Annotated in this window: 93 protein-coding genes and 1 tRNA gene (1 of these 94 cut by a window edge); 29 read left to right on the forward strand and 65 right to left on the reverse strand. The window is 69.9% G+C overall.

Going from position 1 to position 88,011, the window contains the following annotated elements:
- Nucleotides 1–387 carry the 3' portion of a M48 family metalloprotease gene (locus DFI_RS11720; protein ID WP_081425891.1) on the forward strand. Its footprint begins 774 nt before the window's first position, so the window shows 387 of its 1,161 coding nt (coding positions 775–1,161); the start codon falls outside the window, past its left edge; the stop codon is at nt 385–387.
- A 66-nt stretch (nt 388–453) separates the two neighbouring features.
- Here DFI_RS11720 and DFI_RS11725 read toward each other — a convergent pair whose 3' ends face one another.
- The 15 genes from DFI_RS11725 to DFI_RS11795 form a co-directional block, all read right to left on the reverse strand.
- Nucleotides 454–1,044: an adenylate kinase gene (locus tag DFI_RS11725; protein WP_022801126.1), complete on the reverse strand. Its 591-nt coding sequence runs from the start codon at nt 1,042–1,044 to the stop codon at nt 454–456.
- 157 nt (nt 1,045–1,201) lie between these two features.
- Nucleotides 1,202–2,518 (reverse strand): preprotein translocase subunit SecY, encoded by a 1,317-nt coding sequence (gene secY / locus DFI_RS11730; RefSeq protein ID WP_022801125.1) that lies wholly within the window; start codon nt 2,516–2,518, stop codon nt 1,202–1,204.
- Between the two features lie 6 nt (nt 2,519–2,524).
- Nucleotides 2,525–2,992, reverse strand: coding sequence for a 50S ribosomal protein L15 (gene rplO / locus DFI_RS11735; protein WP_022801124.1), 468 nt, complete (start codon nt 2,990–2,992; stop codon nt 2,525–2,527).
- Entirely contained in the window at nt 2,989–3,156 is a 168-nt protein-coding gene (rpmD, locus tag DFI_RS11740) for a 50S ribosomal protein L30 (RefSeq protein ID WP_022801123.1), read from the reverse strand. The genes rplO and rpmD overlap by 4 nt, the downstream gene beginning before the upstream one ends.
- A complete protein-coding gene (gene rpsE, locus DFI_RS11745; RefSeq protein WP_027463433.1) occupies nt 3,156–3,689 on the reverse strand; it encodes a 30S ribosomal protein S5 in 534 nt (177 codons plus the stop codon). Before rpsE ends, rpmD begins: the two co-directional genes overlap by 1 nt.
- Nucleotides 3,679–4,017, reverse strand: a complete 339-nt coding sequence (gene rplR / locus DFI_RS11750; protein ID WP_022801121.1) for a 50S ribosomal protein L18 — start codon at nt 4,015–4,017, stop codon at nt 3,679–3,681. The genes rpsE and rplR overlap by 11 nt, the downstream gene beginning before the upstream one ends.
- Complete coding sequence (rplF, locus tag DFI_RS11755; protein WP_022801120.1) at nt 4,017–4,574, reverse strand: 50S ribosomal protein L6; 558 nt, start codon at nt 4,572–4,574, stop codon at nt 4,017–4,019. Before rplF ends, rplR begins: the two co-directional genes overlap by 1 nt.
- 122 nt (nt 4,575–4,696) lie before the next feature.
- Nucleotides 4,697–5,098: a 30S ribosomal protein S8 gene (rpsH, locus tag DFI_RS11760; RefSeq protein WP_022801119.1), complete on the reverse strand. Its 402-nt coding sequence runs from the start codon at nt 5,096–5,098 to the stop codon at nt 4,697–4,699.
- Nucleotides 5,099–5,482: 384 nt separating this feature from the next.
- Entirely contained in the window at nt 5,483–6,496 is a 1,014-nt protein-coding gene (locus DFI_RS11765; protein WP_027463434.1) for a c-type cytochrome, read from the reverse strand.
- The gene (locus DFI_RS11770) at nt 6,493–7,011 is read right to left on the reverse strand and encodes a cytochrome c-type biogenesis protein (protein WP_022801117.1); all 519 of its coding nucleotides are present in this window, start codon (nt 7,009–7,011) and stop codon (nt 6,493–6,495) included. The genes DFI_RS11765 and DFI_RS11770 overlap by 4 nt, the downstream gene beginning before the upstream one ends.
- Complete coding sequence (locus DFI_RS11775) at nt 7,008–7,529, reverse strand: TlpA family protein disulfide reductase (protein ID WP_043778602.1); 522 nt, start codon at nt 7,527–7,529, stop codon at nt 7,008–7,010. Before DFI_RS11775 ends, DFI_RS11770 begins: the two co-directional genes overlap by 4 nt.
- Complete coding sequence (locus tag DFI_RS11780; RefSeq protein ID WP_051307963.1) at nt 7,526–9,538, reverse strand: heme lyase CcmF/NrfE family subunit; 2,013 nt, start codon at nt 9,536–9,538, stop codon at nt 7,526–7,528. Before DFI_RS11780 ends, DFI_RS11775 begins: the two co-directional genes overlap by 4 nt.
- 125 nt (nt 9,539–9,663) lie before the next feature.
- Entirely contained in the window at nt 9,664–10,197 is a 534-nt protein-coding gene (locus DFI_RS11785; RefSeq protein ID WP_027463435.1) for a DUF1697 domain-containing protein, read from the reverse strand.
- A gap of 7 nt (nt 10,198–10,204) precedes the next feature.
- Nucleotides 10,205–10,693, reverse strand: coding sequence for a hypothetical protein (locus DFI_RS11790; protein WP_022801113.1), 489 nt, complete (start codon nt 10,691–10,693; stop codon nt 10,205–10,207).
- A gap of 42 nt (nt 10,694–10,735) precedes the next feature.
- Entirely contained in the window at nt 10,736–11,671 is a 936-nt protein-coding gene (locus DFI_RS11795) for a hypothetical protein (RefSeq protein WP_022801112.1), read from the reverse strand.
- Between the two features lie 120 nt (nt 11,672–11,791).
- On the opposite strand from DFI_RS11795, the gene DFI_RS11800 reads away from it, so the two are divergent.
- Complete coding sequence (locus DFI_RS11800) at nt 11,792–12,184, forward strand: DUF1622 domain-containing protein (protein ID WP_051307966.1); 393 nt, start codon at nt 11,792–11,794, stop codon at nt 12,182–12,184.
- Between the two features lie 15 nt (nt 12,185–12,199).
- Here the strand turns inward: DFI_RS11800 and DFI_RS11805 are convergent, their stop codons facing one another.
- From DFI_RS11805 to DFI_RS11815, 3 genes are read right to left on the reverse strand one after another with little or no spacing between them, the layout of a single operon-like run.
- A complete protein-coding gene (locus DFI_RS11805) occupies nt 12,200–13,075 on the reverse strand; it encodes a cytochrome c oxidase assembly protein (RefSeq protein WP_051307968.1) in 876 nt (291 codons plus the stop codon).
- Nucleotides 13,072–13,752: an SCO family protein gene (locus tag DFI_RS11810; RefSeq protein ID WP_244940271.1), complete on the reverse strand. Its 681-nt coding sequence runs from the start codon at nt 13,750–13,752 to the stop codon at nt 13,072–13,074. Before DFI_RS11810 ends, DFI_RS11805 begins: the two co-directional genes overlap by 4 nt.
- Nucleotides 13,753–13,762: 10 nt before the next feature.
- Nucleotides 13,763–14,272: a copper chaperone PCu(A)C gene (locus tag DFI_RS11815; protein ID WP_043778604.1), complete on the reverse strand. Its 510-nt coding sequence runs from the start codon at nt 14,270–14,272 to the stop codon at nt 13,763–13,765.
- Between the two features lie 339 nt (nt 14,273–14,611).
- On the opposite strand from DFI_RS11815, the gene DFI_RS11820 reads away from it, so the two are divergent.
- A complete protein-coding gene (locus tag DFI_RS11820; RefSeq protein WP_027463439.1) occupies nt 14,612–15,619 on the forward strand; it encodes a LacI family DNA-binding transcriptional regulator in 1,008 nt (335 codons plus the stop codon).
- Nucleotides 15,620–15,633: 14 nt separating this feature from the next.
- On the opposite strand, the gene DFI_RS11825 is transcribed toward DFI_RS11820, so the two are convergent.
- Nucleotides 15,634–16,005, reverse strand: coding sequence for an FUN14 domain-containing protein (locus DFI_RS11825; protein WP_022801106.1), 372 nt, complete (start codon nt 16,003–16,005; stop codon nt 15,634–15,636).
- 164 nt (nt 16,006–16,169) lie between these two features.
- Here DFI_RS11825 and DFI_RS11830 point away from each other — a divergent pair, with 164 nt between their 5' ends.
- Both DFI_RS11830 and DFI_RS11835 read left to right on the forward strand, forming a co-directional pair.
- Nucleotides 16,170–16,760 (forward strand): RNA polymerase sigma factor, encoded by a 591-nt coding sequence (locus DFI_RS11830; RefSeq protein ID WP_027463440.1) that lies wholly within the window; start codon nt 16,170–16,172, stop codon nt 16,758–16,760.
- Nucleotides 16,761–16,852: 92 nt separating this feature from the next.
- On the forward strand, nt 16,853–17,851 hold the full coding sequence (locus DFI_RS11835) for a CAP domain-containing protein (protein WP_043778607.1): 999 nt from the start codon (nt 16,853–16,855) through the stop codon (nt 17,849–17,851).
- Nucleotides 17,852–17,857: 6 nt separating this feature from the next.
- Here the strand turns inward: DFI_RS11835 and DFI_RS11840 are convergent, their stop codons facing one another.
- Entirely contained in the window at nt 17,858–19,081 is a 1,224-nt protein-coding gene (locus DFI_RS11840; RefSeq protein ID WP_043778688.1) for a sensor histidine kinase, read from the reverse strand.
- Between the two features lie 189 nt (nt 19,082–19,270).
- Here DFI_RS11840 and DFI_RS11845 point away from each other — a divergent pair, with 189 nt between their 5' ends.
- The 4 genes from DFI_RS11845 (at nt 19,271) to DFI_RS11860 (ending at nt 23,813) form a co-directional block, all read left to right on the forward strand.
- A complete protein-coding gene (locus tag DFI_RS11845; protein ID WP_027463442.1) occupies nt 19,271–20,197 on the forward strand; it encodes a DUF4384 domain-containing protein in 927 nt (308 codons plus the stop codon).
- 367 nt (nt 20,198–20,564) lie between these two features.
- Nucleotides 20,565–21,701 (forward strand): pyruvate dehydrogenase (acetyl-transferring) E1 component subunit alpha, encoded by a 1,137-nt coding sequence (pdhA, locus tag DFI_RS11850; protein ID WP_022801101.1) that lies wholly within the window; start codon nt 20,565–20,567, stop codon nt 21,699–21,701.
- Nucleotides 21,698–22,696, forward strand: a complete 999-nt coding sequence (locus tag DFI_RS11855) for an alpha-ketoacid dehydrogenase subunit beta (protein WP_027463443.1) — start codon at nt 21,698–21,700, stop codon at nt 22,694–22,696. The genes pdhA and DFI_RS11855 overlap by 4 nt, the downstream gene beginning before the upstream one ends.
- Nucleotides 22,697–22,760: 64 nt before the next feature.
- Nucleotides 22,761–23,813 (forward strand): C39 family peptidase, encoded by a 1,053-nt coding sequence (locus DFI_RS11860; RefSeq protein WP_027463444.1) that lies wholly within the window; start codon nt 22,761–22,763, stop codon nt 23,811–23,813.
- A gap of 62 nt (nt 23,814–23,875) precedes the next feature.
- Here DFI_RS11860 and DFI_RS11865 read toward each other — a convergent pair whose 3' ends face one another.
- The 9 genes from DFI_RS11865 to rpsL all read right to left on the reverse strand — a co-directional run bounded on the left by DFI_RS11865 (nt 23,876) and on the right by rpsL (nt 31,076).
- Complete coding sequence (locus DFI_RS11865; RefSeq protein WP_027463445.1) at nt 23,876–25,471, reverse strand: YidC/Oxa1 family membrane protein insertase; 1,596 nt, start codon at nt 25,469–25,471, stop codon at nt 23,876–23,878.
- Nucleotides 25,468–25,722, reverse strand: coding sequence for a membrane protein insertion efficiency factor YidD (yidD, locus tag DFI_RS11870; protein WP_027463446.1), 255 nt, complete (start codon nt 25,720–25,722; stop codon nt 25,468–25,470). The genes DFI_RS11865 and yidD overlap by 4 nt, the downstream gene beginning before the upstream one ends.
- A complete protein-coding gene (gene rnpA, locus DFI_RS11875) occupies nt 25,719–26,195 on the reverse strand; it encodes a ribonuclease P protein component (protein ID WP_027463447.1) in 477 nt (158 codons plus the stop codon). Before rnpA ends, yidD begins: the two co-directional genes overlap by 4 nt.
- 101 nt (nt 26,196–26,296) lie before the next feature.
- Nucleotides 26,297–26,440 carry a 50S ribosomal protein L34 gene (gene rpmH, locus DFI_RS11880; protein ID WP_022801095.1) on the reverse strand — a complete coding sequence of 48 codons (144 nt, stop codon included), beginning with the start codon at nt 26,438–26,440 and terminating at the stop codon, nt 26,297–26,299.
- A gap of 156 nt (nt 26,441–26,596) precedes the next feature.
- Entirely contained in the window at nt 26,597–27,037 is a 441-nt protein-coding gene (locus DFI_RS11885; RefSeq protein ID WP_027463448.1) for a hypothetical protein, read from the reverse strand.
- Between the two features lie 39 nt (nt 27,038–27,076).
- Nucleotides 27,077–27,478, reverse strand: a complete 402-nt coding sequence (locus DFI_RS20235) for a DUF4279 domain-containing protein (protein WP_162145422.1) — start codon at nt 27,476–27,478, stop codon at nt 27,077–27,079.
- A 381-nt stretch (nt 27,479–27,859) separates the two neighbouring features.
- Complete coding sequence (gene fusA / locus DFI_RS11895; RefSeq protein WP_022801092.1) at nt 27,860–29,950, reverse strand: elongation factor G; 2,091 nt, start codon at nt 29,948–29,950, stop codon at nt 27,860–27,862.
- A 154-nt stretch (nt 29,951–30,104) separates the two neighbouring features.
- Nucleotides 30,105–30,575, reverse strand: coding sequence for a 30S ribosomal protein S7 (rpsG, locus tag DFI_RS11900; protein WP_022801091.1), 471 nt, complete (start codon nt 30,573–30,575; stop codon nt 30,105–30,107).
- Nucleotides 30,576–30,677: 102 nt separating this feature from the next.
- Nucleotides 30,678–31,076 carry a 30S ribosomal protein S12 gene (rpsL, locus tag DFI_RS11905; RefSeq protein ID WP_027463450.1) on the reverse strand — a complete coding sequence of 133 codons (399 nt, stop codon included), beginning with the start codon at nt 31,074–31,076 and terminating at the stop codon, nt 30,678–30,680.
- 401 nt (nt 31,077–31,477) lie between these two features.
- Between rpsL and DFI_RS11910 the strand changes: the two genes are divergently transcribed.
- A tRNA-Ser gene (locus DFI_RS11910) sits at nt 31,478–31,567 on the forward strand.
- A gap of 149 nt (nt 31,568–31,716) precedes the next feature.
- Nucleotides 31,717–32,838 carry a GGDEF domain-containing protein gene (locus DFI_RS11915; protein WP_051307970.1) on the forward strand — a complete coding sequence of 374 codons (1,122 nt, stop codon included), beginning with the start codon at nt 31,717–31,719 and terminating at the stop codon, nt 32,836–32,838.
- A gap of 13 nt (nt 32,839–32,851) precedes the next feature.
- On the opposite strand, the gene DFI_RS11920 is transcribed toward DFI_RS11915, so the two are convergent.
- Both DFI_RS11920 and DFI_RS11925 read right to left on the reverse strand, forming a co-directional pair.
- A complete protein-coding gene (locus DFI_RS11920) occupies nt 32,852–33,598 on the reverse strand; it encodes an NUDIX hydrolase N-terminal domain-containing protein (RefSeq protein ID WP_051307972.1) in 747 nt (248 codons plus the stop codon).
- A complete protein-coding gene (locus DFI_RS11925; protein ID WP_027463451.1) occupies nt 33,595–34,068 on the reverse strand; it encodes a hypothetical protein in 474 nt (157 codons plus the stop codon). The genes DFI_RS11920 and DFI_RS11925 overlap by 4 nt, the downstream gene beginning before the upstream one ends.
- Nucleotides 34,069–34,124: 56 nt before the next feature.
- Between DFI_RS11925 and DFI_RS11930 the strand changes: the two genes are divergently transcribed.
- Nucleotides 34,125–35,048 carry an aminoglycoside phosphotransferase family protein gene (locus tag DFI_RS11930; protein ID WP_043778615.1) on the forward strand — a complete coding sequence of 308 codons (924 nt, stop codon included), beginning with the start codon at nt 34,125–34,127 and terminating at the stop codon, nt 35,046–35,048.
- Nucleotides 35,049–35,100: 52 nt separating this feature from the next.
- On the opposite strand, the gene DFI_RS11935 is transcribed toward DFI_RS11930, so the two are convergent.
- A complete protein-coding gene (locus DFI_RS11935) occupies nt 35,101–35,610 on the reverse strand; it encodes a VUT family protein (RefSeq protein WP_211235358.1) in 510 nt (169 codons plus the stop codon).
- Nucleotides 35,607–36,062, reverse strand: a complete 456-nt coding sequence (queF, locus tag DFI_RS11940) for a preQ(1) synthase (protein ID WP_027463454.1) — start codon at nt 36,060–36,062, stop codon at nt 35,607–35,609. The genes DFI_RS11935 and queF overlap by 4 nt, the downstream gene beginning before the upstream one ends.
- Before the next feature lie 538 nt (nt 36,063–36,600).
- Between queF and hflX the strand changes: the two genes are divergently transcribed.
- Nucleotides 36,601–38,310: a GTPase HflX gene (gene hflX / locus DFI_RS11945; RefSeq protein WP_027463455.1), complete on the forward strand. Its 1,710-nt coding sequence runs from the start codon at nt 36,601–36,603 to the stop codon at nt 38,308–38,310.
- Between the two features lie 96 nt (nt 38,311–38,406).
- On the opposite strand, the gene DFI_RS11950 is transcribed toward hflX, so the two are convergent.
- Complete coding sequence (locus DFI_RS11950; protein WP_081425895.1) at nt 38,407–38,850, reverse strand: DUF3592 domain-containing protein; 444 nt, start codon at nt 38,848–38,850, stop codon at nt 38,407–38,409.
- Between the two features lie 323 nt (nt 38,851–39,173).
- Here DFI_RS11950 and DFI_RS11955 point away from each other — a divergent pair, with 323 nt between their 5' ends.
- Together DFI_RS11955 and DFI_RS11960 are read left to right on the forward strand one after the other, a co-directional pair.
- The gene (locus tag DFI_RS11955) at nt 39,174–40,103 is read left to right on the forward strand and encodes an endonuclease/exonuclease/phosphatase family protein (RefSeq protein ID WP_027463456.1); all 930 of its coding nucleotides are present in this window, start codon (nt 39,174–39,176) and stop codon (nt 40,101–40,103) included.
- A gap of 79 nt (nt 40,104–40,182) precedes the next feature.
- On the forward strand, nt 40,183–40,392 hold the full coding sequence (locus DFI_RS11960; protein ID WP_027463457.1) for a hypothetical protein: 210 nt from the start codon (nt 40,183–40,185) through the stop codon (nt 40,390–40,392).
- A gap of 60 nt (nt 40,393–40,452) precedes the next feature.
- On the opposite strand, the gene DFI_RS11965 is transcribed toward DFI_RS11960, so the two are convergent.
- Nucleotides 40,453–42,345 (reverse strand): ABC-F family ATP-binding cassette domain-containing protein, encoded by a 1,893-nt coding sequence (locus DFI_RS11965; RefSeq protein WP_027463458.1) that lies wholly within the window; start codon nt 42,343–42,345, stop codon nt 40,453–40,455.
- A gap of 216 nt (nt 42,346–42,561) precedes the next feature.
- Between DFI_RS11965 and DFI_RS11970 the strand changes: the two genes are divergently transcribed.
- On the forward strand, nt 42,562–43,992 hold the full coding sequence (locus DFI_RS11970; protein WP_027463459.1) for a CHASE2 domain-containing protein: 1,431 nt from the start codon (nt 42,562–42,564) through the stop codon (nt 43,990–43,992).
- A gap of 54 nt (nt 43,993–44,046) precedes the next feature.
- Here DFI_RS11970 and DFI_RS11975 read toward each other — a convergent pair whose 3' ends face one another.
- The 14 genes from DFI_RS11975 to DFI_RS12040 form a co-directional block, all read right to left on the reverse strand.
- A complete protein-coding gene (locus DFI_RS11975) occupies nt 44,047–45,504 on the reverse strand; it encodes an NADH-quinone oxidoreductase subunit N (protein ID WP_022801078.1) in 1,458 nt (485 codons plus the stop codon).
- The gene (locus DFI_RS11980) at nt 45,504–46,931 is read right to left on the reverse strand and encodes an NADH-quinone oxidoreductase subunit M (RefSeq protein WP_027463460.1); all 1,428 of its coding nucleotides are present in this window, start codon (nt 46,929–46,931) and stop codon (nt 45,504–45,506) included. The genes DFI_RS11975 and DFI_RS11980 overlap by 1 nt, the downstream gene beginning before the upstream one ends.
- Nucleotides 46,931–48,856 carry an NADH-quinone oxidoreductase subunit L gene (nuoL, locus tag DFI_RS11985; RefSeq protein ID WP_027463461.1) on the reverse strand — a complete coding sequence of 642 codons (1,926 nt, stop codon included), beginning with the start codon at nt 48,854–48,856 and terminating at the stop codon, nt 46,931–46,933. The genes DFI_RS11980 and nuoL overlap by 1 nt, the downstream gene beginning before the upstream one ends.
- A gap of 7 nt (nt 48,857–48,863) precedes the next feature.
- On the reverse strand, nt 48,864–49,166 hold the full coding sequence (gene nuoK, locus DFI_RS11990) for an NADH-quinone oxidoreductase subunit NuoK (RefSeq protein WP_022801075.1): 303 nt from the start codon (nt 49,164–49,166) through the stop codon (nt 48,864–48,866).
- Nucleotides 49,166–49,777, reverse strand: a complete 612-nt coding sequence (locus DFI_RS11995; protein WP_027463462.1) for an NADH-quinone oxidoreductase subunit J family protein — start codon at nt 49,775–49,777, stop codon at nt 49,166–49,168. Before DFI_RS11995 ends, nuoK begins: the two co-directional genes overlap by 1 nt.
- A gap of 5 nt (nt 49,778–49,782) precedes the next feature.
- A complete protein-coding gene (gene nuoI / locus DFI_RS12000) occupies nt 49,783–50,322 on the reverse strand; it encodes an NADH-quinone oxidoreductase subunit NuoI (RefSeq protein ID WP_027463463.1) in 540 nt (179 codons plus the stop codon).
- A gap of 32 nt (nt 50,323–50,354) precedes the next feature.
- Nucleotides 50,355–51,551, reverse strand: coding sequence for an NADH-quinone oxidoreductase subunit NuoH (gene nuoH, locus DFI_RS12005; RefSeq protein WP_027463464.1), 1,197 nt, complete (start codon nt 51,549–51,551; stop codon nt 50,355–50,357).
- Nucleotides 51,551–53,734 (reverse strand): NADH-quinone oxidoreductase subunit NuoG, encoded by a 2,184-nt coding sequence (gene nuoG, locus DFI_RS12010; protein WP_027463465.1) that lies wholly within the window; start codon nt 53,732–53,734, stop codon nt 51,551–51,553. The genes nuoH and nuoG overlap by 1 nt, the downstream gene beginning before the upstream one ends.
- Nucleotides 53,731–55,062, reverse strand: coding sequence for an NADH-quinone oxidoreductase subunit NuoF (gene nuoF / locus DFI_RS12015; protein WP_022801070.1), 1,332 nt, complete (start codon nt 55,060–55,062; stop codon nt 53,731–53,733). Before nuoF ends, nuoG begins: the two co-directional genes overlap by 4 nt.
- Nucleotides 55,059–55,673, reverse strand: a complete 615-nt coding sequence (gene nuoE / locus DFI_RS12020; protein ID WP_022801069.1) for an NADH-quinone oxidoreductase subunit NuoE — start codon at nt 55,671–55,673, stop codon at nt 55,059–55,061. Before nuoE ends, nuoF begins: the two co-directional genes overlap by 4 nt.
- Before the next feature lie 15 nt (nt 55,674–55,688).
- Nucleotides 55,689–56,858, reverse strand: coding sequence for an NADH dehydrogenase (quinone) subunit D (gene nuoD, locus DFI_RS12025; RefSeq protein ID WP_043778701.1), 1,170 nt, complete (start codon nt 56,856–56,858; stop codon nt 55,689–55,691).
- A 53-nt stretch (nt 56,859–56,911) separates the two neighbouring features.
- The gene (locus tag DFI_RS12030; RefSeq protein WP_276345207.1) at nt 56,912–57,619 is read right to left on the reverse strand and encodes an NADH-quinone oxidoreductase subunit C; all 708 of its coding nucleotides are present in this window, start codon (nt 57,617–57,619) and stop codon (nt 56,912–56,914) included.
- The gene (locus DFI_RS12035; RefSeq protein ID WP_022801066.1) at nt 57,616–58,152 is read right to left on the reverse strand and encodes a NuoB/complex I 20 kDa subunit family protein; all 537 of its coding nucleotides are present in this window, start codon (nt 58,150–58,152) and stop codon (nt 57,616–57,618) included. Before DFI_RS12035 ends, DFI_RS12030 begins: the two co-directional genes overlap by 4 nt.
- Nucleotides 58,153–58,213: 61 nt before the next feature.
- On the reverse strand, nt 58,214–58,549 hold the full coding sequence (locus DFI_RS12040; RefSeq protein WP_022801065.1) for an NADH-quinone oxidoreductase subunit A: 336 nt from the start codon (nt 58,547–58,549) through the stop codon (nt 58,214–58,216).
- 300 nt (nt 58,550–58,849) lie between these two features.
- On the opposite strand from DFI_RS12040, the gene DFI_RS12045 reads away from it, so the two are divergent.
- From DFI_RS12045 to DFI_RS12055, 3 genes are read left to right on the forward strand one after another with little or no spacing between them, the layout of a single operon-like run.
- Complete coding sequence (locus DFI_RS12045) at nt 58,850–59,452, forward strand: GNAT family N-acetyltransferase (RefSeq protein ID WP_174234913.1); 603 nt, start codon at nt 58,850–58,852, stop codon at nt 59,450–59,452.
- Nucleotides 59,449–60,327, forward strand: a complete 879-nt coding sequence (locus DFI_RS12050) for an AraC family transcriptional regulator (protein WP_051307975.1) — start codon at nt 59,449–59,451, stop codon at nt 60,325–60,327. Before DFI_RS12045 ends, DFI_RS12050 begins: the two co-directional genes overlap by 4 nt.
- Before the next feature lie 40 nt (nt 60,328–60,367).
- Nucleotides 60,368–61,021, forward strand: coding sequence for an ankyrin repeat domain-containing protein (locus tag DFI_RS12055; protein WP_051307976.1), 654 nt, complete (start codon nt 60,368–60,370; stop codon nt 61,019–61,021).
- A 3-nt stretch (nt 61,022–61,024) separates the two neighbouring features.
- Here DFI_RS12055 and argB read toward each other — a convergent pair whose 3' ends face one another.
- Nucleotides 61,025–61,774 carry an acetylglutamate kinase gene (gene argB / locus DFI_RS12060; protein ID WP_027463469.1) on the reverse strand — a complete coding sequence of 250 codons (750 nt, stop codon included), beginning with the start codon at nt 61,772–61,774 and terminating at the stop codon, nt 61,025–61,027.
- 45 nt (nt 61,775–61,819) lie between these two features.
- On the reverse strand, nt 61,820–62,338 hold the full coding sequence (locus DFI_RS12065) for a GNAT family N-acetyltransferase (protein WP_022801061.1): 519 nt from the start codon (nt 62,336–62,338) through the stop codon (nt 61,820–61,822).
- Nucleotides 62,339–62,604: 266 nt separating this feature from the next.
- Between DFI_RS12065 and DFI_RS12070 the strand changes: the two genes are divergently transcribed.
- A complete protein-coding gene (locus DFI_RS12070) occupies nt 62,605–63,099 on the forward strand; it encodes a DUF2726 domain-containing protein (protein WP_081425896.1) in 495 nt (164 codons plus the stop codon).
- A 48-nt stretch (nt 63,100–63,147) separates the two neighbouring features.
- Here the strand turns inward: DFI_RS12070 and DFI_RS12075 are convergent, their stop codons facing one another.
- Genes DFI_RS12075 through pheS form a run of 3 tightly spaced genes read right to left on the reverse strand, consistent with a single transcriptional unit; the run spans nt 63,148 to nt 67,054 of the window.
- Nucleotides 63,148–65,613, reverse strand: a complete 2,466-nt coding sequence (locus DFI_RS12075) for a phenylalanine--tRNA ligase subunit beta (RefSeq protein ID WP_027463470.1) — start codon at nt 65,611–65,613, stop codon at nt 63,148–63,150.
- Nucleotides 65,610–66,038: an NUDIX hydrolase gene (locus tag DFI_RS12080; RefSeq protein ID WP_027463471.1), complete on the reverse strand. Its 429-nt coding sequence runs from the start codon at nt 66,036–66,038 to the stop codon at nt 65,610–65,612. Before DFI_RS12080 ends, DFI_RS12075 begins: the two co-directional genes overlap by 4 nt.
- Nucleotides 66,035–67,054 (reverse strand): phenylalanine--tRNA ligase subunit alpha, encoded by a 1,020-nt coding sequence (pheS, locus tag DFI_RS12085; protein WP_027463472.1) that lies wholly within the window; start codon nt 67,052–67,054, stop codon nt 66,035–66,037. The genes DFI_RS12080 and pheS overlap by 4 nt, the downstream gene beginning before the upstream one ends.
- Before the next feature lie 214 nt (nt 67,055–67,268).
- On the opposite strand from pheS, the gene DFI_RS12090 reads away from it, so the two are divergent.
- Nucleotides 67,269–68,606 (forward strand): motility-associated ABC transporter substrate-binding family protein, encoded by a 1,338-nt coding sequence (locus tag DFI_RS12090; RefSeq protein ID WP_244940272.1) that lies wholly within the window; start codon nt 67,269–67,271, stop codon nt 68,604–68,606.
- A 60-nt stretch (nt 68,607–68,666) separates the two neighbouring features.
- Here DFI_RS12090 and DFI_RS12095 read toward each other — a convergent pair whose 3' ends face one another.
- Nucleotides 68,667–69,818: a cation:proton antiporter gene (locus tag DFI_RS12095; protein ID WP_027463474.1), complete on the reverse strand. Its 1,152-nt coding sequence runs from the start codon at nt 69,816–69,818 to the stop codon at nt 68,667–68,669.
- 19 nt (nt 69,819–69,837) lie between these two features.
- On the reverse strand, nt 69,838–70,362 hold the full coding sequence (locus DFI_RS12100) for a cation:proton antiporter regulatory subunit (RefSeq protein ID WP_022801054.1): 525 nt from the start codon (nt 70,360–70,362) through the stop codon (nt 69,838–69,840).
- A 61-nt stretch (nt 70,363–70,423) separates the two neighbouring features.
- Between DFI_RS12100 and DFI_RS12105 the strand changes: the two genes are divergently transcribed.
- On the forward strand, nt 70,424–71,893 hold the full coding sequence (locus DFI_RS12105; protein WP_027463475.1) for a potassium/proton antiporter: 1,470 nt from the start codon (nt 70,424–70,426) through the stop codon (nt 71,891–71,893).
- Between the two features lie 80 nt (nt 71,894–71,973).
- The gene (gene glyA, locus DFI_RS12110) at nt 71,974–73,200 is read left to right on the forward strand and encodes a serine hydroxymethyltransferase (protein WP_027463476.1); all 1,227 of its coding nucleotides are present in this window, start codon (nt 71,974–71,976) and stop codon (nt 73,198–73,200) included.
- Between the two features lie 70 nt (nt 73,201–73,270).
- Here the strand turns inward: glyA and DFI_RS12115 are convergent, their stop codons facing one another.
- Both DFI_RS12115 and DFI_RS12120 read right to left on the reverse strand, forming a co-directional pair.
- Complete coding sequence (locus DFI_RS12115) at nt 73,271–73,933, reverse strand: hypothetical protein (protein WP_051307980.1); 663 nt, start codon at nt 73,931–73,933, stop codon at nt 73,271–73,273.
- Nucleotides 73,930–74,247, reverse strand: coding sequence for a PadR family transcriptional regulator (locus DFI_RS12120; protein WP_027463477.1), 318 nt, complete (start codon nt 74,245–74,247; stop codon nt 73,930–73,932). The genes DFI_RS12115 and DFI_RS12120 overlap by 4 nt, the downstream gene beginning before the upstream one ends.
- Before the next feature lie 95 nt (nt 74,248–74,342).
- Here DFI_RS12120 and DFI_RS12125 point away from each other — a divergent pair, with 95 nt between their 5' ends.
- Nucleotides 74,343–76,172 carry a S9 family peptidase gene (locus DFI_RS12125; RefSeq protein WP_027463478.1) on the forward strand — a complete coding sequence of 610 codons (1,830 nt, stop codon included), beginning with the start codon at nt 74,343–74,345 and terminating at the stop codon, nt 76,170–76,172.
- Nucleotides 76,173–76,221: 49 nt separating this feature from the next.
- On the opposite strand, the gene DFI_RS12130 is transcribed toward DFI_RS12125, so the two are convergent.
- Both DFI_RS12130 and cutA read right to left on the reverse strand, forming a co-directional pair.
- Nucleotides 76,222–76,479, reverse strand: a complete 258-nt coding sequence (locus tag DFI_RS12130; RefSeq protein WP_051307982.1) for a hypothetical protein — start codon at nt 76,477–76,479, stop codon at nt 76,222–76,224.
- A 28-nt stretch (nt 76,480–76,507) separates the two neighbouring features.
- The gene (cutA, locus tag DFI_RS12135; RefSeq protein WP_022801049.1) at nt 76,508–76,828 is read right to left on the reverse strand and encodes a divalent-cation tolerance protein CutA; all 321 of its coding nucleotides are present in this window, start codon (nt 76,826–76,828) and stop codon (nt 76,508–76,510) included.
- A 135-nt stretch (nt 76,829–76,963) separates the two neighbouring features.
- Between cutA and DFI_RS12140 the strand changes: the two genes are divergently transcribed.
- The 4 genes from DFI_RS12140 (at nt 76,964) to DFI_RS12155 (ending at nt 79,850) form a co-directional block, all read left to right on the forward strand.
- Nucleotides 76,964–77,404, forward strand: coding sequence for a hypothetical protein (locus DFI_RS12140; RefSeq protein ID WP_022801048.1), 441 nt, complete (start codon nt 76,964–76,966; stop codon nt 77,402–77,404).
- Between the two features lie 136 nt (nt 77,405–77,540).
- Nucleotides 77,541–78,401, forward strand: a complete 861-nt coding sequence (accD, locus tag DFI_RS12145; RefSeq protein WP_027463479.1) for an acetyl-CoA carboxylase, carboxyltransferase subunit beta — start codon at nt 77,541–77,543, stop codon at nt 78,399–78,401.
- Nucleotides 78,398–79,360 (forward strand): acetyl-CoA carboxylase carboxyltransferase subunit alpha, encoded by a 963-nt coding sequence (locus DFI_RS12150; protein ID WP_027463480.1) that lies wholly within the window; start codon nt 78,398–78,400, stop codon nt 79,358–79,360. The genes accD and DFI_RS12150 overlap by 4 nt, the downstream gene beginning before the upstream one ends.
- Nucleotides 79,353–79,850 (forward strand): low molecular weight protein-tyrosine-phosphatase, encoded by a 498-nt coding sequence (locus tag DFI_RS12155; protein ID WP_043778631.1) that lies wholly within the window; start codon nt 79,353–79,355, stop codon nt 79,848–79,850. Before DFI_RS12150 ends, DFI_RS12155 begins: the two co-directional genes overlap by 8 nt.
- Before the next feature lie 60 nt (nt 79,851–79,910).
- Here DFI_RS12155 and DFI_RS12160 read toward each other — a convergent pair whose 3' ends face one another.
- Nucleotides 79,911–80,300 (reverse strand): helix-turn-helix domain-containing protein, encoded by a 390-nt coding sequence (locus tag DFI_RS12160; RefSeq protein ID WP_022801044.1) that lies wholly within the window; start codon nt 80,298–80,300, stop codon nt 79,911–79,913.
- Between the two features lie 282 nt (nt 80,301–80,582).
- Between DFI_RS12160 and DFI_RS12165 the strand changes: the two genes are divergently transcribed.
- A complete protein-coding gene (locus DFI_RS12165) occupies nt 80,583–80,834 on the forward strand; it encodes a hypothetical protein (RefSeq protein WP_022801043.1) in 252 nt (83 codons plus the stop codon).
- Nucleotides 80,835–81,050: 216 nt separating this feature from the next.
- Here the strand turns inward: DFI_RS12165 and DFI_RS12170 are convergent, their stop codons facing one another.
- From DFI_RS12170 to DFI_RS12185, 4 genes are all read right to left on the reverse strand, one after another.
- A complete protein-coding gene (locus DFI_RS12170; protein ID WP_027463481.1) occupies nt 81,051–82,532 on the reverse strand; it encodes a carboxypeptidase M32 in 1,482 nt (493 codons plus the stop codon).
- Nucleotides 82,533–82,585: 53 nt separating this feature from the next.
- On the reverse strand, nt 82,586–83,860 hold the full coding sequence (locus tag DFI_RS12175; protein ID WP_027463482.1) for a bifunctional folylpolyglutamate synthase/dihydrofolate synthase: 1,275 nt from the start codon (nt 83,858–83,860) through the stop codon (nt 82,586–82,588).
- Between the two features lie 62 nt (nt 83,861–83,922).
- On the reverse strand, nt 83,923–84,861 hold the full coding sequence (locus tag DFI_RS12180; protein ID WP_027463483.1) for a manganese-dependent inorganic pyrophosphatase: 939 nt from the start codon (nt 84,859–84,861) through the stop codon (nt 83,923–83,925).
- A gap of 121 nt (nt 84,862–84,982) precedes the next feature.
- The gene (locus DFI_RS12185; protein ID WP_027463484.1) at nt 84,983–87,691 is read right to left on the reverse strand and encodes an S-layer homology domain-containing protein; all 2,709 of its coding nucleotides are present in this window, start codon (nt 87,689–87,691) and stop codon (nt 84,983–84,985) included.
- Between the last annotated feature and the right edge of the window lie 320 nt (nt 87,692–88,011).

Genomic DNA, 88,011 nt, shown 5'->3' on the forward strand with positions numbered 1-88,011 from the left:
GCCGCGCAGGTGGCCGGCTCCGACGCGGCCGCGGGCGCCCTGGACAAGCTGCACCTGAGTCAGGCGCTGGAAAGCGCGTTGCACAAGCAGCGGCACATGCCCGAGCGGCCCCACGCCTTCCTGGAACTGCGGCACATCTGGGACACCGTGCCGGACGCGCAGCGGCAGCAGAAACGCGAGGAGTACGCGGCCCGCCGCGCCCGCCTGGACGACTCGCACCCCGCGACCGTGGACCGCCTTCAGGTCGTGCGGGCCTTCCCGCAGCCCCCGGCCCTAGTCCTGGATGAGGCGTGGAGCGCCCGGATCGACGCGGAGCTCACGCCGTTCGTGAAGCCGCTGGAACAGCAGGCCTTCGAGGCGTACCAGGAACGGTACGCCTCCTGGTAGGCCGTATCACATGAAGGAGGCCACCCGCGGCAGTCGCCCGAGTGGCCTCCTTCATGTGTGATCGCGTTACTTCATGCCCTGGGTGATGCGGCTGTAGACCTCGTCCATGCTGCCCACGCCGTTCACGGTGTACAGGTGCCCGCGCGCGGCGTAGTAGTCGATCAGGGGCTGGGTCTGCTCGCGGTACACCTGCTGGCGCCGGCGGGCGGTCTCCTCGTTGTCGTCGCTGCGGACCTTCTCGCCGCGCTCGGCAGCCTGCCGGCCACGGTCCACGATCCGGTCAATCAGGACCTGGTCCGGCACTTCCAGCAGCGGCACGGCGCTCGCGGGCGCGCCGAGTTCTTCCAGCAGCACGTCCAGCGCTTCGGCCTGGGCGGTGGTGCGGGGGAAGCCGTCGAAGATCACGCGCACCGGTTCCATGCCGGCCAGCCGGTCGCGGATCAGGGCGATCAGGATGTCGTCCGGCACGAGGTGCCCGGCATCCAGGATGGGTTTGACCTGCCGGCCGAGTTCGGTGTCCCGGGCGACGTGGTCGCGCAGGATGTCGCCGGTGCTGAGCTGCACGAGGTTCTGTTCGGCAGCGAGCCTCGCCGCCTGGGTTCCCTTCCCGGCCCCGGGGGGGCCGAGGAAGATCACGACCTTGTTGTTCTGAGTCACGTTGTCCTCCGTATACCTGCGCAGAATAGTGCGTTTGGGCGCGTGGGCGGCGCCGTTGAGCAGATACCGTCCAGGTGACGGGACCTCCCCAGGCCTGGAAACAGCGGCGCCGGCCGCCCCGGGTGGGGGCGGCCGGCGTGGTCCGGTGGCGCTGGGCTCAGCTGTTCAGGCGGCCGCGGATGCGGCCCTTGCTGATGAACCCGTCGTACCGGCGGACCGTCAGCTGGGCTTCGAGCTGCTTGAGCGTTTCGAGGGCGACGCCCACGATGATCAGGAGCCCGGTGCCGCTGAACTGGAAGGTGCTGATGCCGGTGGCGCGCTGCACGATCTGCGGCAGGATCGTCAGGACGACCAGGAAGATCGCGCCCCACAGGCTCAGGCGGCTGCTGATGTGCCCCAGGAACTCCGCGGTGGGCAGGCCGGGACGGACGCCGGGAATAAACCCGCCGGCCTCGCGCAGCTGCTCCGCGATGCGTTTGGGGTCAAACTGCACGCTGTTGTACAGGTACGTGAACCCGAAGATCAGCACGGATTCCAGCGCGAGGTACAGCGGCGTGCCGAAGGCGAGGTTGGTGCCCAGCCAGGCGCTGACGTCGGGCGCGCGGGTCAGGGTGGCCTGCTGGATCAGGTTGGGAATGATCAGCATGGCCGAGGCGAAGATCACGGGGATCACGCCGGCCTGGTTCACCTTGATGGGCAGCCAGGTGGCCTGACCGGCCCCCTTGGCGCCGGCGGTGCCGCTGCGCGCGCGGGCGTACGTGACGGGCACGCGGCGCTCGCCCTGGTACACGTACACGATGCCGGCGATGGTCGCGATGATCACGGCCACGAAGGCGATGATGGCGGTGAGCTGCACCGCGTCCGTGCGCAGGAGTTCGGCGGTGGCGGCGATCTCGCGGGGGTACGCGGCGATGATGCCGGCGGTGATGATGAGGCTGATGCCGTTGCCGATGCCGACTTCGGTCATGCGCTCGCCGAGCCACATGGTGAACGCGATCCCGGCGACCTGCGTGAGGACCATGACCAGGATGGTGAACAGGCCCGGTTCCCAGCCGACCGCGATGTAGCTGGCGTTGCTGTTGATGAAGCTCGCGAAGAAGGTCGCCTGCAGCGCACCCAGGCCGATGGCGGCGTAGCGGGTGTACTGGTTGATCTTCTTGCGGCCCTCTTCCCCTTCCTTGCTGAGTTTTTCCAGCGCGGGAATGGTGGTGGTCAGCAGCTGGATGACGATGCTGGCCGTGATGTACGGCAGCACGCCGAGCGCGAAGATCGAGAATTGCGAAAGGTTCCCGCCCGAGATCATGCTGATCAAACCGAACAGGCCGCCCGAGTTCGCGTTACTCAGGGCGGCGCTGTTCACGCCTGGGGTGGGGATCGAGTTCCCCAAGCGGTACACGGCGAGCAGCAGCAGGGTGAAGAGAATCTTCCGCTGGAGATCCGGAATCCGGAAGGCGTCGCGGAAGGCGCGGAGCATTGGTCCTTACTCCGCCTTCGCGTCGTCGGTGCTGGTCTGGGCTTCGGGCAGGATGACCTTCCCGCCGGCGGCTTCCACGGCCTGGATCGCGGCCTGGCTGGCGGCGTCCACGTGGATGGTCAGGGCGCGGGTCACTTCACCGCTGGCGAGGAGTTTCACGGGGCGGCCGCGGCGGCGCACCAGGCCCAGCACCTCGAAGGCGGTGCGGTCCAGGGTGTCGGCCTCAATGCCGTCGAGCTGGCTGAGCTTGACGATCTCGTAGGTGGTGCCGACGTTGTTGAAGCCGCGCTTGGGCAGGCGGGCGATCAGGCGGCTGCGGCCACCTTCGAAGAACTGGCCCTTGCCGGCGCCGCTGCGGCTCTTCTGGCCCTTGTGGCCGCGGCCGGCGGTCTTGTCGGTGCCGCCGGGGCCGCGACCGACGCGTTTGCGGTCCTTGCGGCTTCCGGGGGTGGGTTTCAGGTCGTGGAGCTTCACGCTTCCACCTCCAGCAGGTGCTTGACGGTTTCGACCATCCCGCGGATCGCGGGGGTGTCGTTGACTTCACGGCTCTCGCCGATCTTCTTCAGGCCCAGCGCCTTGACGGTGTCCACCTGGTACTGGGGACGGCCGATGACGCTGCGAACGAGCTTGATTTTCATTACTGGGCGCCTCCGGTGGTCGGCGCCGCTTCGGCGGTGCCGCGCAGCGCGCGGACCTGCTTGGCGGTGCGGAGGTTCTTGAAGCCGTCGAACACCGCGTACGCGACGTTCACCTTGTTGCGGCTGCCGAGTTCCTTGGAGAGCATGTTGGTGATACCGGCCAGTTCGGCGATGCTGCGGGGCACGGTGCCGGCGATCACGCCGGTACCGGCGCTGGCGGGCTTGAGCAGCACGCGGCTGGTGCTGTTCTCCCCGACGATCTCGTGGGGGATGGTGCCGTTCTCGACGGGCACGGTGATCATGTTCTTGCGGGCGATGCTCTTGGCTTTCTCGATGGCCACGGGCACTTCCTTGGCCTTGCCGATGCCCATGCCCACGCGGCCGTTGCGGTCGCCGAGGATGACCAGCGCGGCGAAGCGGAAGCGGCGCCCGCCCTGGTAGGTCTTGCTGGTGCGGTTGACGAACAGCATCTTCTCTTCGAATTCGCTCGTTTCGCGCTCCATGTTGCGGTCGTTCCGACGATTAAAAGTCAAGGCCACCCTCCCGCGCCGCGTCCGCGAGCGCCTTCACACGGCCGTGGTACTTGTACTGACCACGGTCGAACACGACCTGCTTGACACCCTTCGCAGCGGCGGCTTCGGCCAGGGCCTTGCCCACGGCGGCGGCGGTGTCGGTCTTGGTTCCGGATTTCACGCTGGCGCTGGAAGCAGCGGCGAGCGTGGTGCCGTTCGTATCATCGATGATCTGCGCGTAGATGTGCTTGCTGGAGCGGAACACGCTGAGGCGGGGGCGTTCGCCGGCGGCGGTGCGGACCTTGCGGCGGGCGCGCAGTTTGCGGCGGATGGTGGTTGCGGTAGCCATTATTTCTTCCCTTTCCCGCCCGTGGCGCCGGCTTTACCAGCCTTGAGGGCGATCTGCTGACCGACGAAGCGCACGCCCTTGCCGTGGTAGGCGTCGGGTTTGCGGACCTTGCGGACGTTGGCGGCCACCTGGCCGACCAGCTGCTTGTCGATGCCGCTGACGTCGATCTTGGTGGGTTCGGGCACGGTGAAGGTCACGCCGGCGGGCGGTTCGATCACGACGGGGTGGCTGTAACCGATCGCCATTTCCAGGTTCTTCCCGGCCAGCTTGGCGCGGTAACCGACGCCCTTCAGTTCCAGGTTGATGGTGTAGCCGTCGCTGACGCCCTTGACGGCGTTGGCGACCAGGGTGCGGGTCAGGCCGTGCAGGGCGCGGTGACGCTGCTGGTCACTGGGGCGCTCGACGAGCAGCTGGTCGCCGTCCTGGCGGATGGTCAGTTCGTTGTTGTAGGGAACGGTCAGTTCGCCTTTGGGGCCCTTGACCTTGAACACGCCGTCCTGGGCGTTCACGGTCACGCCGCTGGGCACGGCGATGGGCTGTTTTCCGATACGGGACATGCAGTCCTCCTTCTTCCTTAAATCACCGCGCGGGCGGTGAGGTCAGGTGGGTGGGCGCGGGCTGGGGGCGGGCCCCGGCCGCGGCGCGGCGTCTGGTCAGCGTCGGCCTTTGAGGGCGGGCGTTACCAGAGGATGCAGACGACTTCGCCGCCCACGCCCAGCTTGCGCGCTTCCCGGTCGGGGAGCAGGCCCTTGCTGGTGGAGACGACGGCCAGACCCAGGCCGCGCTGGACGCGGGGCAGGTTGTCGGCGCTGACGTAGGCGCGGCGGCCGGGGCGGCTGATGCGCTCGATGTGCTTGATGACCTGTTCGCGCTTCTCGCCGTACTTCAGCGTGACGCGCAGGGTGTCGGCGGGGGCGCCTTCGAGACGCAGGCGCTCGTAGCTGGCGACGTAGCCTTCCCGGACCAGCACTTTGGCCAGTTCTTCCTTGAACTTGGAGGCCGGGATGTCCACGGTCTCCTTGTGGGTGCGCGTCGCGTTGCGGATGCGCGTGAGCATGTCGGCGATGGGATCACTCAGCATGAAGCCTCCAAGGGCTTGTTCGGGTGGCGGGGTCGTGTTGGGGCCGACGTCCCGTTCCCGGCGTGCGGCCCGTCCCCAGGCAAGGCTGGCAGGCGGGCACAGTTCCCCCAATTCGAAAGTGGTCCGCGCAGAGTCAAAACCAGAGTCCTGCGGCGCTTCTTCTCTTGGGTCTTCACCACCCCGGACGATCACTGATCAAGCGGCCAGTTCGTATCCAGGGGGGACTCACAACCGCGCGGGCCCGCAGGCCCGGTACGGCAATTTCAGAGTGTACCAGACCCCCACCGGGCTGCGCAATCGCGGGGAGGGCCGCGGAAGAGGCGCGGGCCGTGAACGTCCAAGAACGCGTCCACGGCCCGCCTTGCCCGGTTCAGGCGGGGCGCCTCACCAGGTCTGGAGTTCCTTCACCAGGGCGTCGAGCTGTGCGCCTTCCAGCTGCGGGAAGGCAGGCATCTTCATGCCGCCGCCCAGGATCAGGCGGCGCAGCGCGGCCTCGTTGTTCAGGGCGGTGCTGCCGCGGATGGCGGCGGCTGTCTTGCCCTCGCCCTGCGGGCCGTGGCAGGCGGCGCAGTTCTGCGTGTACACCAGCTTGCCGTCCACGGCGGTGCCGAGTTCCGCCTGGAATTCCACGATCAGGTCATCCGCCTCGCGGCCTTCGGGGTCCAGTTTCTGGTACTCGCGCAGTTCCCGGATGCCGGCCTCGTACTGGCCGTACAGGCCGAGCGCGTACCCGTACAGCAGCCGGCCTTCGGGGGCCTTGGCGTCCAGTTTCACGGCCTGCTGCACGAAGTTCAGGCCCTCGTCGGCCATCTCCTGGGTGGTGAGCAGGAAAAACCCGGTGCGGCGCAGCGCGCGGGCGTTCGTCTTGTCCTTGAGCAGCAGCTGCGTGTACGCGCGGGCGGCCACCTGGTAGTTCTGGGCGTCCCAGGCGGCGTCCCCCCACGCGAGGTAGTCGGCGTTCGCCCTGGTCTGAGCGGCGCGTTTTTCCAGCACCGGCAGCCGGGAGGCGTTGCGCAGCTGCGCGGCCTGCACGGGGCTCATGCCGGCGTCCCGCCACTGGGGCAGGAAGGTGTACGCCCCGGCGACCGTCAGCGCAGCCACGCCCATCAGGGCGGCCAGCGCGGTGGGCAGCGCGGCCCGGGCGGTGCGGGGGGTGGGTGCGGCAGGCAGGGTGTCGAGTTCCCCCAGCACCTGGGTCAGGCGGACCTTCTCGCGGGTCTGCAGGTCGGCGTCGGCCGCCTCGCTCTGCAGTTCTTTCAGGCCGCGCAGCAGCTGGTCGCGTTCCTCTTCGAGTTCGGTGCGGCGGGTGTCCTCGGCGGTGGTGCGGGGCTCTTGCAGGGTGGGCCAGAGCAGCAGCACGAACAGCATCGTGCCGAGCATCAGGAGGATGTAGATCATGGGGACTTCCTGGGGGGGCCGGGGGGCGGCGGGCTGCGGTCGGCGGCGTTCAGCAGCGCCTGAATGCGGGCTTCCTGGTCGGCGGTGAGTTCCTGTTCGGGCGCGCGGGTGGCGCGGTGCGTGTACGTCCACCAGCCGAAGGCCGCCGCGGCCGCCAGCAGGATGGGCAGGGTCCACAGCAGGCTGGTGATGCCGGTCTTGGGCGGGTCGAGGAGGATGCGGTCGCCGTAACTGCTGGCGAAGGTGCGCAGGATCTCGGCCTCCGACCGGCCCTGGCGGACCATGTCGCGGACCTCGTTCATCATGTTGCGGCTGATGTCCGTCTGCGACTGCGCGATGCTCTCGCCGGAACAGATGGGGCAGTGGATCTTCATGCCGATGCGTTCCACCTGCCGCTCCTGCTCGACACTTAAGGGCTGGTCCGCCGGGACGGACACGATGTCCTGCGCCGCCCCCAGGCCGAGCAGCACCGCGCACAGCAGCGCGAGCAGACGCCGCAGCAGGCCGGGGCTCACAGCTGCGCCCCGGCGGTCTTCAGGGCGGCCCGGAATTCGGCCTCGTCGGTCACCGGGCCGAGCTTGCTGTACACCACGTTCCCTCCCGTGTCGATCACGTACGTCACCGGAACCTGCCCGATGCCGTACTTCATGGCGGCCTTCGACCCGGGGTCCAGCAGCGTGGGGTACGTCAGGCCGTACTCGGCGTTGAATTTCTGCGCGCCGGCCGGCTGGTCGTTGTACAGAATTCCCAGGTACGCCACGTTCCCCGGCGCGTCCGAGAGCTGCTTGAACAGCGGCGCTTCCTGCCGGCACGGCCCGCACCACGACGCCCAGAAGTTCACCACGACCGGCCGGCCCCGCAGCGCGGCGAGGTCGTGCCCGCGGGTGCCGAGGTCCTTCAGGGCGAAGGTGGGCGCGGCCCGGCCGATCAGGACGTTCGGCGGGTCCTTGCGCGGCGTGGTCAGGCCCACGGCCAGCAGGCCGAGCAGGCCCAGCAGCGCGGCGGGCACCAGCAGGCGGCCGGCGCCCGTCACGCGGTCGCCTCCCGGCGGCCCTTGCCGGGCTTGCCGGACCGCCCGGACCCGGCGGGCGCGGTGACGCGGGCCGTCTCGCGGACCGGCGCGGTCAGGCTGACGCCGGTGCCGAGCAGCAGCATGGCGGTGCCCCACCAGATCCACGACACCAGCGGCGAGTCGATCACGGCCACTGTCGCCCACTTCTCCTCCGGCACAGCCTTGAGCAGCGTGACGTAGGTGTCGCCCATCAGGTGGTACTTCACGGCCGGCATGGCGACCGCCTGCTGCGGCTGGTTCACGTAGGTGTTCATCTTCGGCGTGAGGGTCTCGTCCCCGACCTCCACGGTCGCGACGCTGGACATGCGCTCCGGGCGGCGCTCGGTGTCCAGTTTCGTCAGGGTGACTGCTCGCCCGAAGATGGTCTGCGGTTCGTTCAGGCGCAGCGTGACCTCCTGCTTGGCCTTGTACGTGCCGGAAAACCCGATGCCGACCGCCATCAGGATCACGCCCAGGTGCGCCAGGTACGCGCCGTACCGGCGGGGGTGCTCGCGGACCAGGGCCGGCAGGTGCTTCAGGCCGCCGCGGGCCAGGGCGCTCTGCATGGTGAGCTGCCCCAGACCCACCAGGTTGTACGCGCACAGGCCCAGCGCCAGCGCCAGCCCGGGGTTGCGCACGCCCAGCACGACCGCCAGCACGGTGGCCAGGAGGCCGGCGCCGACCGGCAGGCGCAGCGACTGGAAGAAGGTCTGGTTCGCGCGGCGCCACGGCAGCATGGGGCCCACGCCCATCAGGAACAGCAGCGCCAGGCCCAGCGGAATGGCGAACACGTCATAGAAGCTCGGCCCGACCACCGTGCGGAAACCGCGCACCGCCTCCACCAGGATCGGGAAGAGGGTCGCCAGGATCACCAGCGCGGCGAACAGCACGAACACCACGTTCCCGCCCAGCACCGCGCCCTCGCGGGACACCGTGGCGTCCAGGCTGTGTGGGTCGCGGATGGCCGGCAGGCGCCAGGTGGCCAGGCCCACGCCCAGCACCACCAGCACCGTGAAGAACATCAGGAAGATCGGCCCGATCGGCCCGTTGGAAAAGGCATGCACGCTCTCCACCACGCCGCTGCGGGTCAGGAAGGTGCCCAGCACCGTCGCGGCGTACCCGAAGATGATCAGGTACAGGTTCCAGCCCTTGAGCATGCGCCGGCGCTCCTGGATCTGCACGCTGTGAATGAACGCCGTGGCGAGCAGCCAGGGAATGAAGCTGGCGTTTTCCACCGGGTCCCAGGCCCAGTACCCGCCCCAGCCGAGAATCTCGTAACTCCACCAGCCGCCCGCGGCGATCGCGGCGGTCAGGAACGCCCAGGCGACCATCGTCCAGCGCCGCGTCTGGATCAGCCAGGACTCGCCCAGGCGGCCGGTGACCATGGCCGCGATCGCGTACGCGAACGGCACGCTCAGGCCCACGAACCCGATGTACATCAGCACAGGGTGCACCGCCATCATCCAGTGGTTCTGAAGCAGCGGGTTGGGCCCGCGGCCGTCCTGCGGGACGTCCACGACCGGCGTGAAGGGACTGGCGACCGTGAGGTTCAGGCCGATGAAGAACACCAGCGACAGCGCCATGACCGCCAGCACCCAGGGGCGCAGCACGTCGCGCCGCGCGGTCAGGGACACCAGGAAGGCGTACAGCGACAACACCCACGCCCACAGCAGGATGCTGCCCTCCAGCGCCGCCCAGAGGGTCACGACCTTCACCCAGGTGGGCGAGACGCTCATGCTGTGTTCGGCCACGTAGCGGACCGTGAAGTCGTTGCTGAGAATCGCGTACTCCAGCGTGCCCAGAGCCACGCTCACGAACAGGAAGTTCGCCCAGAGGCTCATGCGCGTGCTCTGCTCCAGCCGGGCGTCCCCGCTGCGGCCTGCCAGAACGCCGCTCACCAGGGCGTACAGGCAGAACGCCAGCGCGAACATGAGGGCCAGCGTGCCGGCCGCGCCCACCGGACTGAACGCCAGTCCCAGAAAATCCGTCATACCCCCAGCGTAGCCTGCCCGCCCGAAAGGCAGAAGGTCAGGCGTCACGGAAGGTGCGGCGGGCCGCCCCTCACCTGACGGGCCGCTCCGGACAGGTCAGCGAACCCGACCGGCCCGGTCCCATTTCAACCGGCCGCCGGGCGCAGCATCTCCCCCACCGCCAGCACGGTGCGCCAGTTACGCACAGTCGCTGGGCACCCCAGCTGCCGCTCGATCAGCGCGTGCGACAGCCGCACGTTCTTCACGCCATCCGGCACCGTCTGGTACAGCGTGCGGCCCACCACCGTCCACCGCTCCGCCCCGAAGTCCCGCGCGCGCAGCGCCGCCAGCCCCTCCGGTCGCGGCTCCGCGCCCAGGAACGCCGCGGCGACATTCACCTCCCCCGGGTCGAAGGGGCAGGCGCGAACGGCCTCCTCCCACGCGGCCGCGCTGCGCACCACGACCGCCACCTCGAACCCGGTCATGGCCTCGATGGCCGCGCGCAGCTTCACCGCCAGCGCCGCCTCGTCCTCTCCGGGCGCCGCGAACACCACGTTGCCGCTCTGAATGTACGTCCGGGCTCCGGGGTACCCCAGGTCCGCGAACAGGGCACGCAGGGCCGCCATGCTCACCTTGCGCTGCTTCCCCAGGTTGACCGACCGCAGCAGGGCGACGTGCATGGGCGGCCTAGCGGCCCTGCATGGCGGCCTGCATGCGGTCCACCACGCGCTGCGCCTCGGCACGCGACCGGTACGGGCCGCTGATCACCACCGGGTCCCCCGCCCGCAGCCGCAGCTGCGGGGCGTACGCGGGCCGGCCGTGGCCCTGCGGAAGCTGCGTGACCTCCACCGCCTCGATGGTCCCGAACGGAATGGCCCGCCGGCCGGACTTGAAGCGCGTGCCGTTCACCTTGTGAATCACGGCGTTGGCGGCGTCCACCTCCAGGTGCGAGGACGGCTGCCACAGCATCAGGTACAGGCCCGCCAGGGCGCTGAGCAGGCTGGCGGCGGCCACGATCCAGTGCCCGGCGGTGTCCATGCCCAGCCGGGAGGCCAGCCACGCGAACACGGCGGCGGCCAGCAGGGTCAGCAGCGGGTAGATCAGCGGGGACTGGCCCGCCTCCGAGGACTTGAACACGGTCTTCCGGGCGGCGGGGGTCGCCAGGGCAGGCGGCATACCTGCCCAGTGTACGGCACGCTCCGGCCGCTCAGCGCGGGGTCACAGTTCGTTGACTTCCGGCTGGAAGCGCACCTGCCGGATGAACTCCAGGTACTCGGCCTGCGTCAGGGCCTGCGTCTGGCCGCTCAGCGCGACGAACAGGGCCTCCAGGACGTTCGTGGCGAAGTTGCGGCTGCCGATGCGGGGCGTGGTCGTGATCAGGCGCCGCACGCCGCGCTCCTTCATCCAGGCGCGGTCGGCGGGCGTGATCGTCTGCGTGAGGACCGTCTTGCCGCTCAGGTCGCGGGGCGCGTAGCGCTTGACGTAGTGGGTGTCGCCGGCGATCACGTCCGCCCAGCTGTAGTAGGGGGTGCCGCTGGCCTCCCGGCTGCTTTCCTGCTTCTTGCCGGTGGGGTAGAACCAGTCCTGCGGGAGTTTGGTGATCACGGGCAGGACCGTGCGCGCCACGCGGCGCAGCGTGCGGATGTTCCGGATCGGGTAGTTGATGTTCAGCCCGAACACGATGTCGCCGTACACGACGTCCGCGCCGTACTCGGAGAGCGCCTCGGCCATCCCGAAACGGTCCACGGCGCTGACCATCAGGACCTTCTGGGTCCGCCAGTTCAGGAGCGGTTCGAGCTGCCCGATCGCGTCGCGTTCCAGGGTGTTCTTCAGGCCGCTGCCGTCCAGCACGGGCGTGATTTTCGCGTTGGCGACCAGGGTGCGCACGTTGTTGAAGGTGTAGCGCCGCCCATCCGCCCAGACGTACAGGTCCGCGCCGCCCAGCCCGAAGGCCGTGACCCGGCCGTCCAGCTCCCGGAACAGCTGCGCGGCCCTGGCCTTGTCGCCGTCGGTGCCGATGCGTTCCAGGATGAACGGCTGGCCCAGCAGTTCGATCTCCTCGCGGGCGTTGCCGCGGCTGCTGCCCAGGCTGACGCTCACCACGTGCTTGAACCCGGCCGGAGCCGCCTGCCAGCCCTGAAGAAGGTCACTCATGACAGGGGGCATTGTAGGGGCGCCGCCGCCAGGGAACGCCACGCTGCCCCGAACCTGAGGGAACCGGTTCGTGATCAAACCGTGAGGCCCGGCCGCCGGGCCGCCTTCTAGGATGCGGGGATGGACCTGCTGGTGCAGCTGGAAGGGCTGGTGCGGCTGATCGCGCAGTTCGTGGCGAGGCTCGCCGAGCTGTCCGCGGCGCTGATCGTGGCGTTCGCGGTGCTCGAGGCGCTGTACTTCGTGCTGCGGGTGTTCTGGAAGCGGGACGCCGTGCCGGACCACCGCAAGGAGGACCTGCGGCTGGCGCTGGGCCGCTGGCTGGCGATCGCCCTGGAGTTCCTGCTCGCGGCCGACATCGTGCTCACGGCGATCGCGCCCACCTGGCAGGACATCGGGCAGCTGGGCGCGGTGGCGCTGATCCGCACGGCGCTGAACTTCTTCCTTCAGCGGGAGTTCCGGGCGCAGGCCGAGCGGCGCCGGGCCCACGCGAACGGCGAGGCCGAGGCCTCCTGACCGGCCGGCCCGCGGTCAGCCCTGCGGCTGGGCGTCCGGTTTGGGGGGCATGCCCTGGCCTTCAGAGAGTTTGATCAGCCACATCATCAGCTGAATGAACGCCAGGGCCAGGGCCGGCATGCCGGCCAGCATCATGATCCAGCCGCTGATCTGCTGGTTTTGCAGCGGGGTGAGGTTCCACAGGCACAGGGCGTTCACGTACGGCGTGTACAGCACGTCGCGGGCGTAGAGCCACACGGCGGCCACGGCCATCATGGGCAGGCTGGCGATCAGCCCGAACCAGCCGCGGGAGCCGATCCCGGCCGGCTGCACGCTGGGCAGCGGCCGCAGGACCACGCCCCACACCAGCAGGCTGCTGAGCAGGTACAGCGCCGGCAGCAGGGACGCAGCGGTGTTCGTGACGATGCTGGCGTTGAAGCCGGCCGGGACGTTCCAGAAGACGATCACGGCCGTCCAGAGGGCCAGGGCCACCCAGGGGTCCAGCAGGACGTTCAGGACCCTGCCCAGGCCGCGACGCGGGTCGAGCCTCACGCCGCGCGGCACGCCCAGCACCAGCAGCGGCGGCACGAGTTCCGCCAGGACCATCAGGCGGGCCATGTACAGCGCCATGCTGGACTGCGTCATGGTGCCGGCCAGGCTCTGCGTGGTCAGGAACAGCAGGACCATGCCCACAGCGAAGGACAGAACGCGCCACAGCGGCCAGCGGGCCCGGCCCTCCGGCGTGCGGCGGGCCTGCGCGCAGCGCCAGGCGTACAGAGCCGCGGCGAGCAGCATGGGCAGCAGGAACACCGGGTCCACGTGCAGGCGCAGCAGGTCGGCCAGGGTGGGGTTCAGGTCGATGCCGCCCCCGCTGGGCGGGGGGACAGGCGGAAGGGGGGTGGGGGTGCTCATCGGGCGGGGTTCCTGATCACGTACTCCATGTCCTGCGCCACGCGGGCGGTCTGGGGGAGCTGGCTGTAGTCCCACAGCACCCGCAGCTTCCCGGCGGCGTCCACGAGGTACGTGGCGGTGGTGTGGTTCACCTGGTACTCGGCGGCGCTCTTGATGTCGGCTTTCTGGTAGCCCACGCCGTACTGTTTCGCCACGGCGGACAGCGTGGGTTCGGGGATGTTCACGCCGGTGCCCTCGCCGAAGTACGTGACGTACTCCTTGAGGCGCTGCGGCGTGTCGCGGTCCGGGTCCACGCTGACCATCAGGATTTTCAGGCGGGCCCGGTCGGCGGGCGGCAGGGTGTCGCGCGCGCGGCTGAGGTTCGCCAGGGACAGCGGGCAGATGTTCGGGCAGTGCGTGAACCCGAAGAAGATCGCGGTGGCCGCGCCCCCCGTCTCGCCGGGCGTGAAGGTCCAGGGCCGGCCGGTGTGGTCGGTGCCGGTCAGGGCGGCCGCCTGCGTGTTCGGGTAGGCGGTGCCGTAGAAGGGGTAGGGGCTGCGCAGCCGCGCCACGCCCCACGCGCCGGCGATCAGCAGCACCACGGCGCTCAGGGCCAGCAGCGCGGACACGTACCAGGGCCGGGGCGCCAGCGCCTCCGGGGTCAGCTCCGGCAGGGGGTCGGGGTGGGGGGTGGTCACACGGCTCACCTCAGGGTTTCCGGACGGTCGCGGTGACGTTCAGCGTCCGGCCGTCCTTCGCTTTCAGGGTCAGGGTGATCTTCTCACCGGGTTTCAGGGGGCGCTTGAGGCCCATCAGCATGAGGTGGTCGCCGGCGGGGCCCATGGTCAGGGTGCCGCGGGCGGGCACGGTCAGGGTGGGGACGGTCTTCATGCCGGTCATGGCGCCGGTGCGGGTGGTTTTCATCAGCATGACGTGCCCGAACGTGGCGCTGCTCGCGCCGGTCAGCACGACGGCGGTGCTGCCGGGGTTTTTCAGGGTGAGGTGGGCGCTCGTCTCGGTGATGCCGGGCGGCACGGTCACGATGGTTGCCGAGAGGACCGTCAGCGGCAGCTTCGCGGCCATGGTGCGGGCCGGCGTGACCGCGGGCGCGGCGTGCCCGGTGTGCTGGGCCAGCGCCAGGCCTCCGGCCGTCAGGAGGGCGGCAGCCAGGGCCGCGGCGCGCAGGGGTGAGGTGGAAAAAACTGTCAGGTGGGGCATCCGGGAAACCTCGCGGAGGGAAGGCAGGGACAGGAGGGGCGCCCGGGTGGGCGCATCCGGCCAGTGTAGGCGGGCGCGGCGGGCCGGATTGTCCCCGCGTGCCCGGTGCGGTCCCCCGTCCCGGGTTCATGGAACAGGTTCCACGCTCAGGGGGTATGGTGGGCACGTCGCCCCCGCCGGTCCCTCAGCGCGCCCGGCGGGAGGCCCCCTGACCGCCGCGTTCCCGCCTCCCTGCCGCCCCCCTGCGCGGCCCCCCGATCCCGGAGTTCTGTCCTATGAGTGCCCCTTCCCGTCCGCTGCTCCCCTCGCCCGCCGGTATCCCTTCTGTGCGGGGCGCACATGCGTAAACCCACCATTCAGGACGTCGCCGTGAAGGCCGGCGTGGGCGTGGGCACGGTGTCCCGCGTCCTGAACAACCACCCGGCGGTGCGCGGCGTGACCCGGGACGCCGTGCTCAAGGCGATCTCGGATCTGGAGTACACGCCCAACCCGCACGCCCGGCGCATCGCGGGCGGCAAGAGCTACACCATCAGCGTGCTGCTGCCGGTCCTGACCACCGAGTTCTACACCCGGCTGCTGGACGGCCTGGAGGCCGCCTTCCAGGAGGCGCGGTACGACGTGGCGATCTTCCCTCTGCTGGACCGCTCGCGTCTGGAACGCTACCTGGGGTCGCACACCCTGGCGTACCAGGCCGACGGGCTGGTCATGGCGACGTACAACCTGCAGGCGCTGTTCCACGAGCACCGGCTGCGCACGCAGCAGCCGACCGTGCTGGTGGACGCCTACGCCGAACATGTGGACTGCGCGTACATGGACAACGTGACCGGCGGCCGCCTGGCCGGGGAGCACGCCGTGAAGGCCCCGGGCCCGATCCACGCGATCTGGGTGGAGACGGAACTGGATCAGCTGTTCCAGACGCGGGTGTTCGAGGACCGCCGCAGCGGCTTCATGGGCGCGCTCGCCGCGGCCGGGCGGGGGCTGGGCCGCGAGTGCGTGTCCAGTTTCGACACGCTGGCGGCCCGCAACACCGCCGCTCAGCTGCTCGATGCCGTGCAGACCGAACCGGGGGGCGTGCCGTGCACGGTGTTCGCGTCCGCGGACCTGCTGGCCGGCGCGCTGCTGGACGAGATGGCCGTCCGGGGCCTGCAGCCGGGCGTGGACGTGCGGGTGATCGGCTTCGACAACCAGCCGTGGGCGGCGGCGCGCGGAATCACCACGCTGCACCAGCCGGTGGAGAGCATGGGGTACGAGGCGGCCACGCTGCTGCTCACGCGCCTGAACGGGTACCGCGGCCCGGCCCGCGCGCGGCGGTTCGAGCCGAGCCTGATCGTGCGCGGCAGCGCCTAACCAGATCCAGAGGGCTACACGCGGGCGCGCAGGCCGATCAGCAGCCCGGCCGTGAACGCCCCCGCGAAAGGCAGGTTGGCGGTCAGGACGCGGCCCAGCCACTGTGCGCCCTGCTCGCCGCCCTGGCGCAGCCACGGCTCGGTGAGGGCCTGGAGTTTCAGCCAGTTCACGCTGACCAGCTCGAAGTACGCCATGACCTGAATGGCGATGAACAGCACGCCCACCACGACCAGCACCACCCGCCCGATCCATTTCAGGGCTAGGCCCGTCGCGAAGCCCAGCAGCGCGCCCACGCTCAGGTCCGGCAGCACCGGCCCCAGGGCGTCCATCAGGCCGGCCGCGGCGGGCGCGGCTTCGGGCGTGGGGGTGGGGGGCGGGGCCGTCAAAGCAGGCGCATGGTAGTGCATCCCCGCGCGGGGTGGGGCCGGGGGGGCCTCAGCCAATATGCTGACGATTTCATGAGCGTACTTGGTATCGTGGGGGGGTCGTGACCCCGCTTTCCGATCCTCCCCCGGTGAATCCGCACGGGCCTGAACTGGCGCAGGACCCCCTGACGTCCGTGCCGGACGCCGCGCCACCGGACGTCATCACGCCCGACCTGTACGCGCGGCTGCTGGGCGGCGAGGAACAGGCGTGGTTCGAGTTCGTGCAGGCCTACGAAGGCCGCATGTACGGTTACCTGTACCGCCTGGAAGGCAACAGCGAGGACGCCCTGGACCTCACCCAGGAGGTCTTCTACCGCGCGTGGCGCAGCTTCCGCACCTTCCGGGCCGGGGAGCGGGTGCTGCCGTGGCTGTACCAGGTGGCGCGCAACACGCAGATCGAATCCCACCGCCGCAAGCAGCTGCAGCGCTTCAGTCTGGAAGAGGCGCGGGAGGACGTGGGCTTCGAGGTGACGAGCACCGCCGCGTCCCCGGTGGCGCGGGCCGAGAGCGCCGACGCGCAGGACCGGGTGCAGCGGGCGCTGCTGCAACTCCCGGAGGAGTACCGCGAGGCGGTGGTGCTGCGCTTCGTGGAGGACCTGACCTACGACGAGATCGCGCAGGTGCAGGGCGTGGCGGTCGGCACCGCGAAAAGCCGGGTGTTCCGCGCCAAGGAGCAGCTCGCGGCGCTGCTCTCCGGCGTGGCCGACCTGCACTGAGCCCCCTGCACGGTGGCGAGCGGTGACGGGTTTCTGATGTTGCCGCCCACCTCACGGTGCGCGGCGCCGCCGGCCCGCTAGGCTGGGGCGTGATGTCAAGGCGCCGCGCCGCTCCCCTCCTGACCCTGGCCCTGGCCGCCCTGCCGTGGGACGTGCTCGCGCAGACCGGCACGACCACCACGTCCTTCCGCGTCGGTTACCAGGCCGACGGGGCGCTGCAGGCGCCGCTCTCCGTGACGTTTTACGCTGCGGCCCCGGCCGAGTACCGCATCCAGTGGGATTTCGGGGACGGCACGGGCGCCCAGGGCCCGGCGCAGGCGCACGTGTACTACCGCCCCGGCACGTACGAGGTGGGCGTGACGCTGCTGGACGCCCGGGGCCGCGTGGCCGGGCAGTCCAGCCTGAAGGTGAACGTGGTGACCAACGGCCCGGAACGCGCCGAACTGACCCTGCTGCCCGGCCGGGGCCAGCTGCGCGTGAGCGGCCAGGGCAGCGTGGTGTACGCCCCGGCCGCCCCGCAACTCACGGTGAACGGGCAGGCGGTCGCGGCCGGGGCAGCCACGCGCGTCGGCAACGGGCGGGTCACGGTGCAGTCCAGCGTGCGGTCCTCGGCGGGCACGCTGCTGTCCAAGTCCGTGCAGTTCACCATGGCGGACCTGGGCGGCAGCGCGCCCTTCGAGCTGGAGGTCCTGCGCCTGACCAACCAGGCCCGCGCCGGCGGCTGGAACTGCCAGACGCTGAAGCCCGGCGGGCGGGCGCTGGCGCCGCTGAGGCAGGACGCCGCGCTGGACGAGGCGGCGCTGGCCCAGTCGGCCGGCATGGCCCTGGCCGGGTACTTCGCGCACGAGAGCGCCCTGGACGGCAGCACGCCCCTGCGGCGTGCCCAGGCGACCGGCGCGCGGTTCCAGGTGGTCGCGGAGAACATCGCGGCCGGACAGGAGACGCCGCAGGAGGTCGTGACCGGGTGGCTGCGCAGCCCCGGGCACTGCAAGAACATCATGGGCGATTTCACGCGGATCGGGCTGTCGTTCGTGAACCGGCCGGGCACGAAGTACGTGCGGTACTGGACGCAGGTGTTCGCGCAGCCCTGAGCGGCTTCAGTCGGTGCGGGCCCGTTCGGTCAGCAGCGGGGACGGCTGGCCCAGGATCAGCGTGGCGATCAGCCCGCCGCCCTGCGCGTTTCGCAGGGTGACGTCCCCGCCGTGCGCGCGGGCGTAGCGCCGGACCAGCGACAGGCCCAGGCCCTGCCCCTCGGCGAGCCCGCGGGGCCCGCGTTCGTACGGCAGGAACAGCTGCTCGTGCAGGCTCTCGCGGATGCCCTCGCCGTAATCGCGCACGCTCACCTCGGGGTGGCCGTCCAGTTCGTACAGGGTCACGTCCACGCGACCGGTGGTGTACTTCAGGGCGTTTTCCAGCAGGTTCTCGATCAGCTGCTGCACCCGGTGCGCGTCCACCGGCCAGAACAGCGGCGTGGGGGGCGTGGTGATGCTCACCCGCGGCTGGGACAAGGAGCGCACCAGCACGCCCAGGTCCACGTGCTGCACGCGCAGGGTCACGTCCAGGTACAGGTCGTGCAGACGAGTCAGGTCGGCCCGCTGGCTGAGCTGCATCACGCTGTCGTCGATCAGGTCCAGCAGTTCGCCCTGCCGCTCGCCCGGCGCGGTGCGCAGCAGGTCGGTGGCGAGCAGCAGGCGCTGCAGCGGGCGGCGCAGCTCATGGTTGGCGAGGCTGAGCGCCTGCCGCTGCCGGGTTTCGCGCCGGGTGCGGCGTTCGCGTTCGGCGCGCCACATCACCAGGGCGCGCACGGTGAGCAGCATACTGAACAGCGCGGTCAGGAAGGCCGTGATCAGCAGCGCACGCTGGAGGGCGAGCAGGGCGGCGCGGGTGTCCGTCTCGACCACCCGGGCGTACTGCAGGGCCTGCGAGTTCAGGCGCAGCGCGGCGTTCAGGGCCTGCCGGGCGCCGTCAGGGCTGTGGGCCGCCAGGGCCGCCTGCACGTCCAGCAGCCGCATGTCGCCCTCGGCCTCGACGGCGGGCAGCTGCGTGAAGTTCTGTGCCCTAAGAGAGCTGTCCACGGCCCTCTGGTAGGCCTCCTCCTGGCTCTCGGCGGTGCGGGCGGGGTCCTGCAGTGCGAGGTAGTAGGCCTGGACGTCCTGCACGAGGCTCTGGTAGCTGTTGGCCTGCCAGTTGCTCTCCCGTTCGATCAGGGTGCGGTAGGCAGGCTGCGTGGCGTTGAGCAGCAGGGTCACGCTCAGGGCGGCCGGGGCGAGCAGCAGCAGCAGTTCCCGCTGGTAGATGCGGCGCGGCACGGCGCGCAGCATGCTCCGCAGGTTGGTGAGGGACCGGAGGGGACGGATGACCATAACGGGGCGGGGACAGCGCCCCCTCACTCTAGTGCAGGGGGCCTGAGCGCGGGGGCCCGGCGTGCCTGAACGGCAGATGAGGGAAGCGCGCGGGTTTCTGACGGGGCGGGTCAGGCGCCCATCATGTGACGCACGCACACTTCAGGCATGAAACAGCTCAAGCATGGCTTCCTTCCCCTGACCGTCACGCTGGCCGCCGTGAGCGCCTCGCTGCTCGGCGCGGCGCACGCGGCCGGCCCGGTCCTGAGCGCGCAGAGCATCATCGTGAACCCCACGCCCAGCCCCGTGAACGTGCGCGTCTGGACCGACCGGGACCGCACCGGCACGGCCACGCCCAATTACCTGCCCGGCGAGAAGATCCGCCTGTACACCAGCGTGTCGCAGGACAGCTACGTGTACCTGTTCAACGTGGACCCGAACGGCAAGGTGGACCTGATCCTGCCCAACCGCTTCCAGGGCGGCGGCAACTTCATCAAGGCGAACACCACCAAGGTGTTCCCGGACGGGAACGATCCCTTCACCTTCGACATCGCCGCGCCGTACGGCGTGAACAAGGTCCTGGCGCTGGCCAGCCGCACGCCGCTGAACATCGACCAGATCGCCAGCTTCAAGAGCCAGCAGAGCAGCTTCGCCAGCGTGAGCGTGCAGGGCCAGGGCCAGCTCGCCCAGGCGCTGAGCATCGTGGTCCGCCCGGTGGACCAGACCACCTGGGACAGCGCGGTCGCGTACTACAACGTCGCCCAGATGCGCGCCTCGGCCCAGCCGGTGCAGCCCGCCAGCCCCATCGTGACCACGCCGCCCCGCACCGCGCAGGCCCTGAGTGTGACGGTCACGCCCGCCAACCCCTGGGGCACCGCGAAGAAGTGGGAGACGGTCACCGACACCCGCATCCCCATGGCCACCCTGCACGCCGATTACGTGAAGCGCCTGCAGGCCGAGGGGTACGTGCTGACGGGCACCAAGCGCAGCGGGAACAAGATCGAGTCGAAGTTCACGAAGGCCGGCGGTGGGAAGGCCGAGCTGAGCCTGAAGCAGAAGGGCAACCGCATCGAGGTCGAACTCGAACGCAAGTAACGCCGCAAAAATCAGCCAATCAGGGGCCGCCACGTGGCGGCCCTTTGACGTGCGTGTCCGGCCAGCCGGGCACCCCGGCGTGCGGGGCGGGGCGGGTCTGGTACGCTGGGGGCCGTTCCTATGCCGAGGATCAGTCCTTGCCTGCCCCGCGCCCTGCCTGCCTGCCCCGGCCTCTGCCGGGCGGCGCGGGCGGGTGCGGCGTCCCGGCTGATGAATCAGCGCCGCGCGCCCTGAGTGACCGTGTGCCCTCCCGGACCGGTCGGGCGTGCCCGCATGGGGTCCGGGGTGGGCCGCGTCCACCGGGGCGCTGACCTTGCCGACCATCCCCCATTCCAGACAGTGTTCCCGTGAGTCCTGTGGAGGCCCCATGACCCGCAAGAAGACGAGTAAGACCCCCGCGCCCGACGCGCCCGCACCTGCCCCTGACGCCTTCCAGGCTTCGGCGGCGGCGTACGACGCGGCCGGGGACATGTTCCAGATTCTCGCGCCGGACGGCACGGTCGTCCGCCCGGAGGCGCTGCCCAGCCCGGAGCAGCGCGTGCACCTGTACCGGCAGATGCGCCGCGCCCGGCAGTTCGACGAGCGCGGCTGGGTGCTGTACCGCCAGGGCCGCCTGGGCGTGTTCCCGCCCTTCGGGGGCATGGAGGCCAGCCAGTGCGGCACGGCCGCCGCGCTCACCAGCGACGACTGGCTGTTTCCCACGTACCGCGACACCGGCGCCGCCCTGACGCTGGGCCTGCCGATCGCGCGGACGCTGGCGTACTGGCGCACCAGCCCGCACGGGTGGGCCATGCCGGAGAACCTGAAGGTGCTGCCCTTCTACATTCCCATCGCCACGCAGTACCCGCACGCGGTGGGGGCGGCGCTGGCCGAGGCCCGGAAGGGCACGAAGAACGTCGCCATGGCGTTCATCGGGGACGGCGGCAGCAGCGAGGGGGACTTCCACGAGGCGCTGAACTTCGCCGGGGCCCTGAACGCGCCGTGCGTGTTCATCCTGCAGAACAACGGCTGGGCGATCAGCGTGCCCACCAGCACCCAGACGAAGGCCACCAACCTCAGCAAACGCGCCGAGGGCTACGGCATTCCCGGCGTGCGCGTGGACGGCAACGACGTCCTGGCCACCTGGCACGTGACGAACGAGGCCGTGCAGCGCGCCCGGCAGGGCGGCGGGCCCACCTTGATCGAGACCGTCACGTACCGCGTGAAGCCGCACACCGTCGCGGACGACCCCAGCCGCTACCGCACCGAGGAAGAGACCGCGAAGTGGACCGAGAAAGATCCCGTGGTGCGCCTGCAACAGCACCTGCTGAAAGAAGGCATCCTGACCGAGGAGCAGGACGCCGCGCTGCTGGCCGAGGTCGCCGCGGAGTTCGAGGAGGCGCTGAAGGAAGCCGACGCGTACCCCGACCCCACCCCGGCGGAGATTCTGGATCACGTGTTCGCGGAGCCCACCCCGAACCTCGTGAAGCAGCGGGCGCAGATTCTCGCGGAGGTGGACGCATGACGGCCGTGGCAGGCAGGAAGACGATGACGATGGTCGCGGCCATCAACGACGCGCTGGACATCGCGCTGACCCAGGACCCCGCGGTGCACATCTTCGGGGAGGACGTGGGCGTGATGGGCGGCGTGTTCCGCGCCACCGACGGCCTGCAAGCCAAGCACGGCGTGGCGCGCGTGTTCGACACCCCGCTGGCCGAGGCGAGCATCGTCGGGATGGGCATCGGGATGGGTCTGGCGGGCCTGAAACCGGTCGCGGAGATCCAGTTCGCGGGGTTCCTGTACCCGGCGCTGGACCAGATCCTGTCGCACCTGGGCCGCTACCGGCACCGCACCCGCAGCCGCTACCACCTGCCCATGGTGGTCCGCGCGCCGTACGGCGGCGGGGTGCACACGCCCGAGCAGCACGCCGACAGCCCCGAGGCGATCCTGGCGCACACGCCGGGCGTGAAGGTCGTGATTCCCAGCACGCCGGCGGACGCCAAGGGCCTGCTGCTCGCGGCGATCGCGGACCCGGACCCGGTGTTCTTCTTCGAGGCGATCAAGCTGTACCGCAGCGTGAAGGAGGAGGTGCAGGAGGGGCACTACACCCTGCCGATCGGCAAGGCGCGGATCGTGACGCCGGGCGACGACGTGACGGTGGTCTGCTACGGCGGCATGGTGGAGGTCGCTACGCGCGCCGCCGAAGCCGCGCGGCAGGCGGGCATCGGGGTGGAGGTCATCGACCTGCGCAGCCTGGTGCCGCTGGACACCGACACCATCCTGAGCAGCGTGGAGAAGACCGGGCGCGTGGTGATCGTGTCCGAGGCGCCGCGCACGAGCGGGTTCCACAGCGAGATCGCGGCGATCATCGCGGAGGAGGCCATCGAGTTCCTGCACGCGCCGGTCGTCCGCGTGACCGGCTTCGACGCGCCGTACCCGCCCTTTACCGCCATCGAGGACGTGTACCGCCCGAACCCGGTGCGGGTGGCGAAGGCCATCCGGCAGGTCATGGCCTACTGACGCCGGGCAATGGGCGCTGAGGTCACGGTTGCACCTCAGTGCCGGATCATGAAGGCGGAACAGCATGAGGGTGATGCTGTTCCGCCTTTCCCTGTCCCTTCTGACCGGCCTGCTGCTGGGGGCCGCCGCGCCCGCGCAGGGGGCGGCGCTGCCAGCGCAGGCCAGCGTGGGCACCGTGCGGCACGAGTACCAGCGGCTGAACAACTGCGGGCCGGTCACGGTGGGCATGGCCCTGAACCGCTGGGGCAGCACCCTCACCCAGTACGACATCGCCCCGAAGCTCAAGAGCGGCGCCGGGGACGTGAACGTCTCCCCGGACGAACTCGCGGCGTTCGCGCGGGCCCGGGGGTTCCGCGCGCACCTGGGCACTGCCGGCAGCCGCACGCTGCTCAAGGCCCTGCTGGCCGCCGGGGTTCCGGTGATCGTGGAGACGTGGTTCATCACGCCGGACAGCGGCGGCATGGGTCACTACCGCCTGCTGACCGGGTACGACGACCGCGCCGGGCACTTCACGGCCCTGGACTCGTACCTGGGGCGCCTGACCGTGCCGTACGCGAAGCTGGAGGGATGGTGGCGGTCGTTCGGGGGCACGTACGTGGTCGTGTACCCGCCCGCCCGGGAGGCGCAGGTGCGCTCGGCGCTGGGCTGGCGGGCCGAACCGGGCCGGGAGAAGGCCTGGGCGCTGGAGCAGGCCCTCGCGGACGTGCGGGTGCGGCCGGACCCCCTGGCGTGGCTGAACCTGGGGCACGCGACCCTGGCCGTCGGGGACGCGCGCGGCGCCGCGCGGGCCTTCGACCGGGCGGAACGCGCGGCGCCGATGCGGGCGCTGGATCCCACCCGGCCAGATCGGGCGGCGGGCGGCTGGGCGTGGCGGACGCTGTGGTACTCGTTCGGGCCGCTGGAGGCGTACACGCGCATCGGCCGGTACGCGGACGTGCTGCGCCTGACGGGCGCGGTGCTGCGGGACGTGCCGGCGCACGAGGAGGCGCTGTACTGGCGGGGGCGGGCGCTGGCCGGACTGGGCCGCGCGGAGGCAGCTCGGGCCGCGTACCGCGAGGCGCTGCGGCTGCGGCCCGGGTTCGAGGCCGCCCGGCAGGCCCTGACCCGACTGGGCTGAGCCCCCACCACACAGGACGAAGGCGCCACCCCAGGTTGACGGGGTGGCGCCTTCTCTGAAGCTTACTTCTTGGGCGCGTCGATGACCTTGCTGGCCTTCTTCTTGCCGGGGGCGTCCACGGTGACCTTCTGGACGTTCTGGCCGAGGTGCGCGGTTTCCTTCTCCACCTGCTTGTTGATGAAGATCTGCTGCACCACGCCGATCAGGGTGCTCAGGATGATGTAGATGGTCACGCCGGCGGGGAAGGTCAGCGCGAAGTACAGGAACATCAGGTAGATGGGCGCCTGCTGGCGGAACATCTCCGGGCTCTTGCGGGTGCTGACGTACAGCTGCGCGATGTTCACGACGAGGTACACCAGCGCCAGGATGTACAGCGGGTCGGGAATGGCGAGGTCCGGGAGCCACAGGAAGCCGCTGTCGAACTCGAAGTTGCGGATGGTGGACCACAGCGCGATCAGGACCGGGAACGGCAGGAACATGCTCAGGCACCCGGCGGGGTTGAAGTTGTAGTCGCGGTACAGCTGCTGCATTTCCTGCTGCATGGCCCGCTGGGAATCCACGTCGCTGCGGCCCTTGTACTTCTCCTGAATTTCCTTGATGCGGGGTTGCATGACCTGCATCCGGGCGGTGCTGCGGCCCTGCGCCTGCATCAGGGGCCACATCACCAGGCGCAGCAGCACGGTCAGCGCCAGGATCACCAGGCCCCAGTTCCCGATGGCCTGGTACAGCGCCTCCATCAGCTTCACGATCCACAGGCTGATCTGCCCGAAGAAGTTCGGCTTGAACAGCCCGGGCAGCTGGGTGTAGCCGCTCTGGTACAGGTGAATCAGTTCGTTCTTCCCGCCGTACACTTCCAGGTTGCTGGTGGCGGGCACCTCGGCGCTGATCAGGCCCTGCTCGCCGCCGGTCATGTTCACGTTCACGGTGGTGCCCTGCTGGGGCTGCACGATCAGGGCGTGGGCGATCTGGCTGGGGTTTTCCTGCATGGCCGCGTACTGGATGTTCGGCACGGTCAGGGTGCCGCTGCCCTGCACGGCGGCGAGCTGTCCGCCCTGCGGGATGGCCTGCACGCGGGGGTTGTCGTTCTTGCCCAGGCCCGGGAACTCGATGTTCACGGTGTCCGGCCCGCCGCTCACCTCGGTCTTCAGGTCGATCTTGAAGTTGCGGGGGTGCAGCACGACCGTTTTCGTGACCGTGGCGCCGCCCTGCGTGTACCGGAACACGGCCTCCTGGCGGTTGGCCTTCATGTCGGTGCTCAGGGTGGCGGGGGCGCTCACCTCGGCCGGCTGGGCGGGGTCCAGGCCGTCCCCGCGCACGGCGAAGGCCTTGCGGGTGCCGACCATGTTCACGATGCCCTTCTGGTTTTGCAGGGCGCTGAAGTCGTACGTGCCGTCGCGTTCCTTGATGTACGGGGTGCCGGCGTAGCCCTTGACGTACCAGCCGATCACCTCGCCGCGGGCGTTGAACACCACGTCCTGCAGGTTGCTGGTGGCGATGTACTCGTCGCCGGGCTGCCCGTCGAAGTTCGCGGTGATCCAGCGGATGTCGATGGTCTTCCCGAAGGTGGGGAGGGGACCGGTGGTGCCGCAGCCGGTGAGCAGCAGGGCGCCCGCGGCGGCGGTCAGGGGAAGCAGGAGTCTACGGTTCAGTGGGGTCATGGGTGGGGGTGTCTACCTTGGGGGAAGTGGTCCGGCACGGGGTCGAAGCCGCCGGGCACGAGGGGGTTGCAGCGCAGGATGCGCCACGTGGCCAGCCACCCGCCCTTCACGGCGCCGTGCTTCTCGATGGCCTGAGCGGCGTACTCGGAGCAGGTGGGCGTGAAGCGGCAGGTGGGCGCAGGTTTGCGGTGGGAGACGTCGCGCTGGTACACCCGGATGACCCGCACCAGTCCGCGCGAGGCGGCGCTCATGGCGTCTCCTGCGCGGGCGGGGCATCCGGGGTGGGCACGGCGTCAGGTACGCGGTGAGGGGCCGCTGGGTTCCCGGGGCCCGTCGCCCCGGCCTTCGGGCGCCCGCCCCCGCCGCCCTGGGGCCCGCCCTTGCGTTTCACGCGGCCGGGTGCGCGGCTCAACGCGCGGCCCAGCGCCGCCTGAATCGCCGTGAACTCGGCCTGGAGCAGACCGGGGTTGGGCATCAGGATGGCGCGGCAGGGCGGCAGGCCGCCCGGCAGGGTCCGCAGGGCCTCGCGGGTGCGGCGGCGGGCGCGGTTGCGGTCCACCGCCCGTTTCAGGGTCTTTTTCGGCACCACAATCCCGACGATCGCCCGCGGTCGCCAGGTTTCCCCGTGCCGCGGGCGGTATTCGGTGATGCGCAGCGTGAACAGGGGATCGCGGATGGTCAGGCCGTGCTGCCGGACCTTGCGGAACTCACGGTCGCCACGCAATGAGTCCAGCGCCACCGGACGCGGCTTCCCCGTGGGGGCCTGGTCCTGCGTGGCGCTGGTCTGGTCCGGGATGGCGATCGTGCCGCTCCTGGCGCCCGGTCTTACTCGTCGCTGACGGTAAGCTGGTGGCGGCCCTTGGCGCGGCGGCGCGCCAGGATGTTCCGGCCGGCTTTGGTCTTCATGCGGGCGCGGAAGCCGTGGGTCTTGGCCCGCTTGCGGTTGTTCGGCTGGTAGGTACGCTTCATGCTGCTCTCCTTACTTCGCGGCGTGGCCCAGGGTCCGGCGGGATTGCTCCCGTTCGCGGCCAGCCGACTTCACGCGATGAAATCGCCCCCCTACGGAGGGCAAACTACGAGAGTGTATCACACCCCGCCCAGGCGCGGGAAGAGGCGCGCCTCCGGTCAGCGGCTCAGGTACGCCCGCACGTCCCGGTCGAACACCCCGACCAGCATCACCGCTCCCAGCACCGTCCCGAACGGCACGATCAGCAGGCTCAGCACCCCGATCACCACCGTGGACCCCACCGCCCACCGCCGGCCCTCCAGCGCCGCCTGCCGCGTAAGGTACAGCCACGTGATGATCGCTGCCGTCACGAAGAACAGCATCCACACCATGCCCTGCAACTCCGCGTCGGTGGGGGCGGGAAGCGTCTGGCCCAGCATCTCACTGGCGATCTTGTTCGACGCCAGGATCGTGTCCCGCCCCTGAGACGGCAACAGCAGCAGCTCAATGGAGTTGAACACGATGCCCGCCAGCAGCGGCGTGGTGACCCACGACAGGCGCCGGGGTTTCGGCCCGGCCGGAGAGGGGGAGGGGGACTGGGTGGGCGTGGACTGGGTCATGCACTCCGTAGCTTACCGTCCGGGCCGCAGATCAACCGGTCAGGGCAGCGCCGGGCCCGAGGCGTAGAGGTCGACATCCAGCGCGGCGCCCAGGGCAGCGATGCGCGCCACGTCTCGGGATTCAATCGGAAGGCCCCACATCTGACCGGTGTACCCCTGGTACCCCACCAGGATGCTGACGTCGCACGTGTCGGCCAGGGCCCGGATGCGAGCCGCGGCCGGTTCCGTGAGCTGGAGCAGGCGGGTCAGTTTGTCCTCGAACTCTCCCGGGAGATCCCCCTCCGGGCACAAGGTCCAGCGCGTGAAGGCGTGGGGACCCAGGTGCCGCATCCGGGGATGTGTGCGGAGGTCACCTCGACTCCAGCTGTCGGTCAGCTCCAGACCTGTGACCTGGGTGATCGCCTGGGCCGTGAGGTCCTCGCTGACGATGCTCAGGGCCACGCGCGCCCTGGCCGAGGCGCGGCATCCCCGAATTGACCACGCCCCTCCTTCATGGTCCACCATCATGACCAGGGGGTAGAACTCGTTCTGCGGCCTGAAATAGATCTCCCAGCACCCTTCTCCTGGGAGGACACCGAAGACCCGGGGGCGTCCTCCCTCCGTTTCCAGATCGTGCACCTGAAAGAACTGCCGCGTATCCGCACGGGTGGGCCTGGCAAGTTCAGTCAGGGCCACGTGGATGGCTTCATGCGACGGAATATCAACCATTCCTGCCAGTGTGCAGGACAGGCCACCTGAGCGCCTGCGCACGATGGCTCAGGCCAGGGCAGGCCACAAAAGAAAACCCGCCTTGACGGCGGGTCCTCTTCAGTCCGGTTGGACTTATTTCTTCATCAGCTGCTGGGCCAGGTTGTTGGGGACCTGGTTGTAGTGATCGAAGAACATGCTGTAGCTGGCGCGGCCCTGGGTCATGCTGCGCATGTCGGTGGCGTAGCCGAACATTTCGCTCAGGGGCACGAAGGCCTTGACGATCTGGGCGTTGCCGCGGGCTTCCATGCCCTGGATCTGGCCGCGGCGGCTGTTGATGTCACCGATGATGTCGCCCATGTACTCCTCGGGGACGGTGACCTCGACGCGCATGACGGGTTCCAGGATGGCGGGGGCGCCCTTCTGGACGGCTTCCTTGAGGGCCATGCTGCCGGCGATCTTGAACGCCATTTCGCTGGAGTCCACTTCGTGGTAGCTGCCGTCGTAGATGGTGACTTTCAGGTCGACCACGGGGAAGCCGAGCATGGGGCCGCTCTGCATGGCTTCTTCGATGCCCTTCTGGGCCGGCCCGATGTACTCCTTGGGCACGGTCCCGCCGACGACGGCGTTCTCGAACACGAAGCCGCTGCCGGGTTCCAGGGGTTCGGCCTTGATCTTGACGTGGCCGTACTGACCGCGACCGCCGGACTGACGGGCGAACTTGCTGTCCACGTCGGCGGGTTTGGTGATGGTTTCGCGGTAGGCGACCTGGGGGGCGCCGACGTTCGCTTCGACCTTGTACTCGCGCTTGAGGCGGTCCACCAGGATTTCCAGGTGGAGTTCGCCCATGCCGGCGATGGTGGTCTGGCCGCTTTCCTGGTCGGTTTCGACCTTGAAGGTGGGGTCTTCTTCGGCGAGTTTGCTCAGGCCCAGGCCCATTTTTTCCTGGTCGGCCTTGGTCTTGGGCTCGATGGCGAGCTTGATGACGGGCTCGGGCACGTCGATGCTCTCCAGCAGGACGCGGTCTTCACCGTCGGCGATCAGGGTGTTGCCGGTGCCGGCGTCTTTCAGGCCGATGACGGCGCCGAGTTCCCCGGCCTTGAGTTCGCTGACTTCCTCGCGGCTGTTGGCGTGCATCTTCAGCAGGCGGCCGACGCGTTCGCGCTTGTCCTTGCTGGCGTTGTAGATGTAGCTGCCGCTGGTGAGGGTGCCGCTGTAGATGCGCACGAAGGTCAGGCGGCCCACGTAGGGGTCGGCCATGATCTTGAACGCCAGGGCGGCGAGCTTGCCTTCGGGGTCGGCGGGGAATTCGTGAACGTCGCCTTCCTCGTCGGTGCCCTTGATGGACTCCACGTCCAGGGGGCTGGGCAGGTAGTCGACCACGGCGTCGAGGAGCAGCTGCACGCCCTTGTTCTTCAGGGCGCTGCCGCACAGCACGGGGAAGATCTTCTTCTGGATGGTACCGGCGCGGATGGCCTTGACGAGTTCCTCGATGGTGGGCTCTTCGCCTTCGAGGTACTTCTCCATCAGGGCTTCGTCAACTTCGGCGGCGGCTTCGATCAGCTGCTGGCGCATTTCCTGCACCTTGTCCATGTACTCGGCGGGCACGTCGCTGACGACGATGTCGGTGCCGAGGTCATTGGTGAAGGTGTGGGCCTGCATGCGGATGATGTCGATGATGCCCTTGAAGTCGCTTTCGGCGCCCATGGGGTACTGGATGGGGGCAGGAATCGCGCCGAGGCGCTCTTTGATGTCGTTGATGACCAGCTCGAAGCTCGCGCCGGTCTTGTCCATCTTGTTGCTGAACGCGATGCGGGGCACGCCGTAACGGTCAGCCTGACGCCAGACGGTCTCAGACTGGGGTTCGACGCCCTGGCTGCTGTCGAACACGGCGACGGCGCCGTCGAGCACGCGCATGCTGCGTTCGACTTCGATGGTGAAGTCCACGTGGCCGGGCGTGTCGATGATGTTCACGGTGTAGTCGTCGCTGGTGCCGCTGCGGGTCCAGTGGGCGGTGGTGGCGGCGGCGGTGATGGTGATGCCGCGCTCGCGTTCCTGCTCCATCCAGTCCATGGTGGCGGCGCCGTCGTGCACTTCGCCGATGTTGCGGTTGCGGCCGGTGTAGTACAGGATGCGCTCGGTCGTCGTGGTTTTCCCGGCGTCGATGTGCGCAGCAATCCCGATGTTCCGGAAGTGGGTCAGATAGCTCTGGGATTTCGTGGTCATAAGACTCCTGATGCTCGTGATGACCGGTCTGGTCACCCTCGGATGCTGCTGGGCGGGCGGGGCGCCTGGGGGGCGGGTGCGCCGCGGGGGGTCACACCAGTTCAGGCGCGTCCGCCCTGGTCCGCGGGGCCGGGCCGGGGCCCGGAGCCGGGGTTTACCAGCGGTAGTGGGCGTAGGCGCGGTTGGCTTCGGCCATGCGCTCCACGTCGTCTTTCTTCTTGATGGCGCCGCCGCGGCCCTGGGCGGCGTCCATGATCTCGCCGGCCAGACGCTCGATGGCGGTGCGTTCGGGGCGGCTTTCCACGGCGGCCATCAGCCAGCGCAGGGTGAGGCTCTGCTTGCGGCGCTCGTTGGGTTCGACGGGCACCTGGTAGGTGCTGCCGCCCACGCGGCGGCTGCGGACCTCAACGCGGGGTTTGATGTTGTCGTAGGCCTGCTTGTAGACCTTCAGCGGCTCCTGGCCGGTGCGCTCCTGCACCAGGCGGCAGGCGCCGTAGAAGATGCGGCTGGCAAGGTTCTTCTTGCCGTCTTTCATGATGCGGTTGATGGTTGCGCTGACCAGAACGTCCTGGTAGACCAGGTCGGGCTGGATGACGCGCACTTCGGCTTGGCGGCGACGGGCCATGTTGACTCCTTAAAACGCGCTATCGGGCGCGGGGCGTGAGGGGTGAAGGGGCGGGGTGAGCCGGGCGGAGCGCAGGGTAGGCCGCGCTTCGACGCTGACGGCTTACTTCTTCTTGGCCGCGGCCGCGCCGGCTTTGGGCTTCTTGGTGCCGTACTTGCTGCGGCTCTTGTTGCGGTCCTTCACGCCCTGGGTGTCCAGGCTGCCGCGCACGATGTGGTAGCGCACGCCGGGGAGGTCCTTCACACGGCCGCCGCGGATCAGCACGACGCTGTGTTCCTGCAGGTTGTGGCCTTCGCCGGGGATGTAGGCGGTGACTTCGAAGCCGCTGGACAGACGCACGCGGGCGATCTTACGGAGCGCGGAGTTGGGCTTCTTGGGGGTGGTGGTCTTCACGACCGTGCACACGCCGCGGCGGAAGGGGCTGCCTTTCAGGGCAGGGACTTTGCTCTTCTTCGCCAGGGTGGTGCGCCCCTTGCGGAGCAGTTGCTGGGTGGTAGGCAGGGTGAATCACTCCTTGTGCAGTCGCTGGCGTGCCCGAGATGGGGCCTGCAGGTCGTGCGGTGAGGGGGTCTGGGCGCAGGGCTGGCCTGGCTGGACCCGGGTTTGGGGCTTGCCCGCCCACGCCGCCTGAGGTGTGCTGGCGGGGAGCAGGCTGGGTTGGCGGTGGTGCTCCGAGGTGATCACGGGCCTGCTGCTGCACGTCCCTCAGCATGTGGGCGTGGAGAGGTCCGAACTTGCCGAATAACGCCCGAGGTTCAACCCAGTACCGGGGCCGTTTTCCAACCTTCGCATCATACGCGCCGCCGCGTGACAGCGCAAGGTTTCGCCTCTGGTCACGTGCAGCGCGCTGTGCTAGTCTTCTTCACGCCCGTTCACGGCCCGCCGGGGCCGGACCTTTTCGCGGAGAGGTGCCAGAGTGGTTGAATGGGTCGGTCTCGAAAACCGAAGTACGGGCAACCGTACCGTGGGTTCGAATCCCACCCTCTTCGCCAACGCCACACCCCCAGCCTTCACCAGCTGGGGGTGTTGTGCTGCCCGGGAGTGGAATGCGAGGATCATCACACCCGGGCGGTCCTCCGCGCGGCCCCGCTGGCCGCCCCGGCCGTTCATACCGGCTCCCGCCGACGGCCCCGAGAGGTGCATGTTCACCCACCCCGCGAACCTCCGAGACCACCTGGCCGCGCTGCGCGGCCGGGTCGTGCTGCTTATGAACGCCGCGTTCCTGACGTACGCGGTGGTGACCACGCTGCTCAGCCCGGTGCCGATCACGCCCGACGCCCTGATGAACGGGCCGCACAAGTACCGCACCTGGGCGGCCCTGCTGGTCACCCTGGGCACGCTGGCCCTGTGGCGCTGGCCGCGGCAGGTGCGGCTGGTGTACGTGCCGTACCTGATCATGCTGAGCCTGCTGAGCATCCTGGAGGTGCGCAGCCTGCGGGTCACGAACACCGCGCCCTTCCACCTGGCGCTGTGGCTCACCGGGAACATGGCCGTGCTGCCCCTGATCTTCGGGTCCCGGACCGGCGCGAAACTGGCCGCCGGCATGATCGCCGCGATCCTGGTGGGCCTGGTCAGCCCTCAGGCGGACGCCATGGGCCTGGACGGTTACGCCCTGGCCGACTGGGCCACCACGTTGATCGTGATGGCGGCCGCCGCGGCGAGCAGCACCATGCTGATGCAGATCATCGAGAACTACCTGAACGCCCATGACCGCACCGCGCAGGCCCTGGAGGACGCCCGGGTGGACACCGTGACCGGGCTGCCCAACCGCGCGATCAGCGAGGCCCGCCTGGACGCCGCCGTGCAGGACGCGCACCTGCACGGCACGCCCCTGAGCGTGCTGCTGCTGGACCTGGACCACTTCAAGGCCGTGAACGACGAGCACGGCCACCAGGCCGGGGACCGGGTGCTGCGGGCCTGCGCGGAGCGCATCGCGGCGCACGTGAACGTCCCGCACGGCCTGGTGGGCCGCTGGGGCGGGGAGGAGTTCATCGTGGTGCTGCCGGGCCTGCCGGAACCCGAGGCGCGCCGGCTGGGCGAGCGGCTGCGGGAGGTGGTGGCGGCCACCCCGATCGGCGACCTGCCGCTGACCACCAGCGTGGGCGGCACGACCCTGCAACGGGGACCGCTGCACCCGGCCGCGCCGCCGGACCTGCACGCGCAGGTGCGCGAGAACCTGGTGCGGGCCGCCGACCTGGCCCTGTACCAGGCGAAACGCAGCGGCCGGAATCAGGTGTGCTTCCTGCCGCTGAACCCCGCCTGAGGGCCGGGGCCGCTCAGCGGTGCCCGGTGCGCAGGAACAGCCAGCCGCCCCCGCGCACCAGCAGCCGCGCCAGCCGGACCTTCCAGTGGCGGGGCTGGCCGGGCACGGCACCCGCCGGGTTCTCCTGCGCGTCCCAGGTGCGGGCCGGTTCCGCGTCGAAAAACGGGGTGCCGGACGCCAGGGCGGCCCGGGCCAGAGCCAGGGACCGCTCGTGGCCCGGGTGCAGGGGCGGCAGCGCGTTCCAGGGGTGGAAGGCGGCCTCGTGGGCCTCCAGGGTGGGGCGCGGGTCGCCTTCGGCCTCGAGCAGGAACACCGGCGCGATCAGGTGCAGGCCGTGGCGGTTCGGCGCGAACCGGGCGTCCAGCACGCCGAGCAGGCGCGTGGCGCGGCCCCTCAGGCCGGTCTCCTCGAACAGTTCCCGTTCGGCACCTCCGGCGGGGGTCTCCCCCACCTCGGCCATGCCGCCCGGCAGCGCCCACAGGCCGGTGTCGGTGCGGCGGATCAGGAGCACGCTCTCCCCGCGGACGACCACGGCCTCCACGGCCAGCAGGGGCGTGGTCTGCGCGAGGCTGCTCAGGTACGCGGCCTCCACCCGGGCGCGGGGCACGCCGGCGTCCAGGGTGGCCAGGGCCGCGCTGAGGGTCAGGATGCGGCGGTAGCGGTCCACGTCGTAGGGGTTCTGCCCGTACGCGAGGCCGCTGATCGCCAGGGCGCGGAGTTCCTGCGCGATCAGGGGGATGGTGGGGCCGGGGGGCGTCACCCGGCCGGCTCGGCCTGAAGGTTGCGCAGGTGAAAGCGCAGCGCGCCGGTGTGGTACGCCGCGTGCAGGACCGCGCCGTGCGCCACGCGCAGCGCCTCGGCGTCCAGCGCGCCGAACAGCGCGTCGTACAGGCCCTGCCCGGCGCGGGCCAGCGCCACCAGTTCCGCGCGCCAGCCGGCCTCCGTGAGACGCTGGGCGTCCCAGGCGTCCGGTTCGTCCGGGCGCAGGGCGTGCGGGTCCGAGAGTTGCGCGGCGGCGTGCTCCAGATGCTGGCGCAGGTGCATCACGACCTGCGCGGCGGCGGGCCGGCCGGGCCCGGCGGCCTGCTGCGCCTGCGGGAACGTGAAGGCGTGCGCGGTGCGCAGCAGGCCCGTCTCCGGGTCGCTGAACAGGCCGGCGCTGAACCCGAAGGTTACGCTCGGGCCGTACAGCACCTCCCGCAGGGCCTCGCGAAGCAGTTCCGGCGTCATGCGGTCAGGGTACGTCATCCGGCTCAGTTTCCGGGACGGGCCTTACCCTGACCCCGATGACCCCCGAATCCCCGGACGCGCCCGCGCGGCTGCACGAGCACGAGTTCCCCACCGACACGGCGCTGGTGGCCCGGCTGGTCGCGGCGCAGTTCCCGCAGTGGGCGGCGCACCCGGTGCAGGTGTTCGCCTCGGCGGGCAGTGACCACACCCTGTACCGCCTGGGCCCGGACCTCGCCGCCCGGCTGCCCCGCACGGCCGACGCGGCCGGTCAGACGGAGCACGACCTGCGCTGGCTGCCGCGGCTGGCCCCGCACCTTCCGCTGGCCGTGCCGCAGCCGCTCGCGCTGGGCCAGCCGGGCGAGGGCTTCCCGTGGATGTGGGGCGTGTACCGCTGGCTGCCGGGCGAACCGGCCCACCGCGAGGCACTGGCGGACCTGCCCGGCGCGGCCCGGACCCTGGCGGGCTTCGTCCGGGCGCTTCAGGCGTGCGACACGACCGGCGCGCCGCACGCCGACCCGGCGTCCCTGGAACGCGGGGCGCCCCTGCGCAACCGGGACGCCTGGACCCGCGAGAACGTGGCCCGGCTGCCCGGCGACCTGGACCGCCCCGCCCTGCTCCGCGCGTGGGAGGCGGCCCTGGCCGCGCCCGACTGGACCGGGCGGCCGGTATGGCTGCACGGCGACCTGCAGTCCGGGAACCTGCTCGCCCACGGCGGGCAGCTCAGCGCCGTGATCGATTTCGGATCGCTGAAGGTGGGGGACCCGGCGGCCGAACTGGCGGTGGCGTGGAACTGGCTGGACGCCCCGGCCCGCGCGGCGTTCCGATCAGCGCTGAAGGTGGACGACGCCACCTGGGCGCGGGGGCGCGGGTGGGCGCTGTCGATCGCCACGGCGGAGATTCCGTACTACCTGCACACGAACCCCGGCATGGTGGCCCGGTCGCGCTTCGCGCTGGCGCAGGTGCTGGGAGAGCCAGTCTGAATTGAACGGCCGCCCCGGATTTGCCTGGGGCGGCCGTTGACGCTCGACTTGCTCAGGCCGAGGGCGCCGGGACCGGCCCGTGGACGCGGGGGCGGAGCACGACGCTCCAGAGGAGGCCCCCGGCGACCTTCGCGATGAACTGCAGGGCGATGATCCCCACCGGGAACCCGCCGAACGCGACGACGGGGAAGATCAGGCTGTCCAGCGCGGCGCCGAGCAGGTTGCTGGTGTTCGTGCGCTCCAGGTAGGGGCGGTGGCGGCGGGCGTGGTACAGCAGGGCGTCGCCGGCCTCGCTGACGGCGAAGGCGAGCATGCTGGCGACCGCCACGCGGCCTGCGCCGGCGTTCAGGGCGTAGGAGAGCGCGCCGCCGGCCGCGACGAGCAGCAGCATGTTGCGCGCCACGTGCGGGCCCCACAGGTCGTGCAGGCGGTCGCGGGTGGCGAGGTTCAGGCCGATGAACACGAACGCCACGACCGGCGCGGCGGCCGGCCCGAAGTGCGCGATCAGGAGGTTCGCGGCGACCACCGCGCCCAGGTACAGGGCGGTCAGGACGATCCTCACTGGCCGGCCTGCGGGTGGTCGGCCGCCACGTACTTCACGGTGCAGACGGTGTTCAGGCCGCCGCGCATGCCGTAGTCGCAGCGGATGGTCAGGCTCAGGGGGTCGAGCAGCTTCGTCAGGTCGGCGAGCAGGCGGCGGGTGGCGTGCTCGTGGTACACGCCCACGAAGCGGTAGCTGGTCAGGTAGTACTTCAGGCTCTTGAGTTCGACGCACCGGTCGCGCGGCAGGTAGCGGATCTCCAGGCGGCCGAAGTCCGGGAGGCCGCTCCAGGGGCACACGGGGCTGAATTCGTCGGTGACGATCTCGATCTCCATCGGTTGCCCCGGGTAGCGCTGTAGGTCGTCCTCGCGCGTGAGGGGGAAGGTGTCCAGGATGGCGACGTCGATGGCGTCCAGGCCCTGCACGTCGTAGCGACGGTCAAAGCCCGCCGGGGCGGGGGGGGATGCGGTCATGGGTGGTCCTCCTTTGATGCCGGCGCGGGGGCGGGCACCAGATCAACGAGACAGGTCGATCCGCCTGGGAGCGTAGCGCAGGCGGCCCGCGCGGGCTCCCCGGGGGTGGTCTTCGGGGTGGATTTCGTGTACAATAAGCAGGTGATCTTAGTCTAGCTGTATCAAGTTAGTGGGCCGGTCCAGCCTGAACGGAGGGCGCCCGCGCTAAGCCACCCGGCGGATTCCGCCTGCGCCGCTCTCCCCTACTCTGGGAGCACGATGATCAAGATTTTTCTGTGATTGCACACGTTCGCTCCGGCCCCCAGGCGTACCCTGGGAGGCAATGACCGGACGCGTGAACGTTCAGGGAGGCCGATGCCTCGGCCTGGACTGACCCTGCATGACCTCAGGTCAGACCCCAGCATCAGGGTGGCCTCCGGATGGCGTGAGTCGAGCACTGCTCCTGCGCCGGCAACCCACACCATTTCGTCTCTTCACGCTGCTGGCGCCCATGGGCCGGCCGGGCAGCCTGACAAGGAAGTGACTGACCATAGATAAAGTGCACGGCAACACCTCGGGCCTCCGGCCCGCGCAGCTGAAATCCCTGGGCAACCTCTACCGCCGCCGCATCGACCCGGGCCGCGTCGGCTCGCCCGAACTGGCCCGCAACCTCGCCGAACTCGCGCACGACGTCCGCCGCGAGGTGGGCGTCCTGATCGACCGGCGCGGGCGCGTCATCAGCGTCAGCGTCGCCGACGCCAAGGGCACCGAGTTCCCGGACCTGCGCATGGGCGAAAACCGCCTCTCCGGCTTCCACCTGCTGCACGCCCACCCCAAGGGCGGTCCCCTCAGCAAGGGCGACCTCTCCACGCTGTTCCTCAGGCGCCTGGACGCCGTGAGCGCCATCGAGGTGCGGCAGGAAGGCCAGCCGGGCCTGGTGCACACCGCGCACCTCACGCCCCCCGGCACGGTCGGCGAGGAAGAGGACTGGCGCATCCTCCCGCCCGTGCCCAGCCACCTGATCGACGAGTTCGACCTGGGCGCGCAGGTCTCGGCGCTGGAAGAGGAAATCGCCCGCGCCGCCCGCACCCGCGAGGCGAAAAAAGACCGCGAACGCGCCATCCTGGTGCAGATCGACCAGGGTGAATTCGACGCCGAGGACCGCCTGGACGAACTGGCCGAACTGGCCCGCACCGCCGGCGCGGAGGTCGTGCACCGCGAACTGGTGTACCGCCGCAACCTCAAGCCCGGCACCCTGGTCGGCGCCGGGAAGCTGGAAGAGCTGACCAGCAAGGCCTACCACCTGGACGCCGATCTGCTCATCTTCGGGCAGGAGCTCGGCGCCGCGCAGGCCCGCGAGATCGAGGCCGCCACCGGCCTGAAGATCATCGACCGGACCCAGCTGATCCTGGACATCTTCGCGCTGCACGCGCAGGGCGTGGAATCCCGTCTGCAGGTGGAGCTGGCGCAGCTGCGCTACATGAAACCCCGCCTGCTGGGCGCCGGCGCGCAGCTCTCCCGCATCGGCGGGTCGGGCGGCAGCGCCGCCGGGGGCGCCATCGGCACGCGCGGGCCCGGGGAAACGAAACTGGAGCTGGACCGCCGCCGCATCAACGACCGCCTCAGCTTCCTGGAAAAGCAGCTCGAAGGCGTGTCGCAGCGCCGCGAGGAACGCCGCAAGGGCCGCGCCCGCAACGACGTGCCGGTCGTGAGCATCGTCGGGTACACCAACGCCGGCAAGAGCACCCTGCTGAACGCCTTCACGCACGCCGCCGAGGAACCCCGCCGCGTGCTCGCCGAGAACAAGCTGTTCGCCACGCTGCGGCCCACCAGCCGCCAGGGCTACATCCCCGGCGTGGGCCAGGTCGTCCTGACCGACACCGTGGGCTTCATCCGGGACCTGCCCAAGGACCTCACCCGGGCGTTCCGGGCCACCCTGGAGGAAATCGGCGACGCGGACGTGCTGCTGCACGTCGTGGACGCCGCCAGCCCCGGCGCGGACACCCGCTTGGACGCCGTGAACCGCATCCTGGAGGACCTGGGCTTCGCGGACATGCCCACCGTGATCGCCCTGAACAAGGCCGACGCCGCCGACCCGGACACCCTGGCTCGCGAGGTGGAACGCACCGGCGGCATTCCCGTCAGCGCGCTGAAGAACATCGGGCTGACCGACCTGAAAGACGCCCTGGCCGACGCGATCGCGCAGGTGCAGCGCGCCGAACTGGCCCGGCAGGAAGAGGCCCGCGAGGTCGCCGCCCAGTGGCGCTGAGGGACGTAGCCAGCGAACATTTTTGAACCAGGCCGCAAAGACATCGCGGCCTGGTCTTTCTTTTGTCACATTGCTAGAGAGTGCATGACTTCCAACCTAACCGGAAGACTTCCCATTCTTGATTGACCGCGCCAGAAGAAACACAACTCCAGAAAACCCAAGAATCGACCACAGCGCCAACGTGGGGAATGAGTCAAGGTAGACGGAGCGCGCAGGATCATCCGGATCATATTTAACCTGAATAATGTCTCCCTTTTCAGGCAGTTCATGTCGAGCAAGCATTCGACATTGATGCTGCCTTCCATGCGTAGATACGCCGGAGGACACAATAGCAATTCGGTTTCCCTCATATTCCCTATCTTCCACCGTATATCTATAAATCAGGTTGCATCGTCTATTCCCATGCGTAAATTTCTCAACCACAGCAGGCGCACTTGACCAGCTCTTTATTTCATAGTATTCGGTAATCCAGCCAGCCGGAAGAAAGAACAAGAAGAAGCCAAAAAGCACGAAGGCTACCTGTAGCATCAAGACGAACAATATTCCATTGAACCATCTCAGGCCAGGGCGTGTTGTGCGATTCCATCCTCTTCATCAAGCGAGTCGCCACAAGATCGGAATCTGAAGTTCAGCCGCCATCGCTGGAACTCCGAAATCAGAGCGAGACGTTCGAAGGAAGGACAGCGGTGCGGGACGTGTCGCTGAATGTTCCGACGGGAGAGTTGTACGCGTCACGTCCTGGAGGCGCGGACCGGATCGGGATCATCGTGAGCGGGCAGCTGGTCGCCGAGGGAACCCCGGCGACACGGCACTCCAGAAATCCGGCGGACGCGCCACTCAGGCCCCTGTGACAGGCTGGGGGAATGTTCGCTTCACGCGTCGCCTGGACATATCTGCTGCTCGTTGCAGGCGTATGGGCACTCTCGGAAATCGTCGGGGAAAGCCGCTGGCCCACCCTGCTGCTCGCCTACGCCCCGCCCCTGCTGTGGCTGCTGCCCGCCCCGCTGGTCCTGCTGTGGCCGCTGGGCCGGCGGCGCGGCTTCGCGGCAGCCCTCGCGGGCACGCTGCTGGCCGCCTGGGGCGCCGGGCTGCTGCACTGGCGCCCGCAGAGCCCCGGCCCGCTGCGCCTCCTGACCTACAACGTGGCCCGCACCCTCCCCGAAGGTGCCGCTGCCGAAGTTGCCCGGACGCTCCAGGCCGCCGACGCGGACCTCGTGCTGCTCCAGGAATCGAACCTGATCCGCCCCGCCGACCTGCGCACCCTCCAGGCCGCGCTGCCCGGGTACGCCATGATCCGCGCGAAGGAAGTCACCACCTTCAGCCGCCTGCCCGTGCTGTCCAGCGAGTGGCACGACCTGCCCGCCAACAACCGCGACGTGCTGCTCACCCGCGTGCGCTGGCAGGGCCGTCCCCTCAGTGTCATCAACGCCCACCTGGGCACCGTGATGCTCTCCAGCCTGCTGCAGGGCGACCTGGCCCGCCTGCAACGCAGCCGCACCGCCCGCATGGGCCAGGTCCGCGTGCTGGAACGCATCGCCGCGCAGGAAGAAGGCAACGCCCTGCTGCTGGCCGGGGACCTGAACACCCCGCCCCGCGGCCTGGTGTACCGCCAGCTGCTGGGCACCTTCGGCCCGGACGCGCACGACCAGGCCGGCCGCGGCCCCGGCTGGACCTTCCCCAGCCTGAAACTCCGGATCGACCATGCCCTGAGCCGCGACCTGACCGCCGCCCGCGCCGCCGTGCTGAACGTGCCCGGCAGTGACCACCGGCCCCTGCTCGTGGAGTACCGGTGAAGGTTTCTTGACGCTGTCCTGTCCGGTCCCGCACGAACGCCCGGCAGACTGAATCCCTCACCCCGAGGAGGCTGACCCCATGACCGGACCGTACGACCGACCGCCCGCGCCCGCCAGCGAACCCACCGACCAGCCCGCCCCCATGCCTGAACGCCTTCCGGGAGGCGACGACACCGGCCCGATCATGGACCCGCCCGTCAACCCGGACACGCCCGGCATGCCGGAACCCGACCCCACCCGCAACCCGGACACCCCGGGCATGCCGGTCCCCGCGCCGGTCCCGATGTAAAACACTGCCCCGTCCATGTCCGGACGGGGCTTTTCAGTGCGAGCGTTGGAGCGGTGGGCCTTATCCGCCTTTCGCCTCGACCTCGGCCTGCTTCTCCCCCCACTGGACCATCTTCTCCTCCAGGGTGGCTTCCAGGTCGTGCGCGGCCTGCCCGAGTTTCACGAAGTCGGCGTCGGGCGCGGCGTTCGCCAGGGCGGCCTGGGCGTCTTCCAGCTGCGCTTCCAGGCGGGCGATGTCGGCCTCCAGGGCTTCGACCTCGCGTTTCAGGTGCCACAGGCCCTTGCCTTTCACGGCCGGGGCAGGAGGGGGTTTCACCTCGGCTTTCGGCGCGGCGGCCTCCTCCTGCGCGGCCTTGAACGCGGCGTGTTTCTCGGCGTAGTCGGCCCAGCCGGGGTACTCGTGGAGCTGGCCGTCCTCAATCAGCCAGATGCGTTCGGCGAGGCCCTCGATGAACGCGCGGTCGTGGCTGACCATGATCAGGGTGCCCGTGTAAGCGCTCAGGGCGTCCTCCAGCGCCTCCACCATCTCCATATCCAGGTGGTTGGTCGGCTCGTCGAGAATCAGGAGGTTGTGGTCCTCCTGCGCGAGTTTCAGCAGGGCCAGCCGGGCGCGCTCCCCGCCGGAGAGGATGCGGGCGGGTTTGTCGTGCTGGTCGTACGGGAACATGAAGGTGCCCAGCAGGTTGTTCGCCTCGTGGTCCTTCTGCACGTACTCGCGGGCCACGTCGTACAGCGTCTGGTGGGGTTCCACGCCGCGCAGCGCCTGGTCGTAGTACCCGACCGTGACGCGCGCCCCGGTGAGGATGCGGGTGCGGGGGTCGTCGCTGCGGTCCAGGCCCAGCAGGGTGCGCAGCAGCGTGGTCTTCCCCGCGCCGTTGCGGCCAATGATGGCGATGCGCTCACCGCGGCGGACCTGCACGTTCACGTCCCGGAACAGCGTCCGGTCACCCAGCGTGCGAGTGAGGTGCCGGGCGTCCAGGACGATCTCGCCGCTTTCCGGAGCGTGGAAGGTGATGCGGGTGGTGCGCTGCTCGGGCGGGGGCGCGGAGGTGGCGCGGGACTGCATGCGGTCCACGCGGGCCTGCATGGCCTTGGCGCGGCGGGCGAGCTTGCTCATGCCCAGGCCCCAGATCTTCATGCGGTCCGCACTGGCCTGCAGCTGCGCGATCTGCTTGCTCTCGATGGCGTGGCGGGCAGCCTGCTGTTCCAGTTCCAGGTCCAGCATCTCGCGGAAGGTGGTGTAGTTGCCCTTGTACACGCTGAGACCGGCGTCACGGATGTAGGCGGTCTCGTTCGTGACGGTGTCCAGGAACTGCCGGTCGTGGCTGATCACCAGCACCGCGCCCGGGTACCGGCCCAGGAAACCCTCCAGCCACTCCACCATCACGATGTCCAGGTGGTTGGTGGGCTCGTCCAGCAGCAGCACGTCCGGGTTCTCCACCAGCAGCGCGGCCAGGCCCAGCCGGGTGCGTTCCCCGCCGGACAGCGCCGAGGCCGGTTCCGCCTCGCGGCCCCGGAACCCGAAGGCGAGCAGCACCGCCTCGCGGCGGCTGCGGCGCTCGAAGCCGCCGCGGCGGATGTAGTGCTCCAGCACTTCCTCATGCTTCAGGACGCTCTCGGGCGTGCCGCTGCCCATCGCCTCGGCCGCCTGCTGCAGTTCCCGTTCCAGGGCGTCCAGGTCATGGAAGGCGGCGTCCAGGACGCTGTCCACCGTGGCACCCTCCGGGAACACCGGGTCCTGCATCAGGTTGCGCACGCGCACGCCGGGTCCACGCTTGACCACGCCGCCGTCCGGGTGGATCTCGCCGGTCAGGAGTTTCAGCAGGGTGCTTTTCCCCGCGCCGTTGCGGCCCACCAGACCCACCCGGTCGCCGGGCTGCACGGCGAACGTCACCCCGTCCAGCACAGTGACCGGGCCGTACTCCTTGATGGCGTCCTGAAGGGCAACAAGCACGCCCCGCAGTATACCCGCCCGGGGAAATGACGGGCCCGGGCAAGGCGGGCGCCGCGTGGGCAGGGGCCCGGCCGGCCCTATACACTGGGGCGATGTTCCGTCCCGCCCGCCCGCGCCGGACCCCGCGGGCCGCCCCGCCGGTCCCGGGTCCGGCCTGCACGCGGACGCGGCGCTCACCCCTGAACGCCCCCCGAACCGCCTGGAGTGAGGCTGGCCTTGCGCGCCCCGTCCCGCTTCCCTGAGCCGTCCCTGACCCGCCTGACCGTGCCGGCCGGCGCCCTGCTGGCGGCCGCGCTGGCCGCCCTTCCCCTCCCTGACGCGGGGCTGTGGGACGCGCTGAACCGCGCCCGGCCGGACCCGGCCCCGCCGCAGGTGGCGGTGGTCGCCATCGATCAGGGGGCGCTGTGGGATTACGGGAGGCTGGGCGTGTGGCCGCCCGAGCTGTACACGCAGGTGGTCGCCACGCTGCTGGAGGCCGGAGCTGTCGGGGTGGGGCTGGATCTCCCGCTGGAGGACCTGGACGCGGCCCTCGCCGGCACGCAGGCGTTCCCGGAGGCGGTGCTGGCCGTACCGGCCGGCTGGCCACTGCCGGCGCCCCGGCCCGGCCAGCGGGCGGTGTGGGGGGTGGACGCCCTGAACGCCGGGCCGGGCGGCCTGGTCCGCTGGGGGCGAGCGGGCATGAGGGAGACGGCCGGGCCGGTCACGCCGGCGTTTGCTGCCCTGCTGGCGCAGCAGGCCGGGGCGCGGTGGCCGCCCATGGCAGAGCCCTATCTGCTGCGCATTCCGGCCACGCCGTTCCCGGTGATCGCGTTCCGGGAGGTGGTGAACGGCGCCGTCGCGCCCGGGGCCGTCCAGGGCCGCGTCGTGATCGTGGGGCTCACGGCCGCCGGGGCGGCGCGGGTGCAGGACACCGCCGGCCGGGCGATGCCGGCGGTGTTCATGCAGGCGCGGGCAGTGCAGAGCCTGCTGAGCCCGCCGCTGACGCCCCTGCCCGCCTGGGTGGTGGTGCTGGGCGCCATGCTGGTCACTGCCCTGGTCACGTGGGCGCGGGGCCTGTGGGGGCACGCGGCGGCGTTCGGGCTGCTGGGGCTGGGGGCCGCGCTGTGGCCGGCCGGGGTGCTGTTCCCGGGCGTCACGCTGTCGCTGTGCGCGGTGCTGGGCAACACCCTGGTCCTGCTGGAGCGGCAGTGGACGCTGCGCACCGCCGGGCGGCGCGACCCGCTCACCGGGTACGGGAACCGTCAGGCGTTCAACGCAGTCCTGGCGCGCCGCCGGTCCGGGGGGCTGATCCTGCTGGACCTCAGTGGATTCCGGGGGGTGAACGACCGGTACGGCCGCGCGGCCGGGGACGCCGTGCTGCGGGACCTGGGGCGGCGCCTGGGCCGGTACGGTCGGCGCGGGGACCGGCAGTTCCGCTGGGGCGCGGACGAGTTCGCCCTGCTCCTGAACGGGGTGGGCCAGCCGGACGTGGCGCGGCTGGCCGAGGCGCTGCAGGCCGAGGTGAACGAACTGCCGTACCAGGACGTGGTCCTGCGCGGGAACGTGGGGGCAGCGGCGTTCGGCCCGGACATTCCCACCCCGCAGGCGCTGGTGGAGGCCGCCGGCCGCCAGCGCTACCTGCGCAAGCACGCCCTGCGGAAACCATGAAGCAGGGCCACCCTCTTGTGAAGGGTGGCCCTGCCGTCTGGGTTCACTCAGTCATTACTGGCCGGTGAGGCGCTGCCAGATGTCGGGGCGGCCGACCAGGCCGTACCAGAGGTTGGGCAGCAGGCCCAGCAGCACGGTGGCGGCGATGGCGGCGCCGACCGTGAAGGTCGTGGCGGGCCGGACGCCGTGCGCGTACTCGCGGGCGGGGGTGCGGTCGGGCATGAACATCAGCATGGCGGGCTTGAGGTAGTACACGAGCGAGGCCACGCTGGTCAGGGCGGCGAGCACGGCGAGCCAGCGGTAGCCGTTGTTGAAGGCGGCCTGGAAGGCCATCAGCTTGCCGAAGAACCCGGCGAGGGGCGGCAGGCCGGCCAGGGACGCGAGGCACAGAGCAAGCGCCACGGCGTAGGCGGGCTGGCGGTAGAACAGGCCGCGCATGTCACCGATGTCGAAGCCTTTCTCGCTGCGCTGCAGCGCGGCGATGATGGCCAGCACGGCGGCGGTGGTGACGGTGTAGATCAGCAGGTAGTAGGCGAGCGCGGCGCCGCCCATCTCGGGTGTGCCGAGGATGCACATGGCGAGGAAGCCGGTGTGCGCGATGGCGGAGTACGCCATGAGGCGTTTGAAGTTCGTCTGGTACAGCGCGGCGAAGTTCCCGATGACCAGGGTGGCGGCCACCAGGATCTGCAGGACGCTGGCCCACATGGGCGCGTCGGCGAGCGCGCCGCCGAACACGCGGAGCATCCCGGCGAACGCGGCGACCTTCACGACGGTGCTGAGGAACAGGCTGACGCTGGTGGGGGCGCCGCTGTACACGTCCGGCGTCCACTGGTGGAAGGGCGCCAGGGCGACCTTGAACGCGAAGCCGGCGAGCAGCAGCAGGGCGCCGGCGACGAGGATGCCGGTGTTGGTAGGCACCAGGGCGTTGACGGTGCCGATCTTCTCGGCGATCACGCCGTAGTTGAAGCTGCCGGTCGCGCCGTACACCAGGGCCAGGCCGTAGATCAGGATGGCGCTGCCGGCGCTGCCCAGCAGGAAGTACTTCAGGCCGGCTTCCTCGGCGCGGCGGCTGTCTTGCAGGGTGGCGAGCACGTACCCGCTGAGGCTCATGATTTCCAGGCCGATCAGCATGACGATCAGGTCGCCGGAGAAGGCGATCAGCAGGCAGCCGGTGATGGCGTACATGAGCAGCGCGTCGAATTCGGGGAAGGACACCCGGGCGCGCCAGGCGGTGTCCAGGCTGATCAGCAGGGTCATGAGGCTGCCCACCACGATGATCATGCCCATGCCGAGCGCGGCGTGGTCGGCGAGCAGGCCGCCGCCGAACGCGGCGACGGGGTTGGCCCAGAGCACGGCCATGCTGACCAGCGAGGCGACCAGCAGGCCCAGGTTGATCAGGGTGAGGGTGCGGCGCGGGAGGAAAAACCCCAGCACAGTGCTGCTGATCGCGCCGAGCAGCACGAGCAGGATGGGCACCAGGGGGGTCATGTTGACTTCGGGAGCGGTGAGCATTACTGGCCTCCTCCCAGGGTGGCAAGGATGGCTTTCACGGCGGGCTGGATGAGGTTCAGGGCGGGCGCGGTGTACACCCCGAAGAGGATCGCCAGGGCCAGCGGGAGGCCCAGGACGAGCCATTCGACGCCGCGCAGGTCGGCGACGGGCACGCTGCCCAGCGGGCGGGCCTGCCAGAAGGTGGTCTGGAAGGCGGTCAGGGCGTACGCGGCGGCGGCGATGACGGTCAGGCCGGCCACGAAGGCAATCCAGGGCTGCACCTGGTAGGCGCCGAGCAGGACGCTGAATTCACCGATGAAGCCGGCGAGGCCGGGCACGGCGATGCTGGCGAACCACAGGGCCATGGTCAGGCCGCCGAGCGCGCCGGCCTGGGTCATCACGCCGCCCACGCGGGTGCTGAGGCTGCCGGTGCGTTCCTGCAGCATGCCGACGGCCATGAACAGCGCCCCGGTGTACAGGTTCTGGAAGGCGAGGAGGTACATGGCGCCGATCACGGCGGTTTCCTGCAGGCTGAACACGCCGAGGGCCACGAAGCCCATGTGGCTCAGGCCGGCGTAGGCCATCAGGCGTTTCCAGTTGCTCTGCTGGAAGGCGACCCAGGCGGCGTACAGGGCGGTGAAGGCGCCCAGGCCCATCAGGACGGGCCGCAGGTCGCGCATGGCGTCGGGGAACAGGGTGATCCCGTACAGGAACAGGCCGTAGCCGCCGACCTTGTACAGGGTGCCCATCACGTCGGGGATGCCGCTCTCGTCGTTCTGCTCGTGGAAGTCGGGCAGCCAGGCGTGCAGGGGGAACAGCGGGAGCTTCACGGCCATGGCGGCCAGGAAGCCCAGGAACAGCCACGTCTGGGCGCTGCCGGTGACGCGGTTGGCCAGGAGGTCGTTCAGGGCGAAGGTGGGGCTGCCGCCGATGGCCTTGTACCCGATGAAGCTGACCAGCATCAGCAGGCCGCCGAACAGGGTGTACGCCGCGAACTTCACGAGGGCCTTCATGCGGCTCTCGTTGCCGTAGATGGCGAGCATCAGCAGCGCGGGGATCAGGGCCCCCTCGAAGAACACGTAGAAGAGGATCGCGTCGCGGGCGGAGAAGATGCCCAGCAGGAAGGTCTCCATGACCAGCATCAGGGCCAGCATGGGGCCGGGGTTGGGCACGCGTTTGGCGGCGTAGATGGCGGCCATGAAGGTCATGAACGCCGTGACGAGGGCAAGCGTCAGGCTGACCCCGCCGAGCTGCACGCTGTAGGTGATGCCCAGCGGCTCGATCCAGTTGGTGCGGAAGAGCTCGGTGCCGCCGCTGCGCCACAGCAGCAGGCCCAGGCCCAGGGTGAGGCCGGCGGCGGTGCCGGCGACCTCCTCCCGCCACTGGCGGGGGGCGAGGAACACGAGCAGGGCGCCCAGCAGGGGCAGGAAAATAAACCAGTGAATCATTATTGGCCGCCTCCCATGCCGATGGTCTTCAGGGCCCAGTAGCCGACCATCAGGGCGGTGCCGAGCAGCATGCTCACGGCGTAGGCGCGCACGAAGCCGCTCTGCCACCACGTGAAGGCCGTGCCGGTGCCGCTGGCGCTGCGTGCGATGCCGCCCACGGTGCCGTCCACGCCGCGGTCCACGACGTCCAGGCCGTAGGCGACGCCGCGGCTGGGGTTGCTGAAGAGGCCGTCGTACAGGTCGTTCAGGTACAGCGCGGCCGCGCTGGTGCGGCCCAGCGGGCCGTGCGCGAGCAGGCCGCTGCGGTGTTCGGTCCAGGCCCAGAAGAGCCCGCCCAGGCCCGCGCCGACGGCGAGCAGGGTGAGGATCAGTTCCGTGCTGTGCGCGATCTCATGCGCGTGGACGGGCACGGCCTTGCTCAGGAAGCTGTCGAAGGCGTGGTTGCCGCCCAGGAAGGTGGGGATGTTCAGGAAGCCGCCCAGCGTGGCGAGCGCGGCCAGGATGCCCAGCGGCGCGAGCATGATGGGGTCGGCCTCGTGGGGGTGGGCGACGTGCCCGCGGTACGTGCCGCGCCACACCAGGAAGTACCAGCGGCCCATGTAGAAGGCGGTCAGGAAGGCCACGCCCAGGCCGATCAGGTACAGCAGCGGGTTGGCGTCGAAGGCGGCAGCGAGAATCGCGTCCTTGCTGAAGAAGCCGCTCCAGATGGGAATCCCGGCGATGGCGAGCACGCCCATCAGGGAGAACAGGTGGGTCATGGGCATGAACCGGCGCATGCCGCCCATGAGCCGCACGTCCTGTTCCTCGTGCAGGGCGTGGATCACGGCGCCGGCACACAGGAACAGCAGCGCCTTGAAGAAGGCGTGGGTGAGCAGGTGGAACACGCCGGCCGAGTAGCTGTGCAGGCCGACGGCCAGGAACATGTACCCCAGCTGCGAGACGGTGGAGTACGCCAGGATCTTCTTGATGTCGTGCTGGTTCAGGGCGCTGAGCGCGCCGTACAGCGCGGTGAGGGCACCCACCCAGGCGACCCACATGCTGGCGTTCGGGGCGAGGTCATACAGGAAGTTGCTGCGGGCGACCAAGTACACGCCGGCGGTGACCATGGTGGCGGCGTGGATCAGCGCCGAGACGGGCGTGGGGCCGGCCATGGCGTCCGGAAGCCAGGTGGTCAGCGGCAGCTGGCCGCTCTTGCCGACCGCGCCGACGAGCAGGAACAGGCAGGCGAGTTCGATGCCGGCCTGCACGACGCTGGCGCCCTCGACGCGGGCGGCGAGTTCGGGGATGTTCAGGGTGCCGTACAGCTTGTACAGCAGGAACATGCCGAGCATGAAGCCCAGGTCGCCGATGCGGTTCATGATGAAGGCCTTGCGGGCGGCGTTGCTGTTCGCCACGGCCTCGCGGTCGCTGGCCTCGCGCACGTCACGGTCGCTGGCCTCGCTGTTGCGGCCGTTGAACCAGAAGCCGATCAGCAGGTAGGAGGCCATGCCCACGCCTTCCCACCCGACGAACATCAGGGGGTAGGAGTCGGCGAGCACCAGGATCAGCATCATGCTCACGAAGAAGTTCAGGAACGCGAAGAAGCGCGTGAACTTCGCGTCGTGGCTCATGTAGGACACGGAGTACACGTGGATCAGGAAGCCGATCCCGGTGATGATCAGGGTCATGACGCTGGACAGCTGGTCCAGGTAGAAGCCCACGCTGAGATTCTTGCCGAGGGCCATGTTCGGCAGCCAGTTGGCGATCACGGTTTCCTGGTCGGGCGTGCCGCCCAGGCCCAGGTAGCGGGTCAGGGCGATGACAAAGGCCGCGAGGACCGTGCCGCTGGCGAGCCAGCCGCCGGTCTTGCCGGGGAAGGCCTTGGGAAGCAGCATCAGCAGGGCGAAGCCCAGCAGGGGAAGCAGGGGGAGCAGGTACAGGGGCATCAGGGCTTCAGCCTCTCAGGGTGGCGAGGTCGTCCACGTTGGTGGTCTCGCGTTTGCGGAAGATGGACACGATGATCGCCAGGCCGATGGCGACCTCGGCGGCGGCCAGGGTCATGACGATGAACACGGCCGTCTGCCCGGTCAGGTCGCCCCAGCTGCGGGCGAAGGCCACCAGCGAGAGGTTCGCGGCGTTCAGCATGAGTTCCACGCTGAGGAAGACCATGATCGCGGTGCGGCGGGTCAGGACGCCGATCATGCCGAGCGCGAAGAGAATGCCGCTCAGGGCCAGGTAGTACGTGGTGGGAACCATCAGGCGCGCACCTCCCCGGGGGTGTTGATGGTGGGCGTGAGGGCGGTGACGGGCGCGGCGGTGCCGGCCGGCAGTTCGGCCGTCTCGTCGTCGGGCAGGCCGTCGGGCTGCGCGGCGGGGCGCTGCACGAGCGCGACCGCGCCGATGATCGCGATCAGCAGCAGGATGCTCACGGCCTCGAAGGGCAGCAGGAAGCGGGTCAGGAGGTTCTCGCCGACCGCGCCGGCGCTGCCTTCACGCAGGGCCTCGGCGCCCTGCGCGAGCGGCTGCGGGTCCTTGAAGGTGAAGGCCAGGACGACCAGCGCGCCGGCCAGCAGCGCCCCGCCGATCCCGGCGAGTTCCCGCACCAGCGGCACGGGGTCCTGCCCGGTGACGGGGGCGTTGGCGTTGAGCATCATGATCACGAACAGGAACAGCACCATGATCGCGCCGGCGTACACGATGACCTGCGTGGCCGACAGGAACGATGCGCTCATGGTGGCGAACAGCCCCGCCACGCACAGCAGCGTGAACACCAGGCCCAGCGCGGCGTGCACGGCGTTGCGCGCGGCGATGGTGAGCACCCCGCCGACCAGGGCGAGCGCGCCGAGAAGAATGAAAGCAACCATCATGCCGGTCATTGCGGGTACGTCACCCCCTCCAGTTCGTTGCGGGCGCCGCCGTCCACCTGGAAGCCCAGGCGGACGGGTTTGCCCTTGTTGGCGGCCTCGCGGCGCTGCGGGCGGCTGCCTTCCACGCCGACGAGCATGTCGTCCTTGCCGTACACGAAGTCGCCGTAGCGGTAGTCGGCCATCTCCCACTCGTTGCCCAGCACGACCGCGCCGGTCGGGCAGGCTTCCTCGCACATGCCGCAGAAGATGCAGCGCAGCATGTTGATCTCGTACACCTTGGCGTAGCGTTCGCCGGGGCTGACAGGGTTCTGCGGGTCGTTCTCGGCCGCCTCGACGTAGATGGCGTAGGCGGGGCAGGCGGCGGCGCACAGAGAGCAGCCGATGCATTTTTCCAGGCCGGTGCCGGGGTGGCGGGTCAGGACGTGCCGGCCCCGGAAGCGGGGTTGCAGCGTCACGCGCTGTTCGGGGTAGCTCACCGTGAGCGGCTTGGTAAACAGCTTGCTCATGGTGATGCCCATCCCCTTGGCGATGCTAAGCACGCCCATGGGTTCCTCCTAGGGGGGTGGCGGGGCGCACTTCAGTCGCCTCCGAGGGTCTGGCGGTTGGCGGGGGTGACGGTGTGGGCGCGGGGGCTGAGGTCCTCGGCGCGGCGGATGCCGGGCGTGTTCCACAGGCTGCGGACGGCGTCACTGACGTAGATCAGCAGGCCCACGCCGATCAGGCTGCCCAGCACCAGCGGCCACAGGCCCCAGCTGGCCTTGAAGTAGGCGATGTAGAAGGCGGTCAGGACGGTGTTGATCAGCGCCAGCGGCAGCACCAGCTTCCAGCCGAAGCGCATGAGCTGGTCGTAGCGGATGCGCAGGATGCTGGCCTTGACCCAGATGAAGAAGAACACGAAGAAGGCCATCTTGGCGATGAACCACACGATCGGCCACTCGCTGATGCCGGGGATCAGGCCGTTCAGGAACTGCGGGCCTTTCCAGCCGCCGAAGAACAGGGTGACCATCATGGCGCTGGCGGTGAACATGGAGATGTACTCGGCCATCTGGTACAGCGCCCACTTGATCGCGCTGTACTCGGTGAGGAACCCGGCGACGAGTTCCTGCTCGGCCTCCGGCAGGTCGAAGGGCGCGCGGTTGGTCTCGGCGAAGGCGCTGACCAGGAACAGCACGAAGCCCAGCATCTGGAACAGCAGCAGCCAGCCGTTGCCGGCCTGCCAGCCCACGATGTCCTGCAACCGGGTGCTGCCGACCAACATCAGCACGCCCAGCAGGCTCAGGCCCATGCCCAGTTCGTAGCTGATCATCTGCGCGCTGGAGCGCAGGCCGCCCAGCATGGGGTACTTGGACCCGGACGCCCAGCCGCCCAGGAAGATGCCGTACACGCCCATGCTGGTCATGGCGAGCAGCACCAGCAGCCCGGCGTCCAGGTTGTACACCCAGGGGTTCTCGCCGAAGAGACTGCCGGCCGGACCGGCGGGAATGCCGCCGAAGGCCAGCAGCGCGAAGGTCACGCTGATGATCGGCGCGATGGTGTACACGACCTTGTCGGCCATGGTGACGTTGATGTCTTCCTTGAAGATGCTCTTGATCGCGTCCGCGACGGGCTGCAGCAGGCCCAGCGGGCCCACCCGGTTCGGGCCGGGGCGCAGCTGGAAGCGGCCCAGCAGCTTGCGTTCGACCAGGGTCATGTACGCGAAGCCGGTCAGGAGGCCCAGGATCACCAGGATGGCCTTGAGCAGCGTGATGAGTGAGGTGGCGAGCCAGTCGGGCATCAGTCGTCACCTCCGGGGTGCACGGGCGTGTACATGGGCAGTTCGCCGGCCTCGACCAGGCGGTCCACGTACTCGGGCGTCAGCGCGCGGCTGGACAGCGGGGTGGGGAGCATGCGCTCGGTCCACAGCACGGGCCGGTGCTCGTACGCGAGCGGCGCCTCGAAGCGTTTGGTGGGGGCGGCGACCACGCCGCGCTCGGGCAGGCTGGCCACGGACCCCAGGCGGGATTCCAGCAGCGCCTGCGCGCCGCGCAGGCCGCGCACCGGGGGCCGCAGGCCCAGGCCCTCGGCGACGGCGGTCAGGGCGCGGATCAGGTCGGCGCTTTCATGGCCGTTCAGGGCGGCCTGTTGCAGGGGCAGCAGGCGGCCTTCGAGGTTCATGGTGGTGCCGCGCTTCTCGTAGTTGGTCAGGGCGGGCAGAACCACGTCGGCCTGGGCGGCGGTCGCGGTGAAGTGCGTGTCGTGCACGACCGTGAAGCGCGCCGCGCGGCCGGGCCGGCCGGCGCCCACGGGGTCCAGGCCGCTCAGGAACGCGACCTGCGCCTGGGGCAGCTGGGCGTAGTTCAGGCCGCCCTGGCGGGGCACCAGGTTCAGGGTGGCGAGCCCCAGGCTGTTGGCGCCGGCGGGAATCGCCAGGACCTTCAGCTTCGCGCGCTGGGCGTAGGCCTCGATGGCGCGCAGGGTCTGCTCGGTGGCGCCCTGCAGGGCCTCGTGGCCCAGGATCAGCACGGCGTTCTTCGCGCCGGCGATCAGGTCGGCGGTGGCGCCCAGCAGGGGGTCGCCGCCCTTCATCAGGGCGTCCAGGGCCTCGGGGGCGGCCATGGTCAGGCGGATGCCGGCGTGCCCGGCAAGTTCGGTGTCGGCGCTGCCGATCACGGCGAGCTGCTCGCGCCTGCGGGCGGGGCGCTCGACCATGCGCAGGTCGGCGATGGCGGTGCCGTGCAGGAACTCGGTGGGCAGCAGGCCGCCCTTGAGCATTTCCAGCACGCGCAGCTGCACCACGGGCGCTTCTTCCATCAGGTCGGCGCCGATCACGACGACGGCGTCGGCGGTGGCGACGTCGGTCAGGGTGGCCGGGGCGCTGTTCAGCAGGGGCTGGCGGGGGAAGTGGTCCACGCTGCGGGTGCCGGTGGCGTCCGCGAACGCTTCGAGCGCCGCGCCTTCTTCCAGGGTCAGGTCGGCGCTGGCGTACAGGGCGAGGTCGCTGGCGTTCAGGCCGGTCATGCCGGTGCGGATCGCGGCGACGGCCTCGTCCCAGGTCGCGGCGCGCAGTTCGCCGTCCTCGCGGATCATGGGCTGGGTCAGGCGGTCGTTGTTCGCGAACGAGTGCCCGAAGCGGCCGGCGTCGCAGATCCACATCTCGTTCACGTCGCGGTTCTCGCCGGCCACGATGCGTTCCAGGCGGCCGTTGCGGGCGTCCACGGTGACCGAGCACCCGACCGGGCACAGGGTGCAGGTGGTGGGGGTGTGGTCGTACTCCCAGTTGCGGCCGCGGAAGCGGGCGACGTTGTCCAGCAGCGCGCCCACCGGGCAGATGTCGGTGATGTTGCCCTGGAAGCCGGTGGGGAGCCCGCCCTCCTGCGTGTCGATGAAGGTGTGCCCGCCGCGTTCGATGAAGTCCAGCACTTCCTGGCCGGGGATTTCCTCGAAGTAACGCACGCAGCGCTTGCAGTGAATGCAGCGTTCCTGGTCCAGGATCACGAATTCACTGAGGGCGTAATGCTTGTCGGCGTGGCGGCGGTCGAAGCCGTAGCGGCTGGCGCCGTACCCGTACTCGAAGGCGCGGTCCTGCAGTTCGCACGCGCCGCCCTTGTCGCAGGTGGGGCAGTCCAGCGGGTGGTTCAGCAGGTGGAATTCCATCATGCCGGCCTGGGACTTGGCGACCACTTCGCTGGTGCGGGCGGTCTTGATGTGCATGCCCTCGGTGGCCTGCATGGTGCAGGAGGCCATGGGCTTGGGGAAGTAGAAGATCTTCGGCTGGCCGCTTTCGTCCAGTTCGAAGTTGCCGTCCTTGCCCTTGCGGGGCGTGCCGGCTTCCACCAGGCACATGCGGCAGGCGCCGATCGGGGAGAGGTACTGGTGCGCGCAGAAGTACGGCACGTCGCTCCCCGCCTGGAACACGGCGTCGATGGCGCTCGTTCCGGCGGGAAGTTCGAGTTCCACGCCGTCTACAGTGACTTTCATTCGTCCCTCCAGCGGCCGCCGCCCTGAAGCAGCTGGCCCTGTTCGGCCAGGTCGTACTCGGCGCGGAACAGCTTGATGCTGCTCAGCACCGGGCCCAGGCAGGCGTCCGCCAGGGCGCAGAAGCTGCGCCCGCCGATGTTGTCGGCCATGTCCAGGATGAGTTGCGTGTCGCCGGGCTGCCCCTTGCCGCGCACGAGCTTCTCGTACATCTTGACCATCCAGCCCGAAATGCCTTCACGGCAGGGCGTGCACTTCCCGCAGGACTCGTGCGCGTAGAAGCGCACGCTGTTGAAGGTGGTGTTCACGATGCTCGCGGACTTGGGGATCAATGTGACGCCGCCCGTGCCCAGGGAACTGCCGGCGGCGGCGAGCGCCTCGTAATCCATGGGGGTGTCCAGGATGGTTTCGGTGTACGGCAGCAGCTGGCAGCTGATCCCGCCGGGGATGATGGCCTTCATCTCCTCGGTGGGGCCGCCGGCCCAGTCGTAGATCAGTTCGCGGAAGGTGGTGCCCAGCGGCAGTTCGTACACGCCGGGTTTGCGCACGGGGCCGCTGATCTGGAAGAGCTTCATGCCCTTGCTCTTCTCGGTGCCCATGTTCGCGTGCCAGTCGGCGCCGTACTTCAGGATGTGCGTGACGGCGCAGAAGGTTTCCACGTTGTTGATGGTGGTGGGCAGGCCGTACAGACCGGCCGCGGCCGGGAAGGGGGGCTTGAGGCGCGGGTTGGCGCGCAGGCCCTCCAGGGAGTTCATCAGGGCGGTTTCCTCGCCGCAGATGTACGCCCCGGCGCCGCGGTGCACCTGGATGTCGAAGTCGAAGCCGCTGCCCAGGATGTTCTGGCCGAGCAGCCCGGCCGCGCGGGCTTCCTTGATGGCCGCCCAGAGCCGCTCGGCGGCGTGCACGTACTCCCCGCGGATGTAGATGTACCCCAGCGTGGCGCGCATGGCGAAGCCGCCGATCAGCATGCCCTCGATCAGCTGATGCGGGTCCTCGCTCATCAGGTAGCGGTCCTTGAAGGTGCCGGGTTCCGACTCGTCGGCGTTGCACAGCACGATGTGCTGGCGGCCGTCGTTCAGCGGCATGAAGGACCACTTCAGGCCGGTGGCGAAGCCTGCGCCGCCGCGGCCGCGCAGGCCGGACTTCTTGACTTCCTCGATCACGGCGTCGTTGCCCATCGCGAAGGCGCGTTTCACGCCCTCGTACCCGCCGTTGCGCTGGTAGTACTCCAGGGTCCAGCTCTCGGCCTGGCCGACGTGCGCGTACAGGGTGGGCGCGAACCGGGGGTCTTTGGCGCTGGTGATCGGCTTGGGGGCCTCGGTGGCGGTCATGCGCCGCTCCCGGGCAGTTTGGTCAGGCCGGTGATGCTGGCGCCCACCACTTCACCGCTCGCCATGGCCTGACGGCCCTCGGCGTTCACGGTGACGGGCACCGGGTTGTCCGGCTCGGGCTTGCGGTCGGCGCGCAGTTCGTCCAGGAGGTGACGGCACTTTCTGGGGCCGACGTTCTCGTAGAAGCCCTCGTCGTTGATCTGCACGACGGGCGCGGTGCCGCAGCTGCCCAGGCACTCGACCTTCTGCACGCTGAAGCGGCCGTCCGCGGTGACCTCGCCGGGCTGCACGTCCAGTTCGGCGACCAGCGTGTCCCACAGTTCGTCGCTGCCTTTCAGGGCGCACATCAGGGTGGCGCACACCTGCAGGTGGTACTTGCCGGTGGGGACGGTGTGGTAGGTCGAGTAGAAGCTCATCACCGAGCGGACCTCGGTGGAGGTGGTGCCGCACAGCGCGGCGATCTCGGCCATGCGTTCCTCGGACACGAAGCCCTCGGCGTCCTGCACCTCGCGCAGCAGCGGCATCAGCGCGCTGCGCTTGCCCTGGGGGGAAGTGGGGTAGCGACTGAAGATGTCGTCCACCACGTGTTGTTTGTCTGCAAAGTAACTCAAGCTTATCCCCTGGCCTTACCGGTCCACGTCCCCGAGGACGGGGTCGATGGTGGCGAGAATGGTGATCAGGTCCGCGAACTGCGCGCCGACGCAGGCGTACTCCAGCGCCTGGATGTTCACGAAGCTGGGGGCGCGGATCTTCACGCGGTACGGCAGGCTGCCGCCGTCCGAGACGAGGTAGTACCCGACCTCGCCGCGCGCGCTCTCGATGGGCACGTACACCTCGCCGAGCGGCGGGTGGAAGCCCTCGGTGACCAGTTTGAAGTGGTGGATGACCGCTTCCATGCTGGTTTCGAGTTCGTGGCGGGGCGGCAGGCTGATCTTGCGGTTGGGGTCCTTGATGGGCCCGGGGCGCAGTTTCTTCAGGCCCTGGCGGATCAGGTTCACGCTCTGGCGGATCTCGTCCATGCGGATCGTGAAGCGCGCCAGGCTGTCGCCGGTCTGTTTGGTGATGACCTGGAAGTCGTATTCCTCGAAGCCGCAGTAGGGGTTGTCCTTGCGGTGGTCGAGGGGCACGCCGGAGGCGCGCAGGTTCGGGCCGGTGAGGCCCAGGTCGATGGCGACCTCGGGCGGGATGATGCCGATGTTCGTGGCGCGGTCCAGGAAGATGGGGTTGGCGGCGAACAGGTTGATGTACTCGTCCAGGCCGCGGTCCATCTGGTCGCAGAAGGCGGCGACCATGGCGGGCCAGTTGTCGGGGATGTCGCGGGACAGGCCGCCGATGCGCAGGTAGCCCTGGTTCATGCGGTAGCCGCAGACGGCCTCGAACAGGTCGTTGACGCTTTCCTTCTCACGGAAGGTGTAGAACAGCGGCGTCAGGGCCCCGAGGTCGAGCAGGCCGGTGCCGACGAACACGAGGTGGCTGTGGATGCGGCCGAGTTCGTGCAGGATCACGCGCACGACGTTGGCGCGCTCGGGCACCTGGGCCTGCATGAGTTTCTCCGCGGAGAGCACGTAGGCGAGCTCGTGGGAGAAGCTGTGCAGGTAGTCGGTGCGGGGCGCGTACGTCATGTTCTGCTGGTACGTGCGGTTCTCCATGGTCTTCTCGAAGCCCGTGTGGAGGTACCCCATGTGCGGCACGACCTTGGTGACGAACTCGCCGTCCATGTCCACGACGAGGCGCAGCACGCCGTGCGTGCTGGGGTGCTGCGGCCCGACGTTCAGGGACATGATCTCGGTGTGCATCAGGGCGCCGTCGGCGTTCAGGTCGCCCCGGTGCTCGGCGGGAGGCAGCTGCGTCACTTGGGACCTCCTTCGGGCATCACGGCCGGCAGGTCGTCACGGGCCTCGGTGTGGCCGCGGCGCAGGCTGCCGCGCCAGCCGGTCAGGCCGGTCTGCTGGCCGGTCATGCCGGCGCGGAAGGCGGCCGGGTCCAGGAAGCGGCCGTCGTTGAAGAGGGTGGGGGACTCGCCCAGCGGGAAGTCCTTGCGCAGCGGGTGGCCTTCGAGGTCGTCGGGCGTGAGGACCTTGCGCAGGTCCGGGTGCCCGTCGAAGTGGATGCCGACCAGGTCGTACACCTCGCGCTCGAGGTAGTTCGCGGCGCGCCACACGGGGTACAGGCTGTCCACGTGGGGTTCGTCGCCGTCCAGCCAGACGCGCAGGAACACGCGGCGGTGGTCGCGGGGGTGGTAGATATTGTGCAGCAGCGCGAACCGGGCGGGTTTCAGCTCGGGGTAGGTGAGGTAGTCCACGCCGACGGAGTCCATCAGCATGAAGCCGCGCTCCTTGAGGGCCTGTGCGACCTGCCGCAGCTGGGCGGCGGGCACCACGGCGGTGGGTTCGGCCGCGTCGTCTTCCTGGAGGCCCAGTTCGGCGATGAGGGCGGTCACGTCACGCGTGGTGGGGGCGGCGAGGTGCGCGCCGGTGCCGACCTGCTGGCCGAGGCCGGCGAGGGGCACGTCCATGTTGGGGTTGTTGGGGTCCTGGGGGCGGGTCTTGTCGCTCATCGGGTCCACGCATCCACCATGGGAAGCTGGTGGCCCAGTTCGTCGAAGGCCTCGCCGCGGACTTTTTTCTGCAGCTGCATCAGGGCGTACAGCAGGGCTTCGGGGCGGGGCGGGCAGCCGGGCACGAAGATGTCCACCGGCACGACGCTGTCCACGTTCTGGACGATGGCGTAGTTGTTGAACATGCCGCCCGAACTGGCGCAGGCGCCCATGCTGATCACCCATTTGGGGTCGGGCATCTGGTCGTACACGCGGCGCAGCACGGGGCTCATCTTCTTGCTGAGGCGCCCGGCGACGATCATGACGTCCGCCTGGCGGGGGGAGGCGCGGAACACCTCGCTGCCGAAGCGGGCCATGTCGTTGCGGGCGTTGGTGGACTGCATCATCTCGATGGCGCAGCACGCCAGGCCGAAGGTGGCCGGCCACAGGCTGTTGCTGCGGCCCCAGGCGACCAGTTTCTCCAGGCTGGTGAACAGGACCCCTTCGGATTCCAGTTCCTGCCAGTCCTTCTCGAACAGTTCCTTCAGAGGCACGGGGCCCTCCTGTCCAACGTGTCAGAAGCCACCGGGGGGGTGGCCTCAGGAGTGAGCGCGTTCAGGCCCATTCCAGGACCTTTTTCTTCAGCACGTAGAAGTACCCGACCAGCAGCAGCAGGATGAAGGTGAAGGCCTCGATGAACGCGAAGGGCAGCAGCTTCTGGTACGCGACGGCGAGCGGGTAGAAGAAGGCGGTTTCGATGTCGAACACGATGAACAGCATGGCCACCAGGTAGAAGTGGACCGGGAAGCGCTGACCCGTGCCGACGCCGCCGTGCTGCGGGTCGTTGCCGCTCTCGTAGGGCATCAGCTTGGCGCGGCTGGCTTTCTTGGGGCCGAGCAGTGCGCTGGCGACGACGGCGATGACGCCGATGCCCAGGGCGGCCAGCAGCATGATGACGAAGTTGGCGTATTCGATAACAGTTCCCCCTTTTCGGCTTTCTTCTCTCCAGCCGGGACCCCAGCGTTCGTGAAAGTGCGCACGAGGGTGCTGAACAGGAGACAGCGGAGCGAGATGAAAGACGCTTCACAAAGAATAAAGCCTTCTCTTTTTACCACGATTCCCTGTTAAAGACTCCCTGCTGAACGGGAAATGTCGTGACTTTCACGTCCGCTGTCCGGCCAGGGATGCCGGACCCCGCAGGCATACCCCCACCCAGCCGGACCGCAGCCCGATCAGGCGGTAATGTGAAGCATGAGTGAAGTGTCCCCCACAGAGTTGCGCGTCCCCGGGGCACCCCCCATGCCCGAGGTCCTGCACACCCCCCGCCTGACCCTGCGCATGCCCCGCCCCGAGGACGCCGCCGCCCAGGTCGCCGCCGTCCACGCCTCCCTGCCCGAACTGCACGCCTGGATGGCCTGGTCGCACGAGCCCCACACCCTGGACCACGCCCGCGCCAACCTGGAACGCGCCCAGGCCGCCTACCGCAGAGGCGAGAACCTGCGCCTGATCATCTGGAACCGCGACGAGACCGAGATGCTCGGCAGCACCGGCTACCACGCCCTGAACTGGGCCGTGCCCAAGGCCGAGATCGGGTACTGGATCGCCACGCCCCACACCGGACGCGGCTACGCCCTGGAAGCCGCCCGGTTCCTGACCGAGTACGGTCTGGACACCCTGGGCCTGCGCCGCATCGAGATCCGCACGGACACCCTCAACGAGCGCAGCGCCCGCATCCCCCGCCAGCTGGGGTACACGCTGGACGCCACCTTCCGCAACGACGACGTGGCCGCCGACGGCAGCGGCCGCCTACGCGACACCTTCGTGTTCAGCGTCACCCGGCAGGCCCCGCCGTGACCGCCCGCCCCGCACACCTGGAGGCCAGCCACCGCTGCGGCGCCGGCCTGGTCCTGCACGCCAGCTCGGCCGGGTACGCCGCCCACAGCGAAGGCGGCGCGCTGTCCATCAAGACCATGCGCGGCGGCGCGGCGCACTACGCGCTGGGCCGCGCCCGCCTGCGGGTGGACGACCACCACTACGCCCTGCTGCAGGACGGCCAGCCCTACGCCGTGGAGGTCGCGCCCGACACCGAGTCCTTCTGCCTGTTCTTTGAGCCGGGCGCCACCCGCGGCCTGTGGCAGCTGGCCCGCACCCGCCCGGACGCGCTGCTGGACCTGCCCGAACTGCCCCCCGCGCCGGACTTCATCCAGCGCAGCCACCCGCACGATGGGCTGCTCTCGCCGCTGCTGAACACCCTGCGCGCCGGGAACCTTGGCGGCCGCTGGACCGCCGACGAGTGGGACGACCACCTGCTGCGCGTCCTGACGCGGCTGTACGCCCTGCACACCGCCGCCCTGACCGAGGCCGCGCGCCTCCCCGCCGCCCGGCCCGCCACCCGCCTGGAACTCGCCCGGCGCCTGCACCGCGCCCGCGACTTCATGGAAGCCGGCCTGCACGAACCGCTGCCGCTGGAGCGCGTGGCGGAGATCGCGCACCTCTCCCCGTACCACTTTCACCGCGCGTTCCGGAACCTGTTCCGGGAAACGCCCGCGCAGTACGTCACCCGTCGGCGCCTGGAAACCGCGCGGCACCTGCTGCGCACCACCGCCCTCAGCGTGCTGGACATCAGCCTGGCGGTGGGGTTCCAGACCCCGGAGGCCTTCAGCACCCAGTTCCGCCGCCGGACCGGGCAGCCCCCCAGCGCGTGGCGCGGCGCAACTCCGCAAGACTGAGCAGGCGCCCCGCCCGGGAGCCCGCTACGCTGCGGGCACCATGGAAGAACTGCTGAACGACCTCCGCACCGGCAACCTGGACGCCGCGCTGGCCCGCGTGCGCGCCCACCCCACCCTGCTGCATGAGCGGCCCGCGCAGGGCCCCTCTCCCCTGCTGACCAGCGTGTACTACGGGCACGCAGAGCTGGGCCGCGCGCTGGTCGCCGAGGGCGCCGTGCCGGACCTGTTCGAGGCGAGCGCGCTGGGGCTCCCGGACCACGTGCAGGCCCACCTGGACGCCCACCCGGACACCGTGAACGCCTACGGCGCCGACGGCTTCCAGCCGCTGGGCCTGGCGTGCTTCTTCGGGCACGCGGCCGTGGCGGGGCTGCTGCTCACCCGCGGCGCGGACGTGAACAGCCCGTCGCGCAACGCGCAGCAGGTCCGGCCGCTGCATTCCGCCGTGGCCGGCGGGCATCTGGAGATCACCCACGCCCTGCTGGACCGCGGCGCCGACGTGAACGCCATACAGGAAGGCGGGTTCACGCCGCTGCACTCGGCCGCGCAGAACGGGCAGCCGGAGATGGTCACGCTGCTGCTGAACGCCGGCGCGGACCCCGCCGCCCGCACCGCGGAGGGGCTCACCCCCGCCGACCACGCCCGCAGGGCCGGACACGAGACGCTGGCCCTGGACCTGGACGCCCGCGCCCGGTGACCGTCAGGCCGTGATGCGCGTGCCGGCCTCACCGCGCGCCGCGGCCTCCAGCACGCCCGCCCCCATGCCGCTGGCGATCGTGGCAAAGGGCGCGCCGCGGTCCAGGGCGTCCAGCGCGGCCTGCACCTTGGGAATCATGCCCCTGGCGATCCAGCCGGCCTGAATCCCCTCCTGCACCTCGGCACGGGTGAGGTGCGCGGCGCGGCTGGCGGGGTCCGGGTAGGCGCGGTACACGCCGTCCACGTCCGTCAGGAAGATGATCCCCTCACCCAGCGCGCCCGCCACCGCCCCGGCGGCCGTATCGGCGTTCACGTTCAGCGCCTGCCCGTCCGCGCCCACCGCCACGGACGCGATGACCGGCGTGAGGCCCGCGCCGACCAGCGTGCGCAGCAGCGCCGCGTTCACGCCGGTCACGCGGCCCACCCGGCCCAGCGCCGGGTCCAGCACCTCGGCGGTGAGCAGGGCGCTGTCCCGCCCGGTCAGGCCGACCGCCTGTCCCACCTCCTGGCTCAGCGCCTTGTTCAGGGCGCTCAGGGCCATCTCCACCACGTCCATCGCTTCGGGCGGCGTGACCCGCAGGCCCGCGCGGAACTCGCTGGGCACGCCCCGCGCCGTCAGTTCCCGCTCGATCACCGGGCCGCCGCCGTGCACCACCACGACCGGCATCAGGGCGCGCAGCGCGGCGATCTCGGCCGCCACGGCGCGGCGCAGTTCCAGGCTTTTCATGGCATTCCCGCCGTACTTGACGATCACGCCCGGCAGTGTACCGGGCGCGGGGGCAGGCGGGTCAGGTCACGTTCAGGACGCGAGCCGCGCGGCCTTCTCGGAGACCGGTTCGGGCGTCAGCGCCGGCTGGCTGGGCGTCAGGGACTTGGCGTACCAGGTCATGACCGGTCTGGCGTCCATGGTGAACACGTACCCCAGCCGCTCCCAGAAGCGCGCCCCGCGCGGGTTCTCGCCCAGCACGCCCGCCAGGATGCGCTGCGTGCCGGCCGGCAGGCGCCGCTCCAGGTTGCGGGCCGCCTGCTCCCCCAGGCCCTGCGACTGCCGGTCCTGCCGGATCAGCAGCAGGTTCAGGGTCACGTCGCCGGCCTCGGGGAAATTCAGCTTGTAGTCCAGGCTGCCGATCAGGTCCCCGGCGTCGTCCCGGAGCAGTTCCAGGCGGCGCCGGGGATCCATCAGGGCGATCTGCACGTCCTGCTGCACTTCCTGCAGCGTGGGCACAGCATTTCCGAGCAGTTCGAAGTAACCGGGGGCGGCGCAGTACAGCGAGTGGAGCAGCGGCGCGTCAGGCAGCGCCAGCGGCGAAACGTTCAAGATGATCCTCCCGTCCGGGGGACACTGTGGGCCGCCAGGAACACGCACGAGGCTCCCAGGCCGTGTACAGCATGCGTCCCCACACTGATGCCGGACCCCCTCACGATACCCCCCCGGCGATCATCTACAAGTCAGACTCCCCCACCCACAGGTTGAGCATCGGTTCACCCTAAGAGGGAATCAAGGCGGTATGGTCCCCACCCCCTCTCCCCACCGGCCGCCGCAGGTGCGGCCCCGCCCAAGCCAGCGCGTCTTTACAGTGACCCATGCCCCTCGGATGCCTCGCGGCCCTGTTCGGAGTCAGGGACCAGCCCACGCCCGCCCCGCCGGCCCGGACCGTGCCGGACGCCCTGCCGGTGGAGGTCAAACGGTACTTCTTCAGCCGCGACGAGAACGCCGTGTTCCGCGCGCTGGAGCAGGCCCTGACCGGCACGCCTTACCGGGTGTTCCCGAACGTGCGCCTGTCGGACCTGTTCCGCATCACTGAGAAGGACAGGGCCGCCTACAGCGCCGCGCGCGGCCGCCTGAAGGACCGGCACGTGGACTTCCTGATCGTGGACGCCGCGCAGGACCACCGCCCGGTGCTCGCCATCGAACTGGACGGCGCCTCGCACGGGCGGGAACGGCAGCAGCACAGCGACGCCGTGAAGGACGTGATCTTCCGCTCGGCCGGCCTGCCGCTGGTGCGGCTGCCTTCCCGGGCATACAGCGCGCCGGACCTCCGGGCGCGCCTGCGGACCCACCTGACGCTGCCCGACTGAAGCGGGCGGGGCGGGGGCATATCCCCGTCCCGCCCATTCAAGCTGAAGTTACTTCTCGCGGATGCTCCAGCCCTGCGCCTTCACGGCCGCGATCAGGCGGTCCATGACCGGGTCCACGTCATCGTCCGTCAGGGTCCGCGCGCCGCGGAACACCAGGCGCACCGCCACGCTGCGGTTCCCCGCCCCGACCTGCTCGCCCTGGTACACGTCGAAGGGCTCCACGCTCGCCAGCAGTGCCCCGGCCTCCTGTTGCAGCAGGGTCGCCACCTCGCCGTAACTCACGCCGGCGGGCGTGATGACCGCCAGGTCCCGCCACGCGGCCGGCGCGCGGCTGGGGTCCCGGAACGCCCACTCGCGGCCCGGCAGGGGCAGCGCGGCCTCCATGACGAACGTGTCGCCCTTCAGGCCGAACTCCTGCGCGATCTCCGGGTGCAGCGCGCCCAGCCAGCCGACCTGCACGCCGTTCCACACCACGGCGCCCGCGATGCCCGGGTGCAGCGCGGCGGGCACGTCCGCACCGCGCAGCTGCTGCAGCTCGAAACCCGCGCCCAGCGTGGCCGCCACGGCCTCCACCAGCCCTTTGAACACGCTGAAGTTCCCCTTCACGCCCGGCTGGTGCGTGGGCGCCGCCAGGTCGCCGCGCATCAGCAGGCCCAGGCGCTCGGCCTCGCCACTCGCGGGGAAGATGCGGCCCAGTTCGAACAGCAGCACCCGTTCGCCTTTGGCGTGCACCTGAGCGGCCTTCAGGAGGCTGGGGTACAGCGCGGTGCGCAGCCCGGTGCGGTCGGTGGTCATGGGGTTGCGGAGTTTCACGCCGGGCGCCTCGGTGCGGGCCCTGCCGGCCTCCTCGTCGCTGGTGAAGGTGTAGGTCACGACCTCCTGGAAGCCCAGGCCCGCCAGGGTGCGCCGCAGCGTGCCGCGCGCCTCGCTGGCCGCCGAGGCGCCCAGGTTGCTCTCGTGCACGCGCAGGGTGGGCAGCGTCTCGGGCAGGGCGGCGTACCCGTGCAGGCGCGCGACCTCCTCGGCGAGGTCCTGCCAGATCAGCAGGTCCACCCGCCAGCTGGGCGGCACCACGGTCAGCGTGTCGCCCTCGCCGGTCACGCGGCAGCCCAGGCGCGTGAGGATGCCCTGCATCTCGGCGGTGGGAATGTCCATGCCCAGCAGCGCCCGGACCTGCGTGCCGGTCACGGTGATCTCGCCGGGCACGTCCGGGGTGCCCACCAGCGTCTGCCCGGCCTCGGGCGTGCCGCCGCCGTGAGCGCGCAGCAGTTCGGCCACGCGCACCGCGGCTTTCGGCGCGAGCAGAGGGTCCACGCCGCGCTCGAAGCGGTACACGGCGTCCGTCTTCAGGCCCAGGCGGGTGCTGGTCAGGCGCAGCAGGACCGGGTCGAAGTGCGCGGACTCGATCACCACGTCCCGGGTGTCGGCCCTGACGTGCCCGTGGTCCCCGCCGACGATCCCGGCGATGCCCAGCACGTGCGTGCCCGGCTTGGGTTCCTTCATGCTGTCAAAGGCGTCCGCGACGGTGGGCACCGGCTCGTCGGTCAGGCCGCCGTCCAGGATCAGCAGGTCCTCCGGGCCGACCTGGTGGGTGTTCCCCAGCAGGTCCTTCACGCTCTCCCCTTCGCGCAGGCCGAACGCGACCACGACCGTGTCGTTCAGGACGTCGCGGCGGTCGTACAGCGCGGTCGGCTGCCCGAGTTCCAGCATCACGTAGTTGCTGGTGTCCACGATCAGGTCGATGCTGCGCATGCCGCTCAAACTCACGCGGCGCTGCATCCACAGCGGCGCCGGGCCGTTCTGCACGCCACTCACCGCGCGGGCCGCGAAGTGATCGCATCCGAAGCGCAGTTTTTTCGCCGGATCACGGTCCAGCGTGCGGCCCCTGTCCGGCAGGCTCACGCGGATCTCGCCGGCCTGGGTGGGCGGGGCGGGCATGGCGGGTTCCTTCACTTCCAGGTTCAGGTACGCCGCCACGTCCCGCGCGAGACCCAGGGCGCTCAGCACGTCCGCGCGGTTCGGGGTGACCTCCACGTCCAGCACCTGATCCGCCGCCCACAGCTCTGCCATGGGCGTGCCGGGCGCCGCGGTGCCCGCGGGGAAGGTCAGGATGCCGGCGCTGGCCTCCCCGATCCCCAGTTCCTTCGCGCTGGCGCACATGCCCCACGACTCCACGCCCTGCATGACCCGTGCGCCGTACTCCATCCCGCCCAGCGTGGTGCCGGGCGTGACCAGCGCCACCATCGTCCCGGCGGGCAGGCCCACCGCGTTCGGCGCGCCGCTCGCCACGGTCTTCACGCCGCGGGCACCGGTGTCCAGCGTGAGTTTCGTCAGCTGCGTGCCTTCCATCGGCTCGGCCGCCTGCACCGCCGCCAGAATCACGCCCTCCACCGGCGCGGGCACGTCGTCCACGCCCTCCAGCGGCAGGCCCAGATGGGCGAACACCGGTTCCAGGTCGGTCACGGGCGGCAGGGCGGGGATCAGTTCCTTCAACCACGAGTACGGCAGTTTCATTGTTCAACCTCTTTGTCGTCCTGTGCCGGGGCCAGCCCCCGCACGAGTGCCCGCGCCTGCTGAGGCAAGAGATTCACGGCGTCCAGCCGGTCCAGCGCCACCCACTGCGGCGCGTAATGGTTCTCCTCGCTCTGGCGGACGGTGCCTTCCGGGCCGTCTCCCAGGCGCATCTCCCCGCGGGCGTGGCGGGTCAGGAAGTAATGCTCGTGGTTGCCCAGGTTGTCCAGCACCAGCACCTCGGGGCCCACGTCCACGGTCAGGTTCACTTCCTCCAGCACCTCGCGGGCGCAGGCCTCGGCGGGCGTCTCGCCCTCCTCGATGCCGCCGCCCGGCAGCGTGGCGTACTCGCGCCCCGCCTTGCGGCGCAGGATCAGCAGCACCTCGCCCTGATCGTTGAAGACGATGCCGGCCGAACGCGCCCTCATCCGAGTTCGCCCCGGAACTGCCCGATCACGCGCGGGTCGTTGGCATAGAAGTAGCGGATGTCGGGAATCTTGTACTTCAGCATGGCGATGCGCTCCGGGCCCAGGCCGAACGCGAAGCCGGTCATGCCCTCGTAGATGCGGTCCCTGCCGGCCGCCTCGCGCAGGTCGTCCACGGCCCTGAACACGTTGGGGTGGACCATGCCGCACCCGCCAAGTTCCAGCCATTTGCTCTCGCCGCGGGGGTTGTTCCAGTACACGGCGAAGTCCGCGCCAGGTTCCACAAAGGGGTAGTAGCTGGGCTGGAAGCGCACCTGCGCGGTGGGGCCGTACAGGCCGCGGGCCATCTCGGCGATGGTGCCTTTCAGGTCCGCCATGCTGATCCCCTCGCCCACGACCAGACCCTCGAGCTGATGGAACATGCTCTCGTGGGTGGCGTCGGTGGCCTCGTAGCGGTACACCTTGCCGCGGCTGACCATCTTCAGGGGCGGGTCGTGTTCGACCATGTAGCGGATCTGCATGTTGCTGGTGTGGGTGCGCAGCAGCCGGCCGTCCTCCAGCCAGAAGGTGTCCTGCAGGTCCCGGGCGGGGTGGTACCAGGGGATGTTCAGGGCTTCGAAATTGTGGTGTTCCCCTTCGACCTCGGGGCCTTCGACGACCTCGTAGCCCATGCGCTGGTAGATGCCGATCAGGTCGTCGTACACGCGGGTGATGGGATGCAGGCCCCCGGCGGGCAGCGGCAGGCCGGGCAGGGTCACGTCGATGGCCTCGCTGGCGAGCTTCTCGTCCAGCGCGGCGCGTTTCAGGATCCCCTCGCGTTCCTGGAGGGCGGCGTCGATGGCCTGACGCACCGCGTTGATCTCGGCGCCGCGGGCCTTGCGCTCCTCCGGGGGCAGCTTGCCCAGCGCGCCGAGTTCCTTCGTGACCAGGCCGCTTTTCCCGACGTACTTCGTCTTGACCTGCTGCAGCGCCTCGAGGGTGGGCGCCTGCGTGATTTCCTGAATGGCTTCCTGCTGCATGGGTCCTCCTGTGAACCTGGGGAATGAAAAAGCCCCGCCCGGGCGTGGGCGGGGTGACGCGCTGGACCTGAGCTCAGGTCAGCGGGGCCCCGGAGGGAGTAAACGGCGAAGGTGTACCGGCCCGGGGCGTCATGCGGTTCAGGGTAGCAGACGCCGGGCGGGGTGTGAAATTTGTTGACGTGCGCCTGACGGCCCGCACGGCACAATGCGGCCCGTGCAGACAAGTCATGGCAGGTGGGCGCGCGGCGCCCTGACGGTGTCGTTGGTCCTGGGGCTCACGGCGTGCGGGCAGCCGCCGGCGGGCGGCGCGGCCCTCTCGGCGCAGGTGGCGGCCGGCGAGCCGATGCTGAACGAGGTGTACTACGACTCGGTCAGCACGGACACGGGCACCTTCATCGAGCTGAAAGGCCCGGCCGGCAAGAGCCTGAGCGGGTACACCCTGGCGGCCTTCGACACGGCGGGCACGCAGTACCGCACGGTCACGCTGTCGGGCAGCATTCCGGCCAGCGGGTACTTCGTGGTGGCGCAGGACACCACCGTCCCGAACCGGACCCTGGTGAACAGCGGCACCGACCTGAACAACGGCAGCGCCAGCCTGCGCCTGCTGAAGTCCGGCGCGGTCATCGACGCGCTGGCGTACGGCACGCCCACCAGCGGCCGGGGCGAGGGCAGCCCCGCCCCGACGACCGGGGCGGGCAGCGCCCTGGCGCGCGTGCCGGACGGGCAGGACACGAACGTGAACAGCGCCGACTTCCGCGTGCAGGCCGCGACACCGGGCGCCAGTAACGGCGGCAGCGGGGGCGGCGGGGGCACCACCGGGAAGAAGGTGCTGTTCGACCTGACGAAGGCCGAGGACGCCGGAAACGCCGACTGGCGCATCGACGGCGCGTACAGCGATTACGCCGCGGCGCTGCGCGGCCTGGGGTACACCGTGGGCAGCCTGACCGGCACGGGCATCACGTCCACGGGCCTGTCGGGCGCGGCGGTGCTGGTGATCCCCGAACCCCAGTCGCCCTTCAGCGACACGGAACGCGCGGCCATTCAGGCGTTCGTGCAGGGGGGCGGCGGGGTGTTCATGATCACGGACCACCGCGTCAGCGACCGCAACAACAACGGCTGGGACAGCCCGGAAGTGTTCGACGGCTGGGACGGCAGCACGCCCGCCAGCGTGAGCGGCGCGTACCAGGCGAGCCTGAACAGCGACGTGATCTTCGGGCTGAACGCGTCGTTTAACAGCTCCTTCAGTGACCCGGTGTACACCGCCACGCCGCTGACCACGCACCCGATCCTGAACGGCGTGAGCAGCGCGGGCGTGTACGTGGGCACCAGCGTGGACGTGCTGGCCGGCACCGCCCTGATGGGCACGGGCGGCAAGACGTACCTCGCCGTGAACAGCGTGGGTGCGGGCCGCGTGGCGATGTGGGGCGACAGCAGCACCTTCGGGGACAACACGTACTCGGACGGCAGCACCGGCACGTACAACAACTGGCCCAACCTGAGCAACGCCGCGCTGGGCAAGAACGTGGTGCGCTGGCTGGCCGGCGACCTGTAAGGCCAAACAAGGAAGCGGCCCCAGCGGATGTCCGGGGCCGACTGCTTTCAGTCCTGGCGCCTAGGTGCGCCGACGGTCCAGCAGCGGCGCAAGCTGCGCGTCGAAGCGGGCCAGCACCGGGCCGATCAGGGCCGTGAGCAGCACGTACACCGCCGCGAGCGGCCCCAGCACGGGCGTGAGCCCGGCCCCCAGCCCGGCGATCAGGATGCTGAACTCCCCGCGGGGAATCAGGGTGGTGCCGGCGCGGTAGCGGCCGCGGGTCTGCACGCCGGCGCGGGCAGCGCCGGTCCAGCCCACCCAGAACTTGGTGGCGCCGGTCAGCACGGCCAGAATCAGGGCGGGCACGATCACGTCCGGCACGCGCCCCAGGTCCAGTTGCAGGCCGAACAGCACGAAGAACACCGCGGCGAACAGGTCGCGCAGCGGCTCGATCTGGTGCCGGGCGCGTTCGGCGACCGGGCCGGACAGCGCGATGCCCACCAGGAACGCGCCGATGGCGGCGCTGACCTTCAGCAGGTCCGCGGCGCCGGCCACGATCAGCACCAGGCCCAGCACGCCCAGCAGCAGCGCCTCGTCGCTGTCCACGTTCATCACGCGGGACAGGGTGTCGCCGTAGCGCATGGCGAGGAAGAACGCCAGGCCGAACGCGGCGAGCGCCACGAACAGGTTCACGCCCACGGCGAGCAGGCTCCCGCCGAGCAGCAGCGCGGCCATAATGGGCAGGTACACGGCCATCACGATGTCTTCCAGCACGCACACGGCCAGGATGGTGGGCGTCTCGCGGTTCCCGAGGCGGCCCAGGTCCGAGAGGATCTTGCTGGCGATGCCGCTGGACGTCAGGTACGTGACGCCGCCCAGCAGCGCGGCGCCCAGCGGCGGGAAGCCCAGCAGGACGCCGGCGATCAGGCCCGGCGTGAAGTTCAGCAGCAGGTCCAGCACGCCCAGTTGCCGGTTGGCGCTGAGGTTGTCGCGCAGTTCCTGGCTGCTGTACTCCAGGCCCAGCGTGAACAGCAGCAGGATCGCGCCGAGTTCCGCGCCGGTGTGGATGAAGTGCTCCGGGTCCTCGCCCAGGTGCAGCAGCAGTTGCAGCAGGATGCCGGCGATCAGGTACAGGGGGATGGGGGTAATCCCCAGCCGCCCGGCGGCCCGCCCGCCGAGCGCGAGGACCATGATCACCGTCCCGAGTTCCAGGAACAGCTGGCCTATCGGCACGTGGGGCTCCGGGGTGGGCTCATCGGGTGGGCCCCGTCCGCAGGGGCGGCGGTTCCACGCTCTCGCCGTTCAGGAGTTTCGCGGCGCGTTTCACGCCGTTCGGCGTGCCGACCACCACGATGGTGTCGCCGCCTTGCAGGATGAATTCCGGGCCGGGCGCAGGCACGGCCTGCCCGTCCCGGATAACGGCCACGATGCTCGCGCCGGTGCGGGTGCGCATCATGGTCTGGCCCAGCGGCACGCCGGCGTAGGGGCTGCCCGCCTCGAAGGGCAGCCAGTCCATGGCGAGACCCTCGATGTCCTGCATGGTCTGCGCCATGCGGCGGGTGACGGTGCTGCCGCCGAGCAGGTCGGCGACCACGGCGGACTCGTCCTCGGTCAGGATGACGCTTTTCTCGGTGGCGTCCGGGTCGTCCTTGGGGGCCACGAAGATCTCGCGCCGGCCGTCGCGGTGCGTGATGACGCCCACGCGTTTGCCGAACCGGCCGTCGAAGTCGTAACGCATGCCCAGGCCGGGCAGCGCGGTCTCGTCCACTTTCACCATGTCTGACAGGATAGCGGCGTGGCCCCGGGCGGCCCGCGGCGCGGTGTGAGAGCATCAGGGGATGCACGAGGCGCACGCGGAGATGTACCTGCTGGTGGCGGGGGTGCTGCTGATCACCAGTCTGGTGGTGGGGCGGATCGGGGGCCGGCTGGGCATCCCGGGCCTGCTGCTGTTTCTGGGGGTGGGCATGCTGGCCGGGTCGGACGGGCTGGGCATTCAGTTCAGCGATTACCGCCTCGCGCAGACCTTGGGCACGGTGGCGCTGGCGTTCATCCTGTTCCAGGGGGGCCTGAGCACCGCCTGGGGGCACACCCGGCCGGTGGTGAAGATGGGCCTGAGCCTGGCCACGCTGGGCGTGCTGGTCACGGCGGGTGTCATGGCGGCGTTCGTGCACTTCGTGTTCGGGTGGGCGTGGCTGCCGGCGTGGCTGCTGGGCGCGATCGTGAGCAGCACCGACGCCAGCGCCGTGTTCAGCGTCCTCAAGGAGCGCGCCCTGGGCCTGAGGGGCCACGTGGCGCCGCTGCTGGAGTTCGAGTCCGGCGGGAACGACCCGATGGCGGTGTTCCTCACGGTGGGGATTCTGGAACTGATCGCGCACCCGGGCGCGGGCGTGCTGAGCATCCTGCCACTGTTCCTCAAGCAGATGATCCTGGGCGCGATGCTGGGCGTGGTGCTGGGCCGCGCGGCGCTGTGGGCGCTGAGCCGCATGGAACTGCAGTTCGAGGGCCTGTACTCGGTGCTGAGCCTCGCGCTGGCCCTGACGATCTTCAGCGCCACGGCCGTCGCGGGCGGCAGCGGGTTCCTGGCGATCTACATCGCCGGGGTGATCCTCGGGAACGCCGAGTTCATCCACAAGCGCTCCCTGATGGCCTTTCACGACGGCGTGGCGTGGATCATGCAGGTGGCGATGTTCCTCACGCTGGGCCTGCTCGTCAACCCGCACGAACTGCTGCCCACCGCCGGCCTGGCGCTGGCGTGCGCGCTGGTGCTGGTGTTCGTGGCCCGGCCGCTCAGCGTGCACCTGGGCCTCGCCCTGAGCGGCATGCCGCTGCCCGAACGGCACATGGTCGCCTGGGTGGGCCTGCGGGGCGCGGTGCCCATCGTGCTGGCGACCTTCCCGCTGGTGGCGGGCGTGCCGCAGGCGCAGACGCTGTTCAACATCGTGTTCTTCACCGTGCTGACCAGCGTGCTGATCCAGGGCACCACCCTCGCCCGGGTCGCGCGGCTGCTGGGCGTGCAGCAGGACCTCCCCGCGCCGCGGCACTACCCGATCTCGTTCACGCCCACCGGGCACAGCAAGAACGCCATGATCGAGGTGCACGTCGCCCCCGGCAGCGCCGCCGACGGCCTGCGCATCATGGACCTGAAACTCTCCCCGGAAACGCTGGTGCTGCTCGTGGACCGCGCCGGCGAGTACCTGATGCCCAAGGGCCCCACCCTGCTGCAGGCCGGGGACACGCTGCTGGTCCTGGCCGATCCGGACGGCCAGGGGGAAGTCCGCGCGAAGCTGGGCCGCCCGGCCCGCCCCTGAACGCACCCGGCCGCGGGACGTCTGCCCTGCACAGACACCGGGCCGCCCCCGGAACGGGCGGGGGTGTTAGCGTGGTCATCATGACGACCGCCGACACCCCCCCTCAGGCCCGCGACACGGCCCTGTTCGACCTGATCGCCAAGGAAGCCGACCGCCAGAAGCACGGCCTGGAACTGATCGCCAGCGAGAACTTCACGTCCGCGGCCGTGCGGGAAGCGCAGGGGTCCGTCCTGACCAACAAGTACGCCGAGGGCTACCCCGGCAAGCGCTGGTACGGCGGCTGCGAGGTCGTGGACCAGGTCGAGCAGCTCGCCATCGACCGCGTGAAGGAACTGTTCGGCGCCGCGTGGGCGAACGTGCAGCCCCACAGTGGCAGCAGCGCGAACCTCGCCGTGTACAACGCCCTGATCGAACCCGGCAGCACCGTGCTCGGCATGGACCTCTCGCACGGCGGACACCTCACGCACGGCAACCCCGTGAACTTCTCCGGCCTGCGCTACCACATCGTCGGGTACAAGGTGAACCCCGACACTGAACTCATCGACATGGACGAGGTGCGCCGCCTCGCGCACGAGCACAAACCCAAGATGATCATCGCCGGCGCCAGCGCCTACAGCCGCCAGATCGACTTCGCCGCCTTCCGCGCCGTGGCCGACGAGGTGGGCGCCGTGCTGTTCGCCGACATCGCGCACATCGCCGGCCTGATCGCCGCCGGGGAACACCCCAACGCCCTGCCCCACGCCCACGTGGTCGCCAGCACCACCCACAAGACCCTGCGCGGCCCGCGCGGCGGCATCATCCTCAGCAACGACCCGGAACTCGGCGCGAAGATCGACCGGGCGGTGTTCCCCGGCTACCAGGGCGGGCCCCTCGAACACGTGATCGCCGCGAAGGCCGTGGCGTTCGGCGAGGCGCTGCAACCCGCGTTCAAGACCTACGCGCAGCAGATCATCAAGAACGCCCGCGCCCTGGCCAGCGAACTCGAAGCCCGCGGGTACCGCGTGGTGTCCGGTGGCACCGACAACCACATGTTCGTGCTGGACCTGCGCCCCCAGGGCCTGAACGGCACCAAGGCCACCAGGCGCCTGGACGCCAACCACATCACCATCAGCAAGAGCACCCTGCCGTACGACACGGAAAAGATCCTGCACGGCGGCGGCATCCGCATCGGCACGCCCGCCGTCACCACCCGCGGCATGACCGAGGCGCACATGCCCACCATCGCCGACCTGATCCACCGCGCCCTGCAGGGCGAAACGGTCATCGACGAGGTGCACGCCTTCGCGAGCGGCTTCCGCATTCCCTGAACAGGGGCAAAGGCAGGACACGATCAGGCCGGGCGCAGTGGCGCCCGGCCTGCACACTTGACTTTGAGGATCAGGTCATCAGTTTCCGTGCGGCGGCCACGGCCCGCAGCAGGTTCAGCGCGTGGTAGCCGAAGTACAGCGTCATGAGGGCCGGGCCCCAGCTTGGGGTCTGGAGGAAGGCCCGCACTGGCCCGAACCCCTCGGTGGCCAGGGTGTGCAGCAGGCCGGCCAGCATGAGGAGCGCGACCAGGGTGATGGGCTTGAGGGTCCAGAACAGGGCCGCGCGGGCGGCCGCGTGCAGGGCGGGACGTGAGAGCAGCCGCCAGCGAAGCAGTACTGCCGTCAGCAGGCCCAGGATCACGCCCAGCAGCAGGGCCTGGACCGCCTCGCCCCGGATCAGATCCGTGAGGCCGACGCACAGCACCCCACACAGAAATGCGCTGTCCTCTATCAGGGCTGCCCGCAGCCCTGGCCAGCCCGCGGCATACCCGGACGGCAGCAGGGCTGCCTCGCGGCGGGTGAGGTGCGCGCGGCGCAGGGCACGGTTCACGGTATGCGGGTCGCCCCAGGTCGTCTGGAGGCCTGCGTCGGGTTCGCCGGCGTCCAGCGCGTCGTGCTGGTGCGTGAGGTACTCGGTCTGGACCCGCGCCGCCGCTTCCGGCGTCAGACCGTGCGTGGCGATGTCCAGCCAGTGCCGGTCGGCCGGGGTCCGGGCTTCGGCGGGCGGGGTCATGTGTGCCCTCCGGCCAGGACCGACTGCACGGCCTGCACCTGGGTGTGCCATTCGCTGCGGGCGCGGCCCAGCTCCCTGTGGCCAGCCTCGGTGAGCCTGTACTCGCGGCGGGTGCGGCCGCCGGCGTTGACCTCGGTGCTGCTCAGCAGGCCGTCTTTTTCCAGCAGGTGCAGGGCGGGGTACAGGTTGCCTTCCTTGGCGCCCAGCACGCCGGCCGAGCGGGTTTTGATGGCCTGGGCGATGGCGTAGCCGTGTTCGGGCTGGCGTTCCAGCACGCTGAGGATCAGCAGGCGGAGCTGGGCTTTCTGGTTCACCCCCGAATTTTACCTATAAATTCAATGCATTGCGAATCGAATTGTGGCCACCAGATCTCAGCTCGGCTCCTGAACAGTCACCCCTACACTGGGGCATGCCTGAACGCATTTCGCTGGAGGCACTGGCGGCGCTGCCGTCCGTGCAGGGGGTGACCGTCTCGCACGCCGGGGATCAGGTGGCGTTCTACGCCGACTGGACCGGCCGGTTCGAGCTGTACGTGCAGAACCTGCGGACCGGGGAACGCCGGCAGCTCACGGACGGGCAGGCGCCGAAGGCGATCCGGGCGGGGTTCGTGTGGAGCCGCGACGACCGGCGCATCTACTTCAGCCGGGACGAGAACGGTGACGAGCGGCAGGCGATGTTCGAGCTGGACGTGAAGGGTGGGGGCGTGCGGGCGCTGCAGCACGACCCGCAGAGCATGGATTACGTGGTGGACGTTCACCCGGACGGGGGGCGGCTGCTGGTGAACAGCACGCGGGGCGGCATGATGAACGTGCACCTGTACGACCTGACCCGCGAGGGCCCGGACGCCTGGACGGCCCTGACCACGCTGGGGAACGCCACGATGGCGGGCGGGTTCAGCCCGGACGGGTCGCGCCTGACCGTGACCACGAACGAGAGTGCGGACCTGCGGAACACCGACGGGTACGTCCTGGGCTCGGACGGAAGCGGGTGGCGCCGGGTGTGGCACGTGCAGGAAGGCAGCCGCGACAGCCTGGGCGACTGGCACCCGGACGGAAAGCACGTGGCGGTGAGCAGTGACGCCAGCGGGGCCGGGCGGGTGGGGCTGCTGAACGTGGACAGTGGGGAGGTGCGCTGGTTCACGCCGGAAGGCGGTCCGGACGAGACGCCGGGGCGGTTCTCGCCGGACGGCCGGTGGCTGAGCGTGATCCGGAACGTGGACAGCACCCTCACGCCCGTGCTGTACGACACGCGCACCGGGGAGGGCCGGGTGCTGAACCTGCCCGCGGGGGTGGCGACCGGGTCGGCGTTCGCGCTGGACGGGCGGGCGCTGGTAATCACGCAGGGCACCACGACCACGCGCATGCAGACGCTGCTGTACGACCTGGCGTCGGACACGGCCGGGGTGCTGCTGCCCGCCGAGTACGGGGACGTGAACCCGGCGGATTTCGTGCCCGGCGAGTACGTGCGTTACCCCACCACGGACGGCCTGACCGTGCCGGCCATCCTGTACCGGCCGCGGGACCTGGACCCGGGCCGGCGGTACCCGGCGCTGGTGCACGTGCACGGCGGCCCGACCGCGCAGTTCTTCCGGATGTTCGACCCGCACGCGCAGTTCCTGGCGGACCGGGGGTACCTGGTGCTGTGCCCGAACATCCGCGGCAGCACCGGGTACGGCGTGGCCTGGCGGGACGCGAACCTGCTGGACTGGGGCGGCCGGGACCTGGCGGACGTGGCGGCCGGCGCGGCGTATCTGAAGTCCCTGCCGGAGGTGGACCCGGAGCGCCTGGGCATCTTCGGCGGGAGTTTCGGCGGGTACATGAGTTACCTCGCGCCGGTGAAGTACCCGGACCTGTTCCGGGTGAGCGTGCCGATCGTGGGCATCAGCGACCTGCGGCAGCTGCACGAGGACAACAGCCGCGTGATGCCGCAACTGGGGTATTACTTCCGCACCATGATGGGCGACCCGGAGGAGAACGCGGCGCTCTGGGCGGACCGGAGCGCCGTGACGCACGCCGCGCACTTAAAGGCGCACATGTTCATGATGCACGGTACGAACGACCCGCGCTGCCCGGTGAATCAGGCGCGCGGGTTCCGGGACGCGCTGGTCGCCGGCGGGAAGCGGGAGGGCGAGCACTTCGAGTACGTGGAGTTCGGGGATGAGGGGCACGGCTCGGCGGACATCGCCGGGAAGACCCGCAGTTACCGCCTGATGGCGGAGTACTTCGCCCGGCACCTGTAAGGCTGACCGGGATGGGCCCGGCTGATCTCCCGCCGGGCCTGAGGCGGGGTCAGCGGCGGCGGGCGGCGCGGTCGGCGTCCCGCTGCGCTTCCTCCTGCGCGCGGACCTGTTCCTGCCGGCGCCGTTCCTGCGCCCAGCCGTAGGAGCGCACGGCATCCACGGTGAACCACACGGCCAGCACGCCCGCCAGGGCGCCCCAGATCAGGCTGCCGCGGGAGAACGCGACGAAGGCCAGCGCGGCGCACGCCAGCGCCAGGAGGAGACTGCCCGCAAACACGACATGGGGGGGAACGCGACGGCCGAACATGCCCTCACCTTACCGCCTGGAACGCGGCCTAGCTGTGGTCGGGTTCCAGGCTCCTGCGCAGCCACTCCTGGAAGTCGCTGTTCGCGCGGTCGTACTGCAGGGCGATGATCTCGGGGACCTCGTAGGAGTGGAGCTCGCGGATGCGGGCTTCGAGGTCGGGGTACTTTTCCCCGCTGGTCTTGATGACCAGCATGCTTTCGGGGTCCTCGGCGACGTCGCCGTGCCAGCGGTACACGCTCTGCAACCCGCCGATGATGTTCACGCAGCCGGCCAGCCGTTCCTGAACGAGCGTCCGAGCAAGGGCCGGAGCACGCTCCGGAGGAACCGTAACCAGCACGACCAATGACATAGTGCCCGCAGCATAGCGTCCCGCCTGCCGGGCACAGTAGCTCCCCGCAATTCATTGAATGGCCGCTGGAAAACGTAAACAAATGCGCAATTTGCTTCTCGCGGCCGCGTCCGCCTCAGGTGTTACCCTCGGACCATGCGGACTGCCGTCCTGATCGTCATTCTGGCCATCCTGGCCGTCTTCGCGTGGCTGAACCGCTTCGCGCTGATGTTCCCCCACACCCTCGACCTGGGCTTCATCGTGTACAAGGGCGTGCCGCTGGGCCTGATCCTGCTACTCACCGGAATCGCCGTGAGCCTGCTGTTCTACTTCTGGGCGGGCGTGCGCGGCCTGCGCGCCCAGGCCGACAGCGCCAAGCTGCTGCGCGACATGGAAGCCCTGCGCGCCAGCCTGGACAGCGCCGAGGGCAGCCGCTTCCAGCAGCTTCAGGCGCACATCGACAATCGCATCAACGCGCTGGGCAGCGGCACCAGCCCGGACGTCACTGCCCTGAACGCCCGCATGGACGCCCTGCAGCGCGACGTGACCCTGCAACTCGACCAGCTTGACGACTACCTCAAGCGCAAGCTCGGTTGAGTCTCCCCTCCCGGCCGCCCGCTCCAGCCTGGCTGGGCGGGCGGTCTGTGCTGGGCCGGGCCGGCCCTCCCCTGTGCAGGCCGTTGTGAACCCAGTCCAGAACGCCCGGGGACAGGCGCCTAGAATGCGCGGAGTCATGGCTCTAGACCGTTTTTTCCGCCGTCGCCGGCCGCAGCCGCAGGCGACCCCCGACCTTCCGGACCTGTGGACGAAGTGCCCGGCGTGCAAGGAGGGGCTGTACAACCGGGAGCTGGAAGCGAACGCCTTCGTGTGCCCCAAATGCGGGCATCACCTCCGCACGGACGCGGCGCAGCGCGTGGCCGTGCTGCTCGACCCGGAGTCCTTCGAGCAGATGTCGGGCCGGGTGCAGCCCACCGATCACCTGGGCTTCGTGGACACCGAGGCGTACACCGACCGTCTGAAACGCGCCCAGGCGAAAACCGGCCGCCCGGACGCGATCCTGACCGGCACCGGGCGCATTCACGGGCTGGACGTGGTGGTGGCGGTCATGGACTTCGCGTTCAGTGGCGGCAGCATGGGCAGCGTGGTGGGTGAGGAGATCGCCCGCGCGGCCGAGGACGCCGCGCGGCGCGGCTGGCCGCTGATCGTGGTGGCGGCCAGCGGCGGCGCCCGCATGCAGGAAAGCGCGCTGTCGCTGATGCAGATGGCGAAGACGACCGTGGCCCTGGAGGACCTCACGACGGCCGGCGTGCCGTACGTGAGCATCCTGACGGACCCGACGACCGGCGGCGTGACCGCCAGTTTCGCCACGGTGGCCGACGTGATTCTCGCCGAGCCCGGCGCCCTGATCGGCTTCGCGGGCCCGCGCGTGATTCAGCAGACCATCCGCCAGCACCTCCCCGAGGGCTTCCAGCGCGCCGAGTTCCTGCTCACGCACGGCATGGTGGACGACGTCGTGGACCGCCGCGAGCAGCGCGCGTACCTCGCGTCCCTGCTGGGCGTGCTCATGAAGCGCCCCGCGGAGGTGAGCGCATGACCGCGGCCGACACGCTGAGGGAACTGGAAACGCGCCTGCGTGACCTGGAAGCGACCGCCGGGAAGGCCGGTCCGGAATCCGCCGCTGCCCTGGGCCCGGCCATCGAGGCGCTGCGCTCGGAAGTGGGCCGCCTGCGCGCCGAGAGCGGCACCGGGATGGGCCGCTGGGAGCGGGTGCAGCTCGCCCGCGCGCAGGGCCGGCCCACCGCGCTGGACTACGTGGAGCGGCTGTGCACCGAGTTCCACGAGCTGCACGGCGACCGCCGCTACGCCGACGACCCCGCCCTGATCGGCGGGCCGGCCCGCTGGAACGGGGAGCCGGTCATGCTGCTGCTGCAGCAGAAGGGCCGGGACACCAAGAGCAAGATCAAACGCCGCTTCGGCAGCGCGAACCCGGAAGGGTACCGCAAGGCCGTGCGCCTGATGGACCTGGCGGACAAGTTCGGGCTGCCGGTGGTGGCGCTGGTGGACACGCAGGGCGCCTACCCGGGCCTGGAGGCCGAGGAACGCGGGCAGGGCTGGGCGATCGCGGAGAGCATCCGCCGCATGCTGAACCTGCGCGTGCCGGTGGTGAGCGTCGTGATCGGCGAGGGCGGGTCCGGCGGGGCACTGGCGGTGGGCGTGGGCAACCGCGTGCTGATCCAGGAGAACGCCTGGTACAGCGTGATCTCCCCGGAAGGCGCGGCCAGCATCATCTGGAAGGACGCCACCAAGGCCCCCCTGGCCGCCGAGGCCCTGAAGCTGACGGCGCCGGACCTGCTGGAGATGGGCATTGTGGAGGAGGTCATCGCGGAACCGGCGGGCGGCGCGCACCTGGACATGGACGGGGCCGCCCGGGCGGTGGGCGAGGCGGTGAGCCGCCACCTGCAGGAGCTCGCGGGCCTGAACGCCGAGGAGCTGCTGCGGCAGCGCCACGACCGCTTCCGGGCGCTGGGGGCGTACACCGAGACCGATGCCTGAGCCCGCTGCACCCGGGCGGCCGCTGCGGGTGCTGGCGCTGTGCTTGGGGAACATCTGCCGCAGCCCGCTGGCCGAGGCGCTGGTGCGCCGGGAGCTGGCTGCGGCGGGTGTGCCGGCCGTGGTGGACAGCGCCGGCACCGCCGACTGGAACGTGGGCCGTCCGGCCGACCCGCGCAGCCGGGAGGTAGCGCAGCGACACGGCCTGGATCTGGGCGGGCGTGCGCGGCAGCTGACCCGGCAGGATGTTCAGGCGTTCGACGTGATCCTGGCGATGGACGCCATCAACGCCCAGGATGCCCGAGCCCTGGTGGCGCAGGCGGGCGGTGCGGCGGCCCGCGTGCACCTGATGCGCGAGTGGGATCCGGAGGCCCCTGGTGCGGACGTCCCGGACCCGTACTACGGCGGCGCGGAGGGGTTCGAGGACGTGTACCGCATGCTGGAACGCAGCGCCTGGGGCTTCGCGCAGGCGATGCGGCCGCCGGGCCCCTGAGCAACATGGAGAAGCACCCCCGCCCGTGCTGGGCGGGGGTGCATTGTTGTGATCCTGGGGTCAGTTCAGGATGCGTTTCAGGTGCAGGTAGATCTCGTACCAGTCCTGCTTGTCGCGGGGGCGTTTGCCGCGCAGTTCGATGCGGGACAGGGTGCGCACCCAGTCGGGCGTGATCTGCGGTCCCAGGGTGGGGTCGCTGATCAGGTCGGCGAGGCCCTTGGGCAGGGCGCCCTCGGTGGACGCGCCGTAGAATTCGACGCCTTCAAGCAGGTCGTGGACCGTGATCTGGTACGCGCCGGCGAGCGTCTGGAGGGTTTCCAGGCTGGGGTTGGTGCGGCCACGTTCGAGGTCGCTGAGGTACGGGACGCTGATGTCGGCGACCTCGGCGACGTCTTTGAGCCGCAGCCCTCGTTCGCTGCGGAGTTCACGGAGTCGTTCGTGCAGTTTCATATTCACCTCCTGGGCTGCGGCTTGGCCTCTGATTTCCTGCCTGGGGGGCGGGCGCGGGGTCATTTCCGGCGTTTGCCTGTGGGCAGAATCGGGCAGCCTTGATTGGAGTGTAACACCGCCCTCCAGTACGGTCAATACAGAATGCTCTTCTTTCCTTCTTGCCTCCCCGGAGGCGATCTGCTACCATCGTAATCAAGAAGGCCTTTTCAACTCGAATGCTCTCCTGCACGCCAGAAACCGGCGTCTTTCCCCTCGCAGCCCACCGGCTGGAAGGAGCACCTCATGCGCGCCCTGGACACCATCGCCGAAAGCATCCGCCTCGGTTCCGCCCACCCCACCAAGATCCTGAACACCCTGATCGAGGTCGAGAACGAGGGCGGCCTGGGCGCCGTGCGCCGCATCGAACGCCAGCTCTCCCTGGGCACCGCCGCCCTGCGCCAGCGCCAGCACCCGCATGCCGACCTCTCCCAGACCTGGCTGGGCGCCGCCCGCGCCTACCTGATCACCCAGGCCGAACGCAAGCACGCCGTGTGACACCCGCGGGCCCCGGCCCACGGCCCGCCGCAGGGGGAGTCCATGCCCAGCACGTCCCCACCCGCCCCAAGTGAACCGCCCCGGCCGCCGCTCCCTCGCCCCCCGCTGAGCCTGACCCCACCCCCGGCGGGACCGGGAAGAGGAAAACCTGCTCTCCAGCTGCCCTAGGCGAGCAAGGCCCGGACGGAATGTCCGGGCCTGCGGCTTTGCGCCTGCTTACTTCAGGTTGTAGATGTCCTCGTACTTCGCGTGCAGGTATGCCACGTATGGATCGGCGGTCAGGGGCCGGCCGGTGGCCTGCACGGTGAGCTCCTCCGGCGTGCGGCTGCGGCCATGCCGGTGCACGTGCTGCACCAGCCACTCGCGCAGCGGGCCGTACTCGGCCGCCTGCACGCCCGCCGCGATCGCGGGATCCCGCTGCGCGGCCTCCAGCAGCTGCACGCTCAGCAGGTTCCCCAGGGTGTACGTGGGGAAGTACCCGATCAGCCCGGCCGACCAGTGAATGTCCTGCAACACGCCCTGCGCGTCGTCGGGCGGCGTGAGCCCCAGGTCCTCCTGCATCTGCGCGTTCCAGGCCTCGGGCAGGTCCGCGACCTTCAGGCTGCCGTCCAGCAGGCGCATCTCCAGTGCGAAGCGCAGCATCACGTGGAAGTTGTACGTCACCTCGTCGGCCTCCACGCGGATCAGGCTGGGGTTCACGCGGTTCACGGCGCGGTACAGCGCCTGCGGGTCCAGGCCGCGCGTGACCTCCGGCGCCACCCGCTCCAGTTCCGGGAAGTACCGCTCCCAGAACGGCAGGCTGCGCGCCAGCAGGTTCTCGAACATCCGCGACTGGCTCTCGTGCACGCCGAGGCTGGTGCCGGAACTCACGGGCGTGCGCGCCCAGTGGGCGGCCACGCCGCGCTCGTACATGGCGTGCCCCGTCTCGTGCCACGTCCCGAACAGGCACGCCGGCCAGTAGTCCTCCACGCGGGTGGTGATGCGGATGTCGCTGCGGCTGAAGTTCGTCTGGAAGGGGTGGGCGCTCTCGTCCTGCCGGGCGAAGTCCGGCTGCAGACCGAACGCCTCCCCGGCCACCTGCCACGCAAACGCCTTCTGCGCCCCGGCCGGGAAGGGCCGGGTCAGCACGCTGTAGTCCGCGGCGTTCCCGGCCGCCACGATGCGGCGCAGCAGCGGCCGGGTGCGTTCGCGCAGGTCGTCGAACACGGCCTGCACCTGGGTAGCGTGCATGCCGGGCTCGTAATCGTCCATCAGGACGTCGTAGGGGTGCGCGTCCGGGTCCCGCAGCTCCGCCTTGCGGCGGGTCAGGTCCAGCACGCGCTGCAGGTGAGGCTGGAACACCTTGAAGTCGCTGTTCTGCCGGGCCTCCACCCAGGCGTGGTGGGCGTCGCTGCACGCGCGGGTGTACTCCTCCACGAACTCCGTGGGCAGCTTCGTGGCCTTGTCGTGATCGCGGCGGGTGACCCGCAGCACGGCCCCGTCGGTGTCGTCCTGCGGGTGGGCGCCGTCCAGCAGGGCGGCCGTCTGCGCGTCCGTGAACAGTTCATGCGCCAGACCGGCCAGGGTCGCCATCTGCTGCCCGCGAATCTCCCCGGCCTCGGGGGGCATGTATGTCTCCTGGTCCCAGGACAGCAGGCCGGCGGCGGCCTTCAGGTCACTGATCTGTCCCAGACGGCGCCGAAGTTGATCCATGCTCATGCCCACAGCCTACGGTGACCCGCGCCGGGGTCCGCCATCTGGCCTACCCGGCGCTACTGCCAGCGCTCCCGCCGCTCGGACGCCCCGCCCAGCAGCAGCGGCCGCACCTCCCCGATCAGGTACAGGCTGCCGCACACCAGCGCCAGCGGAGCCTTCAGGGCCCGCAGAACGTCCAGGGCCTCGGCAGGCGACGGAGCCACGGTGACCGGCACGTCTGGGAACAGCGGCGCCAGTGCCTGCGGGTCGGCTGCACGCGGACTCAGCACCGCCCGGGTGAGAATCACGCACTCCGCCAAGGGCACCAGGGCCGCCGCCACGCCGCTCAGGTCCTTGTCTCCAGCCGCGCCGAACACCACCGGCAGCCGCTCCACGCCCAGTTCCCGGAGGGCCGCCACGAGTGCCGCCGCGCCGTCCGGGTTGTGCGCGCCGTCCAGCAGCACCCGCCCCCCCGCGAAGGGCAGCACCTCCAGGCGCCCCGGCCACACGGTCCCCGCCGCGCCCGCCCGAATGGCTTCAGGGCTCACCCCAAGCCGGTGGGCGGCCAGCGCCGCCAGCGCGGCGTTCCGGGCCCCGTGCGCCCCCAGCAGCGGCGTGCGGAAGCTCAGGCTGGCGCCGTCTGGCAGACCAAGCGTCACCTCCGCCCCCTCCCATCCCAGGGAGCGCACCTCCAAGGGCAGGTCATCGAGCGCCCAGAGGTCCGCACCCTCCTGGTCCAGGATGCCGCGCAGATCCGGGTTCACCCCAGTCACCGCCGGCCGTCCGGCCCGCAGGATGCCGGCCTTCTCCGCCGCGATCGCCTCGTGCGTCTCCCCCAGGATCTCCGTGTGGTCCAGGGCCACGTTCGTGATCACGCTCAGCGCCGGGCTCAGCGCGTTCGTCGCGTCCAGCCGGCCGCCCAGTCCCACCTCCATCACCGCCACGTCCACCCCAACCCGGGCGAACAGCAGGCACCCCAACGCCGTGACGATCTCGAAGAACGAAGCCCCGACCTCCTCCGCGTGCGGCCGCACCTGCTGGAGGGCTGCCTCTACCTCTGCGGTCTTCAGTGACTCTCCAGCCACCTGAAACCGCTCGGCGAAGTGCGTCAGGTGCGGACTGGTGAACAGCCCCACCCGCCGGCCCTCGGCCTGGAGTATGGCGGCCAGCGTGGCGGCCGTGCTGCCCTTTCCATTGGTTCCACCCACCAGGAACGACTGAAAGCGGTCCTGTGGGTCACCCAGCCGGCCCAGGAGCGCCTGCACGCGGCCCAGGCCGGGGTGAATGCCGAACCGCTGCCGGGCGAACAGCCAGTCCAGCAGCGGCGAGGGAACAGCAGAAGCGTCAGTCACCCGGGCAGCATACGGCGCCACGGGAAGGGGCCACGGTGATGCGACCGCTCGTCCTTCCCCGCTCACGCCTCTGGTGCGAAGTACCTCTCCAGGGTCGGCACGATCTGCTTCTTCCGGCTGATGCGGTTGCCCAGATCGGCCACGCCGTCCGTAGCCTCCACACCAAACGCTTCCCGGAGTACCTTCTCCTCCGTGGCGCTCAGCACGAAGGTCCGGTTCGTCTCGTTCAGGATGTCCACCACGCTCAGCAGCACGCCGTTCAGACCGTCCTCCGCGCGGGCCTCGTCCATCGCCCGCAGCAACTCTTCCTTCCGGCCGAACACGTAGGCGGGGTTCGTCGTCTCGATCACGCCCACACCCCACTGCTGCGCCGGCTCACCGAACGGGAACACCTTGTAGTCCATCTTCAACAGCTGCGCAGCGGGCGTGTCCCCGAGGTCGCTCTTCGCCGCGAACATCGCCAGCGCGTACGCCTCCACATCCGTCACGCCGGCAACTGGCGCCAGGAAGGCCACCGCGTCCCGGTCATCCTGCGTCGTCGTCGGGCTGCGGAAGTGCAGCGTGTCACTCAGGATCGCGCTCAACATCAACTTCGCGTCCAGGGCCTCAACATCCAGCCCCGCCTCACGGTGCAGTTTCAGCAGGATCGTCCCCGTGCACCCCACCGGCTCAAACCGCAGGAAGGGTGGCTGCGAAGTCGTCAGGTCACCCAGCTTGTGGTGGTCCACCACGCGTGTCACGGTGAGTTCCGCGATGTTCGGCGCGGACTGACCACTCTCGTTGTGGTCCACTAGCGCCACCGGTGTCCCCGCCGCCAGGGCCGGCAGCATAGGCGGCGCCTCCATCCTCAGTTCACGCAGGACAAACGCCGTCTCAAAATTCAGGTCGCCCAGCCGGTACGCCTGGGCCGGCACGCCCAGCCGCGTGAGAAGGTGCGCGTACACCAGCGCCGAGGAGATCGCGTCCGTATCCGGGTTCGTATGGCCAAACACTGCAAGCATACGCACAGTCTAGCGGCGGACTGAAGCGGGCAGGGTGTCATTGCGCTCCGGGCATATGTGAAACGCAACAGCAAAACCCCCGCCGAAGCGGGGGCCTTGAGTCAAGCCTGAAGCTTGAAGATCAGAACTTGAAGGTGTAGCCGACCTTGAAGCCCTGGGCGACGCTGGTGGGCGCGCCGTTGGCGGCGGGGGCGTTCAGATCGTAGTAGCGGAAGACGCCGTAGTTGGCGGTCAGGCCGTTCCAGCCGATCTGGGTGTAGACGCCGTCCATCTTGGCGGAGTCGTTACCGGTAGCGTTGGAGCCGTACAGGTAGGGGCTGGCGGCATTGAAGGCGTTGTTGGCGCTGCCGATCATGACCGGAGCGATACCGCCGTTGCTGCTGTTCACGCCGAAGCCCTGGTAGTAGGCGTAGCCGAGCTTGACGCTGGCGCCGGGCACGACCACGTTGTTGAGGCTGATGCCGACCTGGCCGAGCAGTTCGGTCTTGGTGCCGCTGGGCTGCACGCCGAAGGCCGTGTCCGCGTTGGTGATGCGGTTGGCGACGTTCAGGTACATGCTGGGGGAGAAGGGCACGCTGGTCAGCTCGGGGGAAGCCAGTTTGATGCCGTACTTGACGGTGTTCTGGTTCTGAGCGTAGGCCGTGGTGTCCGTGTTCGTCAGGATGCTGTAGTGGAACATGGGGGCGACGGTGAAGCCGCCGAGGGTGGCGCTGTAGTCGCCGTAGACGTAGAAGCGGTTGGTCTTGCTGACGGTGAAGTACACGTCACCCAGGGTCAGGTTGAGGTTCTTGACCAGGGCGTTGGCCGCCGTGCCGCTGTGGCTGACCTGCGCGCCGAAGCTGCTGGTCATGGTGAAGGGGACAGCGGAGATGCCCATGCCGACGCCGGTGGCGCCGATGTACTGGCTGGAGCCGGTGTAGGCGCTGTTGGCACCGTCAGCGGCCACGCCGTTGATGGTCAGGTTGTTGTAGAAGGCGACCAGCTGCAGGGCGCTGATCTGGGCGCCGGCCTTGACGCCGAAGCCGGTGATGCGGCCATTGCCCCACCAGTCGGTGCGGGTGTCGCCGTAGGCGCCGAGGGCCACGGGGCCGACGGTGGTGCCGAGGGCAGCGCCGAAGCCGATCTGGTTCGGCACGTAGGGCAGGGTGTTGACACCGTTGACCGCGAGGTAAGGGGTGTCGCTCATGCCAGCGTTGGCAGGGGTGTTGTCCTGGGGCAGGCCAACGGTGAAGGCGCTGTCGCTGGGAGCGAAGGCAGGGTTGATGGCGCGGGCGTTCGCACCGAACTTGACGATGCCCAGGTCAGCGCGCGCTTCCAGGTAGCCGGCCGCGTCAGCGTCAGTCTGGATGTTGGGGAACTGGCCCAGGGTCGCCAGGCGGCCCGTGTTGGGGAAGCTCAGGACGCCTTCACCCTTGAGGTTCAGCACGCCGAACTTCACGTTGAAGTCAGTGCCGAAGCCGGTGCGGTTGCCTTCCACGATGGCGGCGGACACGCCGAAGGTGCCGGCAGCGGGCTTGTAGGCCATGCGCACGCCGTAGTAGTTGGCGCTGTCCAGCCCGTTGGTCATGTAGGGGCTGTTGGTGTTGCCCAGCACGACGGTCAGGTCGGGAGCGCCGGGGAGGGAAGCGGCAGCCAGGTTGAACACGATGCCGCGGCGGGTCTCGTTGTCATCGCTGTTGTTGAACAGGTAGTCCTGGAACTTGAAGTTGCTGCTGTAGGCGCTGTAGTCGGCGCTGAACTTCTGGCCGGCCAGGGTGCCGCTGACGCCAGCGCTGTCCAGCGTGACGTAGACGTCGCCCGCGTTGATGTCCCAGAAGTTGCCCACGCCGAAGTTCAGGTAGGCGTCGTTGACGGTCACGACGCCGCCGATGGTGCCGAGCTGGCTGGCCTTCACGCCGAAGGTCAGGCTGCCGGTGTTGTAGTCCTTGCCGGTGTCGACGGTGGTGACGTCGCCGTCACGGAAGCCGCCGTTGGAGGCCGACTGGGGGGTGTTGGCGGTGAGGCGGTCCACGTCGAAGCCCACAGTGCCCTGGACGAGGTTCAGGCGGCCGAAGGTGCCGCTGAAGCCGCCGCTGACGCTGAACTTGGGGGCCTTCTCGAGGTTGGTGACGCGGGTGTCGATGCCGGCCACGCGGTTGGTGAGGTTGTCGAAATCGGCGCGGAGCACGAAGTCGCTCTGGGCGGCTTCAACGGCGCTGACGCGGTCCTGGAGGTCCAGGATGTCCTGGTTCAGGAGGACGGTCAGGTCGTTCAGGGCGGCGATGTTGCTGGCGTTGTCGTCAACGTCGGCACGGAGGGTGTCGTAGTTGGCGGTCAGTTCGTCGACGCTGGTGTTCAGGGCGGCGAGCTGGTCGGTGATGCCCTGGAGGGCGGTGGGGTCGCCTTCGACGGCGCCGAGGGCGTTGACGCGCTCCTCGAGGCGGGCGAAGTCTTCCTTGCTGACCATGTTCTCTTCGAGGTCGGTGACGCGCACGCCGAGGGCGGCGAGGTCAGCGGCGAGTTCCTGCACGGCGTTCTGCAGGGCGGTCAGGACTTCCTGGTCGAGGCCGTCAACGGCGACTTCGCCGCTGCGCATCTGGTCGAGCAGGCGGGCGATGATCACGGCCGCTTCGTAGCGGGTGAGGTTCTGCGTGCCGCGGAAGGTGCCATCGGGGTAGCCGAGGATGATGCCGCGGCTGACGAGCTTGTCGATGGCGTCCTTGGCCCAGTGACCGGCGGGAACGTCGGTCAGCGCGGGAACCTGGGGAGCGCTGGAGGTCGCCGTGGTCTGCGCGGCGGCCATGCTGCCGAAGGTCAGCGCGGCGGTGAGGATGAGCAAGCCTTTCTTCATATGAACCCCCAAGAGGTGTCGCGCAGTCGGAGCGTGGTGCGGCTCTGAAGGTGACGTTGGGGCGAGTTGCCGAGTTTCCTCTCCCGGTGTGGATCGCCGTGTCCGCTTCGATGCGCAACCTGACCCACGTGGTGCCTTAAGGCGTTTGTGAAGTCAGATCAGGCGGATGATACAAGCATGAAGGTGCATGGTCAACCCTGAAACGCATAAAAACACTGATTTTTAGGCTGTTTGGCCCATTTCTGATCAAGCGATTAAGTTTTGACGGTGGGTGTGACTCTCATCATCCGAGAATGTGTGAGACCTTTCCGCAAAATGAA

Origin of the sequence: Deinococcus ficus, from assembly GCF_003444775.1 — a bacterium.
Lineage (GTDB): Bacteria > Deinococcota > Deinococci > Deinococcales > Deinococcaceae > Deinococcus > Deinococcus ficus.

Excerpts from the sequence above, each read along its gene's own strand:
- secY (WP_022801125.1), bottom strand. The coding sequence starts at position 2,518 with ATGCTCCGCGCCTTCCGCGACGCCTTCCGGATTCCGGATCTCCAGCGG.
- rpmD (WP_022801123.1), bottom strand. The coding sequence starts at position 3,156 with ATGAAAATCAAGCTCGTTCGCAGCGTCATCGGCCGTCCCCAGTACCAG.
- rplR (WP_022801121.1), bottom strand. The coding sequence starts at position 4,017 with ATGGCTACCGCAACCACCATCCGCCGCAAACTGCGCGCCCGCCGCAAG.
- rplF (WP_022801120.1), bottom strand. The coding sequence starts at position 4,574 with ATGTCCCGTATCGGAAAACAGCCCATCGCCGTGCCCAGCGGCGTGACC.
- rpsH (WP_022801119.1), bottom strand. The coding sequence starts at position 5,098 with ATGCTGAGTGATCCCATCGCCGACATGCTCACGCGCATCCGCAACGCG.
- DFI_RS11765 (WP_027463434.1), bottom strand. The coding sequence starts at position 6,496 with ATGATCTACATCCTCCTGATGCTCGGCACGATGCTGTTCGTGCTGCTG.
- DFI_RS11780 (WP_051307963.1), bottom strand. The coding sequence starts at position 9,538 with ATGACGGATTTTCTGGGACTGGCGTTCAGTCCGGTGGGCGCGGCCGGC.
- DFI_RS11785 (WP_027463435.1), bottom strand. The coding sequence starts at position 10,197 with ATGCACGTCGCCCTGCTGCGGTCGGTCAACCTGGGGAAGCAGCGCAAG.
- DFI_RS11790 (WP_022801113.1), bottom strand. The coding sequence starts at position 10,693 with ATGCCGCCTGCCCTGGCGACCCCCGCCGCCCGGAAGACCGTGTTCAAG.
- DFI_RS11795 (WP_022801112.1), bottom strand. The coding sequence starts at position 11,671 with ATGAGTGACCTTCTTCAGGGCTGGCAGGCGGCTCCGGCCGGGTTCAAG.
- DFI_RS11800 (WP_051307966.1), top strand. The coding sequence starts at position 11,792 with ATGGACCTGCTGGTGCAGCTGGAAGGGCTGGTGCGGCTGATCGCGCAG.
- DFI_RS11805 (WP_051307968.1), bottom strand. The coding sequence starts at position 13,075 with ATGAGCACCCCCACCCCCCTTCCGCCTGTCCCCCCGCCCAGCGGGGGC.
- DFI_RS11815 (WP_043778604.1), bottom strand. The coding sequence starts at position 14,272 with ATGCCCCACCTGACAGTTTTTTCCACCTCACCCCTGCGCGCCGCGGCC.
- DFI_RS11820 (WP_027463439.1), top strand. The coding sequence starts at position 14,612 with ATGCGTAAACCCACCATTCAGGACGTCGCCGTGAAGGCCGGCGTGGGC.
- DFI_RS11835 (WP_043778607.1), top strand. The coding sequence starts at position 16,853 with ATGTCAAGGCGCCGCGCCGCTCCCCTCCTGACCCTGGCCCTGGCCGCC.
- DFI_RS11840 (WP_043778688.1), bottom strand. The coding sequence starts at position 19,081 with ATGCTGCGCGCCGTGCCGCGCCGCATCTACCAGCGGGAACTGCTGCTG.
- DFI_RS11845 (WP_027463442.1), top strand. The coding sequence starts at position 19,271 with ATGAAACAGCTCAAGCATGGCTTCCTTCCCCTGACCGTCACGCTGGCC.
- pdhA (WP_022801101.1), top strand. The coding sequence starts at position 20,565 with ATGACCCGCAAGAAGACGAGTAAGACCCCCGCGCCCGACGCGCCCGCA.
- DFI_RS11855 (WP_027463443.1), top strand. The coding sequence starts at position 21,698 with ATGACGGCCGTGGCAGGCAGGAAGACGATGACGATGGTCGCGGCCATC.
- DFI_RS11860 (WP_027463444.1), top strand. The coding sequence starts at position 22,761 with ATGAGGGTGATGCTGTTCCGCCTTTCCCTGTCCCTTCTGACCGGCCTG.
- DFI_RS11865 (WP_027463445.1), bottom strand. The coding sequence starts at position 25,471 with ATGACCCCACTGAACCGTAGACTCCTGCTTCCCCTGACCGCCGCCGCG.
- yidD (WP_027463446.1), bottom strand. The coding sequence starts at position 25,722 with ATGAGCGCCGCCTCGCGCGGACTGGTGCGGGTCATCCGGGTGTACCAG.
- rpmH (WP_022801095.1), bottom strand. The coding sequence starts at position 26,440 with ATGAAGCGTACCTACCAGCCGAACAACCGCAAGCGGGCCAAGACCCAC.
- DFI_RS11885 (WP_027463448.1), bottom strand. The coding sequence starts at position 27,037 with ATGACCCAGTCCACGCCCACCCAGTCCCCCTCCCCCTCTCCGGCCGGG.
- fusA (WP_022801092.1), bottom strand. The coding sequence starts at position 29,950 with ATGACCACGAAATCCCAGAGCTATCTGACCCACTTCCGGAACATCGGG.
- rpsG (WP_022801091.1), bottom strand. The coding sequence starts at position 30,575 with ATGGCCCGTCGCCGCCAAGCCGAAGTGCGCGTCATCCAGCCCGACCTG.
- DFI_RS11915 (WP_051307970.1), top strand. The coding sequence starts at position 31,717 with ATGTTCACCCACCCCGCGAACCTCCGAGACCACCTGGCCGCGCTGCGC.
- DFI_RS11925 (WP_027463451.1), bottom strand. The coding sequence starts at position 34,068 with ATGACGCCGGAACTGCTTCGCGAGGCCCTGCGGGAGGTGCTGTACGGC.
- DFI_RS11930 (WP_043778615.1), top strand. The coding sequence starts at position 34,125 with ATGACCCCCGAATCCCCGGACGCGCCCGCGCGGCTGCACGAGCACGAG.
- queF (WP_027463454.1), bottom strand. The coding sequence starts at position 36,062 with ATGACCGCATCCCCCCCCGCCCCGGCGGGCTTTGACCGTCGCTACGAC.
- DFI_RS11955 (WP_027463456.1), top strand. The coding sequence starts at position 39,174 with ATGTTCGCTTCACGCGTCGCCTGGACATATCTGCTGCTCGTTGCAGGC.
- DFI_RS11960 (WP_027463457.1), top strand. The coding sequence starts at position 40,183 with ATGACCGGACCGTACGACCGACCGCCCGCGCCCGCCAGCGAACCCACC.
- DFI_RS11975 (WP_022801078.1), bottom strand. The coding sequence starts at position 45,504 with ATGCTCACCGCTCCCGAAGTCAACATGACCCCCCTGGTGCCCATCCTG.
- DFI_RS11980 (WP_027463460.1), bottom strand. The coding sequence starts at position 46,931 with ATGATTCACTGGTTTATTTTCCTGCCCCTGCTGGGCGCCCTGCTCGTG.
- nuoL (WP_027463461.1), bottom strand. The coding sequence starts at position 48,856 with ATGCCCCTGTACCTGCTCCCCCTGCTTCCCCTGCTGGGCTTCGCCCTG.
- nuoK (WP_022801075.1), bottom strand. The coding sequence starts at position 49,166 with ATGGTTCCCACCACGTACTACCTGGCCCTGAGCGGCATTCTCTTCGCG.
- DFI_RS11995 (WP_027463462.1), bottom strand. The coding sequence starts at position 49,777 with ATGATGGTTGCTTTCATTCTTCTCGGCGCGCTCGCCCTGGTCGGCGGG.
- nuoI (WP_027463463.1), bottom strand. The coding sequence starts at position 50,322 with ATGGGCGTGCTTAGCATCGCCAAGGGGATGGGCATCACCATGAGCAAG.
- nuoH (WP_027463464.1), bottom strand. The coding sequence starts at position 51,551 with ATGCCCGACTGGCTCGCCACCTCACTCATCACGCTGCTCAAGGCCATC.
- nuoG (WP_027463465.1), bottom strand. The coding sequence starts at position 53,734 with ATGAAAGTCACTGTAGACGGCGTGGAACTCGAACTTCCCGCCGGAACG.
- nuoF (WP_022801070.1), bottom strand. The coding sequence starts at position 55,062 with ATGACCGCCACCGAGGCCCCCAAGCCGATCACCAGCGCCAAAGACCCC.
- nuoD (WP_043778701.1), bottom strand. The coding sequence starts at position 56,858 with ATGCACACCGAGATCATGTCCCTGAACGTCGGGCCGCAGCACCCCAGC.
- DFI_RS12030 (WP_276345207.1), bottom strand. The coding sequence starts at position 57,619 with ATGAGCGACAAGACCCGCCCCCAGGACCCCAACAACCCCAACATGGAC.
- DFI_RS12040 (WP_022801065.1), bottom strand. The coding sequence starts at position 58,549 with ATGCTGCTGGCCGCCCTGGGCATCGGCGTCATCGCCGTCGTCGCCAGC.
- DFI_RS12045 (WP_174234913.1), top strand. The coding sequence starts at position 58,850 with ATGAGTGAAGTGTCCCCCACAGAGTTGCGCGTCCCCGGGGCACCCCCC.
- DFI_RS12055 (WP_051307976.1), top strand. The coding sequence starts at position 60,368 with ATGGAAGAACTGCTGAACGACCTCCGCACCGGCAACCTGGACGCCGCG.
- DFI_RS12070 (WP_081425896.1), top strand. The coding sequence starts at position 62,605 with ATGCCCCTCGGATGCCTCGCGGCCCTGTTCGGAGTCAGGGACCAGCCC.
- DFI_RS12075 (WP_027463470.1), bottom strand. The coding sequence starts at position 65,613 with ATGAAACTGCCGTACTCGTGGTTGAAGGAACTGATCCCCGCCCTGCCG.
- DFI_RS12080 (WP_027463471.1), bottom strand. The coding sequence starts at position 66,038 with ATGAGGGCGCGTTCGGCCGGCATCGTCTTCAACGATCAGGGCGAGGTG.
- pheS (WP_027463472.1), bottom strand. The coding sequence starts at position 67,054 with ATGCAGCAGGAAGCCATTCAGGAAATCACGCAGGCGCCCACCCTCGAG.
- DFI_RS12100 (WP_022801054.1), bottom strand. The coding sequence starts at position 70,362 with ATGGTGAAAGTGGACGAGACCGCGCTGCCCGGCCTGGGCATGCGTTAC.
- DFI_RS12105 (WP_027463475.1), top strand. The coding sequence starts at position 70,424 with ATGCACGAGGCGCACGCGGAGATGTACCTGCTGGTGGCGGGGGTGCTG.
- glyA (WP_027463476.1), top strand. The coding sequence starts at position 71,974 with ATGACGACCGCCGACACCCCCCCTCAGGCCCGCGACACGGCCCTGTTC.
- DFI_RS12115 (WP_051307980.1), bottom strand. The coding sequence starts at position 73,933 with ATGACCCCGCCCGCCGAAGCCCGGACCCCGGCCGACCGGCACTGGCTG.
- DFI_RS12125 (WP_027463478.1), top strand. The coding sequence starts at position 74,343 with ATGCCTGAACGCATTTCGCTGGAGGCACTGGCGGCGCTGCCGTCCGTG.
- DFI_RS12130 (WP_051307982.1), bottom strand. The coding sequence starts at position 76,479 with ATGTTCGGCCGTCGCGTTCCCCCCCATGTCGTGTTTGCGGGCAGTCTC.
- cutA (WP_022801049.1), bottom strand. The coding sequence starts at position 76,828 with ATGTCATTGGTCGTGCTGGTTACGGTTCCTCCGGAGCGTGCTCCGGCC.
- DFI_RS12140 (WP_022801048.1), top strand. The coding sequence starts at position 76,964 with ATGCGGACTGCCGTCCTGATCGTCATTCTGGCCATCCTGGCCGTCTTC.
- accD (WP_027463479.1), top strand. The coding sequence starts at position 77,541 with ATGGCTCTAGACCGTTTTTTCCGCCGTCGCCGGCCGCAGCCGCAGGCG.
- DFI_RS12150 (WP_027463480.1), top strand. The coding sequence starts at position 78,398 with ATGACCGCGGCCGACACGCTGAGGGAACTGGAAACGCGCCTGCGTGAC.
- DFI_RS12155 (WP_043778631.1), top strand. The coding sequence starts at position 79,353 with ATGCCTGAGCCCGCTGCACCCGGGCGGCCGCTGCGGGTGCTGGCGCTG.
- DFI_RS12160 (WP_022801044.1), bottom strand. The coding sequence starts at position 80,300 with ATGAAACTGCACGAACGACTCCGTGAACTCCGCAGCGAACGAGGGCTG.
- DFI_RS12165 (WP_022801043.1), top strand. The coding sequence starts at position 80,583 with ATGCGCGCCCTGGACACCATCGCCGAAAGCATCCGCCTCGGTTCCGCC.
- DFI_RS12170 (WP_027463481.1), bottom strand. The coding sequence starts at position 82,532 with ATGAGCATGGATCAACTTCGGCGCCGTCTGGGACAGATCAGTGACCTG.
- DFI_RS12180 (WP_027463483.1), bottom strand. The coding sequence starts at position 84,861 with ATGCTTGCAGTGTTTGGCCATACGAACCCGGATACGGACGCGATCTCC.
- DFI_RS12185 (WP_027463484.1), bottom strand. The coding sequence starts at position 87,691 with ATGAAGAAAGGCTTGCTCATCCTCACCGCCGCGCTGACCTTCGGCAGC.